We start from the raw sequence: 114,335 nt of genomic DNA, 5'->3' as shown, positions 1-114,335 counted from the left end.
CAACGACCTGCGCAGCCAGGTCAACAGCTTCCGCTGCGCCGAACTGGTCTCGTCCTGCTCCCTTGTGCAGAACTCGGGCGATCAACAGACCGGCCTGCAGCAGCTCGGCAACAACGCCAACATCGCCAAGATCCAGAACGCGGTGAACACCAGCCTCGCCGAGGACCTCAAGAGCACGCTCGGCGCCGAGTTCCTCACCAACATCCACTTCAACCTCTCCCGGGTCACGCTCCCCAAGCAGGTCCAGGACGCCGTCGACCAGGCACAGGCCGCCTTCGCCAAGGTCACCGAGGCGCAGGCCAAGGTCGCGCAGGCCCGCGCCGAGGCCGACGCCAACAAGGCCCGGCAGGACGGTTACAACAAGTGCCCGACCTGCGCCGAGATCGAGAAGCTGAAGGCCCTGCCCCAGGGAATCACGGTGTACGCCCCCGGAAACACCGGAGGCGTGGCCCTGCCCACCCGCTGAACCATCCCCATGCCGAGAGCTCGCCGGCGAGGAGCGAGCGGACGGGAGGCACATTCTCGATGCGCGTCCTGATTCTGCCGACGGTCGTGATCGTCGTCGCCGCTCTGGTCTATGTGCTCGTGATCCTGATCCGCGGCGCCGTACGGCCCGGCGGCGGGGCGGTCGAGCCGCCGCGGTGGGAGACCCACACGGCGATGGAGGACGGCTGGACCCTCGTGATCATCCGGCAGATGACCCGGGGAAAGGACGGACCGGTGGAGCTGTCCAGGCAGACGGTGCGGGCCATCCCCGACGACGACCCGCACTGGGACGAGCGCTACCGGGAGGCCATGCTCGAAGCGCGCTCCCGGATCACGACCCTCGAACTCGAATCCCCTTAGGCGTCGATGTGGTTGCGGTCGACCTCGGCCGCGCTGCCCACGATGAACTCGCGGCGCGGGGCGACGTCGCTGCCCATGAGCAGGTCGAAGATGCGCTCGCCCGCCTCGACGTCCTCGATCCGCACCCGGCGCAGCATGCGGTGGCGGGGATCCATGGTGGTCTCGGCCAACTGGTCGGCGTCCATCTCGCCGAGGCCCTTGTAACGCTGGATCGGGTCCTTCCAGCGCTTGCCCCGCCGCTCGAGATCACGCAGGACCTTGTGCAGCTCCGCGTCGGAATAGGTGTAGACGTACTTGTCCTGACCCCTGCCGGGGTTGGTGACCTCGATGCGGTGCAGCGGCGGCACCGCGGCGAACACCCGTCCGGCCTCGACCATGGGCTTCATGTACCGATGGAACAGCGTCAGGAGCAGGCAGCGGATGTGCGCGCCGTCCACATCGGCGTCCGCCATCAGAACGATCTTTCCGTACCGCGCGGCGTCGATGTCGAACGACCGGCCCGACCCCGCGCCGACCACCTGGATGATCGCGGCGCACTCGGCGTTCTTCAGCATGTCGGCCACGGAGGCCTTCTGCACGTTCAGGATCTTGCCGCGGATCGGCAGGAGCGCCTGGAACTCCGAGTCGCGGGCCAGCTTCGCGGTGCCGAGCGCCGAGTCACCCTCGACGATGAACAGCTCGCTGCGGTCCACGTCGTCGCTGCGGCAGTCGACGAGCTTCGCCGGGAGCGCCGAGTTCTCCAGGACGGACTTGCGGCGCTGGTTGTCCCGGTGCTCCCGGGCCGCGATCCGCGCCTTGGCGGCCGCCACGATCTTCTCCAGGACCGCGCGCAGCTGCTGCTTCTGCGCCCGCTTGGGCGTGGCGAGCAGCTCCTTCAGGTCCCGTGAGACGACGTGGGACACGATCCTGGTCGCCGCCGAGGTGCCGAGGATCTCCTTCGTCTGGCCCTCGAACTGCGGCTCGGGCACGCGTACGGTGACCACGGCCGTCAGGCCCTCGAGGATGTCCTCCTTGGTGACCGGGTCGTCGCCGTTCTTGAGCAGCCGTGTCTCGCGGAGCTGCTCGTTGATCGTGCGAACCAGGGCCCGCTCGAACCCGGCGACGTGGGTGCCGCCCTTGGGCGTGGCGATCACGTTGACGAAGGAGCGGACCGTCGTCTCGTAGCCCTTGCCCCAGCGGAGCGCGACGTCCACGGAGAGCTCGCGCTCGACGTCGGTGGGGGTCATGTGGCCCTGCTCGTCGAGCACGGGGACGGTCTCGCGGAAGTGCCCCACGCCCTGCAGCCGCTGCACGTCACACACGGCCTCGTCCCGGGACAGGAAGTCGACGAACTCGCCGATGCCGCCCTCGAAGAGGTACGTCTCCTCGACCGGCTCCTCGCCCCGGCCATCCCGCAGCACCAGGGTGAGCCCGGGGACCAGGAAGGCCGTCTGGCGGAGCCGTACGTGGATCTCGTCGATGGACAGCTCGGCGTCGGGCAGGAAGATCTGCTTGTCGGACCACCAGCGGACGCGGGTGCCGGTGACGCTCTCGCCCTCCTGCGAACGCCGGCGGGTCTTGCGCAGCCCCGATCGGGCTTCGAAGGCGGCGTCGGGACCGGCTCCGGAGAACACACCGGGGTTGCCGCGCTTGAAGCTGATCATGTGGGTGCGGCCGCCGCGGTCGACCTCCACGTCGAGCCGGGAGGAGAGCGCATTGACGACCGACGCGCCCACGCCGTGCAGACCGCCGGACGCGCCGTAGCTGCCGCCGCCGAACTTGCCGCCCGCGTGGAGCTTGGTGTAGACGAGCTCGACCCCGGCGAGACCGCTCTTGGGCTCGATGTCGACGGGGATGCCGCGGCCGTTGTCGCGGACCTCGATCGAGCCGTCGGGGTGCAGCTCCACCTCGATGCGGGTGCAGAAGCCCGCCAGCGCCTCGTCGACGCCGTTGTCCACGATCTCCCAGAGACAGTGCATCAGGCCGCGGGTGTCGGTGGACCCGATGTACATCCCCGGGCGCTTCCGGACGGCCTCAAGGCCCTCCAGTACCGAGAGATGACGGGCCGTATAAGCCGTCTCCGCGCTGACCGCCGTCACACCGACTCCCATTTATCAATCGAACAGGCGTACGCAGCCTACCGCCCATCATGTTTTTACGGGTACCAGCTTGCCAGGCCCGGGGCTATCTCCCGTACCTTCGGTGTGATCTGGACCACTTTCCGGATCATTCCGCTCTCGGCGTAGCGGGGGGGTGATTGGGAACGTCCGCATCCGGTTAGATGTTGTCCCAAGTGACTGACGCCAACGTCCCCACATGGTGGGGTGACCCGAAAGGCGATACGTGACTGGAGCTCTCGCCCCCATCAAGCCGCTGACTGCCCTGGACCGCTGCGACCGATGTGGCGCTCAGGCCTACATCCGCGCGACCCTGCCCGTGGGAGGGGAGCTGCTCTTCTGCGCTCACCACGGACGCCAGCACGTGAGCGTGCTGCGCGACAAGGGTGCGGAGATCCAGGACGAGTCGGCCCGACTCAGTGAATCCCCCGCGTCCGCGCCGAGCGAGCGCTGACCCGACAGACGGCGTGACTGGGGGCGGTCCACAAGACCGCTCCCCGGCCGCGCCGTCCGCTTGTTCCCCTGGACCGCACAACCGACCGCACCCACCGCGCGTCGGGCCGTGCCGGCGCCGCGCCGCCCGCCTATTCCCCTTGAGTGCACGCCTTGAGCGCACGCCCGTCGGGCCGTGCCGCACCCGGCCTTCCCGGCGGGATCACCGGATTCGCCCGCCGTGCGGATCACCGGACGCGGTAGTGATACCGCCCCGCCACGGTGAAACCTTCACGCTCGTAGAGCGCGCGGGCCCCCTCGTTGGCCTCCGTGACGACCAGATAGGCGCGGCTCGCCCCCTGGGCCCTCCCCCAGCCGAGCAGACCGCGCAGCACCGCGCCGCCCAGCCCGCGCCGCCTGGCCTCCGGGACCACCGCCATGCGGTAGATCCCGATCCACTCCCCCTGCCGCACTGCCCGCCCCACGGCGTCCTCACCCAGCGAGGCGTATGCCGCCGGGACTCCGGTGAGAATGCGCACACCCCACTCCTTGGCGGAGATCTCGGTGTCCTGGGGGTGCCTGCCCCCGTCCACCCGCCACCAGGTGTCCGCCCATCCCGGTGACGGCTCCTGTGCGATCGTCAGGTCGGCCGCGCCGTCTAGTGCCGTGACCGGCAAGGTTTCCCCGGAAGGAAGCGACGGCCGGGTCATCACCAGCGTGGGATCGACCAGACGGTAGCCGCGGGACTCCAGCTCCGCGTCGAGCCCGGGCGTAGCGCCCCCGCCGATGGAGAACACACACGGGCGCCCGAGCTCCCTGTAGAACGCCTCCGCCTCGTCGATCGCCCTCCCCAGGTCGGGACGCTCCCCCAACGGCAGCACGGAGTTGGCCCGCTTGGTCACACCACCCGCGTGCCGGTGGACCCAGTCCCCCGCGGCCACCCGGTACGGCGCCGGCCACGCCTCGTCGACGAGCAGATCGAAGTCGGACATGGGCGGACCTTACCTCAGCACCCTGATCGCGTTCGTCCACGCTGGTCACCCCCCGGTCGCCTACGCCACCGGGTGATCGCGTCGCTAGGCTGAGGGACGTGCTCATCCTGCTGCCGCCCTCCGAAGGAAAGGCGTCCCGGGGCGACGGACCCGTGCTCGACCTCGACACCCTCGGCTTCCCCGAGCTCACCTCCCCCCGGGAGAAGGTGCTCGACGCGCTGATCACGCTCTGTCACACCTCCGATGCCCGGGCCATGCTCGGCCTGTCCGAGGGGCAGCAGGGCGAGATCGGCAGGAACCGCGATCTGCGCACCGCCCCCACCCTCACCGCCACAGAGTTGTACACGGGCGTTCTCTACGACAACCTGGGCATCGCCACGCTGGCCCCGGAGGCTAGAAGGCGGGCCGACGAGCGCGTCATCGTCTTCTCCGGCCTGTGGGGCGCGCTCCGCCTGACCGACCGGGTCCCGCCGTACCGGCTCTCCATGGCCCGCGCGCTTCCGCCGATGGGCGGCCTCGCGGCGTTCTGGCGCCCGTCCCTCACCGCGGCGCTCGACCCGCTGCCCGGTCTGGTCGTGGACATGCGGTCCGCGACGTACGCCCAGGCGTGGCCGGCCGGCGCGCGGGCGGTCGCCGTACGCGTGCTGAAGGAGACGGCCGGCAAACGCACCGTGGTGAGTCACATGGCCAAGGCGACCAGGGGCGCGGTGGCCCGATCACTGGTGGAAAGCTCCGATGAACCGGGCGACCCTCAGGAACTGGCCGAGGCTCTCAGGAGGCTCGGCCACCACACGGAACTCGGACCGGCGCCCCGCCCCGGCAAGCCCTGGAGCCTCGATATCGTGATAAGTTCATGATCACATTCAGCCGTGCACATGCCCCGAGGAAGTGCGCAGCAGGGCGTGATTTGTCAGACACGACCTGACGGCCCCGCCCTCCGGGAAGAGGGCGGGGCCGTCAGAGATGCGTGCGGCCGCTCGGTGGACGGCCGGTCCCGCTGCTGGTCCGCTGCTAGTCGAGGTAGTCGCGGAGCACCTGCGACCGCGAGGGGTGACGCAGCTTGGACATGGTCTTGGACTCGATCTGGCGGATCCGCTCGCGGGTCACGCCGTAGACCTTGCCGATCTCGTCGAGCGTCTTCGGCTGACCGTCGGTGAGGCCGAACCGCATCGACACGACGCCCGCCTCCCGCTCGGACAGCGTGTCCAGAACGGAGTGCAACTGCTCCTGGAGCAGCGTGAAGCTGACGGCGTCAGCCGGAACGATGGCCTCGGAGTCCTCGATGAGGTCGCCGAACTCACTGTCGCCCTCCTCACCGAGAGGGGTGTGCAGGGAGATCGGCTCGCGCCCGTACTTCTGGACCTCGATGACCTTCTCCGGGGTCATGTCGAGCTCGCGGGCCAGCTCCTCCGGAGTGGGCTCGCGGCCGAGGTCCTGCAACATCTGCCGCTGGACGCGGGCCAGCTTGTTGATCACTTCGACCATGTGGACCGGGATGCGGATGGTCCGCGCCTGGTCGGCCATGGCCCGCGTGATCGCCTGCCGGATCCACCAGGTGGCGTACGTGGAGAACTTGTAGCCCTTGGTGTAGTCGAACTTCTCGACGGCGCGGATGAGACCGAGGTTGCCCTCCTGGATCAGGTCCAGGAAGAGCATGCCGCGCCCGGTGTACCGCTTGGCCAGCGAGACCACGAGCCGGAGGTTGGCCTCCAGCAGGTGGTTCTTGGCCCGGCGACCGTCCTCGGCGATCCACTCCAGCTCGGCGCGGACGTCGACCGGGAGCTGCTCGCCATCGCTGGCCAGCTGCTCCTCGGCGAACAGGCCCGCCTCGATGCGCTTGGCGAGCTCCACCTCCTGCTCAGCGTTGAGCAGGGGAACCTTGCCGATCTGCTTGAGATAGTCCTTGACGGGGTCGGCGGTGGCGCCGGCGGCCGCGACCTGAGCCACGGGAGCGTCGTCGTCATCGTCGGTGAGGATGAGCACCTCGTCCTCGGAGTGGGCGACGGGCGCCGCCTTCTCCTCGCCTTCACCCTCGGTGTCGGCGTCGGCCTCGGTCTCCGAGTCGGCCTCGATCTCGACGTCGTCGACGTCGAGCTCGAAGTCCTCCAGCTCGACGTCGCCGTCGAGCTCGATGTCGTCATCGTCGGCCTCGGACGACTTGGGCTTCGGCTCGGCCTTGGCGGCCTTGGACTCGGGCCCGGAGGCGGGAGCCGTGGACTTGGGCTTGCTTGCGGGCGCCGCGGTCTTCTTGGCCGGGGCGGCCTTCTTCGCGGCAGGCCTCTTCGGCGCGGGCGCGGGAGCCGAGTCCGCCGAACCGGTCACCACGGCGGTGACGGTCTCAGGCTGTGCCTCTTTGGCGGCTGCGGACTTGGTGGTCTTCTTGACCGGGGAGGAGGTGCGGCGCTTTGCTTGGCCACGAGACCGCTTGGGCGCCGCGGCGGAATCGGCCGCGGTGACCACGACGGTCACACCCTCCTTGCTGAGGCTGCGCAGGAATCCAGCGGCGTGCGACAGCGGGATGTCCGCTTCCTCGAAGGCCCTGCGGACATCCTCGGACTCGAGGAAACCCTGCGAGCGCCCACGCTCGAGGAGCTGCTGAATCACTGGCTCGTTCAGCTCCGACGGCTTCGAGCGAGTCGAACTTGCAGGCGACACGAACACCTCTCGAACGAACGCATGGCGAGAATGGACCCAGATGGTTGCTTCTTTTCCGATGGTGAGGCCGCGCGGACCGCGACATGCCATTGTGACACGCCACGGCGGTCCATACGGCCACCTCCGGCCGGTTGCCTTCCCACCCTAGGCCGACCGAGACAGTAGTGCGTACGGATGAGGGGGACCGATACCCGAAAGCAACCGTTATGACTGTTTCATTCAGTCACTCTTCGTGGCTAGAGGAACGTGGACCGCGAGCACGGTCACATCATCATCCTGCTCATACCCGGACAGCATCCGATCTACCAGGAAATCCAGCAGCATGTGGGGACTTGCCACGACTTCGGGCGGCGCCTCGGCCACGACGCTCGACAGATCCCGCAGTCCGGCGTCCAGCCCGCGCTTCCGGTTCTCCACGAGACCGTCGGAGTACAGCACCGCGGTGTGACCCGGCGGAACGCAGAACCTGAACTGCTTGCGGCTGGTCGCCCAGCCCAGCGGCGTGCCGGGCTCGGTCTCGTGCAGCACCGCCACACCCTGCGGCGACACCAGCAGCGGTGGCGGGTGCCCGGCCAGCGCCAACGTGCCCTCGCCGGTGCCCGGCTCGACCACCATGTAGGCGAGCGTCGTGACCTGCTCTTCTTCTTCGGTAGCCTCGAAGACCCGGTCCAGGCCGGTGAGCACCGCGGCCGGCGGCGGGTTGGTCAGCGCCAGCGCCCGCATGGCGTTGCGGATCCGGCCCATGCCCGCGGCGGCCTTGACGCCCTTGCCCATGACGTCGCCGAGCACGGCCGCGACCCGGCCGTCCTGCAGGACGAACGCGTCGTACCAGTCGCCGCCGACCTGCACGTGCCGGGAACCGGACCGGAAGCGCTGGGCCAGAACCAGCCCGCCCACCACGGGCAGGTTGTCGGGCAGCAGGCTCCGCTGCAGCGTCTCGGCGGTCTTGTGCTCGCGCTCGAAGAGCGTCGCCCGCTCCACGGCGAGCGCGCACTGACCGGCCAGGGCCTCCAGGAAGACGCCGTCCTCCTGGGAGATCTTCTGCGATCGGTTGAAGGAGAACCGAAGTGCCCCTAGCGCCCGGCCGGCCGCGAGCAGCGGTAGGCCGACCCACGCCCGCTCATCGGTGCCGTCGAGGAACTCGGTGATCCGCTCGTCCTCGACACCGGCGTCGACGAGCTGGTTGCGCAGGCTCTGCGGTGACTCGGCGAACACCGGGCGCCGGCTGTTCACCGCCATCGTCATCACGCTGGTGGTGGACAGCGCGATCTCGTCGCCGGACACGCCGGGCGCGTCCGGGACTCCCCCGCTGTTGATCACGTTCAGGCTCGCGCGGTCCTGGTCCTCCAGCAGCGCCACGCCCGAGTGGTCGGCGGCGAGAGCCGTACGGCCGACGTCGATGATGACCTGGACCACCTGCTCGACCGTGAGCGCCTCGGCCAGCAGGGCCGTGGCGCCCTGGAGCCGGGCGGTGCGCAGCGCGGCGGCGCCGAGCTGGTCGGTGAGCCTGCCGCGCATCTCCTCGGCCTCGCGCTGCGGCGTGACGTCGGAGTTGGCGCCCACCCACTCGATCACGCGGCCGTGCCGGATGATCGGGACGGCGCGCACCTCGAAGTGCCGGTAGCCGCTGGCCCGGGTGCGCACCCGGTAGCTCCACTCGAACATGGTGCGGCCGCGCAGCGCCTCCCGCCAGGCCTCCTCGGCTCCCGGGCGGTCGTCGGGGTGCACGGCGTCGAGCCAGCCGTGAGCGAGGTACTCCTCCAGCCCCTGGCCGGTGACGGCCCGCCACTGCGGGGCGTCCTCGATCGCGGCGCCGGTGGGCGAGGTGATCCACACGAGCTGCTGCTGCGACTCGACCAGCGAGCGGTAACGCTCCTCGCTGCGGCGGAGATCCTCCTCGGTGAGCTGGCGCTCGGTCAGATCGACGCCGAAGAGCGCGGTGCCCAGGACGCCGTCGCCCTCCCGCATCGGGAAGAACGACACCACCCAGTGCCGGGTGTCGCCGTTCTCGGCGCGGGTCCTGATGCGCTGGTCAGTGATGGGCAGGCCCTCACCGCTGATCCGGCGCAGAGCCGAGTCGATCAGGGTGGCGAGGTCCGCCGAGAGGAGGTCGGAGGGCATCATGTCCAGATGCCGTTCGACAGGGTGGCCGGTCAGCTCGGTAAAGGTCGAATTGACACGGACAAAACGCCCGGACGGGTCGAAGAACGCGAAGGCGAAGGGGGCCTCGGACATGAGGCCACGGAAGAGGCCGGAGTCTGAGATGTCCAAACCCGACTCCCGGGGACGGGGCACGGAGGTTTCGGCGCTCACGGTCGGCACCTCCGTCGCGTGCCAGGGTCTCCCACGAGGCACATCTCCATAACTGTGATTTACGGTCGTGTCCTGATCTTCTGCCTACCGCGTGACGCCGATTCGGCGCCATACGGCCTGGTCATGCCCGCGGCCGTGCCCAACTCCGTTATGCTCACCTCCTCCGCTCCGGGATGCACCCGTCCGGCCGCCGGTCGCTACCGCAAGATCCATAAGACACTCCCTGTAGCGCAGGATCTGCCCTACATCATCGGCGATGGGCATGCGCGGATGGAAGCCCCGCCCGGCATGCGGTCAACGCATCCTGTCAAAAGGCGCCATCTCGCGCAGCAGGATCGGGCTTACTTCTTGGCGGACCTCTTCGCTTCCTGCTTGGTGGCCCGGACCAGATCGAGGCTGTCGGAGTCGACGACATCGGCGACCGAAAGGTGCACGCCCTCCGCGCCGTACGGCCCGGCGGCCTCGCGCCATCCGGGCGGTCGCACGCCGAGCTGCTTGCCCAGCAGTGCGAGGAAGATCTGTGCCTTCTGCTTGCCGAACCCGGGCAGGGCCAGCAGGCGGCGTAGCAACTCGGCACCGTCGTCGACATCCTCCCACACCCCGTCGGCCGAGCCGTCGTAATGCTCGACCAGATAGGCGGCCAGCGCCTGGATCCGGCCCGCCATGGAGCCCGGATACCGATGGACGGCCGGCTTGGCGGCCAGCAGTGCCGCGAACTCCGAAGGATCATAGGAGGCGATCTCCCGCGCGTCCAGATCATGCCCGAGCCGGTCGGCGATGGTGCGGGGCCCCGAGAACGCCCACTCCATGGGGATCTGCTGATCAAGCAGCATGCCGACGAGCAGGGCCAGGGAACTCCGGCTGAGCAGTTCGTCGGCATCCTGTCGCTGGGCGAGCTGGATACGCATGGGGACAGCTTTGCACGGAGCCCCGTGAGGGGTTGACACGTCTGCGGAAAGTTATGGAATGAAAGCGGCCGGTCCCTGTCATTTCCGGCGAGGAGACCGCCGGGTAGTCACTCAGCGAGGAATGCGACGATGCCACTACTCGCAACACGGGTCAACGGCGGCCGCGCGCCGGCGTTCCTCGAACCGGTCAGCGCCCGCCTGGCCGCGGAGTTCCTCACCGTGCCTGTGGACACGGTGAGCCGCTGCGTCGCCGACGTGTGGGCCTGCACCGAGCACCTCGGGCTGCGAGCGACCCCCGCGGCCGTCGAATGGATCGCCCGCGAGCACCTGCTCGCCCTGGTGAACTCGGCGCCGCCTTCCCGGGCCGGATAGGCCCGCCCGTATAACGGGGAAGTCACCGGGCCGTGTTCCGGATGCCGATTGGGCCGGGAATGCGAGAAGGTGGGTTCCGTGAGCGAGCGCGCCGACAACCACCGCAGGCTTGGCTCGCGCGTCTCCGAACGCGGCGAGGCGGCCCGGTGAGGGGCCGGAGGCGGCGAGATCCCCGGGAGACGCAGACCCCGGACGACGTCTTCGCCGAGATGCTGCTCGCGGCGCGCGAACTGCTCGCCGTACGGAGCCCGCTCGACGCGGAGCTCATGGTGTCGGACATGCTGGGCGCCTGGTGGGGCCGGCGGCTGCGCGGGGGCGACGTCGAGCAGATCCTCGGCGAGGGTCTGGTCGACTACGCCGCGAAGGCGGGCACGCCCGCCGCGCTCACGCTGCTGATCTCGGTCGCTTACCTCGGCACGGCGCGTCAGGCGGCCAAGGCCGAGGGTGCCGCCCTCGCCCTCATGGAGTCCGACGTGGCGCGGCCCCGCTGGGCCGACAGGGTGGGCGCGGTGAAACCGGCCGGCTGCTACGTGTCCAGGGACGTCTACGGCGACCAGGACACGGTGGTGTGCACCTTCGCCTACAACGGCGAGGAAGAGCACGCCCTGGTGGTGGTCGTCGACTACAACATGCGCGGCATGGCCCGCGACGCGTGGGTTTCCTCACAGGTCGACAAGCTCCTGGAGCAGGCCAGACTGGAGGCCGCGGTCAATCCCATGCTCCGGTTCGAGGAGATCGAGCCGAAGCAGGCGCGGGCGCTGCTGGAGTTCGCGATGAAGGCGACGCGCGACTCGCTCGGCCGGAGCGCGCCCCGGCTGGTCAGCGACGGCTACAGCGCCTATCACGCGTTCGCCCGCTCGCGGATCAAGGCGCTTCCCCCCGGCCGCAAGCGGCCCGCGCCCCCGCACAGCGAGGCGCCGTACAGCAGGGACCGGCGGGCGATGCTCGCGGCCGAGTTCCTCGCCTCCGACGCGGCGGAGAACCTGTCGGACCCCTCGGCGGCGTCCCGGTGCGCGGACCACATCATCGACTACGGGTGCGATCAGGACCTCGGGCGGCCGCTCCGGATCAGCCCGGCCAAGTGCGAGACGTTCCTGCTGGACTGGCTGCCGCGGAAGGTCATGCTCCAGCCGGCGGAGCAGGAGGCCATGCCGCACGCGCTGGCGGCCTGGGTCCGGTTCGCCGGTCCGCGCGCCGGCTTGCCGGAGCAGGGCATCCGGGCGACGCTCGACGCCGTGTGGGAGGCGACCGCCCGGTTCACCGAGGCGTACCGCGATCCGACCACGTTCGGTCTGGACCGCGCGCTCGTCGAGCGGCTGCTGCCGGACGGCGACCTGTCGGCCCTGGCCCGCCGCGCCTTCGCCTTTCCGATGCTGCAGGGCGTGCACGGCTCGATCATCCTGGACACGCTGAATCCCGCGGACGAGGGCGACCGCCGGATCCTGCTGGAGATCGATCACGCCGACGAGCGCGACCGGCCCGACTTCGACGAGCACCTCGCCTGGCACGAGGAGATCGCCGCCCGGCTCTGGGAGGGCGATCCCCCGCAGCTGTGGGAGGCGGCGCAGCGGCTGATGGATCTCGGCCACGACCGGCACGAGGTGCTGCACCTGCTCATCGAGATCGCCGAGCGGATGGGCGACCACCCCGACGAGCTGGCCGCCGCCCTTGACGACATCGCCGACATCCCCGACGAGCCGTCCCCCTGACGCGCGAGGGGCGCGGCGGGGAAGTAACCGACGAGCGAGCGGGGAGCGAGGCACGAGCGACTCCGAGCAAGGAGGGCACGAGCCGCCTCAAGGGGCGCCCCGAGCCCGCCGAGCGAAGCGAGGCAAGTAAGCACAGCGAGGTTCAGCGGGTGAACCCGACGTCGGCGTACCTCAGGTCGTAGAACCCGGTGGCTCCGATGTTGGCCAGGGTGGACCTGACGATCACGGTCTGCGGGCGCTGGAACAGCGGCACGACCGTGGCCTGCTGCCAGATGAGCCGGTCGGCGGCGTTGAGCTGGGCCGCGGCCTTCCCCGGGTTGAGCTGGGCTCCCGCGGCGAACAGCGCCGAGTCGATCTTGGGGCTGCCGGCGCGGCCGAGGTTGGCGTCCCATTGCCTATCGTCCTGCTTGCCGTCTCGCTTACCGTCGCCGGAGGAGGTCGTCCCGTTGAGGTACACCCCGTAGTTGGCCGACACGGGGTACGGCGAGGCGGCGTAGGCGAAGGCCGCCATGTCGAACTGTCCCGGGACGATGTACTTGTCGAAGTAGTCCACGCTCGGCACGGTCACGATGGCGACCTTCACCCCGATCCGCTCCAGGGACGTGCGCACGGCGTCCGCCTCGGAGCGGGCCACCGGCGCGTCGGAGGGGATGAGGTAGCGGAGCGTGAGCTCCTTGCCGTTCTTCTTCCGGGTTCCGGCGGTCAGCGGCCAGCCGGCCTCGTCCAGCATCTTTCCCGCGCGGGCCGGGTCGTAGGTGCCGAGCCAGCCCGCGTTGTCCTGGTAGCCGCCCTGGCCCTGCATGTAGAAGTGGCTGTTCAGCGGGGCGGCCGGCCAGCCCAGCCCCTGCAGGTCCGCGGAGATGACGGCCTTGCGGTCGATCCCGACGGCGATCGCCTGGCGGACCCGGACGTCGGACAGCGCCTCCGACTCGCCGTTGAGCGTGATCTGCCGGAAGTCGGTGCCGCCGGCCTGCCTGACGGCGGCGGTCGGCTCGGCCTTGCCCCAGTCGTACGCGGTGGGTGACAGGCCGGCGTCGAAGACGTCCAGGTCCCCGCCGCTGTACGAGTTGACGAGGGCGTTGCCCTGGAGGGCGCGGAACACGATGCGGTCGAGCTTGGCCCGGTCGCCCCACCAGCCGGAGTCGCGTACCAGGGTGACGGTCTTGGTGGCCTGGTCGATGCCGGACACCTTGAACGGTCCAGCGGTCGCGGGGATCCGATCGACCCACCCGGTGTTGAAGGCGTCCGCGGAGGCGTTGACCGAGCGCGGGTAGAGCGGGGAGAACAACGCCCGCCACTCGCCGTACCGCTCCGCGAAGGTGACCACGACCTCGTGGTCGTTCGATCCCTTGGTGACGCTCTTGACCGAGTCGTATCCGGATCCGGGGAACACGCCGTACGCCTTCTCGTGGCCGTTCATCGCCTTCCACTGGGCGGCGTAGTCCCGCCAGGTGATCGGCTTCCCGTCTGACCACCTGGCCTTGGGGTTGAGCGTGTAGGTGACGATCTCATTCGGAGTCTTCTTGGTGATGCTCGCCCGGATGACGTAGTCGCGGTCGAGCGACAGCCGGCCCTTCTGGTCGGACCGGAAGGCGACGGGCATCAACGCGCCGATGACGGACCACGCCTCGGCGGTGTCGCCGTCCGCCTGGTTGACGTTCCACTGGGTCGGGAAAGCGGTCATCCCCCAGTTGAGGGTGCCGCCGTCCTTCACCTTGTCCCGGGCGACCGGGTTGATGTCGTACGGCTTGAAGGAGGCGGTGGGGGAACCGCTTCCGGGGTCGCCGGCGGTCGGCCCGCCGGAGCAGGCCGTCGCGGTCTCCACAACGATCAACGTGATCAGCGCGGCCAGCCATCGTGCCTGCACGGCGCTCCTCCCGATATGGTCACCATTCGCATGCGCTTTGTAGCAGACCGTAACGAGATGAGGCGAGGGCACGCGCCGGGCGCGGGTGTAACCCGGAACCGGCCATGACCGGGCGCGGCCCCTTCGATCAGGCCGTCCCTGCGAAAGTCAGGAGAGCTCGTCGACGGCGCTGCGGACGTCGTCGCTGGTGATCGTGGTCAGCTCGGCCGTGTTGGCCGAGCCCTGCGCGGCCAGCCGCACGTCACGTCGCATGGCGGCCCGTTCGTAGAGGGAGCGGGCGAACCGGCCGTTGCCGAGTCCGTCGATCAGCCCCTCGCGGCAGACCCAGTCGAAGACGTCGTCGAGGTCCCTGCGCGCGGACGCGTCGAACCGGTCGCCGGCGCGCTCCGCCTGCAGCTCGGCGATCTCCGCCAGCTCCTCCGGCGCGTACGAGGGGAAGCCGACGCGCTGGTTGAAGCGCGACGCGAGCCCGGGGTTGGTGGCCAGGAAGGCGTCCATCTCCGCCTGGTATCCGGCGAGGACGACGACGAGACGGTCGCGGTCGTCCTCGGCCCGCTTGAGCAGCGTCTGCACGGCCTCCGCGCCAAACGCGTCGCCTCCGGCGTATCCGTTGTTGACCAGGCCGTACGCCTCGTCGATGAACAGGACGCCGCCGAGCGCCCGGTCGACCAGCTCGTTGGTCTTGATCGCGGTGGCGCCGAGGTGCTGGCCCACGAGGTCGGCGCGGGACGCCTCGACGACGTCGGGCCGGGCGAGCAGCCCGAGAGCGGAGAAGATCCGGCCCAGGATGCGGGCGACCGTGGTCTTGCCGGTGCCGGGCGGGCCGGCGAAGACGAAGTGCCGCATCTGGGACTGGACGGGAAGGCCCTGCTCCTGGCGCATGCGCGCCACCTTGAGCTGGGCGGCGATCGCGTGGACCTGCCGCTTCACCGGTTCGAGCCCGGCCATCCGGTCGAGGTCTGCCAGCGCCTCCTCCAGCGTGGGCGTGGCCTGGTAGCCGCGGAACCTGGCCGTGATCTCGTTGAACGCCCTGGTCACGTCGTCGGTCGTGGTCGTCACCAGGTCCTCGCCGCGCGGTGCTCCCCCGGCGCTGACCACGCGGACGTCCCTGGCCTGCGCGGCGGCCTCGGCGAGGCTGCGGGCGAAGCGGGCGTTGCCCAGCTCGTCGACCAGACCGCGCCGGTGCACGTCCTCGAACAGGCCGCGCAGCACGGGGCGAGCGTCGGGGGCGAGCCGGTCGCCCCGCCTGCGCTGCACCACCTCGGTGATCTCCAGCAGCTCGGAGGGGGTGTAGCCGGGGAAGCGCACCCGCGTGGCGAACCGGCTGGACAGGCCGGGATTGGAGGAGAGGAAGGCGTCCATCTCCTTCTCGTAGCCGGCCAGCACGATGATCAGCCGGTCGCGGTCGTCCTCGGCCCGCTTGAGCAGGGTCTGCACGGCCTCCGCGCCGAACCGGTCGGGCTGGCCGTCGCCGGAGTTGACCAGGCCGTACGCCTCGTCGATGAACAGGACGCCGCCGAGCGCCCGGTCGATCAGCTCGTTGGTCTTGATCGCGGTGGCGCCGAGGTATTCGCCGACCAGGTCGGCCCGCTGGCCCTCGACCACGAAGGGCGTCTCCAGCAGGCCGAACGCGTAGAAGATCTTGGCGAGGGTGCGGGCGACGCTCGTCTTGCCGGTGCCCGGCGGGCCGACGAAGACGAAGTGCCGCATCGGGCGCTCGTTGGCGAACCCGGCCTCCTTGCGCAGCCGGTCGGCCTCGATGGACGCGGCGATGGCGCGCACCTGTTCTTTGACCGGCTCGAGGCCGATCATGGCCTCCAGCTCTCCCAGCGCCTGCTCGACCGTGATCGGCGGCGGCGCGCCCGTGTCGGCGGTGGCGCGCTGGTGGCCGCCCGCCCTGATCCGCTGCCTGGCTTGGACGTCACCGTCCTGGGGTGCCGCGACCAGGTCGCCGTGCACCCTCCTGGCCAGCGCGAACCGGTAGGCCAGCATCACGCAGGCCGTGCCGTACGCGGACCAGAGGGCGACGGTGACGGACAGCGGGGAGATCGCGAAGGCCACGACGCCTGCCGGGGCCAGGGCGGCCAGGGTGGTTAGCCAGGGCGGCACCCACCGGATGAGGTGGGCCGCGCCCGCCACCGGGAGGCCGAGGAACAGCAGGAGGTACGGCGCGGCCGACTGGCTGCCGAAGACCCCGAGGAACAGCGGGAGCAGCAGCCCCCACCCCGCGAGGACGAGGGCGGTGGCGGCCGCGCGGGGATGGCTGAGCGCGAGCGCGATGAACGCCAGCACCACGACGGTCGCGAAGAACGTGGTGATCAACGGCCAGCTCAGGGCAGCGGCGAGGCCGATCGAGGCGATCAGGGCTCCGGTGAAGATCACGCGCCGCGCGAAGGGGGGAAGGTGGAAATAGCGCAGCCGCACCTGTTCGAACAGATCTCGCGCCCCGGCGCTGCCCGCCGGCTGGGCCCTGTCGGAGTCCCGCATCAACGCCTCCCCGGTTTGCCCCCCGGTTATATCGCACACGACCGCCCAATGGGTGGACCTAACGGGTGCGACCCTGGTGGCGGCCGGGGTACTCCCGTACGAGGACCCGTTTGGGCGTGATGCGCAGGACGTCCCCGGAGGGCACGGCGATCCCCCGCACCTCGGCCCAGAACCGGGGGTCGCCCACGAAGAGGACGACCCGGGGGTCGCGCTCCACCGCCTCCCACGCCTCGTCCCCCGCGATCAGCCGGAGCTCGCCGGACGCGCTCACCGACGTCACCGCGCTGACGGCGAGCGCCCTCGGGCAGCCCCGCTGGGTGTAGGCGAGCACCACGCTCCTCGAATACGTGGCGGCGTGCCGTACCTCGTCGCTGACGCCCGCGGAGGGCGAGGCGTCACCGGGGAGCCGGGTGCCGCCCGGCTCGTACGGGATCAGCCCGGCTCGCCAGGGCCCCGGACCGCCGCTCCACCAGGCGCGGGCGGCCCGCGCGGCGAACATCCCGGCCGCCAGCGTGACGCGGACCTGCCGGGACCAGACCTCCATCGCGCGCCTGGCCCGGGGGTCGGCCCCCGGGGAGCGATTCGGGGAGTGATCTCGGGCACGGTTCCGGGAATGGTCCGGGTCCTCGATGTCGCTCCCCACCCCCGCATGATCCGTTGCCAGGGAGGGGCTGCTAGATGCCGGATATATACCTATATCTCTCTAGAGAGCGCGATGTTGGAAGCTACTGAGGGATCTACCGGGAATGGCCTAAGCTGCCACGCATGTTCCACCTGGCCGGCGGTTTCCATCCATGATCGTCATGGGAGTCGGGGCTCAGTCCCGCACGGTCCACCCCGCCACACGCCACGCGAGCCGGTGGGCGGTGCTCGCGTTGCTCTGTTTCAGCCTGCTGCTCATCGCGGTGGACGCGACCGTGCTCCACATCGCGGTGCCCGCGCTGGCCGCCGCGCTCGAACCGTCCGGCGTCGAGCTGCTGTGGATCATCGACATCTACTCGCTCGTCGTGGCGCCGCTGCTGGTCACCTTCGGAACGCTCGGCGACCGGTACGGCAGGCGCCGCCTGGTGCTGGCCGGATACGTCGTGTTCGGGCTGGCCTCGCTCTCCGCCACGCTCTCCTCGACGCCACTGGCGCTGATCCTGTCCCGCGCCTTCCTCGGGGTCGGCGGAGCGATGATCATGCCGGCGACGCTCTCGATCATCCGTGAGGTCTTCACCGACCGCAGGGAGCGGGCGATCGCGCTGGGCGTCTGGAGCGCGGTCGCCGCCGCGGGCGCCGCCGTCGGTCCGCTGGTCGGCGGCGTCCTCGTCGAGCATTTCTGGTGGGGCGCGGTCTTCCTCATCAACGTGCCGCTGCTGATCGTGGCGCTTCCCCTCGCCGTACGGCTGCTGCCTCCCTCGCGGAACCGGTCCGGCCAGCCGTGGGACGTGCTGAGCGCGGTCCTGTCCACGCTCGGCATCCTCGCCCTCGCGTTCGGGCTCAAGGAGGCCGGATACGGGCACATGATCGGGCGGGGGCCCGCCGTGGCGGTCGCCCTGCTCGGGATCGCGCTGCTCGCCTGGTTCGTACGGCGCCAGCGGCGGTTGGCCTTCCCGCTGCTCGACGTCTCGCTGTTCACCCGGCAGGGGTTCGCCACCGGCGTCGCCTGCGTGCTGCTGGCGATCTTCGCGCTGGTGGGGCTGGAACTGCTGCTCGCGCAGTACCTCCAGCTCGTCCTCGGGCTTTCCCCGCTGGCCGCGGGAGTCCGCATGCTGCCGCTGATGATCGCGGCGATCGCGGGCGGGCTGGCGGCGGCGCACGTGCTCCAGCGGATCGGGCTCCGGGCCACCATGAGCGGCGGCCTCGCGCTGACGGCCGTCTCGCTGGTACCCGTGCTCACCTGGGGGGTCGAGCAGCACCCCGGCACGCTCGCCGTCTGCTTCATCGGGATCGGGTTCGGCGTGGAAGTCGCGCTGCTCGCCGCCTCGGACACGATCATGGCGGCGGTTCCGGAGTCCCACGCGGGCGGCGCCGCGTCGATCGAGGAGACGGCCTACGAGCTGGGCGCCGGTCTCGGCATCGCCGTGCTCGGAACGATCACCACGATGGTCTACGCCCCGGCGCTCGGCGTGGTGCCGGACGTACCGGCCAACCTGATGAACGAGGCCAGGGAGTCACTCGCCGCTGCGGCGCACGCGGCCGCCCAGGTGGGCGGCGCCCCGGGCGCTGCGCTGCTCGACGCGGCCCGGCTCGCCTTCGTCACCGCCCTGCACCGCACGGTCGTGGTCAGCGTGGTCCTGCTCGGGCTCACCGCCCTTGCCGCCGCCGTGTTCATCTCCAGGGAAGGCCCCAACGCCGCCGTAGAGGAACCCGAAGACCTGTCACGCTGACCCCCTCACACCGGCTCTGACGTTCGTGGCGATCGTCGTGGTGCGAGCCGGTTCCCGGGTGTCGCCCCGGTCCTCTGCTGAAAAGCCGGTCGCTGCGCCGGGACGAAAGCTCCGGTCCTCGTTCCCTCCCGCTCCGCTCGCTCTGGTCCGCGCTCCTGCCGGGGTGCTGAACATGGTCGTGCATAAGGTCGATCCTTATGGGCAGATGTCTGGGCAATCACTGCCCATCCCCCCACAATGAGGAACCGTGAAGCGAACCCTCCATGACGCGGCCTCGCTGGCGGCCCGGATGGGCGTCGGCGGCATCTTCTTCGCCAACGGCTGGCAGAAGCTCGAAGCCGGTCTCAACGCGACCGGCGCCCAGTTCGGCGAGTTGGGCGCTCCGATGCCGGACCTCTGGGCGGCGGCGACCATGCTCATCGAGCTGGTCGGCGGCACTCTGCTGATCGCGGGCCTGGCCGTGCCGTTCGTCGGGCTGCTGCTGTTCGCCGAGGCGGTCGCCGTCTTCGTCATCACTACCGGGCAGAACGGCATGCCGCTGACGGGTGGAGACATCAAGCTCATCGTGGCTCTCGGCGCGGCCTCCGTCCTGCTGTCGGTCGGCGGCGCCGGGCGCGTATCGGTCGATCACATGGTCGTCATCAAGCGCCGCGCGGCCGAGGCGGCGGACGAGTTCGCCGCGGACAAGGAGGCCGACGCGGTCATCGCCGCGCTACGCGAGCCCACGGACGTCTCCAGGGCCATCGCACCCGGAACCCCGGGCGCCTCCGGGCCGGCGCCGACGGGCGGAAGCGCGGACGAACCAGCCGTTTCCACCCCCAAGGGCCCGATCACCTTCCCCACGTCGCCCGACGGACCATCCGACGCGCTCTCCGGAGGGAACGCAAGCGATGCGCCGGACGCAGCGCCCGGCAAGGCGGGCGGGAGAACCGGCGGGACGACCGGCAAGGCGGCGTCCAAGGCGTCCCGCGGCACAGAACACAGCGGGTCCGGCGACGGGACGGGCTCGGGCAAGGCCGCGGACACCATGCCGAACACCGTGCCGAAGAAGGTGCCGGACACTGCGTCGGACAAGGCGCCCAGGTCGCGGATGCGCCGCGGCAAGCGGGGGCCGGACGAGAGCGCCGAGAGCCGGAGCGAGACGCCGGCCGGGCCCGAGCCCGGTGACACCCTGGTCGCGGGACGGCACCCCATGCCGTCATAGATCCGCCCGCGTAGTCCCGCCCGCTCGTGTGAGGCGTTGCCCCGGGCGTACGGCCCGCCGGCGAATCCGTGCCCGTCGTCCGGGAGATCCGCACCCCGGCTGCTCGCGGATGTGAACGGACCCAGGCGAGGTCACGTGGCGGGCGAGTTCCCGCGGCCGGAGTCCGGCTCGGCTGGCCGGGGTGTGCCGTCCAGGTAGGTGAGTACTGCGCGCACGCGGCGGTGGCCGGAGTCGTCCGGTGCCAGGCCGAGCTTGGCGAATATGTTGCCGATGTGCTTGTGGACGGCGTTGTCGGAGATGCACATCCGCTCGGCGATGGTGGCGTTGTCGTGGCCCTGCGCCATGAGGGCGAGCGACTCTCGCTCGCGGGACGTGAGGGTGCCCAGGGGGTCACCGGCGCGGCGGGCGAGGAGTTGAGCGATCACTTCGGGGTCCATGGCGGTGCCGCCGGCCGCGACGCGGCGCAGGGCGTCGACGAATTCGGCCACCCGGCCGATGCGGTCCTTGAGGAGGTAGCCGATGCCGCCGCGGCCGTCGGAGAGGAGCTCGCCGGCGTACTCGCGCTCGACGTACTGCGAGAGCACCAGGATCGGCAACGCGCCGTGCTCGCGGCGGGCCCGCAGCGCGGCGTGGATTCCCTCGTCGCGGAACGACGGTGGCAGCCGCACGTCGACGATGGCGATGTCGGGGCGGTGCTCGGCGACGGCGTCGAGGAACGCCTCGCCGTCGCCGACGACCGCCACGACTTCGCAGCCCTTCGCCGCCAGCAGCAGCTCCAGGCCGCTGGACAGCAGGACGTTGTCCTCGGCGATCACGACCCGCACGGGACCTCCTGAACGATCACTACGCGCACGGCATCTGGACGGCGAGCGCGGTGGGGCCGCCCGGCGGGCTGTCGAGGCGGACCGCGCCGTCCAGGGCGGCGACCCGCCGGCATATCCCGGCGATCCCGGTGCCGCGCGCCTCGTCGGCGCCGCCCCTTCCGTCGTCGGTGACCTCGATGGACAGCACGTCGTCGGCGCGCTCGATCCGGAGGGCCACCCGCGTGGCGGCGGCGTGCTTGGTCACATTCGTCAGCGCCTCGGCGATCACGTAGTAGGCCACCGTCTCCACGGTCGCCGGGAGCGCGCCCAGATCGGCGAGCTCGATCTGGACCGGCACGCTCGACCGGGCGGCCAGCGCCGTCAGCGCCCCGTCGAGCCCGCGGTCCGCGAGGATCGGCGGGTAGATCGTCTGGAGCACCGCGCGGAGCTCGACCATCGCCTCCTCCGCCGTGTCGTGCGCCTGCGCGAGCAGCGTCGCCACCGTGTCCGGATCGTCGGCGAGCGACTCCCGGGCCATGCCCAGCTGCATGGCGATGGTCACCAGGCGCGCCTGCGTCCCGTCGTGCAGATCGCGTTCGATCCGCTGGAGCTCCGCGCCATGGGCGTCGACCACGCCGACCCGGCTCCTGGTCAGCACGTCGACCCGCTCGGTGAGCCGCTCGCGGGCCGACGGCGCGAGCACCGCCAGGCACACCCGCGCGTGGAGTCGCGCCAGCGTCGGGAGCACCCACCAGGCCGCCGCACCGAGGACGACGATCTGAACAGAGCCCCCGACCAGCGCGGTCCCCCAATCGCCCACATGGACATCGAAGAACGGGAACAGGGTGGGACGCTCATCGGCGGGAAACGCCCACCACAACGGCAACGCCACCGCGGCGACCAGGATGTTGCCCAGGCACATCAGGGCGGCCAACCCGAGCGGGAACCCGACGGCGACGTGCGCGAACGCCCAGGCGAGAGCACGCCGCCCGCCCGGCCGCGCGTCGGCCGGAACGCCGAGCAGCCTGCCGGCCCGCTGACGGTGCCAGTTCGCCCAGCCCCGCGCCGCCGGCGGCGCAAGCAGCACCGGGAACGCAAGCGCCGTGACCACGGCGGTGGCCAACGTACCCAGCAGGTAGGCCGAGCCGGAGAACGCACGGTCACGCATGCGCACCTCCTCACGACGCCGTACGGAGATCATTATCCGTCACCGGTCACCCGCCGGGCACTACAGCGGGCTGTACCAACGCGCGTGCGGCCAGCTGTATCGTGCCGGACGTCCGGCCGAAATAGCGTCCCCGACCATGAAGCCGACATGTGTGCGGACCCGCAGACGCCTGGTCCCGGCCCTCGCCCTGATCGCCCTGTCCGCCGCCGTCACGTCCCCGGCCAGAGCCGACGGCGGCCCGCCCCCACCGCTCGACTGGAAGCCCTGCGCCCAGGGTTCCGACGACGCCCTCGGCCGGGAGCTCGACCGGGCAGGCGCACGGTGCGCGGAGCTCACCGTCCCGCTCGACCACTCAAGGCCCGGCGGCCGCACCATCAAACTGGCGCTGTCCCGCCTCCCCGCCACCGACCGCGCCCATCGCATCGGCACCATGGTCCTCAACAGCGGCGGTCCCGGCGAGCCCACGCTGGGCATGCCCCTGCAGACGCGCGCGGCCATGAAGGACGTCGCCGCCCGTTACGACCTCGTCGGCCTGGACCCGCGCTTCGTCGGGCGCAGCACGCCGCTCGACTGCGGCTGGCCCAGCGGCCTGTGGCTCCGCTCGGCCGGTCCGACCCGCGCCCGGTTCGAGCACCAGGTGGCGGTGCAGCGCGACCTGGCCGAGCGCTGCGCCCGGCGCCACGCCGACGTGCTCCCGTACGCCAACACGCGCGACACGGCCCGCGACATCGACCTCGTGCGCCGCGTCCTCGGGGAGCGCCGGATCTCCTTCCTCGGCTACTCCTACGGCAGCTACCTGGGCGCGGTCTACACCCAGATGTTCCCCGGCCGCACCGACCGCGTGGTCCTGGACAGCGCGGGCGACCCGAACAAGTGGGGCCCCAGGGCGATGCAGGGCACCGAAGACGAGGCGGAACGCGCGCTGCGCGGCTGGGCGGCCTGGGCCGCCGAACGTCACGGCAGCTATGGCCTCGGCGCCACCCCCGCCCGCGTGCTCGCCACCGTGAACGCGATCGTCGCCGCAGCGCAGGACCGCCCGCTGCGCGTCGGACCGTACGAGGTGGACGACCAGGCGGTCCCGTACATCCTCTCCGTCGGCTCCGGCGACGACCGCCCCGCGGCCCGCGCGGAGTTCACCTCCACCGTTCGGACCCTGAACGAGGCCGCGCACGGCCACCCGGCCGACCCCGGCTCTGAACTAGACGGATTCCTCGCGTTCGTCCTGACCAGCGCCGGCTCCCCGCTCGCCGGCCCGGCCGCCGCGATCATCTGCGGCGACCGCGCCGCGCCGCGCGACCCCGACGCCTACTGGAACGACGTCCAGCGCGGCCGTGCGCGCCACCCCCTCTTCGGGCCCCTCAACAACAACATCTGGCCCTGCGCCTTCTGGCCGAACCACCCGCGCGAGCGCCTCACGCACGTCGCCAACCCCGCCCCCGCGCTGATCGTGTCCGCCACCGGCGACACCGCCACCACCTACGAGGGCAGCAAGGCCATGCACCGGGCGCTGACCGGCTCCCGCCTGCTCACCCTGCGCGGCACCACCGCCCACGGGATCTACGGCGAATACGGCAACGCCTGCGTGGACGCCAAGGTCAACGCCTACCTGGCCACCGGCACCCTCCCCGCCGCCGATCCGATCTGCCATCCCTGACCCCGTTCCCCCGTACGGCCCCGCCTGGGAGGCGTGCCGTACGGGGAACGGGGCGGGACATCACCGGCCGGCGCCGACCTTGTCCACGATCTGGGTGGCGCCCATCTCCCGCGCGCAGTGGGCGCAGCAGCAGAAGCGCCCGCCCACGTCGACGCCGTGCCCCACGATGCGGCACCCGCAGTGCTCGCACACCGGCGCCATCTTGGTGATCGCGCACTCGAAGCTGTCGAAGACGTGCACCGCTCCCTGCGCGTGCACCTCGAAACTCATGTCGTAGTCGTTGCCGCAGACTTCGCAAGCCGCCATGATTCCCCCCGAATCTTCTGCTGGCTCTCGTCTACCCCCGCGGCTCTGACGATCACCACACATAATGGTCAATCTCCCGCATGTTCGCCGAAGAGATGCGAGAGGCCGACCGGACGCCGGTCACTCATCGTCGGGACGACCGCTCGCCAATCTGCCGGGCAACGTCAGGGCGGCCAACCTCGACATTTTTTGCCCGTTTTGTCCAGTTTTGGGGTAATATCGGGGGTTAATTGACGCGGAAGGGATGCCCCCCATGGCCAACTTCGTTCACGTGATGCCACTCGACGACGTCATCAGCCATGAGGGCACCCCCGACTGCGTCTGCGGGCCGGGAGGCCAGCCGGTCGAGACCCTGGCCACCCACGAGCCGGTCGGCATGGTTTACCACCACCACGCCGTCCGCCCCTGCCACCAGTGGGAGGCTTCGGCCGAGTTGTAAGCCCGAAATTGGGGGAAACACGGCCGCGCTGGACGCGCAGGCGGCGGCAGCCGTAGCGCACGACCTAACCGGCCATGCCGAGGAGCACGGCGGCGGTGCCCACGCCCAGCGTGAGCGGATACGCCCACCAACTGGGCGCGGGCCCGTCCCTCAGGACGCGAACTCCCAGCGGCACCAGCGCCACGCACAGGCCGAGGGTGGTGACGATCGACATCGGGCCCGTCCCCTTGAGCACCCCGATCGGCAGGGCGCTCATCGACGCCAGGGCGACGGATCGGGCGATCCCCAGCGCGTTCGACCGCCACGCCCCGACGGCCAGCACGATCCACCCGAAGAAGACCGCCACCGACAACGACTGGAACACGTGGAACGCGCCATAGTAGGAGTCGGCCACCGCCTTCCAGGCCTGTTCCATCCCCTGGTCGTCGACGAGCTGGAACGTCAGATGGTTGACCCCGGCATGGAAGGTGCGCGCGAAGAGCCCGAGCAGGACCATCACGCCGCCCCACAGCGCCAATCGGGGGCTGGCCGGCCAGATGCGCCGGACCAGCGCGATGACGGCGGGCCACAGCAGGACGTTCCCGATGGCGAAGGCGCTGTAGGAGGTGGTCATCCTGCCGGGGCTCTCCGCGAACGCGGCGAGCTGCGCGGGAAAGAACCCGTTGTAGTCGGCGCGGAGCAGCACTCCCGTGAGCATCGAGACCGGCCCGAGGACGAGCGCGACGCCCTCCACCCGGCGTCCGGGGAAATCGAACGAGGTCGTTGTCATGCCCTTGATCCAACCGCCGCGGCGGCGGCCGCACATTCGCGCCGGAACGAGATCTCGCAGTAGAGCTGGCACTACCTCGGCTCGGTCCGCAGGTAGGCAAGTACGGCCAGGACGCGGCGATGGCCGTCGGTGTCGCGCGGAAGGTCGAGCTTGGTGAAGATGCTCGCGATGTGCTTGGCGACCGCCGCGTCGGTGACGAAGAGGGCCTGGGCTATCGAGGCGTTGGACCGTCCCTCGGCAATCAGGCCGAGCACCTCCAGCTCCCGCGGAGTGAGGCGGCGCAGCGGGTCGCGCCGCTGGCCGAGCAGTTGCCGTACGACCTCAGGGTCGATGACCGTGCCGCCCTCCGCGACCCGGATGACCGCGTCGACGAACTCGGTCACGTCCCCGATCCGGTCTTTGAGCAGGTAGCCGATGCCGGCGCCGCCGGAGTCGAGTAGCTCGGCGGCGTAGGTCTGCTCGACGTACTGGCTGAGCACCAGCACGGCCAGATCCGGGTGCCGCCCCCGCAGCATGAGTGCGGCGCGCAGTCCCTCGTCGGTGAACCCGGGAGGCATCCGCACGTCGGCCACCACGATGTCGGGCCGGTGCTCCTCCACCGCCGTGACGAGGGAGCCGGCGTCGCCGACCGAGGCGACGACCGCGTGGCCGAAACGCTCAAGCACGCCGGCCAGGCCCTCGCGGAGGAGGACGGCATCCTCTGCGATCACTACACGCACGGGATCTCCACTCGTATCGTCGTCGGCCCGCCGACCGGACTGGACAGCGACAGTCTGCCGTCCGCCACGGCGACCCGGTCGGCCAGCCCGGTCAGGCCGGTGCCGCCTAAGGGATCGGCACCGCCGATCCCGTCGTCGCGGATCTCCACGACCAGCACGTCGTCGACCAGACGCCCGTTCACCCTCGCCCGGGAGGCCCGGCTGTGCTTGGCGATGTTCGTCAAGGCCTCGGACACGACGTAGTAGACGGCCACCTCCACGGCCTCGGGCGGCCGCCGCGGCAGGGAGACGTCCACGTCCACCGGGATCGGGGAGCGCCCCGCGACGTCGCGGACGGCGGCGGCCAGGCCGCGGTCGGTGAGCACCTGCGGATGCACGCCCCGAATCAGCTCCCGCAGCTCGGCCATGGCTCGTTTGACCTCCTCATGTGCCTGCGCGAGTTGCTCCGCGATCGGCGCGTCCGGTGGCAGGTCGAGCCGGGCCAGCCCCAGCCGCATGCTCAGCGCGACCAACCGCTGCTGGGCACCGTCGTGCAGATCGCGCTCGATCCTGCGGCGTTCCATCTCGAATCCGTCCACCAACCGGGCGCGCGAGCGCAGCACCTCGGCGAGGTCGGCCTCGCGCGGGGCGAGTAGCGCCCTGATCACGGCTCCGCGCGCCCCTGCCCAGACGGTGACGGCGTAGGCGGCCACCGGAAGCAGGAGCAGGCCCGCGACCGAGGCCGCCAGCGCGGCGACGAACCCCCAGCTCCCGTCCACCGGCTGGACGGCGGGCGAGAGGACCAACACGACGGGGCCTCCGACGGTGAAGCAGACGACCACCAAGTCGATCCACCAGAACACGAGGAGCGAGACCAGGGTCAGCCCGGCCTCCCGCCACAGCCTGCCGGGCGCGGGAGCGATCGGGGTGAGGTCGACCAGCCGCAGCCGCCACCGCTCGAACCTTGCCACCGGCGGCACGAGCAGACCCGCGGCGGCAAGGCCGGCGACGACCATGAGCGGGACGAATCCCAGGAGGGAGATCACCCCCGCGGCAACGGCGACGGCGACACCGAGCCCGGCGCTCGACAGCAGATACGCCAGAGACCGCCACGGCCACCGGGACCGCAGGAAGGACAGCGGATGCCGCGCGAGCGCCTCCAGGGCGGTCCGAATGCGCACCGTCAGACGCTATCCGCCCGGCGCTCGACCGCAGGCCGTTGACTCCGCGATCTCGGCTCGCGGCAGCGCTGGGCGAGCCACCCGCCATCCGGCCCCGGCCATGTGGCACGTGCACAACGAGTACGGCACCGGCCGCCACTGCGAGGACCGCGACCCGCCACGCGATCAGGACGTGGCCGCGCAGACGTCCTCGTACGGCAGGTCGGGAAGGTGCTCCCGCCACTCGTCCTCGGAGAGTGTGCGGCCCGCCCGCGCGCACACGGCCGCGGCCACGGCGTCCGGCGTCACCGCCCGCCTCTGGACCGCCCCGTCCGCGTCGATGCTGGTCAGGACCAGACCGTCGGAAACCCCGGAACTCCCGGAACCGCCGCCTGGACCGCCTGGACCGAACGCCACGGACACAACGTCGGCCCCGTGGGTGCTGACCGCTTCCCCGATCGCCGCCCCGGAGCCGATGTCCCACAACCGGACCTCCCGGCCGGTGCCCGTGGCGAGGAGAGTTCCATCCGGACTGAAGACCATGGCGCTCACCGGGTTCCGCTCGGCGCGGAGCACCGGGCCGTGCCGCTCGCCGGTCCGGGTGTCCCAGGCGATCACCCGGCCCGCGCCGTCCAGGGTGACCACGAGCGGGTCTCGCGGGTGGAAGGCGACCGCTGTCAGCGTCTGGTCGTTCGCGGCGAAGGACCGCACTTTCCCCGAGGTGACGTCGATGAGGTGGCCGATGTTCTGCCCCAGCGCGGCCAGAAGTCGCCCGTCGGGGCTGAAGGCCATCGTCGCCACGTCCCCGTCGGGGAGCTTCGCCGCGACGCGCCACGTCCCCGCCCTCAGGTCGGCGACACGGACCTCCGCACTCATGGACAACGTGATCACCGTGGCGGCGGCCCTCGTGCCGTCCGGACTGACGGCGACACCGAGGATGGAGGAGTTCGCCGCGTCCCGGACCGCGGTCGCCGCCAGTTTGCGGCCGCTCTCGCGGTCCACCGCCCAGGCGCGCCTTCCGTCATCGTCGGCGATCACCGCGATCCGCGCGTCACGGCTGAAGGCGATGTCCTGCAACGACTCGGTGACCTTGATCGGCATGCCCGCCGCCCGCCCGGTCCGCGTGTCACGGAACGTGACGGCGCCGGACGGGTTCGGGTCACCGGCGGCGAACCTCCCGTCCGGCGTCAGCACGGCCGCTCCGTTCGCCGGCCCGACCTTGGCCGGCCGGGTCAGGTCCGCGATGCCCACCGTGTGGACCGTGTCGTCGAGGATGTACCGCAGCGCCTGTCCGTCGCGGTCGAAGCGCACCTGCGCCGCCTCGCCCAGAGTGGGGTGGACGAGCAGCAGCGCCTGGTCGGCCGCCCGCCACACCCTGACGGCGTCCTCGCCGCGGACCGCGAGGAACCGGCCGTCCGCGCTGAAGGTCACCGCCGGCCGTCCGGTGGCGGCGGGCCCGAACGGCTCCTCGGTCTTCCCCTGAGTGAGGCTGGTCAGCGTGATCCCCTCATTGGCCACGCAGGCGAGCGTGCGGCCGTCCGGGCTGAACGCGAGCGCCTGCGGTCCGATCACGTCGTCCGCCCACGCCGACGATCGGCCGCCGCAGATGCCCGCGGGCGTACGGCGCCGCGTGGCACCGGGCAGGTCGAACAGCAGGGGGCGTTCGCCGACGCCGTCGATCGCCGCGATCCGGCCGGTCGGGTCGGCGTCCGCCAGGTAGCCCGGCCGTTTGGGAGTCGCGGCTCCGGTGTCGAGGTTCCACAGCCGGACCATGCCGCTGAAACCGATGATCAGCACTCGCGGGCTCGCACCGAACGCGATCTCGATCGGATAGTGCGGTTCGTACGTGCCGAGGCCGAGGGACAGGCTCCTCCCCGTGACCGCGCCGGTCCGCACGTCCCAGACGCGGACCCACGTGCCGGCCGCGACCGCGAGAAGCCGCCCGTCCTGGCTCAGCGCGATCGAGTGCAGGTGCCGACCGCGGATGCCGAGGCCGGACCAGCCGCCCGTCCGCCGTCCCGACGGCGCATCCCAGACGGTCACGCCGTCGCCGTAGACCGATGCGGCGGTCCGCCCGTCCCCGCTGAGCGTGTGGGCGGAGCCCTTCAGCCGCAGCACGCCCCGTTCCCGCTGGGAGAGCGACGTGAACAGACCGCCGCGCGCCTCGGCCGTGTCGCCCAGCCGCCAGGCGGCGACGCTGAGCAGCATCCCCTTGACCGGGTCGGTGTCCCTCAACCGGTCCGCCAGGGAGGCGAGGCTCCGGGACTCGGCCAGGTCCCGCTGCTCTCTCACGACTCTGCTCTGCCATACCGTCGCGACACCGAAGCCGACCGCGAGCACCAGCAGCGCGGCGAGGGCGACGGTGACGACGCGGCGACGCCCCGCGCGGCGGCGGGCCAGCGCGGATCCCGCGTCGAGGAAGTCGCGTTCGAGGCGGCTCAGCGTCAGGTGGCGGCGGCCGGTGGCCGCCCAGCGCAGGAGGGTGTCCAACCGGTCGCCGTGGAGCAGGTCGCCGTCGCCGCCGCGGTTCCAGCGCCGCGCAGCGAGCGTGATCTCGCGGAGCACGGCGAGGCCCGCGCGTTCGGCCTGGACCCAGGCGCGGAAGCGGGGCCACGCCTGGATCAGCGCGGGGCGGGTCAGCTCGATCTCGCCGTCGCGCTCGGCCAGCAGATACGTGAAGACCTCGGTGATCCGGGCGACGATGGCGGCCTCTTCCTCCGATCGCCCCTCAATCAGCTCGGCGCGCGACGCCTTCCTGGCGATGACCTCGCCGTTGTCGTTCACCGTGGCGAGCCGCAGGAACACCTCGGGAACCAGCTCGCGTTCCGCCGCGGTGAGCGCGCCGTATCCCTCCTCGGCGAGGATGCCGAGCCCCGGGTCGGCGGTTCCCCGCCCTGCGAGCAGCCCGGCCTCGGCGCTGCCGAGCACCAGCAGATCTTCGGAGCCGGCGCCGTGGGAGCCGGAGATCAGGCCGTTCAGCAGCTCACGGGCGGCCGGGCGGGCCGTCGGATCCTTCGCGAGCGCGGCGGAGACGAGGGGGCGGAGCGAGCGCGGCAGCGCTCCCAGGTCGGGATCCTCCGAGAGCACCCGGTGCATGACGCCGCCGAGGCTCTCGGCCTTGAACGGATCCGTACCGGTGGCGGCATACAGCACGATGCCGCCCCAGGCGAACACGTCGGCGGGCGGCCCGGCCCGCTCGCCGATGAAGACCTCTGGCGCCATGTAGGTGGGGGTCCCGGCGACCAGCCCGGTCGCGGTGAGGGACATCTCCAGGGTGCGGGCGACGCCGAAGTCGATGACGCGCGGCCCGTCCGGCCCGAGCAGCACGTTGTCCGGTTTGAGGTCGCGGTGGATCACCCCCGCGTCGTGGATCGCCACGATCGCCGTGGCCACGGCGGTGGCCAGGCGGTGCAGGTCGTCTCCGGCGAACCGGCGGCCGTCGGCGACCGCCTGGCGCAGGCTCACTCCCTGGACGTACTCGCTCACGATGTACGGCCGGGGGCCGTCGAGGACGGCGTCGATCACCTGGGCGGTGCAGAAGGACGCCACCCTGCGGGCCGCCTCGGCCTCGCGCCCGAACCGGCGTCGCAGCTCCTCGTCCTTCGCCGCGTCACCGTGCAGCACCTTGATCGCGACCCGGCGACCGCCGGGGTCGTACGCCTCGTAGACCACTCCCTGCCCGCCCGCGCCGAGCCGCCCGGCGAGCCAGTAGTCCCCCAGGCGCGCGGGGTCCTCACCAATCAAAGATCCTGATGCCACGACTCATCTGACGTCCGGGATCCGGATCTCGTTGCGTTTCATTTCGGTAACGCCGCAGTTGGGCGGAGCACTCGCCCCGCTTTCCACCCGCTCGCACGGCGAGCCGGACGGGCCACGGGTGTGGCGACTTCGGGGAGACCCCGAAGAAAAGCGCGCAAACCGAACATGGCACAGTAGTCACTCAGGTCCCGTTACACATCAACCGCTTTACACCGGTTTTACGGGTTGATCGATAGACATTTTGTGAAGTAACGGAATCATCACGGTCGGGGGGATCGGAAAGATGCTGAGGGTGGTCACGTCGCTCGACGGGTCGCTCGACACGCCGTTCGGCAAGGTGCGGGACATCAGGTCCGTACTGCGCCGCAAACCTAAGCGCGACACGAAGATCGTTGATCTACAGGCCTACACAGGCCGCAATGTCATCCGGTTCCCGAAGCCCGGACCGACCTCGGCCGCCTGAGCTTTCCGGCGACCGCGCCGTACTGGTTGGATATCACCCTATGGGTGATCTGTCCGCAACTGAACGAACCCGGCACCGCAGGCTGCGCGAGCAGGGCCGTACGAACAGGGAAGAGCTGTTCGACGTCCTCGGTGCCGGGTTCGTCTGCCATCTGGGAGTGATCGTGGACGGCGCGCCCATGGTGGTGCCGACGGTCTACGGCTTCGACTCCGAACACCTGTACATCCACGGATCGGTCGCCAGCCGCAGCCTGACCGGCGACGGGCGGGCGACCGTGTGTGTGACGGTCACACACGTCGACGGCCTGGTCCTGGCCAGATCGGTGTTCGAGCACGGCGTCAACTATCGCAGCGCGGTGATCTACGGTGTGCCGCGCGCGCTGGAGGGCGAGGAGAAGCTGGAGGCCCTCCGGCGCCTCACCGAGCACACCGCCCCAGGGCAGTGGGACTACGCGCGCCGGCCGAACCGCAAGGAACTGGCGGCCACCACGATCCTGGCGATCTCGCTGGAGGAGGCCTCGGTCAAGGTCCGGCAGGGCCCGCCCGACGACGCCGACGATCCGCACGAGGTGTGGGCGGGCGTGCTGCCTCTCGCCACGACCTGGCAGGCCCCGGTCACCGACCCGTCGGCCACCCGCGAGGTCCCCGATCACGTACGGCTCCGCGCCGGAACCCGCCTGAGCTGAACAACCCGGGGCTACCCGTGCCGACGGGGCTCCGAGCGGGACCCCGGGCGAGACCCAGGGCTGAGCCCCAGGGGGCGAAACGTGACGACCGCGACAACGCCGGAGGCGCGCCACGGCGGTTCACCGGGGGCGGTCCGCCTCGGATCCCGCTCGCCATACGCCAGCGTATTAAGGGCTCTATGGTGCAGGATGGGGTCCGTGACCCCTTCCCCAGCGGTCGTCCAGCCTGATCAGGAGTTGATCAGAGAGATCCTGGACGAGTTGGACCTCGAGCACGCCCTCGACTCCGAGGGTGACATCGCCATCTCCACGGCGGAGCTCACGGTCTTCTTCCTGTTCGGTTCCGAGGGAGACCTGTTCACGATCCGCACCTTCTACGAGAAGCACTACTCGGTCGACGACAAGCCGATGCTGGTCACCGCGCTGAACGAGTGGAACGCCGACACCATGTGGCCGAAGGTCTACAGCTTCACCCAGGACAGCGGTGTGATGAGGGTCGTGGGCGACTCCCAGCTCTACGTCGGCGCCGGCGTCACCCGCGAGCACCTCACCACGGTGGTCGCCCACTGGGTCAGGTCCGCGCTCAAGTTCCACCGCTGGCTCACCGACCGGCTCGCGTTCGAGACCGACTGACCCGCGGCCCGCCCGGGGCGGGCCGGAACCCCCGATATGGTGGGGATCCCCTCTCCCCCGACTCCCCGGAGCGCTGCCCGCCGATGCCCGAAGGTCACATCATCCACCTGCTCGCCGCCGAGTACGGCCGGCGGTTCACGGGCGGCGTGGTCGCGGCGAGCAGCCCGCAGGGCAAGTTCTCCGACAGCGCGGCCCTGCTCGACGGGCAGCGCATGGCCGTGACCGACGCCCACGGCAAGCATCTCTTCCTCGGCTTCGAGGGGTTCGACGGCCACGGCTGGGTGCGCGTCCACCTCGGCCTGTACGGAAAGGTCGCCTTCGGCCCGGCCCCCGCCCCCGCACCCGTCGGCGCCGTACGGCTCCGCCTGGAAAACGAGCGGGATTACGCCGACCTGCGCGGGCCGACGGCCTGCGAGCTCATCACCGCCGGAGAGAAACAGGCGGTGCACGACCGCCTCGGCCCCGACCCGCTGCGGCCGCACGACGATCCCGAACGCGCCTGGTCGCGGATCACCCGGTCACGCGGGCCGATCGCGGCGCTGCTCATGGACCAGAAGATCATCGCCGGGGTCGGCAACGTCTACCGGGCCGAGGTGCTCTTCCGCCACGGGATCGACCCGTACCGCCCCGGCCGCGAGCTGAGCCGCGCCGAGTGGGACGCCATCTGGGCGGACCTCGTCGCGCTCATGCGCGAAGGCGCTACCTCAGGCCGGATCGACACCGTACGCCCCGAGCACATGCCCGAGGCCATGGGACGGCCGCCCCGGGTGGACGACCACGGGGGCGAGGTCTACGTCTACCGGCGGGCCGGACAGGCCTGCCATGTTTGCGGCGGTGAGGTCCGCACCGCCGACCTGGAGTCGCGCAACTTGTTCTGGTGCCCCGCCTGCCAGCCGCGCTGAGGTTCGGCCGAGTCGGTCCCCACCTGAACGGATCTCAGGACCCGCTGATCAGGACCCGCTGATCAAGCGGCGGGATCAGGCGGCGGCCTCGCCGATCTCGCGCACCACGTCCGCCGCGGGCCGCTCCTCCGCGAGCCGCCAGGCCGTGCCCGCCCAGAGGTTGACCCCACCAGGATCGCCCTGCGCCACGGCGGCGCGGCGAATCGGGGTCGTCAGGTGGTGGACGGCGGGATAGCCGATCGGGGCGTCCGCGTGATCGAGGATGAACCTGTTGGTCAGGCCGCGAGCAGGCCGCCCGGAGAACGCGGTGGTCACCGTGGTGGACGTGTAGCGCGGATCCCGCAGCGCGGCCCGGTGCACGGGGTTCGCCCCGCTCTCCGGGGTCAGCAGGAAAGCCGTCCCGAGCTGCACGGCCGACGCGCCCGCCGCGCGCGCCGCCACGGCGGCGGCGCCGTCCCCGATGCCACCCGCCGCGATCAACGGCACTTGGACGGCCTTCCCGACAGCTCTCAGCAGGTCGAGCAGCCCGGGCTCGCCCTCGCCGTACGGCTTGCGCGGGACGAAGGAGCCCCGGTGCGCTCCCGCCTCGGGCCCCTGCACGCACAGCCCGTCGGCGCCCGCGGCCACGGCGGCCACCGCCTCACCGGGATCGGTGACGGTCACGACGACGGCCGTCCCCACCTCGTGCAGGCGGTCGACCAGGGAGATGCCGGGGCATCCGAACGTGAAGCTCACCACCGGCACCGGCCGCCGGAGCAGCAGGTGGAGCTTGGCGTCCCAGTCGTCGTCATCGTCGAGCGGGACCTCGGGCAACTCGACGCCGTACCGCTCCGCCTCCGGGGTGAGCTCCGCGCTGTACGCCTCGACCACGTCGGGGTCGGCGGGCTCGCCCGGCACGAAGAGGTTCACCCCGAACGGCCGCTCCGTGGCCGCCCTGACCTGCTCCACCTCGGCCATCATGGCGTCGCCGCTCTTGTATCCGGCGGCGAGGAACCCCAGGCCCCCGGCCTCGGACACGGCCACGCACAGCTCCGCCGTACCGGCTCCGCCCGCCATGGGCGCGAGGGCGACGGGATGGGTCAGCGAGTCCAGGATGCGATCGAGCACGACGGCAGCCTAACCCCGACCACACAGTCAGCCCTCGATCCGGTCACCGGTCATCAGCTCGAGTCGGCGCCGTGCTCGCTGTCGTCGTGCTCGGTGTCGTCGTGCTCGCCGTCGGTGAGCACGACGACGGCGCGTTCGAGCAGCCCCCTCAGCAGCGCGACCTCGTCGGGCGTGAAGGCGTCCACGAGGCGGCGCTCCACGGCCACGGCCTCGGCGTCGGCCTTGCGCAGCAGCGCCTGCCCGGCCCGGCTCAGCCGGGTGACGAGCACCTGCGCGTGGTCGCTGGAGGGACGGCGCTCGACCAGACCGCGCGACTCCAGCGTCTTGATCACGGTGGCCATGCTCTGCGGCGTCACCGAGCACAGCCGGGCCAGCTTCGCCCCGGAGATGCCGGGGGCGAGCGAGAGCGCGTACATCGCGGCGTACTGCGGCACGGTCAGCCCGAACGGGCGCAGCACGCGACTCTTCTCCGCCATCAGCGCCTGCTCGGCACGCTTGACGGCACCGCCGGGGCGCCACGCCACCGACTCCGCGACCTTCTTCTCGTCGGTCCCCACCCGTGCTCCAAGATCTATCAAAGCCCTGATGTACGCCTGAACCCTACTACCGATTTGACGTAGCCCACCGGACAATCCATGCTCTGTTTTCCATCAGAGCTTTTATGGTTATCAGAGCTGGAGTGTCCTATCGACGCCTGTCAGTCGCTCTCCCGCCTCCACCCTGGCCGTGGTCTGCGCCGCGGTGCCGGGTGTCCCGGTGACCGCCACCGGCACGGCCGAGGCGCTCGGCGACATCGGCGCCGATCTCCGGGCCGACCTGGCCGCCACGCAGTGGGTGGTCAACGCCTTCTTCCTCACCTTCGCCGCGCTCATGGCGTGCACCGGTTCCCTCGCCGACCGGATCGGGCGGCGCCGAATGTTCGCCGGAGGTCTCACGCTGTTCGCGGCGGCCATGCTGTTGGCGGCGGCGGCGCAGGACATCGGCGTGCTGATCCTCGCCAGGGCGCTGGCGGGTGCGGGCGCCGCCGCCACGACGACCGGCGGCAGCGCGCTGCTCGCTCACGCCTTCCCGGGGAGAGTCTCCCGGTCCAGGGCCTTCGCCTGGTTCGGCACCACCATCGGCCTCGGCCTGGCGTTCGGCCCGCTGATCGCCGGAGCGCTGGTCACCGCGATCGGCTGGCGGAGCCTGTTCGCCGCCGCCGCGCTCGTGCTGCTGCCGATCCTGCCCGCGACCGCGCTGCTCACCGAGTCCCGAGCCCCCGCCCGCGGCCCGATGGATTGGGGCGGCGCGACCACCTTCACACTCGGCCTCACCGCGTTCACGTTCGCCGTGGTCGAGGGGCCCGCGCTCGGGTGGACCCATCCGGGAGTGACCGGGGGGTTCGTCGCCTGCGCCGTCCTGCTGGCCGCCTTCGCCGCGATCGAGCGGCGTCACCCCGCTCCGCTGGTCGACCTGTCACTGCTGGCCCGCCCGCGTTTCGTGGCGATCTCCTCGATGCCGTTCCTGCTCGCCTTCGGCTTCGTCGCGCCGACCATCGTGCTCCCGCCGTACCTCATGGCCACCCTGGGCTACTCCGCCCGCCAGGCCGGGCTGGCGCTGATCCTGCTCACCGGGCCGACGCTGATCGTGCCGCCGCTCACCGGCGTCATGGCCCGCCGCCTGTCCCAGCGCGCCCTGCTCGTGACCACGCTGCTGCTGGTCGGCGCCGGAACCGGGCTGCTGGCACTGCTGCCCGGCGGATCGGGTCCGGCACGGCTCGCCGCGCCGCTGCTGATCATCGGGATCGGGTTCGGCGTCTCCCTGGCCGTCATGGACGGCGCGGCGATCTCCTCCGTCGACGCCTCGCAGGCCGGCATGGCCGCCGGGTTGTTCAACACCGCGCGGATCACCGGCGAGGTCGTCGCCATCGCCGTGCTCGGCGCCGTGCTGTCCACGCTCACCCAGGCGAGCCTGACCGTCCGGTACGGCACGGCCGACGCCGCCCGCGCCACCTCGCGCCTGCTCCAGGGCGACATGGCGGGAGCCGTCCCGCCCGGAGCCGATCGCCCGGAGTTCGCGCGCCTCGCGACCGCCGGGTACGCGGGCGCGTTGCACACCGCGCTGTGGATCCTGACCGCCCTGTCCCTCGCCGGCGCGCTCGCCGTCGGCCACCTGATGTCCGCACGCCGCGGCGAACCCGCGGCACTCACCGCCTGAAAGGAAGCAGTCATGCCCACCGTCGAAGTGAACTCCGGCACCGTCAACTACCTGGTCACCGGAAGCGGTCCCGGCCTGGTGCTCGTGCACGGCACGGGCGCCACCGGGGAAACGAACTGGGCGCCGCTCATCGAGGCGGTCTCCGACCGGTTCACCGTGGTCGCCCCCGACCTGTCCGGCTCGGGCGCCACCGTCGACGACGGCGGCCCGATCCACGTCCACGACCTCGTCTCTCAGGTCCTCGGCGCGGCTGAGCACGCCGGGCTGGAGCGGTTCCACCTGGTCGGCCACTCGCTGGGAGCCGTCGTCGCGCTGGCCGCGGCGGGAACGCGCCCGGAGCGGGTGCTCTCACTCGTCGCACATGCCGGGTGGGCCAGGACGGACCCCTGGATGGCCTTCCAGATGGACCTCTGGATCCGCCTGATGCGCGTCGACAGGGAGCTGCTGGCCCGGTTGCTCCAGGTGACCGCCATGGGCGACGACACGCTCCGTGCCCGCGACCTCGCCGACTTCGAGCAGGCCACGGCCGGGTTCGCCGCCCTCATGGACGGCGCGGAAGCCGGGTTCGTACGGCAGGCCCGCGCCGACATCGACGTTGACATCACCGCGCTGCTTCCGAAGATCACCGCGCCGACGCTGATCATCTCCAGCGCCCACGACCGGATCGTGCCGCCGCACCACCAGCGCGAACTGGCCGAGTCGATCCCGGGGGCGGATCTCGTGTCACTCCCCGGCGGTCATGGTCTCCCGTTCGAGAACCCCGGCCTCTTCGTGTCCACGATCACGGACCGCCTCCTCGCTGACGGCGTGACGGCGTGACGGCGTCCGCGGGGCACGTGTCGGCATAAAGCGGGAGCGGGACCCCGGAGTGTCCGGGCCCCGCTCCGAGCTCACGCCCCCAGCGTCCCCTTCTGCCCGCCAAAGCTGTAGATGGATCTGTCGGGGCATGCGGATAGAGTCCCGCCGACACTTGCAGGTGAACTGAAGGAGTTCCGATGGCGAGGACCACTCCACCTCGGCCGGTCGACATCGCCGCCGTGTTCCCTGAGCTGGTGCCGCTGGCGCGGCGGGCGGTTCGCCTGCATCCCCGCCCGGGCCAGCCCACGATCCACGAGAGCTCGATCGGCGGGCCTCTGCTCTGGCCCGCCGACGAGGACTGGCCCGCTTGCAGCGACGAACATGACCACTGGGAGCCGCCCGCTTCACTTGACGACATCCGCCGGCGCCGCGACTTGCTGGAGGCTGCGTGGCTCCGGCCCCGGCCGTCCCACGAGAACCTCCTCACCCCTGAGCAGCGCGCGTACCTCGACAAGCTCGAAGCAGGGCATCCTCCGCACAATGCGCCGAATCCGCTCCTGCCCGTCGCACAGCTGTACCTCCGCGATATCCCGGGACTCGTCGGCCCCGAAGGAGCAGACGTCCTCCAAGTACTGTGGTGCCCGCTCGACCACAAAGGGGGCATGCCCACGGCTCGTCTGATCTGGCGAGATTCCACTGACGTCCAGAAGGTGCTCACGAACCCACCCGCTCCGCTCGACGTCGACCACTTCGGCCACTACGTACCGGAGCCGTGCGTGCTGCACCCCGAGGTCGTCACCGAGTACCCCGCATCCCACGAGCTTCCCGACGAACTCGCGGAGCGCCTGCACGCGTGGGGGCGCGCCGAGTGGGCCGAACTGCACCCAGACGATGAGCAGGATGACGGCAGCGCGTACTACCAGTTCGAGCACAGCGTCGCTCCTGGCTGGAAGGTCGGCGGCTGGGGCCCCTGGAGCTTCTGCGACCCGTGGCCGATGAACTGTGACGCCTGCGGCTCGGAGTACCGGCCGCTGCTGACCATCAGTTCGGGCGAGTGGGACGGAGGCAGCGGCAGCTGGATTCCCCTCGAAGATCGCGACCACACGGGCCCTGTCGGGATCCGGAACCCGTCCGACCCTCCAATGGTGCAGATCGGCCGCGGGTACAACATGCAGATCTATACCTGCCCCACGTCCTTCGACCACCCGCACCTCGAAATCATGCAGTGAGCTTTTCCACGTGGCTCAGCGGCTGTCCAGTTGGCACCTCCACCTGCGTGCCTGACGCCGGTCAGGCGAAGAGTGACTTCAGATGTGCCGTGCGGTCCAGCCATGCCGCGGCAGCGGCGCACCGCTGCGCGACGACGTGGTCCGGCTCGCCGTTGAGGAGGGCGAAGGAGACCTGCTCCAGGCCAAAGGTGAGATACCAGGTCCACGCGCGGTGCAGCGTCCGCCTGTCAACGGCGGCTGCGACCTTGTCCCAGCCGTGCCAGGCCAGGCAGGCGGCGTCGACGGCGGGGTCGAAGGGCTGAGCCAGGTCAGCCCTTCGAGGCGGCCCTGCCGATCGTCCCGCTGTCAGAGAGTCAGCCGAGTCCGCACCGCGCGGCAAGCGTCGAAGATCACGGCTCGCGCCTCCGGCTCGGCGTGGGGACGCGAGAGCCGCGCGTCCGCGCAGGGGGCACAAGCAGAAGCGGGAACCGGAATCTCACAGGTGCGGAGGATGCCCTGCTCCGAGCTTGTCGAGGTACGCACGCCGCTCCGGGGTGAGGAGGTTATCGCGGCGGTGAAGAGCAGGCGGGCGATGGGCGACGACGCGCACGGATCGTTGTCATTGACTGCGGACGAGGGCAAGCATGTCATCCACTGAACCGGCCGGATCGCTGATCGGAAACTGCACCGCGCGGATGATCGCGTCGGCGTCGACCAACAGGGTGAGGCGCTTGAAGCGGTCGACGCCGGCCGCCCGGAAGGTCGGCAGCAGCAGCCCAGCGGCGAGTCTGCTGTCCTGGTCGGACAGGAGGGGATAGGGCAACCTCGCGTGCGTGACGAAGGCGGCCAACTGGTCGGGTCGCTGGGTGCTCACGCCTCGGATCGTGGCACCTGCCGCCTCGAAGTCGGCACACCGTGACGCGTAGGTAAGAGCCTCCAACGTGCAACCCTTCGTCCCTGGGACGTCGGCCCAACCGGGCGGGTAGCCCTGCGTGCCCGGGGCAAAGGCGCCGGGGAAGAAGTAGAGCACCGTCCAGACGCCGCCCGGTGCATTGGGCGCGACCAGCTCGCCGTCATGTCGCTCCAGCACGGCATCCGGCATTTTCCGGTTGACCAGCTTGTGCACGCGACGGCTCTCGGCGGACCCGTCCTCGCTGGTCGCGGTCAGCGCCCCATCGCCCATCACGTGTCTGGCGCCCCAATCCTGCAGGGCGATGAGCGCCGGCAGCAGGCCTTCACCCTTCGTGGTCAGCACATAGTCGTAGCGCGGCGGGCGATCGGAATAGGGCCGCCTCTCGAGCACCCCGTGTTCGACGAGCCTGGCCAGGCGTTCGGCCAGAGCTCGACGGCTGACGCCGAGCTCACGCTGAAGGCTGTCGAAGCGGGTGATGCCGCCCGCGATGTCCCGCACTACCAGGAATGTCCACCAGTCGCCGATCACTCCGAGCGCTTGTGCGATACCGCAGTCGGAGTCGGGCAGATCGGCGCGCTTCACGCACTCCAGTATAGTGCGTTCCATTATGGAACTTACTCAGGAGGGGCGCTGGGATGGGGATCGACAGTGGAGGTGGGGCGAGCGTCTTCTGGCGGTGGTGGACGGCTGGCACGACCAGCGCGGTCGGCTCGGCGGTAGGCGCAGTGGCGCTGCCGCTGACGGCCTTGACGGTGCTCGACGCCTCCGCGTTCGAGATGGGCATGATCGTCGCCGCCGGTTACGTCGCCTGGATCGTGATAGGCCTGCCCGCCGGGGTGGTGGTGCAGCGACTCCCCATGCGAAGGGTTCAGGTCGCCGCCGACCTGGCCCGCGCGGCGGCGGTCATCTCCATCCCGCTGGCTTGGTGGCTGGACCGGCTGACGGTCGCCCAGCTGGTGATCGTGGCTCTCGTGATCAGCTTCGCGAACGTCCTCTTCGATGTCGCCAACTCAACCTTCCTGCCGTCAATCGTGAGCAAGGAGCAGCTGCAGTCCCGTAACAGCCTGACATCCGGCACCCACGCCACTGCTCAGCTCGGTGGGCCGTCAGTTGGCGGTCTCATCGTCCAGGTGCTCGGGGCGGTGCCCACCCTCCTCGTCGACGCGGCCAGCTACCTTGTCTCAGCCCTGCTGCTGCGGACCCTGCCCGAACGCCGTCCAGAGGCCCCCGACCGCTGGCCACCGGTGCGCGCGATGATCCGCGAAGGCTGGCGTTTCGTCGTGCACCACCCGGTCATGGGTCCGTGCATGTGGGCCGCCACCGCGGCGAACACGGTCTGCGGGGCACAGAATGCGCTCTACGCGCTGTACCTCGTACGCGAGTTGCACGCCGAGCCCGGCCTCGTCGGCCTGCTGCTAGCGGCGGACGGTGTCGGCACACTGATCGGCGCGGCCTTGACGAACCAGGTCACGGCCAGGCTCGGCAGCGCCCGCGCCCTGATCGTCTCCGGCTTCGCCGTGGTCGCCGGGGCGCTCGTCGTTCCCCTCGGCACCGGTTGGCAGGGCTTCGCGGCCTTCGCCGCCGGCAACGTGGTATTTGCCGCTGGCGTCGTGATGCTCAGCGTGGTGACCCGCACGTACCGGCAGATCGCCAGCCCGCCCGACCTGCTGCCTCGAGTGATGGCCACGGTCCGCTTCGTCTCCTGGGGCGCGATCCCGATCGGCGGATTGATCGCCGGAGTGATCGCCGGGATGCTCAGCGGCCGGGCCACCCTGATGATCTTTGTCGTCGCGGCCATCTGCATACCATTGGTCCTGCTGGCCTCACCGATCCGGCACCTGCGCGACCTCACCGACTATCAGCAGAGCGACGAAGCCACCGGCTCGCCACCGCATCGTCGGCAGCTCGCCCCTGAAGCCCAAGCGGACACGTCCAACCTGTGAAGCCCAGGTACGCCAATTCCCGCCTGTCAACGGGAGCCAGCCACAGGGTCGAGCGAACGGTCGGATCACTCTGAGTGCCGCCCGCTGCTGACCATCAGTTCGGGCGAGTGGGACGGAGGCAGCGGCAGCTGGATTCCAGGATCTCGGCCCAGCGCTCGCCCCCATCAGCCGAGTCCGCACCGCGCGGCAAGGGTTGAAGATCACGGCTCGCGCCTCCGGATCGGCGTAGCGACGCGCGGGAGCCGCGCATCCGCGCAGGGGCATGACAGAAGCGGGGAGCCGATCACTCGTCGGCTCCCCGCTTCGACCTGCTATTTCACATCCCTGGCGGCGCCGGGAATCAGCTGCAGCCGCTGGTGCTGCCGCAGCCCTCGCAGACGTAGCAGCTACCCGCCGGGCGCATCTTCGTGCCGCAGGTCATGCACAGCGGCGCGTCGGCCGTACGACCCTGGTGGCTCTCCAGGGAGTCCACCGAGGAGCGCTTGGGCTCGGGCCGGGCGACCTCCGCGCGCTTCTCCTCGATCGGCGCGGACTGGGCGAGCGCCGCCGTGTCCACGACGTCCTGGAGCGCAGCCGGGTCCTCACCGCGCGCCTGCGCGGCCCGCTCGGCGGCCGAGAAGATGCCGAGAGCGGCGCGGTCCTCGTACGGCAGGTAGTCGAGCGCCAGCCGCCGGAAGATGTAGTCCATCACCGACTGGGCCATCCGCACGTCCGGGTCATCGGTCATGCCGGCCGGCTCGAAGCGCATGTTGACGAACTTCTGGACGTAGGTGTCCAGCGGCACGCCGTACTGCAGGCCGATCGAGATGGCGACGGAGAACGCGTCCATGACGCCCGCGAGGGTCGAGCCCTGCTTGGACATCTTGAGGAAGACCTCGCCGAGACCGTCGTCGGGGTAGGACGACGCGGTCATGTAGCCCTTCGCCCCGCCCACGGTGAAGCGCGTGGTCAGGCTGGGCCGCTGGTTCGGCATCCGTCGGCGGGTCGGCCGCGGCACCTCGATGACCTGGACCTCGGGCGCCTGCTCGACGGCCTTCTCCGCGGTCTCCTCGGTGGTCTTCTTGGCGGCCGAGAGCGGCTGGCCGACCTTGCAGTTGTCGCGGTAGACGGCCAGGGCCTTGAGCCCGAGCTTCCAGCCCTCCATGTAGACCTGCTCGATGTCGTCCACGGTGGCCGACTCGGGCAGGTTGACGGTCTTGGAGATCGCGCCGGACAGGAACGGCTGGGTGGCCGCCATCATCCGGACGTGGCCCATCGGGGCGATAGCCCGCTCGCCCATGGCGCAGTCGAACACCTCGTAGTGCTCGGCCCGCAGGCCGGGGGCGTCCACCACGTGGCCGTGCTCGGAGATGTACTCGACGATCGCCTCGACCTGCTCCTCCTGGTAGCCGAGCTGCCGCAGCGCCCTCGGGATCGTCTGGTTGACGATCTGCATGGATCCGCCGCCGACCAGCTTCTTGAACTTGACCAGGGCGAGGTCGGGCTCGATGCCGGTGGTGTCGCAGTCCATCATCAGGCCGATGGTGCCGGTGGGCGCGAGGAGCGACGCCTGGGCGTTGCGGTAGCCGTTCTTCTCGCCCAGCCGGAGGCACTCCTGCCACTGCCGGGTGGCCTCGGCGTGGACCGCCTTGTCCATGGTGTCGAGCGCGCGCAGGTCGTCGTTGGCGCTCGCGTGCTTGCGCATGACGCGCTTGTGCGCCTCGGCGTTGCGGGCGTAGCCGTCGTACGGCCCGACGATCGCGGCCAGCTCGGCCGAGCGTCGGTAGGACGTGCCGGTCATCAGCGAGGTGATCGCCCCGGCGATGGCCCGGCCGCCCTCGGAGTCGTACGCGTGGCCGGTGGCCATCAGCAGCGCGCCGAGGTTGGCGTAGCCGATGCCGAGCTGGCGGTACGCCCGAGTGGTCTCGGCGATCTTCTCGGTCGGGAAGTCGGCGAAGGTGATCGAGATGTCCATCGCCGTGATGATCAGCTCGGTCAGCTTGACGAAGTTCTCCACGTCGAACGTGTCGTCGTCGCGCAGGAACTTCAGCAGGTTGATCGACGCCAGGTTGCAGGAGGAGTTGTCCAGGTGGAGGTACTCCGAGCAGGGGTTGCTGGCGGTGATGCGCCCGGTCTCCGGGCAGGTGTGCCAGTCGTTGATCGTGTCGTCGTACTGCAGGCCGGGGTCGGCGCACTCCCAGGCGGCCTGGGCCATCCGGCGGAACAGCGACTTCGCGTCGACCTTCTCGATGATCTCGCCGGTGAGCCGCGCGCGCAGGCCGAAGTCGCCACCGCTCTCGACGGCGCGCATGAAGTCGTCGGAGACCCGGACGGAGTTGTTGGCGTTCTGGTACTGGACGGACACGATGTCCTTGCCGCCGAGGTCCATGTCGAACCCGGCGTCCCGGAGCGCGCGGATCTTGTCCTCCTCGCGCGCCTTGGTGTCGATGAACTCCTCGATGTCGGGGTGATCGACATCCAGGACGACCATCTTGGCCGCCCGGCGGGTCGCGCCGCCGGACTTGATGGTGCCCGCGGAGGCGTCCGCGCCGCGCATGAACGACACCGGGCCGCTTGCCGTGCCGCCGCTGGAGAGCAGCTCCTTGCTGGAGCGGATGCGGGAGAGGTTGATCCCGGAGCCGGAGCCACCCTTGAAGATGACACCCTCTTCCTTGTACCACTCCAGGATGGACTCCATCTGGTCGTCCACGGCCAGGATGAAGCACGCGCTCACCTGCTGCGGCGAGGCGGTTCCCACGTTGAACCACACGGGCGAGTTGAAGCTGAAGACCTGGTGGACCAGCGCGTGCTTCAGCTCGTGGTCGAAGATCTCGGCGTCCTCATCCGTGGCGAAGTAGCCGTTCTCGACGCCGGTCTTGGTGTAGACGTCCACGACGCGGTCGACGAGCTGCCGAAGGCTCGACTCGCGCTGCGGCGTGCCGACGGCGCCGCGGAAGTACTTGCTGGTGACGATGTTGGTGGCGTTCACCGACCAGAAGTCGGGGAACTCCACGCCGCGCTGCTCGAAGTTGATCGAGCCGTCGCGCCAGTTCGTCATGACGACGTCGCGGCGCTCCCAGGTGACCGTGTCGTACGGATGGACCCCCGGGGTGGTGAAGACGCGCTTCATCTTGAGACCCTTGCGCGGCCGCTTGCCGCCGCGTCCCCCGGTGCCCGTCTCGGTGCCGTTCACGATCTCCGTCATGAATTCCCCCTTCCGGGGCCCGGTGGAGCCCCTCGCATCCGATCACGTGTCTGTTCAAACACTCTGCGTGACGGGCGTCGGCGTGCGCCGTCCCGTCAAATCCCGCCGCTACTGCCGCTACTGCTGGACGGCGGCGCGCGCGGCTCTGAGCTGCTCGATCTCGACCTCGAAGTCGGCCAGCGTCTCGAACCCCCGGTAGACGGAGGCGAAGCGCAGATAGGCGACCTCGTCCAGTTCGCGCAGCGGCCCCAGTATGGCCAGCCCCACCTCGTGCGAGGCGATCTCGGCGCATCCGGTGGCCCTGATGCTCTCCTCCACGCGCTGCCCGAGTTGGGCGAGGGAGTCCTCGCCGACCGGGCGCCCCTGACAGGCCCGTCGCACTCCGGCGACGACCTTGTCCCGCGAGAACGGCTCGGTCACCCCGCTTCGCTTGCTGACCATGAGCAGAACGGTCTCCTGGGTGGTGAACCTGCGCCCGCATTCCGAGCAGGTTCGCCGGCGGCGGATCGCCGCCCCGTCCTCGGTCGAGCGACTGTCGACGACCCGCGTGTCCGGGTGACGGCAAAACGGGCAGTGCACGTCATCCCTCCCTGGAAACGCTTACGCCCACCTCACGAAATGGTCGTGAAGCGGTCACGGAAACACAAGCTGTGGTGAAGTACATCGCTGTAACTACTAGATGTTGTGGTCCAACCGTAGAAGTGCCCGACCTTGAACGCAAGTCGGCCGCGACGGGCCGGGTGAAGTCGCTGTTCAAGCCGGGAAATCACCGGGGGCCTCGGGCGTGTCGCCGGCCCCAATGGCATCGCGCGGGCACATTACAAGAAGATCCGCGAAATCTCGGCAATATCGAACACGATGTCGATCGAACTCCCGTACGATGTTGCTACAACGACGCAGGTGGCGGGGATTCACATCAAATCGAACAACTGTTTGATGATGATCTTGGATCGAGGTACCGTCGCTCTGTGCGACATGAAGAACACGGATTGGGAGGTGGTTTGGTGAGCGGGCAGGAAGAGAGCGTCAACGACCTCGCGGTGCGCCGGAGGGACTCCCTTGGTCTCACCCCCAGGCAGCGCAAGATCCTTGAGGTGATCCGCGATTCCGTGCAGCAGCGCGGATATCCGCCGTCGATGCGCGAGATCGGCGAGGCGGTTCAGCTGACCAGCACCTCAAGCGTGTCGCATCAGCTCACGGCGTTGCAGCGCAAGGGTTACCTGCGCCGCGACCCGCACCGCCCCCGGGCGCTGGAGGTCCGGCTGCCGGGCGAGCCGGTGCTCTGGGTCGATCCGGACGCCGCTGAGGTGGAGCCCGGTTTCAGCCGCCCGACCGCCGCGTACGTGCCGCTGGTCGGCCGCATCGCCGCCGGAGGCCCGATCCTGGCCGAGCAGAGCATCGAGGACGTCTTCGCGCTGCCGAAGCAGCTCGTCGGCGAGGGCACGCTGTTCCTCCTCCAGGTCAGCGGCGACTCGATGATCGACGCGGCCATCGCGGACGGTGACTGGGTCGTGGTGCGCCAGCAGCCGGTCGCGGACAACGGCGACGTCGTGGCCGCCATGATCGACGGCGAGGCCACCGTGAAGACCTTCAAGCGCAAGGACGGGCACGTGTGGCTGGTGCCGCACAACCCCAACTACGAGCCGATCCCGGGCGACGAGGCGACCGTCCTGGGCAAGGTCACCGCAGTCCTGCGCAAGCTGTAGCCCGCCCGGCGGCACCCGGCGGGCGAGCTCGGCCCTTACGCCGCGAGCTCGGCCCGCCGGACGTGCGCCGTGAGCTCGTCCTGGCGGGTCTCGCGCGTCCCGGCGTCACTCTGCGGTGACCTCTGTCACCGCGGAGCAATCAGGGTGAATAGCGCAAATAGGCTTACTCCTGTGACGCGCAACCTTGACCAGCTCACCCTTGACGCCGCCTCCCGCCGCGACGGCCTCAAGTGGTCGCAGATCGCACCCGGCGTGATCCCCTCCTGGATCGCCGACATGGACTTCCCCGTCCCGGAGGCGGTGCGCGAGGCCGTGACGCGCCGTGCCGAAGCCGATCTCGGTTACCCGGCGTGGCTGGACGAACCCACCACCGGCCCGCTCGCCGAGGCGTTCACCGAGCGCATGGAGACCCGGTACGGTTTCCGCCCCGATCCCGGCCACGTCCGGTCGTACAGCGACATCAACCAGGCCCTCCAGGTGCTGCTGCACCTGACGACGCAGCCGGGCGACACCGTCGCCCTGCACACTCCGGCCTACCACCCGTTCCTGGACACCATCACCCAGATGGGCCGGCGGCTGCTCTCCATCCCGATGGTGGCAGACGGCGACGGCTGGCGGTTCGACGTGCCGGACGAGCCGGCCGCCGTGCTGCTCCTGGTCAACCCGCACAACCCCACCGGCCGCGTGTTCACCGCCGAGGAGCTCGGCGCGCTCGCGGAGTACGCCGAACGGCACGACACCCTGGTCATCTCCGACGAGATCCACGCCGACCTGACGTACGCGCCGGAGACCCACATCCCGTTCGGCACGATCCTGCCCGACCGCACGGTCACGCTGACCTCGGCGACGAAGGCGTTCAACATGGGCGGCATCCGCTGCTCCGTCGCCCATCTCGGCGCCCGGGCCGTACGCGAGGCGGTGGACCGGCAGCCGGCGCACATCTACGGCGCGCCCAACCTGCTCGGAGTGGAGGCGACCGTGGCCGCCTGGCGGCACGGCGACGCCTGGCTGGCCGAGGTCCTCACGATCCTGGACCGCAACCGCCGACTGATCGCGGAGCGGCTCCCGTCCCGGGTCGGTTACCGGATCCCGCAGGCCACCTACCTCGGGTGGCTCGACCTCGGCTTCCTGGACGAGGACCCGGCGACGTACCTCGAGCGGGAGGCGCGGGTCAGGCTCAACCCCGGCCCGCTGTTCGGCCCGGGAGGCGAGGGCTACGCGCGGATCAACTTCGGCACCTCGGAGCCGATCCTGGCGGAGATCCTGACCCGGATCTCCGCCGCACTGTCCTGACGGAGCCTCCCAGAGGAAGCAACGCTGAGTAAGCCGCCGCCCGGTAGACCGGACGGCGGCTCGCTTCAGTCGACTCGCTTCAGACCGCTCACCTCAGACCGGTCCGCTCAGGCGGCGGCGCAGGCCGTCACGGCCGGCCCGACCCCCACCAGCAGCGCGCCCAACCGTCTCACGACGGCGACTTACCCAGGGCGGGCTAAGGGGGTCAGGGGACGATGTTGACCAGCTTCGGCTGGCGCACGATCACCTTGCGCGGGGCGCCGTCGAGGTACGGACGGACCTTCTCGCTGGCCAGGGCCAGCGCCTCCAGCTCGGCGGCCGAGATCCCGGGCGCCACCTCCAGGCGGTCCCGGACCTTGCCGGCGACCTGGACGACGCAGGTGACCGACTCCTGCACCAGCAGCGCGGGGTCGGCGACCGGCCAGCCCGCCCTGGCCACCGACGGGGTCTGGCCGAGCTTCTCCCAGCCCTCCTCCGCGACGTACGGCGCGACGAGTGACAGCATGACGGCCAGCGTCTCGGCGGCCTCGCGCACGGCGGGGTCACCGGCGCCCGGGCCGGAGTCGATGGCCTTACGGGCCGCCGAGGTGAGCTCCATCATGCGGGCCACCGCGACGTTGAAGCGGTACGAGTCGAGCAGCTTGGTGACCTCGTCGATGGTCCGGTGGGTGACCTTGCGCAGTTCCTGGTCCCCGCTCGCGGGGTCGGCGCCGGGCGCGGAGGCCGCGCCCGCCTCGGCCATCACGCGGAAGGCGCGGGCCAGGAACTTCTGCGAGGCGGCCGGCGAGACGTCGGCCCAGTCGATGTCGTCCTCCGGCGGACCGGCGAAGATCATGGTCAGCCGGACCGCGTCCACCCCGAAGTCGTCGATCTGCTGGCCCAGGTCGACGCCGTTGCCCAGGGACTTGGACATGGCCTTGCCCTGGTTGATGACCTGGCCCTGGTTCAGCAGGCGCATGAACGGTTCGGTGAAGTTCACCATGCCCATGTCGTGCAGCACCTTGGTGAAGAACCGCGAGTACAGCAGGTGGAGCACGGCGTGCTCCTGCCCGCCGATGTACTGGTCGATCGGACCCCACTTGCGGACCTGGGCGACGTCGAACGGGCCGTCCTCGTACCCCGGGGAGCAGTAGCGCAGGAAGTACCACGACGAGTCGACGAAGGTGTCCATCGTGTCGGTGTCCCGCTTGGCGGCGCCGCCGCACTTGGGGCACTCGACGTTGACCCAGTCCGTGGCCGCGGCCAGGGGCGACACGCCCTTCGGCTTGAGATCGGCGCCGCGTAGGTCGGGCAGCGTGACGGGGAGCTGGTCGTCGGGGACGGGCACTTCGCCGCAGTCCGGGCAGTGGATGATCGGGATCGGGGTGCCCCAGAAACGCTGCCGGGACAGCAGCCAGTCACGCAGCCGGAAGTTGACCGCCGCGTGGCCCGTGCCCCGCTCGGACAGGATCTGCGTGATCCGCGCGATGGCCTCGGTCTTGGACAGGCCGTCCAGCGGACCCGAGTTGACCAGCGTGCCCTCACCAGAGGTGGCGACGCCGGTCTCCCCCGGGTCGGCCAGGCCGGTGTGCACGACGACCTTGACCGGCAGCCCGAACTTCACCGCGAAGTCCAGGTCGCGCTGGTCGTGGGCGGGGACCGCCATGATCGCGCCGTGGCCGTAGTCGGACAGGACGTAGTCGGCCGCCCAGACCGGGATCAGCTCGCCGTTCACCGGGTTGACGGCGTGCACGCCCAGGAAGACGCCCGTCTTCTCCTTTTCGGTGGACAGGCGCTCGATGTCGGACAGCTTGGCGACCTCGGCGCGGTACGCGGCCAGCGCCTCACGCTGCCCGGGGGCCACGATCTCCTCGGCCAGCGGGGCGTCGGCGGCGACCACGAAGAAGGTTGCGCCGTACAGGGTGTCGGGCCGGGTGGTGTAGACCGTGACCGGATCGTCCCTGCCCTCGATCTCGAACTGGACGTCGGCGCCGGTCGAGCGGCCGATCCAGTTGCGCTGCATGGTGAGCACGCGCTCCGGCCAGCCGTTCTCGAGCAGCTTCATGTCGTCCAGCAGCCGGTCGGCGTAGTCAGTGATCTTGAAGTACCACTGCGTCAGCTCGCGGCGGACGACGTCGGAGCCGCAGCGCTCGCACTTGCCCGCCACGACCTGCTCGTTGGCCAGCACCGTCTGGTCGGTGGGACACCAGTTGACCAGCCCGCCCCTGCGGTAGGCCAGGCCCCGCTCGAAGAAACGGTTGAACAGCCACTGGTTCCAGCGGTAGTAGTCCTCGTCGCTGGTGTGCAGCCGCCGCGACCAGTCGAAGGAGACCGCGTAACGCTTGAACGAGTTCGCCTGGGTCTCGATGTTGGCGTAGGTCCACTCGGCGGGGTGCGCGTCACGCTTGATCGCGGCGTTCTCCGCGGGCAGGCCGAAGGAGTCCCAGCCGACGGGGTGCAGGACGTTGTAGCCCTTCTGGAACCAGTAGCGCGCGATCACGTCGCCGATGGCGAACACCTCGCCGTGCCCCATGTGGAGGTCGCCCGACGGGTAGGCGAACATGTCGAGCATGTACCTGCGCGGCCGGGTGTCCGCCGCGTCCTCCACCGCCGCGAAGGGGTTCAGCTCCTCCCAGCGCCGCAGCCACTTGGCCTGCAGCGCCTGCGGGTCGTACACCAGCTCGTCCACGTCAACTCCCGAAGGGATGCTTTCCTTAAAGGCACGGTGAGGGCGCCCGCTCACAACAAAGCCCCCCGCTTCGCGCGAGGGGCAGCCGCATCGAGGGGAATCAGCCCTGACGATGCGGCCAAGTAAGCAGGGTCGCGGCGCGCATATACCAAGGGTAGCGCAGACGGCAAGAGCGTCGCTTCAGGATCTACCGGACGGCGTTCGCCTCTAGACGAGCGATACGCGATGGTGATAGCTCCGCTGTGACCTCTTTGTCCCTTTAGTTTACTCTCTTCGCTGTGGTGAACTCAGTCCAGCCGGGATCGGGCCCGGATTTCCCGCAGTCGGACCTTCCGATGCAGGACCCGCCGACCGACCCGACGGGCGAGCAATTCCGCGGAGCATTCTCTGGTTTCCGTGCGGCGCCCCCAGGTTCGCATGAGATCATGCCAGGCGCACCCAATTCGGGCATGATCTCGGGAGGTACCATGCCCTCGGAGCACAGCGAGCCGCAGCGGACCCCGGCGTGGCCGGAGGTTTCACCGGCCTGGCCCGAGGTCCCCGCGGCCTCTTCTTTCACGCCGTCGGCCCGGTCCTTCGACCCGGCCGACCCGGGCGCGGACCAGTCACCACACCGCGCCGGGCAGCACCCGTCGTCGGCCCAGCCCTACGGCAGGGAGGAGCGGAGCGCGTTCCTGCCGCCGCCCCTGGCCTCGTACGGCGACACGCGCTCGGACGACCCGTACGGCATGCCGCAGTCCTCGCAGCACGCGACCGGCGCCGACCCCTTCCTGCCGCAGCCCCCGGCGTCGTACGGCGCCGACCCGCTGGGCACGCGCCCGGATCCCACGCGCCCCGACCCGCTGTCCGGCCCGCTGCGGTCCGACCCCATGCGACCGGAGCCCATGTGGCCCGACCCCGTACGCGCGGATTCCGCCCGTCCGGATGTCACGCGCCCCGATGGGCTCCGGCACGACCCCATGCGTCCCGATCCTCTCCGTCCCGATCCGCTGCGTCCCGACCCGCTGCGTGAGGATCCGCTGGGCGTGCGCCCGGACCCCCTGCGACAGGACCACATGGATCCGATGCGGCACGACCCGCTGCGGTCCGACCCCTTGAGCCAGGACCCCCTGGGCCAGGGCACCGCGCCGCGGATGGACCCGCTGAGCGGCGACCGTCCGCCGTACGGCGGCCTGGCGGCCGAGGCCACGATGTCGATGCCCGCGCCGGCCGCGTACCCGCAGGCCGCCCCCGCCGCACCTGCTCCGTCCGCTCCTCCCGGCTCCCCCACGGCTGCCCCGTCCGGCTTCCCCGGAGCGGCCGGGCCGTTCGACCGGCCGCAGGAGGGCATGGACCCGGCCGACCCGTACCGCCCGTTCGTCACGGCCGGCCAGATCAGCGGCCCCAAGACGCCTCCGGCGCACCGCCAGGAGGAGCTGTGGAACACCGTCTTCGGCCCCGAGGGTGAGCGCGGGCCCGACGACTACTACGACGACGAGGGCGGGCGGCCGATCTGGCTGTTCGCGCTGATCGGATCGGTGGTCGTCGCGCTGATCGCCGCGCTGGTGTGGGCGTTCGTCTCCGGCCCGCTGAGCTCCGGCGACGCGCCAGCCGATACCAAGCCGTCCGCGAAGCCGTCCGCCAAGCAGTCGGCGCCGGTCGCGGCCAAGCCGCAGTCGCTGCCCCTGCCGACGTACAAGGGCACGCCGTCCCCCGTCTCCGGTACGGTCACCGACTCGGCCGGGCAGATCACGCTACCCAAGCTCGGCGGCCCCTGGCAGCTCGACCAGCGCACCCAGCACATCCAGGACACGTACGGCTTCGCCACCCGGCAGTACGTCCCGGCCGGGACGACCCCGGAGGGCAAGCTACAGTTCGCCCAGGTGATGACCGGCCCGCTGGCGCAGTCCCTGGCCGGGAAGTACACCTCCGAGGACGACCTCGGGCCCGTGATCAACTCGGTGATGTTCCAGACGCGGCAGAAGCTCTTCGACAAGGACAACAAGGTCTCCAAGGCGGCCCAGCAGCGGGTGTCGCGGGGCGGCATGACCGGCGAGCTCATCGCCTTCACGGTGAAGAACGGTTCCGAGCAGACGACGGCGGTCGTCGCGGCGCTGAACGCCGGCGGCGACCTTCCGACCATCGTCTACATGCAGGTGCCCAAGCAGAAGGACGAGCTGCTGCCCGACATCAACACGGTCTTCAAGCAGATCCGCCCGGTCGGCTAGACGATCGATCAGGAATCGATCGTCTCGGCCGTGTCCGCGGCGGCCTGTGTTCGGTGCGACCGCCACTCGCCGGCGAGTACCGACCAGACCTCGATGTCGATACGCCGATCACCGGACGGATAGACCTGCCGCAGGGTGCCGTCGAGGGTCATGCCCAGCCGCTTGGCGACGTTGATGCTGGGCGTGTTCTCGGCGTTGGTTCGCCACTCGACACGCTGGATGCCGCGCTCCAGCACGGCCCAGTCGACGATCCGCTCGACGGCACGGGTGACCAGCCCTCGCCCCTCCGCGCCGGGTTCGAGCCAGCACCCCGCCTCGCAGACGCCCAGGGCGGCGTCGAACGACACGAACAGCACGCCGCCGACGAGGGTGCCCTCCAGCCAGATTCCCCAGATGCCGCCCGCGTCCCGGGCCCGCAGGTCGGCGTAGCGCCGCAGCAGCGCACGTGCCTCGGCGAGGTCCGCGGCGGCGAACGTCGGCGAGACCCATGGCGAGATGTGCTCGCGCGCCCGATCCATGTGGTCGAGGAACTCCTCGGCCATCCAGGACTCAAGCGGCCGCAGCTCGGCGTGCGAGGTGAGGGGGAGAGCGAACACCGGACCTCCGGGCGTGTTCATAACGAACGTTTGGTACGTACACTAACGGGGCTTCTGGGACGTGCCCCTCTCCGAATCCGCGCTCCGGATTCGTACGGCCGTGCCGAGGGGGTTCACGACTTCGGCGCCGGGTAGCCACCCTGTCGTGCGGATCTCCGTACGGGGTGTGCTTCTCTGAATAGACGGCTCCAGAGGAGGGACGATGCGCATCAGGAACGTCTACCGTCCGATGGTCTTCGGATGCCAGGCCGATGAGCGGCTGCCCGAGGTGGCGCGACAGATGATGGAGAAGAACGTCGGCGCGCTGGCCGTACTGGAAGGCGAGCGGGTCACAGGGGTGATCACGGAGCGTGACCTGACGAGGGCGCTGGCCACGTACCGGGACCCCACCACGGTGAACGCCGCCGCGTGCGCCTCGATGGAGCTACGGACCGCGCGCTTGGACGAGGACACCCGTGACGTCGCCCTCCGAATGCTGGAGGCCGGAGTGCGGCACATGCCGGTGGACGAGAACGGGCGTCTGGTGGGCATGGTGTCGATGCGCGATCTGCTCGCGTTGGAGACATGGGCGCCCTAGCGCTTGATCAGCAAGCTGTCGTTCCTGGCGGCAGTCCCACTGCGGTGTCGGACGAAACGGCCTGAACTGCGAGCTCAGGAAGGTGCCTGGTCGCTCGGGAACCGGCACCGCCGGCCGAGCCGGTCAGAACGTGCAGGTCATGTGCTTGGTGCCGTTGATGAAGCTGGAGAAGAGAATCTCCGGCTCGCCAGCCTCGATCCGCGGGACGCGGGTGAGCAGCTCGCGGAACATGACGCTGATCTCCCGCCGGGCCAGGTGGGCGCCGAGGCAGAAGTGCGGGCCGGGCCCGCCGAAGCCGAGGTGCGGGTTGGGGTCGCGGAGGATGTCGAACTGGAGCGGATCGGTGAAGACCGACTCGTCCCGGTTCGCGGACCAGTAGTAGAGGACGACCTTCTCGCCCTGCCGGTACAGGTGGCCGTTCATCTCATGGTCGCGGGTGACCTTGCGGCGCATGTAGTTGACCGGTGACGCAAGCCGGACGATCTCCTCGACCGCGCCCGGCGTCCGCCCGGCGAAATCCTCCGTCCAGAGTCTCCTCTGCTCCGGGTTGAGCGTGAGCAGGCGCATGCCGTACGAGATGGCGTTGCGGGTGGTCTCGTTGCCCGCGACGACGAGCAGGATGAAGAACGAGCCGAGCTCCTGCGCGGTCAGCCGCTCGCCGTCGATGTTGGCGTTGACGAGGGAGGACGTGAGGTCTCCCGTCGGGTTCTCCGTGCGGTGCGCGGCCAGGTCCTGGACGAGCTGCTGCAGGTCCATCCCGGCGGTGAGCAGCGCGGTGGCGATGGCCTCCGGGTCACTGACGTACTCCGGGTCGGAGGCGCCGAGGATGATGTTCGACCGGTCGAAGACGAACCCGTAGTCCCGCTCCGGGATCCCCATCATGTCGCAGATGATCTTCAAGGGCAGGCGGGCGGCCACCTCGGCGACGAAGTCGCATCCCGGCCCCTTCGCCAGCAGTTCGTCCACGATGCGGACGGCCGCCGCCTCCACGTCGGCCTCGAACTGCTTGATCATCCTCGGCGTGAACGCCCGCGAGACGATCCGGCGCAGCCGGGCGTGCCGGGGGTCGTCCATGCTGATCATCGAGCCGAAGTACTCGACGAACTCGGCCGGCATGTCGACGATGTTGGTCGCGCCGCCGTCGCCCGAGCAGAAGACCTCGGGGTTCCGGCTCACCTCGACGATGTCGGCGTGCCGTACGAGGGCGTGGTAGCCGGGGCCCGCCGGCGCGAACGACAGCTCCGGTTCGGCGTAGAAGGCGGGCACCTCCAGGTCGCGCAGCAGGCGGAAGGCGTGCTCACGCTCCGCGATGGGCCGGGCCCAGAAGTCCCAGTCGGTCAGGTTGACATCGGCCGCCGACCTGATCGGCGTGCGATCCGCGGGCTGAGTCGTCATGGGCCGGGCCTCCGGGCCTGTGAGGGACTGGAATCGCGTTCGGTTTTCGATAGTGCCACACCCCTCCGGCCTCCGCCAGATGTCCTTACGATCATGACATTCGGGGCGATCTACTAGTACGGTGTGTTACCAACCGGTCGGTATGTAACCCCCCAAGGAACCGAGGAGCGGCGATGCTCAATCTCTCTGTCGTGCTCGAGGACAGCGCCCGGGAAACCCCGGACCGGACCGCCGTCGTCTTCGGAGATCTGCGCCTGCCCTACTCCCTCGTCAACACCATCGCCAACCAGGTGGCGAACCTGCTCGTCTTCCGGGGCATCGGCAAGGGCGACAAGGTGGCGCTGGCCTGCCCCAACCTTCCCTACTTCCCCTTCGTCTACTTCGGCATCCTCAAGGCGGGCGCGACCGTCGTCCCGCTGAACGTGCTGCTCCAGTCGCGGGAGATCGCCTACCACCTCGACGACTCCGATGCGAAGGCGTTCTTCTGCTTCGAGGGCACCCCCGAGCTCCCGCTCGGCGAGCGCGGCCTCAAGGGCTTCGAGGAGTCCGGCGCCGAGCACTTCGTCGTGCTGCCCGCGCAGGCGTTCGCCACCGAGTCGCAGTACGGCGAGACCTTCTGGGCCGCGCTCGACGGGGTGTCCGGCGAGTTCCAGACGGTGCAGACGGCGCCGGACGACACCGCCGTCATCCTCTACACCAGCGGCACCACCGGGCAGCCCAAGGGCGCCGAGCTCAGCCACCAGAACATGCTGCTCAACGCCATGGTCAGCGACGAGATGTTCCCCCGCCAGGGTGACGACGTCTTCCTGGCCACGCTGCCGCTGTTCCACTCGTTCGGCCAGACCACGATGATGAACGTCGGGTTCCGGCGGCGCGCCGCGCTGGTGCTCGTGCCCCGGTTCGAGCCGGTGGACGCCCTCAAGCTGATGGCGGCGGAGAAGGTCACGATGTTCGCCGGCGTGCCCACGATGTACTGGGCGATGCTGACCGCGATCCACACCGGCGCCGCCGAGGTGCCCTCCACCCTGGTCACCGCCGTCTCCGGCGGCGCGGCGATCCCCGTGGAGGTGCTGAAGGACTTCTCGGCCACCTTCGGCATCGGCGTTCTCGAAGGGTACGGCCTGTCCGAGACCTCGCCGGTGGCGTCCTTCAACCAGCCGGGCCGGCCGATGAAGCCGGGCTCGATCGGCACCCCCATCTGGGGCGTGGAGATGAAGCTCGTCGACGCCGAGTGGAACACCCAGGACGAGCTCGGCGAGATCGCCGTCCGCGGCCACAACGTCATGAAGGGCTACTTCAACCGGCCCGAGGCGACAGCAGAGGTCATGAACGATGGCTGGTTCCGCACCGGTGACGTGGCCAGGCGCGACGAGGACGGCTACTACTTCATCGTCGACCGCGCCAAGGACATGATCATCCGGGGCGGCTTCAACGTCTACCCGCGCGAGATCGAGGAGGTGCTGATGACCCACGAAGACGTCTCGCTCGCCGCGGTCGTCGGCGTTCCGCACGACTCGCACGGCGAGGAGATCAAGGCGTACATCATCCGCAACGCGGGCGCGACGGTCACCGAGGACGCGCTGGTCGCCTGGTGCCGCGAGACGATGGCGGCCTACAAGTACCCGCGGATCATCGAGTTCCGCGACGCCCTGCCCATGACCGCTACCGGCAAGATCCTCAAGCGCGAGCTGCGGTAGCGGTCACGACGGCGCGTCGAAGACCACGAACGGCCTCCGCCCGGCTCAGGGCCAGTCGAGCGACGGGCGGAGCGCCACGTGGGAGTTCGCGTCGCGGTCGAGCTTGACGCCGAGGACCTGGTGGAGCTGGACCTTGTTCCGCTCGAACCCGACGACGCACCCGGCCATGTAGAGCCGCCACACCCGGGCCGTGCCCCGGCCGACCTCACGGACCGCCTCGTCCCAGTGGGCGTCGAGGTTGGCGCACCACTCGCGGAGCGTGAGGGCGTAGTGCTCTCGGAGGTTCTCCTGGTGGCGGATCTCGAAGCCGGTGTCCTCCATCTGGCGGACGAGGTGGCCGGTCGATTCCAGCTCGCCGTCCGGGAAGACGTAGCGGTTGATGAAACCGCCCTTGTTGATCGTCTTCTCCTTGCCGGTCGGCCGGGTGATGCAGTGGTTGAGCAGCCGCCCGCCCGCCTTGAGCTTGCTGTACAGGAACGAGAAGTATGACGGCAGGTTGTCCTTGCCGATGTGCTCGGTGAGGCCGATCGAGCTGACCCGGTCGAAGCTGGACTCCTTGACGTCGCGGTAGTCCATGAAGCGGACCTCGGCCAGCTCGGACAGGCCGGCCTCGGCGATCGCCTTCTGCGCGTACTCGGCCTGCTGCCGGGAGAGCGTGACGCCGAGGCTCTTCACGCCGTACTCGCGGGAGGCGTGCATGACCATGCCGCCCCAGCCGCAGCCGATGTCGAGCAGGCGCATGCCCGGCTGGAGGTCGAGCTTCTTGGCCACCAGGTCGAACTTGGCGTACTGCGCCTCCTCCAGCGTGGCGTCCGCGGACGGGAAGACCGCACATGTGTACGCCATGGAGGGGCCGAGCACCCACTCGTAGAACTGGTTGGAGACGTCGTAGTGGTGGTGGATCGCCTCGGCGTCGCGCTGCTTGGCGTGCCTGCTGCCGAGCCGGGCCAGCGTGCTGCGCCGCATCTCCTGGGGCGGCGGGGGCACCCGCATCAGCAGCGGCTTGGTGCCGAGGGCGCGGACCGCGGCGATCTTCTCGCTGAGCGGGAGGTCGTTGAGCGTCAGCGACCACATCCGGTTGAGCAGCTCGTACATGTCGCCGTGGACGTCGATGTGGCCGGAGACGTACGCCCGGGCCATACCGAGCTCTCCCGGGGCCTGTGCGAGATACGCGACCGCGATGGGCGACTTCACTTCGACACGGACGTCGGCGGTGGGGGGACCCGCCTTGCTCCCGTCATATGCGACGAACTGCACGTCCGCGTTCGGGCCAACGATCTTCTCGAAGATCTCGGCGAGTTTCATGCATCACCTTCCCCGTACACACTTCTCATACAGGTTGAGTAACCGCCCACCGGGGTCGTAGGAGCGTTTGACCGGCCAGTAGGCGTCCCCGTTGTACAGCCGCCAGAACTCCTCCCGCTCGTAGAAGGAGGTGGAGTAGAGGGACTTGTGCCCCTCCAGCTCGTGCACGGCGTTTTCGATCAAGCGGTTGTGATGACCGTCGTGCGCGCCCCGGGGCAGCGGCACCATTCCCCAGAAGCCGAAGTTCACATAGAGCCGCCCGGGCTCCAGCGGGTAGAGCGACCACTCCCCCGTCGCCTTGAGCGGGCACATCCAGACGGGCGTCATGCCGACCTGCTCCTGGAAGAACTCCAGGAACTCCGCCCCCCGCTCGACCGGCACCTCGACGTCCTGGATGACCGACTCCTGCACCGGATTGTTCCGCCAGCGGTCCAGCCGCGCGGTCACGCCGTACCTCTGGTCGAGGCCGACGAGCCGCCGGTAGACGTCGGAGCGGAGCCAGCGGCGCGGCAGGAGCGAGCGGACCAACGGCTGCTGCACCCCGAACGCGCGCGAGCACCAGAACCAGTCGGTGTCCCAGCGCCACAGGTAGTCACGGACGGTGAGCCAGTCGCGGGTGCGGGTCCGCAGCGACTGGTAGTAGATGCGCATCCCCGTGTAGTCGGAGGCGTAGGGCGCCTTGTCGGCGAACGTGCCGACGGTGATGTAGAGCTCGTCGGGCCCGAAGTAGGTCCCGTCGACGAAGTCGACCCGCTCGCCGTCGTGCTCGCCGCTCTGGCAGATCTCCTGCAGGGCGAGCATGCACTTGGCCGCGTCGGTGAACCTCACGTGGGTCAGCCGGACGAACGGCTTGACCGGGGCCAGCTTGATCCGGATCCGCAGGGCGTAGCCCAGCGTGCCGTACGAGTTCGGGAAGGAGCGGAACAGGTCGGCGTGCTCGTTGTCCGCGCGGGCGACGACGATCCTGCCGTCGCCGGTCAGGACCTCCAGCTCCTCGACCGACTCGTGCGGCAGGCCGTCCCTGAAGCTGCTGGACTCGATCCCGAGCCCGGTCACCGCGCCGCCCAGCGTGATCGTCTTGAGCTGCGGCACGACGCACGGCATCAGGCCGTACGGCAGGGTGGCGTCGACGAGGTTCTCGTACGTCGTCATCCCCTGGACCTCGGCCGTCATGGTCTCGGGATCCACCTCGATGACCTGGTCGAGATCGCGCGCGGAGAGCCTGGCCGTCTTGGTCGGCTCGCGGAAGCGGAACAGGTTCGTGGTGGCCTTGGCCAACCGGGGCGCGGCGCCTTCGGGAATCGCGGCGTACGACTCCCTGATCTGCTCGACCGCCTTGTGATGGGCGGTCATACTGGCCGTGCGCTCGGGCATGAAACCACCCCCAGGAATGTTAGAGATCGTCTCTAGGGCACGGTATCCCTGGAAACCATCGCAGACCAGACCGGACACGTTAAGCCCGTGAAAACTATCAGGGCTCCGACATCGATGATCCGCCAGGGGGTGCCGGGAAATCCGCCCCCCACCTCGGCTTGCACCGGCAGACCGAACCTTGTTCTACTTGGCGGCCATACGGACGTGACGCCGAGGAGGCTCCGATGAGTGAACCGGGGAAGGGCCCACTGGCCGGGGTGCGCGTGCTGGAACTCGCCGGTCTCGCCCCCGGGCCGTTCGCGGGGATGATGCTGGCCGACCACGGCGCGGAGGTCCTGCGCGTCGACCGGGTGGCCGCGGTGAGCGACCGGCCGCGCCGGGACGTGATGGACCGGGGCAAGCGCACGATCGGGCTCGATCTGAAGTCGCCCGAGGGCGTCGCGGCGTTCAAGACGCTCGCCGCCAACGCGGACGTGGTCATCGAGGTGTTCCGGCCGGGGGTGGCCGAGCGGCTCGGCATCGGCCCGGCCGACCTGCACGCCGTGAACGAGCGGCTGGTGTACGGCCGGATGACCGGGTGGGGCCAGGACGGCCCGCTGGCGCCGAGGGCCGGCCACGACATCGACTACATCGCCGTCTCCGGCACGCTGTCGATGCTCGGCCGCGAGGGAGGCAGGCCCACCCCGCCGATCAACATCCTGGGCGACTTCGCCGGCGGCGGCCTCATGCTCGCGTACGGCGTCCTGCTCGCGCTCTTCGAGCGGGAGCGGACCGGGCGCGGCCGGGTGATCGACGCCGCCATGGTCGACGGCGCGGCCACCCTGTTCGCGATGTTCTACCACGCCGTGCAGGCCGGCCTCTGGGGCCCGCGCGGCACCAACCTGCTGGACACCGGCGCCCCGATGTACGACACCTACGAGACCGCGGACGGCGGGTTCCTCGCCGTGGGCGCGCTGGAGCCGCAGTTCTGGGCCGAGATGGTGGCGAAGATGGGCCTCGCCGACCTTCCCGACCGCGACGACCGGGCCAACTGGCCGGAGATCCGCGAGCGGCTGGCCGCCGAGTTCCGCACGAGGACGCGGGCCGAGTGGGAGGCGGTCTTCGAGGGGTCAGACGCCTGCGTGTCCCCGGTGCTCTCGATGGCCGAGGCCGTGCGCCACCCGCACAACGAGGCGCGCGGCGCCTTCGTCGAGGTCGACGGGATGACGCAGCCGGCGCCCACGCCCCGGCTGCTGGGGGCGGGACGGAGCGACCTCGCTCCCGCCACCCGCCTGCTCGACCTCGGCGCCTGGGGGCTGGACGACGCGGCCGCGACCGCGTTGCGGGAGAAGGGAGTGCTGGCCTGACGGACGTCTTCGAGGCCGGCTCACCCCGGCGCCATCACCCCGGCCCTGGGCGCCGGGCAGGGCTCAGGCGTCGCCGAAGGACGGCAGCACCGCGACGTAGACGTCGACGCCCGCCGGGTGGTGGACCTCCAGGTCGGTGGTGAACGCGCGGGGCGGCGTGCCGCCGGACTCCGTGTGCTGCCACACCTGCTGCCAGGCGTCCAGGAGCGCGCCGGGCATCGGACCGCGTGCTTCCAGGCGCATCGCCGACACGCCGGGCGCCCGGACGGCCACCATGCCCTCGGGCAGCCGCGCCGCGGTGTGCACCGCGACGCCCACGATCTGGGTGTACGCCCCGTTGTGGTCGCTCTCGTAGTCCGTCAGCACGGCGTACAGGTTCTCGTCCACGCGGCCGGGCACGTGGGCGAACGCCCCGGACGCCCCCGCCCGGGCCCACAGCGCCGGCAGTTGCGCGCGGGAAGGATCGGCCTCCGCCGCGTTGGTCGTCCGTACGGCATGGCCGACGACGAGCACCTCCGGCCGGTCCACGATGATCACGGTTCCTCCCAATGGGTTCCCTCGCCACCATGGATCCTACGAAGCGAATCCCAGGTGCACGCCATAGGTGTGGTGGGAATGCCAACTTTGCCCCTTCACCACATAGGCTGGACAAACGTGCGATTCCTGAATGATGTGACGCCGCCCTACGATCTCACGTACAGCGACGTGTTCATGGTCCCGTCCCGCTCGTCGGTGGGGTCGCGGCTGGCCGTCGACCTGTCGGCGAAGGACGGCACCGGCACCACCATCCCTATCGTCGTGGCCAACATGACCGCCGTCGCGGGCCGCCGGATGGCGGAGACCGTGGCCAGACGCGGCGGCATCACCGTGATCCCCCAGGACATCCCGTTCGACGTGGTCGCCGACGTGATCACCTGGGTGAAGCAACGCGACCTCGTCCACGACACGCCGATCACCTTGACCCCGCACGACACCGTCGGCGAGGCGCTGAACCTGCTGCCCAAGCGGGCGCACGGCGCCGTCATCGTCGTCGACTGGGACAACCGCCCGGTCGGCGTGGTCACGGAGGCCGACTGCCACGGTGTGGACATGTTCACCCAGCTCTCCCAGGTCATGACGCCGTCACCGCAGACCCTGCCCCGGGGCACCGACCCCAGGGAGGCGTTCGACGCGCTGCACGAGCGCAGGCACCGCCTCGCCCCCGTCGTCGACGAGGACGGCCGCGTGGTCGGCGTCCTGACTCGCACGGGCGCCCTGCGCGCCACGCTGTACGAGCCGGCCGTGGACGCGTCGGGACGGCTGCGCGTCGCCGCCGCGGTCGGCGTCAACGGCGACGTGGGCGCGCGGGCGAAGGAACTGCTCGACATCGGCGTGGACGTCCTCGTGGTGGACACCGCGCACGGCCACCAGGAGAAGATGATCTCCGCGCTTCGGACCGTGCGGGCGCTGGATCCGGGCGTTCCCGTCGCGGCCGGCAACGTGGTGACCGCGGAGGGCGTCCGCGACCTCGTCGAGGCGGGCGCGGACATCGTCAAGGTCGGCGTCGGCCCCGGCGCCATGTGCACCACCCGGATGATGACGGGCGTCGGGCGCCCGCAGTTCTCCGCCGTCCTCGAGTGCGCGGCCGAGGCCCGCAGGCTGGGTCGCCACGTGTGGGCCGACGGCGGGGTGCGCCACCCGCGCGACGTGGCGCTCGCCCTCGCCGCCGGGGCGTCCAACGTCATGATCGGCTCCTGGTTCGCCGGGACGTACGAGTCGCCGGGCGACACGCGAACCACCGCCGACGGCCGGAAGTACAAGGAGAACTTCGGCATGGCCTCCGCCCGTGCCGTACGGCTGCGCACGGCGGAGGACACGCCGTTCGAGCGGGCGCGCAAGGCGCTGTTCGAGGAGGGCATCTCCACCTCGCGGATGTTCCTCGACCCGGTACGGCCGAGCGTCGAGGACCAGATCGACGCGATCGTGGCCGGTCTGCGCTCCTCGTGCACCTACGCGGGCGCCACCAGCCTCGCGGAGTTCCACGAGCGCGCGGTCATCGGCGTCCAGAGCGCGTCCGGCTATACGGAGGGCATGCCACTGCACCAGAGCTGGTGACGAACTCTCCCATGCGTCCCGGACCGCCGGGCGATGCCCGGTAGAGTCATCCGGTTGGCCTGGGCATGGGGCCCGGGCCCCGAGTGACGCGACCACGACAAGGAGAGCCAGGTGGCACTGGAAAAGCCCGAGATCGACTTCCCCGAGGGCGCTCCGCCCGCGGACCTGGAGATCGTCGATCTCATCGAAGGGGACGGCCCGGAGGCCAAGCCGGGACACACCGTAAGCGTGCACTACGTCGGCGTCACGTTCTCGACCGGCGAGGAGTTCGACGCGTCGTGGAACCGCGGCTCGGCCTTCCAGTTCCCGCTGGGCGGCGGCCGGGTCATCGCCGGCTGGGACCAGGGCGTCGCCGGGATGAAGGTGGGCGGGCGCCGCCGGCTGACCATCCCGCCGCACCTCGGGTACGGCAACCGCGGCGCCGGCAACGTCATCAAGCCGGGCGAGACGCTGATCTTCGTGGTGGACCTGCTCGACGTGAGCTGATCCGACCGGGCGCGGGCCTTCACACGCGCGTCGCGTGTGAAGGCCCGCGCCCGGGGGTTCCGATCCGGGATCATCGCGTCGATTATGGTCACGTGGTCACGATCACCGAGATCCGCCAGGGACCCCCCGTTCCCCGCTTCGCCCTCCGGCCCGTCGGCGCCGTCGCGCTCGCCGTCACCGGCGTCCTGCTCGCGGTCAGCCCCTGGTACGGCTACCACCGCGACGAGCTCTACTTCCGCCTGCTCGGGCAGCACCACCGGCTCGGCTATTTCGACACGCCGCCACTCACGCCGCTGGTGGCCCGGATCTCCACCGCGCTTTTCGGTGACACCGTCGCCGCGCTGCGCGTCGTCCCCGCGCTGCTGACCGGGGTCCTCGTCGTCCTCGTGGCCTGCGTGGCCCGCGAACTCGGCGGGAGCCGTACCGCGCAGATCCTCGCCGCGGCGGGCACCGCGACCGGCCTGTTCCCGCTGGTCGCCGGGCACGCGCTGCTGACCCTGACCCTGGACCTGCCGCTGTGGACGGCGGCGATCCTGTTCATCCTGCGCGCCTTGCTGCGCGGGGACGGCCGCTGGTGGTTCGCCGCCGGGGCGGTGGTGGGCGTGGCCGCCTACAACCGGCAGCTCATCGTGCTCCTGCTCATCGGCGTCGGCGCCGGGCTCCTGCTGGCCGGGCCCCGGGCGGTGCTGCGCGACCCGCGCCTCTGGCTCGGCGCGCTGTTCGCGCTGGCGATCGCCGCCCCGAACGTGGTCTACCAGTCGACGCACGAATGGCCCCAACTGCAGATGGCGGCCGCCCTGAAGATCGACGAGGGAGCCGACAACCGCGTCACGTTCGTCCCGCTGCAGCTCGTGCTGGTGAGCTGGCCGCTCATCCCCGTCATGGTCGCCGGGTGGATCCGGCTCTGGCGGGACCGCGTCACCCGGTCGGCGGCGATCGCCTATCCGCTGTGCTGCGCGCTCGCCCTCTATTCGGGAGGGCGGCCCGACTATGTGGCCGGACTGCTCCTCCTGCTCTTCGCCGCTGGTTGCGCGCCCACGGTGGAATGGCTGACCGGGCGGCACCGGCGGCGGGTACTCGTCGTGGCGGCGGTCGCTCTCGGCGCGCTCAACAACGTCGTCTTCGCCCTTCCGGTCATCCCGGCCGCCTCGCTGCGCGGCACCCCGGTCGCCCTGGCGAACGAGGTGGCCCGCGAGTCGGTGGGCTGGCCGGGGTTCGCCGCCCAGGTGGCCGCGGTCGTACGGGCCCTTCCGGCGCGGGACCGGGCCAGGGCCGTACTGCTGGCGAGCAATTACGGCGAGGCGGGAGCGCTGGACCGGTGGGCCGGGACGTACGACCTGCCCCCGGTCCACAGCCCGCACAATGAGCTCTACTGGTGGGGGCCGCCACCCGAGACGGCCCGCGTCGCGGTCGTGGTGGGAGCCCCGTCGTCCTTTCTGACCGGGCGGTTCGCCCGCTGCGATCGGACCGCGTCCATCGACGGCATGGCCGGAGAGGAGCAGGGCGTGCCCGTCACCGTGTGCCGCGACCCGGTGACGTCATGGACGGCCCTGTGGCCTGAGCTGCGCCACTACAGCTGACCGCCGGGGCCCCGGATGGGCAGACGGCGGTGCCGTGAGGCAGGATGACGATGTGTTGCTGATCGACCTTGCCCGGACGTCCGCGGCCGTGGCGGCGGACTCGGCCCGACTGGCCAAGATCGCACATCTGGCCGAGCTCCTCGGCAGGGTGTCGCCCGAGGAAGCCGAGATCGCGATCGCCTACCTCTCCGGTGAGATCCCCCAGCGCCAGATCGGCGTGGGCCCGCGCACCCTCAGCGAGGCTCCCGAGCCGCGCCAGGTCGCCACGGCCACCCTGACCCAGGTCGACTCCTTCTTCGAGCGGATCAAGGCCCAGTCCGGCCCCGGGTCGCAGACGGCGCGCAGGGCGCTCGTCGACGAGCTGTTCAGCGCGGCGACCCGCCAGGAGCAGTCCTTCCTCCAGCGGCTGATCCGGGGCGAGCTGCGCCAGGGCGCCCTCGACGGCGTGATGATCGAAGCGCTCGCCAAGGCGGCGAGCATCCCCACGACCGAGATCAGGAGGGCGCTGACGCTGCGCGGCTGGCTGCCCGCCGTGGGCGCCGCCGCCCTGCGCGGCGGGGTCGAGGAGCTGCGCGCGTTCCATCTGGAGGTGGGACGGCCGGTCGCTCCCATGCTCGCGCAGAGCGCGCCGTCCGTCACCGCGGCGCTGGAGAAGATCGGCGGCCCGGCGGCGCTGGAGTGGAAGCTCGACGGCGTGCGCGTGCAGGCCCACCGGTCCGGCGACCGGGTCGGCGTCTTCACCCGCACGCTGGAGGAGATCACACCGCAGGTGCCCGAGCTGGTCGAGGCTCTGCTCCGGCTGCCGGAGCGCGACCTCGTGCTCGACGGCGAGGTCATCGCGTTGCGGCCGGACGGGCGGCCCGAGCCGTTCCAGGTCACCTCGGGCCGGGTCGCGAGCAGGACCGACGTCGAGACCGCCCGGGCCGCGGTGCCGCTGAGCGTCTTCTTCTTCGACGCCCTCCGGGTGGGCGGCGCGGACCTGCTCGACCTGCCCGCCGAGGATCGGCATTCCGTGCTGGCCGGGGCCGTGCCCGCCGAGATCGTCGCGCCCCGCCTCGTCACGGCCGACGCCGAGGCGGGCGAGGCGTTCTTCGCCGACGCCGTACGCCGGGGCCATGAGGGAGTGGTGGCCAAGTCGCTCCAGGCGCCGTACGCCGCGGGCCGGCGCGGAGCGGGATGGGTCAAGGTGAAGCCCCGGCACACGCTGGACCTCGTCGTGCTGGCGGCCGAGTGGGGCAGCGGGCGGCGCGAGGGCTGGCTGTCCAACCTCCACCTGGGCGCGCTCGACCCGGAGACCGGCGGCTTCGTGATGCTCGGCAAGACCTTCAAGGGTCTCACCGACGAGCTGCTGGCCTGGCAGACCGAGCAGTTCCTCCGCTTGGCCGAGGGACCGGCCGACGACTGGGTGGTCAGGGTGAAGCCCGAGCTCGTGGTGGAGATCGCCTTCGACGGGGTGCAGCGGTCGACCCGCTATCCGGGCGGAATGGCGCTGCGATTCGCGCGTGTGCTGCGCTACCGGCCGGACAAGCGGCCCGAGGAGGCCGACACCGTGTCGACGCTCCGCGCCCTCATGCCCTGACCCGCCAGAGCGAAGATGACGGTGGCGACGACGGGCACCCAGGCTCTCCAAGACGGCGTTCCCTTACCGGGGCGGCCCTGGCGTCACTTCACGAGGCGGACCGTCAGGGGGTAGCGGAAGTCGCCGCCGGCGATGGCCGAGACGCCGCCGACGACGGCGAGCACGAAGCCCAGGATCCATATGAACGGGATGAGTACCAGTCCGACGACGGTGAAGGGCAGCAGCAGGGTCGCCCCCAACACGGTGAGGTGGAAGTTGAGCGACTCGGCCGCGTGCCTCCTGATGAACGGCGAGGTGCGGCCGGCGGTCAGCAGCATGATCAGTGGGCCCACCACGAACAGGCCGCACAGTGTCAGCAGGTGCGCCGCCGCTCCGCCCACCCGGTCGCCGCCATCGACGGGCACGGCGCCGGGGTATCCGGCCCGCGGGTGGTATCCCGCGGCCCGCGCCTGACGGCTCGGCGGCACCGCGGGCCCGGGCGGGGGCGTGTACGCGGCGGCCTGGACGCCGTACAGGTCGTCCATGATCGGGATGAGGTCGGCGTGCGTGCGGGCGGTCATCGCCTGGTGCAGCCGCTCGTCCATCTCGAACTTGTCCAGCCGGCCCTCCGCGTAGGCCGCCTTGACGTGCTCGACCACCTGGTCACGGTCCTGGTTCGTGACCCTCAACTCGGGGTGGATGGGCGTGCGCCCGGACCAAGATGGTGTCGCTGCCGCCGGCATCAATGCCTACCTCCGTCGATGGCGCGACCGTGCCGGACGCTCGTGAGCGCCGGGACGGCCGCGACCTGTCTGCCTCTCCTTCGAGTCTGCCTCGCCGCGTGGGCGGAAGAGCGTCTCGCCCTCCATCCTCGGCCCGAGCGGCCGCCGCGGTCCATCGGGGATATCCCGGACGTCTCCCCCGAGAACCCCCTATCCGTTGGGTCACTGATCGCCGCTTGGGCCCCCGGATTGACGGTGGGGAACGGTATATAAGGGGTATGAGATGGCGAGATCGTTACGGCATCAGGCGACTGCGCGGCCCACGGGTCGCCAAGTTCGACCGCGAGGCCACGGATGACGACATTGAGGCGCTGATCGCGTTCGCCAAGTCGCGGCGCGGCGTCGAGTTCTACGTGGAGCCGGAGACGTTCGCCACCGACACCACCGCCGTCGCCGTGGCGCACGACGGCGAGTGGACCCGCCGCCGTGTCGGGTCGCCGGCCGTGATCGGCCGCGTCGCCAGGGACCTCGCGCTGCCGGTGTACGACGTGCAGCTCACCGGCTATCCGGCCCGGATGCGCGCGTACAACGAGCGCCGCCGGGAGCTGGAGCGGCGGCAGACCGAGCCGTGACGCTCCGGCCGATCTATCCGGCCAGGAGGGAGGGCTCCTCACCGAGCATCGCGAGCAACGGCACCAGCCAGCTCATCCGCGGACGGCCCATCTGCGCGTCCAGCTCCTCCGGCGCCGGCATGCGCTCGCGCAGGGCGTCGGGGGGAAGCAGGTGCCGCAGGGCCTGGCAGAGCAGATTCGCCATCGAGTACGCCGGGTCGGCGGCCAGCGCGCGCTCCAGCGCGAGACCGGCGAGGGCGCAGTCCCCGCCGCGCCACGCCGCCGCAGCGAGCAGGGAGGCGGCTGGAGCGACGAAACGCGGCTCCAGGCACCGGGTGAGGTCCCGCCAGAGGGCGAGGTGGGCCGGCCCATCGTCGATCAGCGCCCACGCCTCGTCCCGGACCCGGATGACGATCAGGTCGAGGCCGAGCCGCGCGGCCTCCTCGTCGTCGAGGCGGCCCCCGGAGTCGTAGCGGCCGATCGCCGACCGGACGCGCGCGAGCCCGGCGGCCACGAACGCGGCGGCGGTCTCGTCGGGCCGCTCCGCCAAGGTGAGCAGGGTGCGGGTCTCCGCCACGACCCGTCGCGTTGCCTGGCCCATCGCCACCCGGCCGAGCCCGCCATAGGACTCGACCGAGCGTGCCAGGCTGCGCCGGTCGGGCAGCGCGACCAGGCCGTGCACGACGGCCTCGGCGGCGACGCGGCCGGACACCGGGTCGTACGCCGTGCCCTCGGGCGGGCAGCAGTCCGCCTGGGCGCAGACATAGGACCAGTAGCGCCCGGCGTCGGCGCGGAGCGCCTCGGCGACCTGAACCCCGGCCTCGCGGAGCAGCCGGGTGGCCTCGTCGATCGCGGGGGTCACGAGGGCGGCCGGGCCGTACCCTGCGAGCACGGCCATGGTCATCGGCTCGCGCCGCAGCAGCGCGGCCAGCGGGTCGAGCGCCCTCGGCCCGAGTGGCAGGTCCCAGCGGGTGGTCACGCGCAGCGCGCTCCCCGCGAACGCCGCCACGACCAGGCTGTCCTGCGGGTGGAACCCGAGGAGGTACGGCACGGCCGCGAGGATGTCGGCGGGGGTGGAGAGCACGAGGGTCGAGATGGAGGTCATGGACCGAAAGCGTCGCCGACGCGCTCCCCCGCCGAACGGCCGAACGGGTTTCTGGGGATATCAGGCCCGCTGTGGAGGAACCAGCCGCTCGCGCACCAGCATCGCGGCGCCCGCCACCGCGGCCGGCATGAGGACGACGGCCACGAGGGGCACCAGGAACGCCAGGAAGAGGAGCACGCCGAAGCCGAGGGTGGCCCCCTTGTCCCCGCGCAGCAGGGCGAAACGCTCCTTGCGCGGGATGCCGCGTCGTTCCAGCGGCAGGGCGGTCAGCTCCACGGTGAGGAAGAAGCCGGAGACGATCGCGCCGAGCACGGGCACGACGGTCTGGCCGATCACCGGCACGAAGCCGAGCACGAACAGCGGGATCGTGAACAGCAGCACGTAAAAGAGCGTGATGAGGCTGTCGCGGATGGACCGTCCCAGCGACCGCCAGAAGGGCGCTTCGACGGCGTCGGGAAGGCCGCCGCGGTCCTCCTCGACCTTCTCCGACAGCTTCTCGTAGAAGGGCTCGCCGATGGCCAGGGTCACCGCGGCATAGGTGAGCACCGCGAAGGCGAGGCCGCCCACGAAGAACAGGATGCCGACGAGCGTCCGGAAGACGTCCCGCCAGCCCCAGCCGTCCGCGAACGGGGTCGCCCACTCGGCGAGGTCACCGGCGTGCGTGCCGAGCCACACCAGGGCGAAGGCGTACAGGACGAACGCGATCAGCGCGGGGATCAGGCCGAACAGCCACCACCGGGGATGCCGCGCCACCCAGCCGAGACCCTTGAAAGCACAGCCGACGCCGCTCATGAGGCCGCCGGCCTCTCGCCGGACCGGCCGTACGATGTCGCTCATGTCCGGCAGGCTAGCGTCTCGGATCATGCTCCGCGATCGCGCCGGACCCGCGGGAGGTCAGCCCGCCGTGGGCCAGAGGCGCGTGACGGGGACGCCGACCGCCGCGAGCAGGCGGCGGAGCAGCGGAAGGGAGATGCCGAGGACGTTGCCGTGGTCGCCGTCGATGCCGTCGACGAACCACCCGCCGAGGCCGTCGAGGGTGAACGCGCCCGCCACCCTCAGCGGCTCCCCGCTGGCGACGTAGGCCGAGATCTCGTCGTCCGTCGGGGTGCCGAACCGAACGACCGTCACCCCCACATCGGCGGCCCTGCGGCCCGACACCACGTCGATGACGCAGTGGCCGGTGAGCAGGCGGCCGGTCCTCCCTCGCATCGACCGCCAGCGCGACACGGCGTCCTCCGGCGACGACGGCTTGCCGTACGCGACGCCGTCGAGCTCCAGCACGGAGTCGCAGCCGACGACGAGGCCGGCCTCGAGAGTGGCCGCGACGACGGCGGCCTTGGCCTCGGCGAGAGCCAGGCACAGGGCGGCGGGGGTGTCCGCGGTGATCGCGTCCTCGTCCACGCCGCTGACGATCACCTTCGGATCGAGGCCGGCGGCGCGTAGGACTCCGAGGCGGGCCGGGGACGCGGAGGCGAGGACGAGTTCGGTCACGGAACCCGAGTTTAGTGGGCGCGTTCGCTGTACGGCCCGGCCCTGGACACCGGCCATGCTCACTTCCCTCGGCTAGGGGAATAGGACGGGGGTCCCGGTTTGACCGGGACCCCCGTCTTACGGACGCCCGTCCCGCGCGGGAACGGCGGACGATCTCAGCCTTGGCGGGTGGCACCCGCGATCGCCTGGCGCAGGTTCTCCTCGGCCTGGTTGGACAGCGAGGTGTGGATGATCTTCCCGCCGTACGGCGCGATCTGAGGGATGACCTTGTCCGGCGTGACCTGCGTGACGAGCAGGAAGAGCGCGGCGGAGCCCGGCCTGAGCTCCTCGCCGACCTGCTTCATGAACTTGTCGTCCACGCCCACGTCGGTCATCGAGCCCGCCGCGGCGCCTGACGCGGCACCCACGGCCATGCCGATGAGCGGCATGAAGAAGATGAGTCCGATGAGACCGCCCCAGAGCGCGCCGCCCATGGCGCCGACTCCGGTCGTGCTGGTCGACTGGTGCAGCTTGATCTTGCCGTCTTGGGTCCGCTCCGCGACGGCCGCGTCCGCCAGCATGATCAGGTTCTGCTTCTGCAGCTCGAAGAGCTTGTCCCGGACGCTGTTCGCGGTGGCGACGTCGTCGTACGCGACAGCGATCAGATTCGACATATCGATCCCCCCGATTCGGATGGCCGTAATCATCCCCGGAGAGGCGCCTCTTAAAGCACGCGAATTCGCGACATGACGGTATTAATGTCGCGCCAGTGCTTCCTCTGGGTGTCAGGGATGGTCACAAACACTAGCGCGGGCTTGTCTTTCGGCACGTCGACCAGGGCGAGGGCCGCCGCCGCCTTCCGCTGCTTGCCCTTGATCGTGTAGTTCACGGTGTAGCCGAGCAGCCAGCCGTCCCGCTCGCCGACCGTGATCGGCTGCGACGCGGTCCACCTGATCGTCGCTCCTGAGGGGTGGTGGTTCAGCGTCCACCTGGCGGCGAGGAAGGCGGTGTCCCTGGGACTCGCCTGCACCGGGATCGGCACCAGGCAGGACACCAGCATGCCACGGAAAGACGTGCCCTTGATCTTGGGCAGCATCTGGCGGGTGGCGAAGGGGCTGGCCGGGGTGAGCTTCCACTCCTCGGCGAACCGGGGGAAGGCGACCCCGGACCGCTCGTCCTTCAGCGCGCCCCGGGTCTTCGCCGCCATGCCGTACAGGCGGCCCAGCTGCCGGTCTCGCTCGGGCAGGGCCGGGATCCGGGGGTCGGAGAGCGCGGCCTGCATGACGGCCGTGACCGCCCCGGGCGTGGTCGCGGGCGAGGCGAGGGAAGAGGCCGCGGGCGAGGCGACCAGGGGGGACGCGACTGGAGTCGTCATCGGAGTCGCGGCCGGGCCCCCCGTGGTGGCAGCACTCGTGGTGGGAACGCTCGCGGGCGGGCTCGCCACCGCGGAGCGGGCGGCGATCGCCGAGGTCGCGGAGGCGTCGTCCTCCCCGCCGCTCAACAAGACGAATCCGGCGACACCCGCCGCCGCGACGGCCGTCACGGCCGCGATCGACTTGTAGACGACGTGCATCGGCAGGTCGCCGAGCCCCTTGCCGCCGCGGGGCGGCGGTGGGGGCGCGGGGACCACGATCTTCGGCAGCGGCGTCGTCTCCGCTTCGGCCGCGACGTACGTCGGAACAGCTTTCGTCCCATAGTCCCCAGGTGACACGATCGGGAGCGTACGGCATATCGCGATATTTCGGGCGCGATCCCCATCACACTTCGGGAACGAGGATCATGTGGCGCGGAGCGGCCCCCAGCCCTCGGGGCGGAAGCCGCCAAGCCGGAGCCAGGGGGCGTCGGCGATCACCGTGACCGACCCCGGCTCGATCTCCGTGAAGCCGGCGTCCCGCACCGCGGGCAGGCCGCTGTCCACCAAGGACGCCCACAGCTCGGGCGACGCGGTGCGCACGGCCACCGCCAGCCCCTTGCCGCGCCAGGCGTCCCTGGCCTGCCGGTCACTGCCCCACCAGGCGAGCTGCGCGCCGTGTCCCGCCTGCGCCATCGCCTTGCCCGCGGTCATCTCCAGGTGCGGGTTCACCCAGAGGACCACACCCTCCCGATCCGGCCCGTCCGAAACGCCGGAATCGGTCAGATCGGTGCCGGAAACCTGAAGCCGCTGCAGATCCCTGGGCCAGTCATCGAGCGGCACCGGCGGGTGCACACGCACCTCGGCCGTCCGCACCCCCACCGTGATTCCCGGCAGATCGAGGACGCGGCGCCACTCGGCTCCCCGCGCCCGGCGGACTACCTTCCTGATCCCGATGCGCTCCCACTGCGCGATCGGCTCGGACCATTCCTCCTGATCGAGCAGGTTCAGCACCGCGTGCGCCGCCGCCTCCAGCGCGTCGGTGCGCTCGGGGGGAGCGGCACGTTCGATCCGGACGACGAGGGGGAGGACCCATTGGTTCATCCCACCAGGATTCCAGCCCTCCGCGGCTCGCTCACCTTCGCGCCGATCCGCGCCGACATCAGGGCGTCTGCCAGGCACAGCACGCCCGCGATCCCGCGTCCCCGGCCCCCGCTGACCGGCGCCCCGATTTGGCTAGGCTCGGGTCGTGCCTGAGCCGATCATCGATGTCAAGGATCTTCACATCGTGCTGGGGGCGAACCCCGTCCTGCGCGGCGTCGATCTCACCGTCCGTCAGGGAGAGATCGTCGCCGTCGCGGGCGAGAACGGGACGGGAAAGTCCACCCTGCTGCGCTGCCTGGCCGGCCTGCGGCCGCCGACCTCCGGCGAGGTCTCCGTCTTCGGCACGCCGCCGAGCGACGACGCCGCGTTCTGGCGCGCGGTCGCCCTGGTCGCCGCCGAACCGGCGTGGTATCCCGGACTGACCGTACGCGAGCACGTCGAGCTGATCCGGGTCACGCACGAGCCGGTGGACGACGCCTGGCCGGACGTCGCCCAGGTCCTGGAGCGCTGCGGGCTCACCGAACGGGCCGACGCCGTCCCGCTGACCCTCTCCACCGGCCAGCGACAGCGGCTGTGCCTGGCCTCCGCGCTCGTACGGCCCAGCCGCCTGCTCCTGCTGGACGAGCCGGAGCACGGCCTCGACACCGCCTTCCGCACCCGGCTGGCCGGGATCCTGACCGAGTACGCCCGGAGCGGAGGGACCGTCGTCATGGCCAGCCACGATCCCGGCCTCATCGAGGCGACCGGGGCGCGGCACACCGTCCTGTCCTCCGGACGGCTGGCCGCCGGAGCCGCGCGGTGAACGCCCTCGCCTCCGCCCGCTCGATCATCCGCGCCCCTCGGGCGAAGCGCGAGCGCACCTGGCAGGACCGGTACACGCTGGCCCTCGCCACCGTGGTGCTCGGCGCGGTCGCCGCCGAGCCGCTGTCCCGGGCATGGAACCGCATCGTGGCGCCGGCCGCCACGGCGGACCCGGCCACGATCGGCACGGGTCTCGCCCTCGTCGTCCTCGCCTATACGGGGTTGATCGCCCTGGCTCGCCTCATCGGACCGATCACGGTCTCCTCCGCGGACGCCGCCTGGCTGGTGCCGTCGCCGCTCACCCGGCGGGCCGTGCTGCGGCCCGCCGCGGTGCGGCTGCTTGTCGCGTCGGTCGTCGCCGGAGCGGTGCTGGGCGTCACCGTCCTCGTCGTGCTCGGGGTCCCGGACCTCGCCACGCTCCGGGTGGCCGGCACCGTCCTCATCGCCGTCGCCGCCTGCGTCGGCGGGGTCGCCACGGCCGTGCTGGCCCAGCGGGGGGACCAGGAGTCGGACTGGCTGGGGGTCGCGCTCGCCGTGCTCGCGACCCTCGCGATCGTCGCCGGGCTCGCGGCGGCGAGCGGCGCGGCGCTCCCCTGGCGCTCGCTGCTCACCGCGCTCCCGCGCGTCCCGGCGAGCGCGATCGTCGGCGCCGCCGCGGCGGCCTGTCTCGCGGCGACCGGCCTCGCCGTACGGGCGTGGCGGGCGTTGTCCCGCTTCCCCTCCCGGGCGGTGATCGCCTCGTCGGCCCGGGTCGGCCAGGCCACGGACGCGATCGTCACGCTGGAGCCCGGGCTGCTCACGTGGATCGCCGAGGACAATCACTGGCGTGCCCGACGGCTGCGCTCGCGGCCCTGGCCGCACCTGCCCGCGCCCCTCGCGCTGGCCTGGGTGGAGGCGCGCCGGCTCGGCCGCCGCCCCGCCCGCCTGGCGGCGCTGCTCGCGGCTGCGGCGTTCCCCGCGCTGGCCGCCGTCGCCACCGGCGGGATCACGCCGCCCGTCGCGGTCACGCTGCTCGCGGGCGCCCTCACCGCCGCAGCCTCGGCGACGGCGGGGGCCCGCCGCGACAGCGAGAACCCCACCCTGATCCGGCTGGCCGGAGTCTCGCGGCAGGCGGCGAGGGCCGCGCGGGCGATCCCGCCCGCGCTGCTCGCCGCCGCGTGGCTGGCCGCCGCGCTCGCCGCCCTCGGCCTCGTCGGGCCGGGCGTCGCGGCGGGCGCGTCGTGGTGGGCCTTCGCTCCACTGTGCGCGCCGCCGATTGCCGTCGCCGCGCTGCGGATGGCGGGGCGCGGGCCGATCGACCACTCGCTGCCGGTGCTCGACACCCCCGGCGGTCCGGTCCCGCTGGGCCCCCTCTTCTGGGGCCTCACCGGGATCGACCTGGCCGTGCTCGGCTGCGCCCCCGCGCTCGCTGCCCTGCTGCTCCATCCCGCGCAGACGGCCGGCTTCCTGACGGCCCAGGCGGTCGCGACCGTCCTGACCGTCGGCGGCTTCCTCCTCCGCGGCCGCAGGCCGTAGCGCGAGAAGGCCCCGCACCTGAGCCGTGCGGGGCCGATCCATGCCGAGGCTCATGCCTGCCAGGACGAAACCCGGCCCGCCTTAAGCCGGGGCATCCGATTCCGGGCTCACGCCACGAGGACGGGGCGCGGCACGGCAAACGGATTATCGGCGCCCAACAACACGAACGCCCTGTTCCTCGATCAGGAACAGGGCGTTTTCTCTGGTGGAGCTATGGGGACTCGAACCCCAGACCCCCTCCATGCCATGGAGGTGCGCTACCAGCTGCGCTATAGCCCCTTGGTGACGCCCGCGGCGGGTTTCCCCTTGCGGCGCCACGCCAGTGTATAGGACTTTCCGACCAAGGCTGTAACCGATCAGCCGAGGGACCGCGTCCGGCGGATCAGGTCGGCCAGCTCGGCCACGTCGCGGTCCTCGGTGGCGGCCGCGAGACGGGATCCGTGGGCCTCCAGCTCCTCCAGTCCCAGGCCGAACCGCTCACCGCGTCCCGCCCACGGAGCGCGCAGGTAGTCGGCGAAGGCGGCGGCCGCCGCGTCGACCTGGAGCCGGAGCGGCGCCGAAGTCCACAGATCGCCGCGCACGTCACGCGTGTCCACCGCGCGGCTGATCTCGGCGGGCCTGCGGCTGTCGGGGTCGAGCCAGCGGACCGTGGCCGTCGCGAGCTGCCCGGACGCCCCGGCTCGGAGCCGTACCCAGTAGAGGGCGGTCACGGAGTGACCGGGGCCGACCTCCCCGCCGTCACGCGAGTCGTCGCGGAAGTCCTCCGGCGCGAGCTCCCGGTTCTCGTATCCGAGCAGGCTGTACGACTCGACGGTCGCCGGGTTGAACACGACCTGCGCCTTGGCGTCGCGGGCACGCAGGTCGAGGTTGGCGGGAAGCCGTTCGACGAAGACCTCGCGCGCCTGTTCCTGCGAGCTCACGTAGACGGCGGAGCCGTCCCCGTTGTCGGCGAGCTGCTCCATCAGCTGGTCGCCGTACTCACGGCCGACACCGACGCAGAGCAGGGTGATCTGCTTGCCCGCGTAGTCACTCACCCGGTCGAGGATGGCCCGCCACTCGGTCTCGCCGGTGTTCGCGAGACCGTCGGAGAGCAGGATCACCCGGTTGGTGGCCACGGAGCGGAAGGTTCGGGACGCCTCCTGGTATCCCGTGACGAGGCCGTCCTCCAGGTTGGTGGATCCCTCGGTGCGCAGCTCGTCGATGGCGGCGTGGAGCCGCGGGCGCTCCGTCATCGGGACCATGGGGTTGATCAGGCGGGCCGAGTGGCTGAAGGACACGATCGATACCTGGTCCCCCGGCATGAGCTGGTCGACGAGCGTGTGCAGGGCGGCGCGGACGAGGTCGAGCCGGCCGGTCTCAGCCATGGACCCGGAGACATCCACCACGAACGTCAGGTTGGCCGGCCGGCGCTGCTCCTTGGCGAGGCCGCGCGTGCGCAGCCCCACCCGGACCAGCGTGGCGCCGTTCGTCCTGGCCCCGTCGACGTGTACGGCGAAGCCGTTGTCGTCCGGCTCGGCGTAGTCCTGCTCGAAGGAGTTGACGAACTCCTCGGTTCTCACCTGGGCCTGTTCGGGCAGCCGCCCCTCCTGGATGGCCCGGCGCGCGTAGCCGTACGACGCGGTGTCGACGTCGAGCGCGAACGTCGAGATCTGCTCGGCCGTGGCGTCGCGTTCCCGCCTCGGGGCCACGGCCGCCTGGTCGCCGGGCGCGGCCCGTCCGGCCGCTGACGGGGTCTCGCCTCCGCCGCAGGCGGCGAGAAGAACTGACAGCAGGGCGATCCCCATAAGGACTGACAAACGTGGCTTCATCCGGCACCTCCGTCGGCTCCCGTTCGCCCTTTACGACGCCATCCGGTACGGCATGGCCGGGCCCGTCACGCAAGCGACGGCAAACCGTGCCCATCACGTGATACGCGTCGGGCCGTCTCCCCCTCGCGAAAACGCCCCGGGCCCCCTCAAACCCGGAACCGGTGCCGGACGGCGGGACTGGAGCTACGGACGGCCCACCAGCGTGGAGAGCGTGACCGGGCGGAGTCCCCGCTCCCTGAGTCCTCGGACGATGGCGGGGAGCGCTTTGTCGGTCAGCCCCGAGGGCTTGCCGCCGCCGAGGTGGAGGACGACGATCGAGCCGCCGCGCACGTGGTCGAGGGTCTGCTTGACGATCGCGTCCGGCGAGGTCGCGAACGCGTCCCCGCCGACCACGTCCCACTGGACGGGTGTCAGGCCCTCGGCGGCGACCGCCTTCAGCGCCGCCTTGTCGTAGCAGCCTCCGGGGAACCGGAAGAACCGCGGATGGCCGGGGTTGAGCCGGTCGAGCAGGGCCTCGGTCCTGCGGAGGCTCAGCCGCATGTCGCCGGTACGGCCGAGGCCGTAACAGGGGGTGCTGAACGCCTCGTGGTCGTAGGAGTGGTCGGCCACCTCGAACAGCGGATCGGCGGCGAGCCCGGCCGCGACACGGGGATAGCGCTCGATCCACAGCCCGGTCATGAAGATCGTCGCGGGCACCTTGAGCCGTCGCAGCTCCGCGATCAGGCGGGGGTTGGCGTACGAGTCCACCTCGCCCCGGTCGAGCTGCTTCTCCATGTAGGTCGTCATGTCGGCGTCGAAGGTCAGCGCGACCATGGTCGACTTCCGCGACCCGTGGCGTACGAGATCGCGCGGACGCGGCGACGGGGATCTCCCGGGAGCCGCCGACGAAGACGCGACCGGAGACGGCTCCGGGGTCGCCCGTGTGGCGGACGGCTCGCCGGACGGCGCGGGCGCCGCACCCACGCCCGCCGTGACGGGCCACGTGCCCGCGGAATGCTCCGTCCGGGGTGCGGCGCACCCGGCGACGAGGAGCAATGACATCAGGAGAGACCGCCGCCTCAGCATGATCGGCATGTTACGGCCCAGAGAGGCGGCTTCGGCAGCGAACCGGCCGGAAAACGACGAAGGCCGACAGGTCGTCCCTTTCCTGGAACACCGTCGGCCCTGATCAAATGAGTGGAGCTATGGGGACTCGAACCCCAGACCCCCTCCATGCCATGGAGGTGCGCTACCAGCTGCGCTATAGCCCCTTGCGACGCCAGTAAGTGTATAGGAATCGGCGCGCTGGACGGTAACCGAAAGCCGCGATGTCACGCCGGCGGGCCCGTGATAGGTCTGAGGTCTTATGAGCACCGAACTGTTCGTCCGTCACCGTGACCTGCTCACCGGGGTGGCGTACCGCATCCTGGGCAGCGCGGCCGACGCCGAGGACGTGGTGCAGGACGCGTGGCTGCGCTGGTCCGAGGTGGACGCGGGAGAGATCGAGAACCCCAGGGCGTACCTCGTGCGCGTGACCACGAACCTGGCGATCGACCGGTTGCGGCGGGTCAGGGCACGGCGCGAGGAGTACGTCGGCCCGTGGCTCCCCGAACCGGTCAGCACCGCGCCGGACGCGGCGGAACGCGCCGGCCTGGCCGACAGCGTGGAGCTCGCGCTGCTGGTCGTGCTGGAGACGCTGTCACCGCTGGAGCGCGCGGTGTTCGTGTTGCGTGAGGCGTTCGGCTTCTCGTACGCGGAGATCGCCGGGATCCTGGGCCGAGGCGAACCCGCCGTCCGGCAGCTCGCCAGGCGGGCCCGCGACCACGTGCAGGCGCGCAGGCCACGGTTCGACGTGGACCGGCGGGAGCGCAGGCGGGTGACCGAGCGCTTCGCCTGCGCCTGCGCCGAAGGCGACCTGCACGGCCTCATGGAGCTCCTGACCGCGGACGTCACGCTGGTCGGCGACGGGGGCGGCAAGGCGAAGGCGCCGCTGAGGGTGATGACCGGGCGGGATCACGTCGCACGGTTCCTCATGGCCATCGCGTCCGAGGAAGGGGTCGGCCGGTTCCTGAGCTCGATCGGGGCGGGCGACCTCACCTCGATCGGCTTGGAGATCACCGATATCAACGGCGGCCCGGCGCTCGTGGCGACCGCCGAGGGCCGCGCCGTCACCGTGATCTCCCTCGTCGTCTCGGACGGCAAGATCGAGTCCGTCTATCTCATCGCCAATCCGGAGAAGATGTCACGAATTACGACCGGCGGCACGTCCTGGAGTACATGAGCGAAAACATCACCATCACCATCATCGGCGGCGGACTGGCCGGGCTGACCGCGGCGATCGCGTGCGCCGAGGGCGGCGCGGCCGTCACCCTGCACGAGGCGCACCGGACCCTCGGCGGCCGCGCCCGGTCCTCCGCCGCGCCGTACGTCGCGAACGACGGCACGCACGTCTTCTACGACGGCGCGCCGTTCAGGTGGCTGGCGGAGCGGAAGCTGGTCCAGCCGTACGTGAGCCTGCCGCTGAAGGCACTGGCCCGGAGCAGGTTCAGGTACCGCGACCGGCTGACGGCGCGGCCGCCGCTGGGCCTGCTCGCCATGACCGCCAGGCGGGGGGTGCGCGCGCCCGTGGACGAGAACTTCCGTTCGTGGGCCGGCCGCCGGTTCGGCGCGGAGCCCACGCGCGCCGCCGCGGGCGTGCTCGGCGTCGTCACCTACGACGCCGATCCGGGCAGGCTGTCCGCGGCCTTCGTCTGGGAACGCCTCACGCGCGCCTTCTCGCCGCGCTATCCCACGGTCCGCTACGTCATCGGCGGCTGGGGGCGGGTCATCGACCGGATGGCCGAGCACGCGCGCGGCCTGGGGGTGCGCGTCGAGACCGGCTCGCGGGTCGACGAACTCCCCGCCGGTCCGGTGATCGTGGCCACGTCGCTGCACGCGGCCAGGAACCTGCTCGGGGACGAAACCCTCCGCTGGGAGAGCGGCCGTTCCGTCCTGCTCGACCTGGCCGTACGCCGGCGGCCGGACGACCTGTTCATGGTCTCTGATCTGGACGAGGGCGGCTTCCTCGAACGGTACTCGCTGCCCGATCCGACGCTCGCGCCTCGCGGCGAGAGCCTGGTCCAGCTGGAGATGCCGATGCGGCCGGGTGAGTCGAAGGCCGCGGCGGTCGCGAGGCTGGAGCGGATCGCCGACCTCGGCCTGCCGGACTGGCGGGACCGCCTGACCTGGCGGCGCGACGCCGTGGCGGCGGGCCGGACCGGCGCGCTCGACCTTCCCGGGCTGACCTGGCGGGACCGGCCCGCGATCGACCGGGGCGACGGCGTCTGGCTCGCGGGCGACTCCGTGGCCGCTCCCGGCATGCTCGGCGAGGTGTCCGTCCACAGCGCACTCGAAGCGGCGGCGGCCGCGCTGTCTGGAAGGGATCGCTCGGCCAGGCTCCGAATCCATGGTTGAAATCGCGTCGAGAACGCACGCCCAGGTCGCCGAAGGACCCACGTGGCTCCCGGAGACGGGCGAGCTGCTCTGGGTGGACATCCCGGCGGCGGAGATCCACTACTTCTCCCCGTCGACCGCCCCCGCCGGGCCGGTGGTGAGTTCGGCCCGCGCCAGCCGGTAGACGGCGGCCATCAGCAGCACACCACCGGCGAGCTGGAGCGCGGTGAGGTGCTCACCCAGCAGGAGGACGCCGATGAGCGCGGCGACCAGCGGCTCCACCAGGGCGACGACCGCCGCCGTGGTGCCGCTGACCGCGCCCAGACCGGCGAAAAACAGCCCGTACGCGAGCGCGGTCGGGACGACGCCCAGATAGGCCAGCGACAGCACCGCCGCGCCCGTGTCCCCACCGGAGGGGAGGACGCCGCGAGCCATCGCGAGGGGCAGCAGACAGACGGCGCCGGCCGCGAAGGACCAGGCCACCGAGTCACCGGGCGTCCCCTGACCAGGCCGATCCCGCCGCCCCAGCTGATCCCGCCGATCCGCTTGACCCTCCTGAACCCCTTGATCCAGCTGATCGGGCTGCTCGGGCTGATCGGGCTGATCCGGCCGACCGGGCCGCGCGGGACCGCTCAGCAGCGTCATCGCCGCGTATGCCGCCGCGGACAGCACGGCGTATCCCACGCCCGCCGGGGAGAACTCGCCCGGACCTCCGGCCAGCATGGCCAGACCCGCGACGGCCGCGCCGACGCCCGCCTTCGCGGCGCGGCTCAGCCGCTCGCCGAGAAGGAGCCGACCTCCGGCCGCGACGAACAGGGGGTTCGCCCCCATGGTGATCATCGTGGCGAGGGCGACACCGCTCTCGGCGATCGCCGCGAAGTACGAGACCTGCGAGATCGCCATGGTCGCGCCGAGCGCAAGGATCATCCGCCACGACCGGAGCGGGTTGGCCCGGCGGGCGCTCGCCGGGCGGCCGAGGAACGTCACCGCGAGCAGGAGCGCGGCCCCGATGAGGAATCGCCAGAAGGTGACGGCCACGGGGCTGAGATCTCCCGCCCGCCGCAGGAAGTCGCCGACCGCTCCCCCGGTTCCCCAGGCGATCCCGGCGGCGGACACGAAGATCAGGCCCCGCCGTACGGGCAGGGCAGGAACGTGCGTCATCGATGTCTCTCATGGTGAGTGGTGAGAAGGGCCCGGAGAGCGGGCAGCCACCACCGGCCAGACCACCCGGGTCCGGCTCACGAGAGGGTCCGCCCGCTATCGGGCGGGCGGCGGGGAGATGATCGATCGCACGCGTGCACGTTATCGCGGGACGCGGCACCGCGCACGCGGGTTTACGTCCGAACGCTTCCGGCTGGAACTCGTTGGAACTCCCCATTTCAGGACCGAATCAATATTCTGGGCAATGGACTGCCGAAGGGAATTTCCGAAGAGCGGCTCAGGCCGTACTCTTGCATGGTGGTCGCCCGAGGCGAGGTCAGGTCGCCTCGGGCGGCCACTCTCTTACGCCCCGCCCGACTCTTACGCCCCGCCCGATGCGGCCGGGCGATTTCCGTCGAGAAACGCGAGCGCGCGCGTCCAGGCGTCCGCGCAGGCGTCGGCGAACCCGTGCCCGCCGTACGGCCGAAGTAGTCGATCGCGAGCGCGTGGTGCCCCTGCTCGGCGAGCCGTACGGTGAACTGCTCGTAGAAACCGGACAGCCCGCGGTTGTCGGGCAGCACCAGCACGCCCACACCGGACGCCCGCCCCGGACAGGAAAGGTACGCCGCGAATTCGGCGCCGTCGGCGGAGGTCAACGGCAGTCGGGCGGATATGGCGGTCGTGACGAGCGCCCCATGGATCGGCGGCACGGCACCGGCGTCATAGCACACAGGCGAATTCCTTTCGGATCGGAATTACGCCCGCAATGCTATTGATCGCCCATAGCGGATTCTTCAATCATAACAGAGAGAAATAAATTACCGGATACTGTTTGATAAATATCGCATTTCTGTGTGCGAATACAGCGGAGCCGCCGGGCGGCTCCCGGCGGATTCTCCGCAGTCGTACGGCTTGCGCCGCCCCCGAAGGGACGCAGGCCGCACGGTGCTACTCGTCGCTACTCGTCCTCGATGACCCTCTGCGCGCCCGCGTACCAACCGGCCACCATCTGGGCGGCCACCACCGCGAACAGCAGCACGAACGGGATCGTCCAGCCGCCGCTGACCTCATACAGCACGCCCACGGCGAGCGGTCCGGCGCCGGCGATCAGGTAGCCCGCGCTCTGCCCGAAGGCGGACAGCGCCGCCGTGGCCTCGGCCGTGCGGGCGCGCAGCGCGAGCATCGCCAGCGCGAGCGGGAAGGAACCCATGCCCACGCCCACGACGATCGTCCACGCCCAGAGCGCCTTCCCCGTGAGCAGTCCGGCGAACCCGATCACGTACGCGGCCCCGAACGCGATGACCAGGAGCCGCTGGTCGCTCATCCGTGCGGCGAGCGCCGGCACGAGCATCGAGATCGGGATGCCCAGACCGGTGAACACCGCGAGGACCGTCCCCGCCTGATCCGGCGTGTAACCGTTGTCCTGCAGCAGCTGGGGAAGCCAGCCGAACATGACGTACGCGATGAGGGACTGGGTGCCGAAGTATGCGGCGATCGCCCAGGCCAGCCTGCTGCGGACCAGTTCGCCCGGTCCCGTCCCGCGGACCCGGTGCCGCTCCGGCTCACTGCGCAGGAGCGCAAGCCACGGAATGGCGGAAACGGCGGCCAGGGCCGCCCACACACCGAGTGCCACGTGCCAGTTGCCGCCCGCGGCCCGCTGGATGGGCACGGTCGCGGCGGCGGCGAGCATGGTCCCGACGGCCAGGGCCGTCGAGTAGACAGTGGTCATCATCCCGGCCCGCGCGGGGAAATGGCGCTTGATCAGCGTCGGGATCAGCACGTTGCCGATCGCGCCGCCGGACAGCGCCACCACGCTGGCCGCGAGGAACACGCCCGAGGTGTTCACCGCGGAGCGGAGCCACAGCCCCACGCCGAGGAGGACGAGCGCGGACAGGAGGAGGCGGTGCTCGCCCACACGGTGGGAGAGCGCCGGGGTCAACGCCCCGAAGAAGGCGAAGCAGAGCACCGGCAGCGTCGTGAGCAGCCCGCTCACCACGCCCGACATGCCGAGGCCCGCACTCACCTGATCGAGCACGGGACCCAGACTGGTCACGGCGGTTCGCAGATTGAGCGCCGCGAGAACGATACCGAGCCCGACGAGCCAGGCGACCGATCCGGTTCGGCCCCTGCGTGCGACGACGGCGGTCATGCCGGTGACAACCCTCTTTTCAGCGTCGATTCATCCTATGATTCGACAACTGTACCAGAGCGCCCATTCCCGACATGAACCGCAAACACTGCCGTACCACCAGCACCGTGTTGGCGCCGACACTCGTTCCGGATCCGCCCTACTGGTGGGCTGCGGGGATGTCGCCGCGCCAGCCACCGGTCTCGGTGCCGCGCGCCTCGATGAAGGTCTTGAATCGCTCCAAGTCGCCCCTGACCCGTCTCCGTACGATCTGCAGCAGGTCGGCCGCCGTCTCCGCCACGCCCTCGGGGTCGTACTCCAGCCTGAGCGTGACCCGGCAGTGATCGTCGTCGAGGCGGTGGAACGTCACCACCCCGGACTGGCGCGGCCGGTCCAGGGAGCGCCAGGTGACCCGCTCGTCCGGATGCTGCTCGGTGATCTCCGCGTCGAACTCGCGCCGCACCCCGCCGATCTCGACCATCCAGTACGTCCGGGTGTCGGTGACCTGCTTGACGCAGTCCACGCCTTCCATGAACTCGGGGAAGCTCTCGAACTGCGTCCACTGGTTGTACGCGGTGCGCACCGGGATGTTCACGTTGACCGAGTGTTCGATCGAGCTCATGCCCGTCTCCTCCTGTCCTCGCGGCTTCGGAGGATTGCCCTGCCCTCGCTGACCCCGTCTAGTCGGGTTCGACAGTGCGGATCGTCACGTGCCGACGGTCTCGGCCGCGCCGCGCACTTCCGTCACGACGTCCGGCGGCGCAGCCAGAACAGCCCGAGAACCGGCAGGACGAGCGGCACGAAGAGATAACCGGCGCCGTAGCCCGACCAGACCGTGGCGTGCGGGAACGCCGCGGAGTCGATGAGGCTCAGCGTGCCGACGACCAGCACCCCGGAGAGCTCGACCAGGCACGCCGCCAGGGCGAGCCGTCGCCTGCCACGGGCCAGGGCCACCGTCAGCACGATGTAGACCACGGCGGCGACCGCCGACAGCAGGTACGCCAGCGGCGCCTCGTCGAACTTCGTCGCGATCTGCACGGCGGCGCGGGCGGTGGCCGCGAGGGCGAACACGCCATAGACGGCGATGAGGACCCGTCCCGGCCCCGATGCCACCGGTGCGCTCATGCCGTGCCGTTCCAGAGCTGGAGGAGCCGTCCCGTCATGACGGCGACCGTGAAACCTGCGACCGCGATGACGCCCGGCCCCCAGCGGGTGCGCTCCGCCTTGCCCCACCAGACGGCGGCGGGCGGGATCACGACGGTCCCGGCGAGGTAGCCGACGAACGTGGCCGTCTCCTGCTCCAGCTCGGACAACCGCGTCACCGCCAGGCCGGCCTGGACGAGCAGGGCAACCTCGAGCAGGGCGAGCCCGGCGAGCAGAACGATGCCCATGGGCCGGTTCCGGATCGCCGTGATCAGACTGATCAGGGCGAGCAGCAGGGCGGCGCCGATCAGCCAGCCGGAATAGGCAGCGATCATCGCGCGTCAGGGGTCGGGAGCATGGCCAGTAGGCTATCGCCACCTGCGGCCGCCCCCGATTTCGCCTCCGGCCCCCAAACATCGCGCCCGAGCGGCTTGAGCGGCTTTCGCGACTGATCGAACCGACCTGGCGGCACAGGGCGCCGAAGGGTTTACCGGCCGCCCTCGACCGTGAGTGATCGGGTGGAGCTATGGGGATTCGAACCCCAGACCCCCTCCATGCCATGGAGGTGCGCTACCAGCTGCGCTATAGCCCCTGGTCACCGCTTCGAGTCTTCTCGACGCGGCGCCCGAGGAGCATATAGCGACCATTTGCCGTTTACCTAATCGACACCTGACGGCAGCCGCGCGCGTCAGCGGTCGACGACCGCCTCGGGCCTGTCGTCGCTGTTCACGGGCTCGGGAAGCGTTCCCGCATTGTGTTCGAGCAGCCGCCACCCCCGCCGGCCCTCCTCCAGGACGGACCACGAGCAGTTGCCGAGGCCGCCCAGGGCGGGCCACAGCTCCTCGGGCAACCCGAGGAGCCGGGCGATGCCGAGCCGTAGCGCCGCTCCGTGGGAGGCGACGACGAGGAGGCCGTCGTCGGGGAGCTGGTCGACCCAGCGCCGGATCGCCTCCGAGACACGGTCGGCGACCTCCGCCACGGCCTCGCCGCCGGGGGCCTCCCATGCTTCGAACTCGACCGGCCACCCCGCCTTGATCTCCTCGCGGGTCAGCCCCTCCCACGCGCCGCCGCCGCGTTCCCGCAGCTCCTTGTCCACCAGCACGCCGAGGCCGGTGAGCCGGCCGAGCGCCGTCCCCGTGTCGTAGGCGCGCTGCAGGTGCGAGGAGACGATCGCCGTCGGGTTCAGCGCGGCCAGCAGAGACGCCGCCCGCGCTGCCTGGGCCACCCCGGTCGGGTCCAGCGGGATGTCGCTGTGCCCCTGGAAACGTTGCTCGACGTTCCACTTCGTCTGGCCGTGGCGCAGGCAGACCACCCGCCGGCTCATGCGGGCCTCCCCACCGCCGGCTCGAGGCGTTCGGTCACCGGGCCGCCCCGCCGGCCCGCTGCGCGGCCACCTTGGTGACGCTCTCCGGAAGCTCGATCGAGGGGCAGTCCTTCCAGAGCCGCTCCAGGGCGTAGAAGGTGCGCTCCTCTTCGTGCTGGACGTGGACGACGATGTCGATGTAGTCGAGGAGCACCCAGCGCCCCTCACGCTCGCCCTCGCGCCGGACCGGCTTGGCGTCGGCCTCGATGCGGAGCCTGTCCTCGATCTCGTCCACGATCGCGCGGACTTGACGGTCGTTGGAGGCGGAGCAGAGCACGAACGCGTCGGTGATGACGAGCTGCTCGCTCACGTCATAGGCGATGATGTCGTCGGCCAGCTTCTCCGCGGCGGCCTCGGCGGCCACTTTCACGAGCTGAAGCGATCTCTCAGATACGGTCACGATGTGGTTCTGTCCTCCATTGCCGGGGCACGAGTCTCGATCGGCTCTTCCAAGAGTGCCCACGGGGCGGTGGGTGATTCAATCCCATTTTCGCGCCCGACCCTATCCGGACGCGGTCCCGCCGTATCAACGTACGCCACCGGCCTCCCGATTCCGACCCCGGGCAAGCGGCCCGGAGTGGCGCCGATCAACCACCCGGTGACCCCGTGAGCAACGCCTCGGCGACGGCCGAGCGGGCATAAAGAACATAACGCCCGGTGCGGTGGGCGGTGCACAGGCCCGCCCTGCGCAGCGCGGTCAGATGCTTGTTGGCGCCCGCCTCCGACAGGCCGAGGCGCGCCGCGAGGTCCTGGGTGGAGGCGGGCTGGTCGAGCTCGGCCAGCAGCCGCGCCCTGCTCCTGCCGAGGACCGCGGCCAGCGCCTCAGGGACATCCGCCTCCCCGCGTTCCCACAGCGTCGCGATCCCGGGCGGCGGATAGCGGACCGTGGGCTGCCACGGCGGGCAGGTGACCGAGAAGATCCGCGGCCAGCTGAACACCGACGGCACCAGCAGGAGACCGAGCCCGCGCAGCGGTCGCACACCCGAGACGTACGCGTTGGGCACCCGCAGCGTCTCGCCGTCCCAGCGCTCCTGGTGCCGCTGCTCGACCGGGGAGGCTGGATCTGGCTCGCCGCCGCGGCCTGGTTCGTGCTGACGTACCGGACCGGCCTGAACAACGTGCTCCTGGTCAGCTTCCGGCAGGAGGTCACGCCGGACGCGATGCTCGGCCGGATGACGGCCACGATGCGGCTGCTCCTGATGGGCGCGCTCGGCGCCGGCGGCCTGCTCGCCGGGCTGGTCGGGGAGCTCTGGGGCGTCCGCGCGACCTTGTGGGCCGGAGCGGCCTGCATGTCGCTCAGCTGGCTGCCGCTCTTCTTCTCCCCGCTCAGGCGCGAGATCTGATCCTAGGGGGCCGGGTCCGGCCGGCATATGCGCTGCTCAGCGTGCTGGATCCCGGTAGAGGCCCCGCTTGTTGATGTACTGGACGATTCCGTCGGGCACGAGGTACCAGATGGGCTCACCCGCGGCGACCCGCTCACGACACTCGGTCGAGGAGATCGACAGCGCCGGGATCTCGATCAGGCTCACCTTTCCCTCCGGCAGGCCGGGGTCGAGGAGGGCGTGCCCCGGCCGGTCACAGCCGACGAAGTGGGCGATCCTGAACAGCTCGTCCACGTCGCGCCAGCTCAGAATCTGCGCCAAGGCGTCGGCGCCGGTGATGAAGTACAGCTCCACGTCCGGCCCGTAACGGGCCGAGATGTCGCGCAACGTATCGATCGTGTAGGTCGGCCCCGGGCGGTCGATGTCGACGCGGCTCACCGAGAAGCGGGGATTCGACGCCGTCGCGATGACCGTCATCAGATAGCGGTCCTCGGCGGCCGTGACCGTCTTGTGGGCCTTCTGCCACGGCTGCCCGGTCGGCACGAACACCACTTCGTCCAGTTGGAAGTGGTGCGCGACCTCGCTGGCGGCCACGAGGTGACCATGGTGGATCGGGTCGAATGTCCCTCCCATGATGCCCAGCCGTCTGGTCGCCGCCCCATTTCTCATGGAACGGACCCTAGCCTGCAAGCCACACGAGACCGGAGGTACCCCTCTAAAACGCTCTCCGGTGCTCTCGCGCGCGCTGGGTTCCACCGACATAGCATGCGGAACATGACCACTCCCGATCGCAATCGCGTGCAGCTGCCCGGCATCAGCTCCCGCGCCTACGAACACCCCGCAGACCGTTCCGCGCTCGTCGCGATGCGCTCGCTCAGCGGGTTCGACTCGGTGCTCAAGCGCATGTCCGGGCTGTTCAACGAGCGCCGCCTGCGCCTGATGTTCCTGGCGTCCGCGGTGCGCACGACGGACACGCAGTTCCGCGGGCTCTACGACATGGGCCGCGACAGCGCATACATCCTCGACCTGCACCGGATCCCCGAGATCTACGTGCAGCAGGACCCCCAGGTGTACGCCATGGCCATCGGCTTCGACGAGCCGTTCATCGTGGTCTCCACCGGGTTGCTCGACCTGATGGACGAGGAGGAGCTCCGGTTCGTCATCGGGCACGAGACCTCGCACATCCTGTCGGGTCACGCCGTCTACGGCACGATGCTGCAGATCCTCACCCGCCTGGCCACCCGCGTGGCGTGGATCCCGCTCGGTTACATCGGCCTGCGGGTCATCGTGGCCGCACTGGAGGAGTGGCAGCGCAAGGCCGAGATGTCGGCCGACCGCGGTGGCCTGCTCGCCGGGCAGGACCCCGACGCCGCGCTGCGCGCGCTGATGAAGCTCGCCGGAGGCTCGCGCCTGCACGAGATGAACATCGAGGCGTTCCTCGACCAGGCCCGCGAGTACGACACCGGCGGTGACGTCCGCGACGGCCTGCTCAAGGTCCTCAACCTCCTCGGCACGACACACCCGTTCGCGGTCACCCGCGTCGCCGAGCTCGACCGCTGGCGCCGTGACGGCGAGTACGCCGACATCCTGGCCGGGAACTACCCGCGCCGCGCCGACGACGCCAACGCCAAGATCTCCGAAGAGGTCAAGGCCGCCGCCAACTCCTACCGCGAGTCGTGGTCCCAGTCCCAGGACCCCTTCATCGGCGTCCTGCGCGACGTCGCCGAGGGCGCGGTCCACGCCGGAGAGCGCATCTTCAACAAGTTCGCCCGCAGGGACAGCTAGACGCTGGAGGTTCCGGGGGTCATCCCCCGGGGCAGCACAGCAACACGTTCGCCCGCAGAGACAGCTAGACGCTGGAGGTTCCGGGGGTCATCCCCCGGGGCAGCACAGCAACACGTTCGCCCATGGGGAGAGCCGAACGCCCAGGGCGACGCCACGGGCCCAGGAAGCCGGTGGCGGCCAACGGAAGCAGACGAAGCTAGACGAAGAACGCCACCGCTCGTACGGCCGCCGCGCACAACGCGACGAAGCCGCCGAGCACGGCGAGCGCCCGCAGCCCCTCTCGCCGCAGCTCGGGCACCCGAGCGCCGACGCGCTCGACCTCACGGCCGATGATCCAGCCGGTGACGATGCCGAAGGCGACCCCCGCGACCGTCACGGGCACCGCCTGGGTCCACCATTCGGGCTCCAGGCGTGCCCCGGCCGTGAGCCAGAGCGCGGCGAAGGCCACGGCCGCGGCGGGCAGGCCCGGCCAGGCCACCGCTGAGACGAGTGATCCCGCCAGGGTCAGGGGAAAGGTCAGCACTCGCAGGAGTCCCCGCGCCCGGGGCGACTCGCGTTTGCGCACCAGGCAGTGGCCGCTCCACAGGGCCCGGGTGAGCACCACGAGCGTCCCCGTGATCGCGAAGGTGGCGAGAGGGTAGACCAGCGACGCCACCACGCACGGCACCGCGAGTAGCGCGAGCACCAGAAGCGTGGCGCTTCCGCGGGGAAGGCCCCGCACGCCGTCCGGCCTTGCCTCGGCGGGCAGCGCCGTCCCGGAACGCCGCGCGGCCCGCTCCTCCGTGGCCGAGCGGCCGGGCCGCCGCTCCTCCTTGGCGGCGTGGCGGACGTGCTCCTTCTGAGCGGCGCGGCGCCGTCTGCGGGTCACGGGCGCGGACGCGAGCGTGGGTGTGGGCGCAGGCTCGGCAGAGGCGCGGGCGAGCAGGGCCAGCCTGTCGGCGAGGACGGCGGCCGTGGGACGCCTGGCCGGGTCGCGGTGCAGCGCCGCCCGGATCAGGGGCAGCAGCGCGGCGGGTACCCCGGCGAGGTCGGCCTGGCCGTGCAGGATCGCGTACATCTGGGACTCGACGGTCCCCCGGCCGAAGGTGGGCCGACCGGTGGCAGCGAAGGCCACCGTCGCCGCCCACGCGTGAACGTCGGCCGGCTGCCCCACCGTCTCGTCGGCGAACAGCTCGGGCGCCGAGTACCCGGGGGTGCCGAGGAAGGTCCCCGTCATGGTCAGCCTCGTCGCGTCGAGGACCTGGGCGATGCCGAAGTCGATCAGCACCGGCCCGTCCACGCCCATCAGGACGTTCGCCGGCTTGAGGTCACGGTGGACCACACCGGCGGCATGCGTGATCGCCAACGCCGTCGCAAGGTCCTGGGCCAACGTAATCAGCTCGCACTCGGGAAGCGGGCCCCTGCGGCGCACGGCGTCGAGCAGGGTCTCGCCCGCGATGTGCTCCATCACGAGGTAGGGCCGGTCACCCGACAGGTCGGCGTCCAGCACCTGCGCGACGTACGGACTCTCCACCCGGCGCAGCGCCCGCACCTCGCGCTCAAGACGTAATCGGGCGTCCGGATCGTCCCCGAGCGGGTCGCGGAGCATCTTGACGGCGACCTGCTCGCCCCGGCGGTTGGCCGCGAGGTAGACCTCGCCCATACCGCCCCGGCCCAGCCGCTCCAGCAGCGCGTAGGCGCCGACCCGCCCCAGACGTCCACCCATAGGAGGGACAACCTTAGCGGCCTCCGCGGACAAATCCGGGGAGGCACGCCGGGCGGAACGGATATCAGACCGACGCGGGGACGGCCTCCTGGCGGCGACGCCCCAAGATGCGTGGGACGAGCAGGTGATCGAGGCTGAGCCAGCCCGGTCCGGCGACCGCGATGACCAGCGCCAGCGCGCCGAGCGCCAGAACCAGTTCCAGGCCGCCGTCGCCGGCCCCGTGCGGCACGTGGACGTAGAGGAAGGCCCCCGCCGCCACCATGCCGACCGCGATCCCCGCGAGGGACGTGAGCAGCCCCAGGATGAGCAGGGAGCCCCCGCCCAGCTCGGCCACGATGGCGAACACCGCCGAGACACGCGGCAGCGGGACGCCTGCCTCGGCGAACATCGCGGCCGTGGCGTCGACCCCGTTGCCGTACTTCTCCCAGCCGTGCGTGATGAAGATGATTCCGAGCACCGACCGGCCGACCAGCGCGGCGACGGCGTAGAGCGCCCGCTTCATCACGAGTCCTTCAACAGGAGCTCCAGCTCCGTCTCAGGCTCCGCATTCAGCCTCCTGGGCCCGGTGCGCCGCCAATTGACGTGCCCCCGGCTCTCCAGCCACAGCATGAGCCGGTCGGCGGCGACGACCACCGCGACCGCCATGCCAAGGGCGACCACAATTTCCATGGGCACAGCCAAGCCCCACCACACCGCCGCCCCTTAGTGACACGCTGATTACTTTGCGCAATATTGGCCGCTCTGCTGTTCAACCCCAAGTTATTTACAAGCGCCCTGGACGATTCTTGGGAGTGGGCCGCCACGCCGGGGGCGTGCGGTCGTCATCGGGAGAAGGCAACCAAGAAAGCGGTGGTTCACTCCAATGGACACCGACCACTCAGCCGGGAGGGGCACCCGGCATGTCACTGTCGTGGTGGCCGACGAGCATCCCCTGTACGCCGAGGGGATCAAGTTCGCGCTGCACGAGGTTCCGGACATCGCCGTCGTGGGAACCGCTTCGGAGTCCCTCGACGCGATCCGACTCGCCGTACGGCTCCGCCCGGACGTCGCGCTCATCGACGCCGCCATGCCGGACGCCGTGGACTACCTGACCCGCAGGTGCCCCGCCGTACGGATCATCACGCTGGGCACGGGCGATGCCGAAGGGGGCCTGCTCACCGCGCTCCGGGCCGGGACATACGGGCACCTGCTCAAGTGCGCCAGCCCCGGCGAGATCGCGGCGGCGGTCCGCTCCGTCGCACTGGGGCAGATGGTGTTCGGCCGGGGCGTGGGAGCCCGGCTGCTGGCCCAGCTCAGCGCCCCGGCGGCGCAGACGCCCTTTCCGGGGTTGACCCAGCGCGAGCACGAGATCCTCGAGCACCTGGCCGACGGCCACTCCAACGCGGAGATCGCCCGTCAGCTGCGCCTGGCGCCCAAGACCGTGCGCAACCACGTCAGCAACGTCCTCAACAAGCTGGAGGCGCCGAGCCGGACGGACGCCGCGTTGCGGGCCAGGGACGCGGGGCTCGGCTCGCGCCCCATCCTCGCCCGCGTGTGACCGGAACAGCTCCGGCCGGAACGGGGCCGGCCGGGAACACCCCGAACGGCACACGACCTAGCACCAGCCACCTTGGTCGTGTCCGACACTCCCTAACCGCGGACGTGCCCGTCGCCGGTGTAGATCCACTTGGTGGAGGTGAGCTCGGGCAGACCCATCGGGCCGCGGGCGTGCAGCTTCTGGGTCGAGATGCCGATCTCGGCGCCGAACCCGAACTCACCGCCGTCGGTGAACCGAGTGGAGGCGTTGACCGCGACGGCGGCCGAGTCCACGGTCGCCACGAACCTACGCGCCGCGCCCTGTGAACGGGTGACGATCGCGTCGGTGTGGCCCGATCCGTACGTCCTGATGTGCCGGACGGCGTCGTCGAGGGAGTCGACGACAGCGGCGGCGATGTCCAGCGAGAGGTACTCGGTGAAGAAGTCCTCCTCGCTCGCCGCCACGACACCGGCGTCGTGCGCGCGCACCCGCTCGTCGCCGTGGACGGTCACACCCGCGTCCTTGAGCGCCGTGAGCGCCTTCGGCAGGAACTCGGCGGCGATGTCGGCATGCACGAGGAGCGTCTCGGCCGCGTTGCACACCGAGGGCCGCTGCGCCTTGGCGTTGACCAGGATCGTGAGCGCGGTCTCGATGTCGGCGTCGGCGTCCACGTAGACGTGGCAGTTGCCCACGCCGGTCTCGATGACGGGGACGGTGGACTCCTCGACCACGCTGTTGATCAGCGACGCGCCGCCGCGCGGGATCAGTACGTCCACCAGGCCGCGGGCCCGCATCAGGAGCTTGGCCGACTCGCGCGTCTGGCCCGGCACGAGCTGCACGGCGGCAGCGGGCACCTCCGTCGCGGCCAGCGCCTCCTGCATGATCCGCACGAGAACGGTGTTCGACGAGTACGCGCTGGACGACCCGCGCAGCAGCACGGCGTTGCCGCTCTTGAGGCACAGGGCCGCGGCGTCCACGGTCACGTTGGGCCGGCCCTCGTAGATGATTCCGATGACGCCGAGCGGCACCCGCACCTGACGCAGCTCCAGCCCGTTCGGCAGCGTGCTGCCCCGGACCACCTCGCCCACGGGGTCGGGCAGGTCCGCCACCTCCCGTACGGCTGCCGCGATCTTCTCGATCCGGCCGGCGTCGAGCCGGAGCCGGTCGATCATCGCCTCGGACACGCCGCCCGCACGGGCCTTCTCCACGTCGACGGCGTTGGCCTCGATGATCTCGGCCGAGCGGGCCACCAGGGCGTCCGCGACGGCGCGGAGCGCGAGGTCCTTCGGCGCGCGCGGCAGCGGCGCCAGCACGGTGGCGGCGTCCTTCGCCGCTCGGGCGACCTTCAGGAAGTCTTCTACCTCAGACATGCTCCGCACTCCAGAACTAGTGATGGTGCCCCAGTATGACGATGTGGTCCCGGTGGATCAGCTCGCGTTCGTATTCCGGACCGAGCGCCTTGGCCAGTTCGCGGGTGGACCGGCCGAGCAGCTCGGGGATCTCGCTCGCGTCGTAGTTGACCAGGCCGCGAGCCACGACGGTGCCGGCCGGGCCGCACAGGTCCACCGGGTCGCCGGCGGAGAAGTCGCCCTCGACCTTCACGACCCCCGCAGGCAGCAGGGACTTGCGCCGCCCGACGACCGCCTCGACCGCGCCGGGGTCGAGGTGGAGCCGCCCCTGGCCGGTGGCGGCGTGGGCCAGCCAGAGCAGCCGGGTGCCGGGATGCCGGCCGACGGGATGGAAGTACGTGCCCACGTCGTCACCGGCCAGCGCGTGCGCGGCGTGGGCGGCCGCGGTGAGGACCACGGGGACTCCGGCGCCCGTGGCGATCCGGGCGGCCTGCACCTTGGTGACCATGCCGCCGGTGCCGACCCGGCCGGACGTGCCCAGCTCGACGCCCTCCAGGTCCTCGGGGCCACGGACCTCGGTGATCCGCCGGGCGCCCTCCTTGCGCGGATCCCCGTCGTACAGGGCGTCCACGTCGGAGAGCAGGACCATGGCGTCGGCGTACGTGGCATGGGCGACCAGGGCGGCGAGCCGGTCGTTGTCGCCGAAACGGATCTCGTCGGTCGCCACGGTGTCGTTCTCGTTGACGACGGGCACGATGCCGAGCTCCAGCAGCCGCGCCAGCGTACGCCGCGCGTTGCGGTAGTGCGATCTGCGCATCATGTCGTCCGCGGTCAGCAGCACCTGCCCGACGCGCAGGCCGTACCGTGCGAAGGACGAGGTGTAACGGGCGACGAGAACGCCCTGGCCGACGGAGGCGGCCGCCTGCTGGGTGGCCAGGTCCTTGGGACGGCTCTTGAGTCCCAGCGGGCCGAGCCCCGCCGCGATCGCCCCGGAGGAGACCAGCACGATCTGCGCGCCGGCCAGGCGGCGCGCGGCCAGCACGTCGACCAGCGCGTCCACACGGTCCACGTCGATCATGCCCTGTGGAGTCGTCAGCGACGACGACCCCACTTTGACGACCAGCCGCGCGGCCGTACCGACCCGGTCCCTGCTCATCCGCCGATCCCCCTCTCAGATGAGTCTGCTGTCCGTGCCGCGCGGCCCGGCCACCCGGGTCTGCGTGCCCTGGGACGGCTGCCAGTCGAAGACGTATCCGCCCTCCATCGGACCGATGACGACCTCGGCGCCGACCTGGGCGCCCGCCTCGACCAGCGCCTCCTCGACGCCGAGCCGTTCCAGGCGGTCGGCGAGGTAGCCCACGGCCTCATCGTTGGTGAAGTCGGTCTGGCGGATCCAGCGCTCCGGCTTCTCGCCGGTGACCTGGAAGGTGTTCTCATCCACCCGCCTGACCGTGAAACCGGTCTCGCCGAGCTGGCGCGGCCGGATGACCAGGCGCGTCGGCTCCTCGATCGGAGCCTCCGCCCGGGCCCGCGCCACCATCTCGCCCATCGCGTACGCCAGGAGGGTCAGGCCCTCGTGGGAGGCCGCGGAGATCTCGAAGACCCGCAGGCCGCGCTCCTCCAGCATGGGCTTGACGATGTCGGCCAGGTCGCGCCCGTCGGGCACGTCCACCTTGTTGAGCACGACCATCCGCGGCCGGTCCTGGAGCGAGCCGTACGCCTCCAGCTCGGCCTCGATCACGTCGAAGTCGCTCAGGGGGTCGCGCCCGGGATCGAGGGTGGCGCAGTCGAGGACGTGGACGATGGTCGAGCAGCGCTCGACATGCCGCAGGAACTCGTGGCCGAGCCCCTTGCCCTCCGAGGCGCCGGGGATCAGGCCGGGCACGTCGGCGACGGTGAACACGGTGTCCCCCGCGGTCACCACGCCCAGATTGGGGATCAGGGTGGTGAACGGATAGTCGGCGATCTTCGGCCGGGCGGCCGAGAGCGCCGCGACGAGGGAGGACTTGCCGGCGTTCGGGAACCCGACCAGCGCCACGTCGGCGACGGTCTTGAGCTCCAGCATGATCTCGGCTTCGTCGCCGGGCTCGCCCAGCAGCGCGAAGCCGGGGGCCTTGCGCCGGGCGTTGGCCAGCGCCGCGTTGCCCAACCCGCCGAAGCCGCCCTGGGCTGCGACGTAGCGGGTGCCCGCACCGACGAGGTCGACCAGCACTTCGCCGGTCCTGGCGTCCTTCACCACGGTGCCGTTCGGGACCCGCAGCACGACCGACTCGCCGTTGGCACCCTCGCGGTTCGACCCCATGCCCTGCTTACCGTTGGCCGCCCGCCGGTGCGGGCGGTGGTGGTACTCCAGCAGGGTCGCCGTGTTGGGATCCACCTCAAGGATCACATCACCGCCGCGGCCGCCGTTCCCGCCGTCAGGTCCGCCGAGCGGTTTGAACTTCTCCCGGTGGATGGAAGCGCAGCCGTGACCGCCATCACCCGCCTTGATGTGGAGGATGACGTTATCGACGAAATCAGCCATTGCTTCCCCTCGTGGGAGGGGTCCGACGCGCTCTCACCGCGGTGCCCCTCAGAAAAGAGATGAGGCGGACCGAGAATTCGATCCGCCTCATCTACAACCGTTTACCGAGCGGATTCACTCCGCGATCGGGACGATGCTCACCGCGCGGCGACCCCGCTTGGTGCCGAACTGCACGTGGCCCGCCGCGAGGGCGAACAGCGTGTCGTCGCCGCCACGGCCGACGTTGTCACCGGGGTGGAAGTGCGTGCCGCGCTGGCGAACGATGATCTCGCCCGCGTTGACAAGCTGACCACCGAAGCGCTTCACACCGAGACGCTGCGCGTTAGAGTCGCGGCCGTTCCGGGTGGACGAGGCGCCCTTCTTGTGTGCCATGATTCACTCCCTTTCGGGGGGCATCCCCCGGGAAATACTTACTGTCCGGGGTTGATGCCGGTGACCTTGACCTGGGTGTACCGCTGGCGGTGACCCTGGCGCTTCTTGTAGCCGCTCTTGTTCTTGTACTTCAGAATGCGGATCTTCGGCCCCTTGGTCTCGCCGAGGATCTCGGCGGTCACCTGGAACCTGTCAAGCGTGGCAGCGTCGGTGGTGACATCGCCGTCGTTGACGACGAGCACCGCCGGCAGCGACACCGAGGAGCCCACCTCGCCGGCGACCTTGTCCACCTCGAGGACGTCCCCGACGGAGACCTTCTGCTGCCTGCCGCCGCAACGAACGATCGCGTACACCGCGGAACCCTTCTTCTGGCTAAATGCTTAGATGCTGCGCCCCGCATCCAGCTGCTGTCGATGAAACGACCGGCGAACCAGGTAGGCGCGCGAAGCCAGGCGCGCCACCGGGCGCACCGGTTGACTAGGGTACCGGATTACCGGTACCCAGGTCGAACCGGGCGGAACACCGGGGAAAGACGACGTCCTATTCTGCCGTCTTCCTGCGGGAACGGCGACGTCCCCGAGACTGACTGGCGAGAGCGTCATCGCCTGTGTGGAGAGGATCGGTGACGCTGTCACGCCCGTTGACGGACGCGGCGACGACCGCCCCTTCACCTGTCGAGAGCTTCTCGGCCACGGCCTTCTCGATGGCCATCTTGCCCTGCGTGCCCCGCGGCTCGGGCTTCGCCTCGACCGGTTCGGACGAGATGATGACGCCACGGCCGTGACAGCAATCACAGGGTGTCGAGAACGCATCAAGCAGGCCCTGGCCGACCCGCTTGCGGGTCATCTGGACCAGTCCCAGCGACGTGACCTCGGCCACCTGGTGCTTGGTCCGGTCCCGGGCCAAGCACTCCAGCAGCCGCCGCAGCACGAGGTCCCGGTTACTCTCCAGCACCATGTCGATGAAGTCGATGACGATGATGCCACCGACGTCCCGCAGCCTGAGCTGGCGGACGATCTCCTCGGCCGCCTCCAGGTTGTTGCGGGTGACGGTCTCCTCGAGGTTCCCGCCCTGGCCGGTGAACTTACCAGTGTTGACGTCGACGACGGTCATCGCCTCGGTCCGGTCGATCACCAGGGAGCCGCCGGAGGGCAGCCACACCTTGCGTTCCATCGCCTTGGCGATCTGCTCGTCCACGCGGTAGCTCGCGAAGACGTCGCCCGACTCCTCCCACTTGGAGAGACGGTCGGCCAGGTGCGGGGCGACGTACTGGACGTACTCGTCCACGGTCTCCCACACGTCGTCGCCCTCGACGACAAGTGAGGCGAAGTCCTCGTTGAACACGTCCCGGACCACACGGACGGTGAGGTCGGGCTCGGCGGAGAGCAACTCCGGCGGGCTGGCCGACTTGGCCTTGCGCTGGATGTTCTCCCACTGCGCGGACAGCCGGGCCACGTCGCGGCTGAGCTCCTCCTCGGAGGCGCCCTCGGCGGCCGTGCGCACGATCACACCGGCGTTCTCCGGCATCACCTTGCGCAGGATCTGCTTGAGCCGTGTCCGCTCCTTGTCGGGCAGCTTCCGGGAGATGCCCATCATCGAGCCGTCCGGCACGTAGACGAGGTATCGGCCGGGCAAGCTGATCTGGGAGGTCAGCCGCGCGCCCTTGTGCCCGATCGGGTCCTTGGTGACCTGCACCAGGACGGACTGACCGGACTTCAGCGCCGCCTCGATCCGCTTGGGCTGGCCCTCCAGCCCGGCGGTGTCGAAGTTGACCTCACCGGCGTACAGCACGGCGTTGCGGCCCTTGCCGATGTCGATGAACGCCGCCTCCATCGAGGGCAGCACATTCTGCACCTTGCCGAGGTAAACGTTGCCGACGTAGGACTGGCTCGCCTCCCGGTCGACGTAGTGCTCGACGAGGATGCCGTCCTCCAGGACCGCGATCTGGGTGCGGCCACCCTGGCGGCGCACCACCATGACGCGCTCGACCGACTCCCGCCGGGCCAGGAACTCCGACTCGGTGATGATCGGCGGGCGGCGACGGCCCAGCTCGCGCCCCTCGCGGCGGCGCTGCTTCTTGGCCTCCAGGCGGGTCGAGCCGCGTACGCCCTGGACCTCGTCCACGGACGTGGCCCGGGTCGCCCTCGGCGCCCTGATCCGCACCACGGTGTTGGGCTGATCTTCGATCGTCAGATCAGCTTCCTCCCCGGCGCGGCGACGGCGACGGCGACGGCGGCGCGACCCGGCCTGGTCGCCGTCGGTCTCCTCCTCGCCGGTCTCGCCGTGCTCCTCGCCCTCCGGCTCCTCCGCGGCCTCGGCGGAGACGCTCTCGTCCTCTTCGCCGTCCTCGGTGTCACGGGGCTTGGCACCACGGCCTCGTCCACCCCGGCGCCGCCGCCTGCGGCGGCCGCCCGCCTCGCCGTCGTCCTCGCCGTGCTCGGCGCCCTCGTCCGTCTCCGCGCTCTCGGCCCGCTCCTCCACCGCCTCCTCGGCGGGTGCGGCCGGTTGCGTGCGGATCTCCGGAACGGCGAACGGGTCCGGGGCCTGGAACAGCGGCTGGAACACCGCGGCCGGGGCCTGGAACGTCAGTGGCGGAGGCTCCGCCACGCGCTGGGCGTGCAGCCCGAACGGGTCGGCGACCACGCCGTGCCCCGGCGTCTCAGCGCGGGCGTCCTCGGTCCCGGCTTCCTCGCCGGCTTCAGCTTCCTCGGCGGTCTCGATCGTCTCGGTCTCGCCGAGGTCCTCGGCCTCCTCGGCGAGGACGTCGTCCACGTCCGGCAGTGCCAGGGACATCGCGGTGGCCACTTCGGCCTCCGCCGCGGTCATGGCGCTGGATCGTTCCGGCGCCGCCACCTTGCGCGTACGGCGTGGCCGGGTGGGCGCCGCGACCTCCTCACCGCTCACCGCCGTTTCGCCACCGGACTCCGCGCCGGCCTCGACGACCGGCTGCGCGGTCGTGTCGCCGGCCGGCTCCTCGGCGGCCTTGCGGGTGCGGGTGCGCCGGGTGGGCTTGGCCGACTCGGCCTCCTCAGCGGACTCCACGGCCGCCTTGGCGGTGGTCTTGCGCCTGGTGGCCCGCTTGGGCTTCGCCTCTTCGGTCACCGACGCCCGTGCGGCCTCGGTCTGAGCGGCCTCCGGTCGCTCCTGCTCCGCCTGCGGTGCCTCCGGCTGGGCGGCCTCGGGCGCCGCGGCCGGTACGGTGATCACGGCCGATGGGGTGTCCTCGGGCTCAGGCGGCGGCCCAGCGGGCCGGCTCGCCGAACGGCGGCGCGCCAGAGCGCTGCCGCTGCCGGCTCCGCTCCGCGTCGTCCCCCCTGCCGTCCTGTCAGTTGTCGTCGTATCGCTGCCAAGGCTCACAGCCCCGGCATTGGGCTCGTTGTCGAGCATGCGGGCGCTCTCCCGTCAGCTCCCGGGCACGTCTCCGCGCCGCACGGGAGCTCTCGTCTCTCGCGGTCCGCCTGGCTCCCTTTCGGTGCCTCGGCGGCAAGTCTTATCGGTTTCCGCCCACCCGATCGAAATCGAACGGGTCGGCGGGCTCACCGGTCGCGTCGAGCGGCCCCTGCGCCAGCCTGGTCACCTCGGGGGGTGACAGCGGCGCGAAGCCCGCCACAAGACGCAGTCCCGTGAGTACGTCATCGGGTCGAACGGCAGGTGTCGCGTGCCGAACGACCATGCGAAGTATGACACACGGCCAATCCGGCTCCTGACCTGCTGCTCTCGCCGCCCCTTCCTGAACGGCCAGGCTCAGCACCGCCTCGCGTGCGTCGAACCGCCGCAGACCCTTCTTGGTCAGGCGTTCGACCTCCACGCGGTCGGCGGTGACGAATGCCTCGACCGCCTTGGCGGCCACCTCGGGATCCACCCCGGGCAGCCGCAGCTCCCACGCCGAGCCCTCCAGCCGGTCGGCCAGGCCGCTGTCGCGCGCCTCGACCACGTCGAGCACGTCCAGACCAGGCGGCAGCGAGGCGTCCAGGTCGGCGCGGACGCGGTGCGGGTCGCACGGCCTGTTCACGCCGATCTCGAGGTACTCGGCCTCGCTCGCCACCCCGGTCGGGGCCGCGCCGGCATAAGAGATCTTCGGATGGGGGCTGAACCCCGCGCTGTACGCCACCGGGATATCGGCTCGGCGTACCGCCCTTTCGACGGCACGGGAGATGTCGCGGTGGCTCGTGAAGCGCAGCCGTCCACGCTTGGCGTAGCGCACGCGAAGGCGCTGCACCACGGGCGCGGGCGGGGGCCCATCAGGAACGGGTTTCAGTGTTAAATCGTCCTTCCGGTGTCGGTCCGTCGTCTTTCAGGATAAGCCTCGCGCGGAAGTCCCCTGTCAGATCACGGTGAGGGGCAGCAGCTTCTTGCCGGTGGGGCCGATCTGGATCTCGGTCCCCATGGTCGGGCAGACGCCGCAGTCATAGCAGGGCGTCCAACGGCAGTCCTCGACCTCGACGTCGCCCTTGGCGTCCTGCCAGTCCTGCCAGAGCCACTCCCGGTCGAGACCGGCGTCCAGGTGGTCCCACGGGAGCACCTCGTGCTCCTCGCGCTCGCGCGTGGTGTACCAGTCGACGTCCACGGGCTCGTCGGCCAGTGCCTTCTCGGCCGCCTGCCTCCAGCGGTCGTAGGAGAAGTGCTCGCTCCAGCCGTCGAACCGGCCGCCGCCCTCCCAGACGGCCCGGATGACGCGGGCGACGCGGCGGTCTCCCCGGGAGAGCAGCCCCTCCACGATCGACGGCTTGCCGTCGTGGTAGCGGTAGCCGATGGCCCGGCCGTACTCCTTGTCGCCGCGCAGCTCGTCGCGCAGCTCGCGGAGGCGGCGGTCCACGGTCTCGTGGTCGCACTGGGCGGCCCACTGGAACGGCGTGTGCGGCTTGGGCACGAACCCGCCGATCGACACGGTGCAGCGCACGTCCCTGGAGCCGGTCGCCTCACGGCCCGCCCGGATGACCTTCTTGGCCAGGTCGGCGATGCCGAGGACGTCCACGTCCTCCTCCGTTGGGAGGCCGCACATGAAGTAGAGCTTCACCTGTCGCCAGCCCTGGCTGTACGCCGTGGTGACGGTGCGAATGAGGTCCTCCTCGGTGACCATCTTGTTGATCACCTTGCGCATGCGCTCTGAGCCGCCCTCGGGAGCGAAGGTGAGCCCGGAACGCCGCCCGTTGCGGGAGAACTCGTTCGCCAGGTCGATGTTGAACGCGTCCACTCGCGTGGACGGCAGCGACAGCGACGTGTTGGTGCCCTCGTACCGGTCGGCCAGGCCCTTGGCCACGTCGCCGATCTCGGAGTGGTCGGCGCTGGACAGTGACAGCAGTCCGACCTCGTTGAAGCCGGACTCGCGGATGCCGTTCTCCACCATGTCGCCGATCGTGGTGATCGACCGCTCCCGCACCGGGCGGGTGATCATCCCGGCCTGGCAGAAACGGCAGCCACGGGTGCAACCGCGGAAGATCTCCACGCTGAACCGCTCGTGGACGGTCTCGGCCAGCGGGACGAGCGGCTTCTTCGGATAGGGCCACTCGTCGAGATCCATGACGGTGTGCTTGAAGATCCGCGTCGGCACGCCGGGCCGGTTCGGCACGACGCGCATGATGCGCCCGTCCGGGTGGTACTCGACGTCGTAGAACTTCGGGACGTAGACACCTCCGGTGGAGGCGAGGCGCATCAGCAGCTCATCGCGGCCGCCCGGCGATCCCTCGCCCTTCCACTCGCGGATGACCTCGGAGATCGCGATCGCGATCTGCTCTCCGTCGCCGAGGACGGCGGCATCGAGGAACTCGGCGATGGGCTCGGGATTGAACGCGGCATGGCCGCCGGCCAGCACGATCGGGTCCTCATCCGTCCGCTCGGCCGCCTCCAGCGGGATGCCCGCCAGGTCGAGCGCGGTCAGCAGGTTGGTGTAACCGAGCTCGGTGGAGAAGGACACCCCGAGAACGTCGAAAGCGCGAACCGGGCGGTGGGCGTCGACGGTGAACTGGGGCACGCCTTCGGCCCGCATGAGCGCCTCGAGGTCCGGCCAGACCGCATAGGTGCGCTCCGCCATCGTGTCGGGCAGGTCGTTGAGAATCTCGTAGAGGATCTGCACGCCCTGGTTGGGCAGGCCGACCTCATAGGCGTCCGGGTACATCAGAGCCCACCGGACGCTCGCCTCGTCCCAGTCCTTGACCGTCGAGTTGAGCTCACCCCCGACGTACTGGATCGGCTTCTGCACCTTGGGCAGCAGCGGCTCCAGGCGAGGAAACAGTGACTCGACAGACATGGCTCCAAGCGTATCCGCTTCGAAAAGCGTCCCATGTCCACTCGTCCACAGGCCCCTCGGCGTGATCTCAGACGGAGCGCCTGTCGTAGGCGCGGATGCGGATGGCCTGGAGCATGCCCACGGCCATCATGTTCGCGAACATGGCCGTGCCTCCGTAGGACACGAAGGGCAGCGGGATGCCCGTGATCGGCATGATCCCGATGGTCATCCCGACATTGACGAAGCTCTGGAAGGCGAACCAGCAGACGATGCCCCCGGCGATCAGGGACCCGAACCTGTCGTCGCACTGCCGTGCGATGCGCACGGCCCGCAGCAGCACAACGCCGAGTAGGAGGACCACGCTGACCGAGCCCACGAAGCCGAGCTCCTCGCCCGCGACGGTGAAAATGAAGTCGGTGTGCTGCTCCGGCACGAACCGGCCGGTGGTCTGCCCTCCGTGGAACAGGCCCTTCCCGAAAAGCTCCCCCGAACCGATGGCGACGAGCGCCTGCGTGCTGTTGTAGCCGACCCCTCGCGGGTCACTCGCCGGGTTGATCAACGCGGTGAAGCGCGCCACCTGGTACGGCTTCAGCAGCCCCAAGGACCACACCGCCGCCGCCGCCGCGCCGCCGAGCAGCAGAAACAATGCGACCCAACGCTTGCGCAGTCCCGCCAAGATCAGGGTCCCCCCTGTGATCACCAGGAGGACCATCGTGGTGCCCAGATCCGGCTCGAGCATCACCAGCATGGTGGTGATCCCGGTGGCGGCGAGGCAGAGGGCCACGCTGATCAGCCTGGGCCGGCCCGTCCTCTCGGCCGGCTTGGCGAGGGACCGCGCCAGTATCAGCACAAGCGCGGGCTTGGCCAGCTCGGCCGGCTGCACGGCGAAGCCGCCACCGAGCGTGATCCACGAGTGGTGCCCGTTGATCGTCGCTCCCATCGGTGTGATGACCAGCAGCAGGCCGATGAGCGCCGCACCGAACACCACGGGCGCGGCGGTCCGCAGCCGGCGATAGTCGATCATGGCGACCGCGCCGAGCAGCGCCACGCCGATGAGGATGTTGAGCACGTGCTTCTTGGCCAGCGCGGTCGGCTGCACCGACATCCAGCTCCGGGTGGACGACCAGACCAGGAGTGTCCCGATGACGGACAGCGCCGCGATCGCGAGCAGCATGAGGCCGTCCATCTTCCTGATCGGCGATCCCCGCCCCACCGCACGCTTTGCGAAGGATCTGCTGCGCACGGCCGACTGCTGGATCATTGGGCGACCGTCCCGTCCCGCCTGATGACCGGCAGGCGCTCCACGGGGTGCCCGGAGGGCAGCGCGGCCTTCAGCGGCTTGCCGTTGTCGTTCTTGCCCAGGCCGTAGATGCCTTCCCAGATCCTCCTCACCGCCGGGGCGGCCGTCTCCGCGCCGAATCCGCCCTGCGAGACCATCACAACGGTCACCAGCCGCGGGTCCGCAGCGGGAGCGAACGAGGCGAACCAGGAGGTGTCCCGCTTGCCCCACACCTCGGCGGTGCCGGTCTTGCCACCGACTTTCACCTCGTTCATCGGGAAGCCGCGAAACGCGCCCGCCGCGGTGCCGTCCGACGTCACCTCGCTCAGTGCCTTACGGATGTAGTCCCGGGTCTCCTTGTTGATCGGCAGCTTCCCGACGACCGGAACCTTGATCTCCTTGACCAGCGTGCCGTCCGGGCGGAACAGCGCCCGGCCCACCCGGGGGCTGCGGACCTTGCCGTCTCCGACGAGCGCGGCATACGCCCTGGCGAGCTGGAGCGGGGTGACGAGCACGTCACCCTGGCCGATGGAGAAGTTGGCCGCCTCGTAAGCGTGGTAGATGTTGCCCTCGAGGCAGTTCTCGTTGGCCAGTCGCTTGGCGAACGCGGCCCGTCCCTCATCCTTGATCTCCGGAAAGCCGGTCTTCGCCCGCCTGCAATTCTCGATCTTGGTGGCTTTCCAGAGGTTCTCCTTCCACCTGCGGTCCGGGATGAGGCCCGGGGACTCGCCCGGCAGGTCGATGCCGGTTCGCTGGCCGAACCCGTAGGCGCGGGCCATGTTCGGCATGGGCTCCTTGACCTTGGCCTTCGGCTTGTTGCCGCCGTCGCGCAACCACTGTTCGTACCCCGCCCGGTAGAAGACCGTGTCGCAGGACTTCACCAGCGCGGTGTGCAGTGAGATGGAGCCCAGGCTCATGCCGCCGGCGTTGCCGAACGCGCGGCCGGCGACGTTGAACGAGCTCGGGCACTGATAGGTCCCGTGCAGCGGGGAGCCGTCCGCGACCATCGCCGAAACCGAGGAGATCTTGAAGGTTGATCCCGGAGCGAACGTGCCGTTGATCGCCCGCGACACCAGCGGCTTGCCGGACTTCTTCGACAGCAGGCGCTGGTAATCGTGCTCGGAGATACCCCCCACCCACACGGACGGGTTGTACGTCGGCACGCTGGCCATCGCGACGACCCGGCCGGTCTTGACGTCGAGCACCACGCCCGCGGCGCCGTCGGACCCCACGCTCTTCGCCGCTTCGGCCACCGCCTTCTCGACGATGGACTGGACCCGCGTGTCGATGCTGGTGACCAGCGTGTCGCCCGTCGTCGGTGACTTCTGCTGCGTGACCGCGATCTGCTTGCCCATCCGGTCCACCTGGACCCGGCGCAGGCCCGACTCGCCCCGCAGCTCGGCGTCGTACACGGCCTCCAGACCGTCACGGCCCACCAGGTCGACCCCGGAGTAACTGGCCTTGAGGCCCTCGCGCTTCTCCAGCTCGCTCTGGGTGACCGGCTGGAGGTAGCCGAGCAACTGGGCCGCTTCCGTCCCTCCCGGGTAGTCGCGGACCGCCTGGATCTCCGCCGTGACCCCGGGGAAGTCCTCCTGCCGCTCCAGGATCTGCAGCGCCTGCCGCTGGGTGACCCGGCTGTCCACCGGGATCGGATGGTACGGCGAGCCCGGCCAGCACGGCCGCGAAACGCCCGGCCCGCAGGCACGGATCTGCTGCTTGATCTTGTCCGGCGACATGCGGAGCACCTTGCCCAACCGGCCCAGCACGGCGGCGCCGCCGTCGGGCATCCGCTCAAACGTGGTCCGATCCACGGAGACCACCAGGCTGGTGCTGTTGCGCACCAGCGGCCGGCCCATGGCGTCGAGGATCTGCCCCCGCAACGCCGGCACCACCACTTCACGGGTACGGGTCTCGGTCGCGACCGCCACGAACTCCCTTCCTCGTACCATCTGGACCTGCCAGAGCCGTACGAGGAGAACCACGATCAGGGACACGACCACAATCTGAAGAACGATCAACCGCGTGTGCATCCGGGTCATGCGACCCCCTCGCTCATATCCGTCTCCAGCTGGGCACCAGTACGGTCTGCCGTCGCCGTTCGCGGAGGAGACGCCGCACCGCCCACAACACAACCGGGGCGGCGATCAGATTGCACAGCGCCACCCAGGGCCACACCGTTCGCAGGTAGGTCCAGCCGACACCGTCGTCCGCGACCAGGGCCCTGACTCCCACCGTGAGAGCCGGAGCGAGAACCGCGCACACCAGCGTGGCGAACAGCGGCGCGTGCGCGGCCAGCCTCCCCGCCACGAAGCCGGTGAGGCACATGACCAGGGCGTACTGTCCCAGCAACTCTCCCGCGGGCGGCAGGATGTCGGCCGCGAGGCCCGCGCAGAAACCGATGACCGCGCCATCGAGCGGGCCTCGCATCGCGGCCAGGACGATCACGACCAGCAGGACCAGGTCGGGGACCACCTTGACCGGCAGCCGGTTCAACACCGTCACCTGCACGACCAGGGCGACGAAAAGGAGCAACGCGGCGAGCAGGTTACGCGCCATGCCGATCAGTCCCTCCCCTCGTCCTGGTGCGGCGTGGCGGCCTGGTCCGGCTCCCCCGAGTCGCCGGTCGTGTCCCGCCGCTTGGCCTGGCCCGTGGATCTGTCCTTGGACTTGTCCTTGCCGTGGTCCTTGCCTTTGTCCTTCTTGCCGGGCACGCCCCTCCCGGGCTCCTGCGGCAGGACCGAGTCACGCGGGTCGCGATCGGGGGCCCGGACCACGACGCCCACGACGTCAAGCGCGGAGAAGTCGGCGTACGGCCTGGCATAGGCGGTCCGGGTCACCTCCCCCGGCGTCATCTGGACCCGCTCGATCTCCCCGATGGGCACACCCGGCACATACGGCGTTCCGTTCTGCGAACCGAAGGAGACGATCCGCCGCCCCTTCTTCAACGGCACCGTCGAGGCGAGCAGGCGCAGCCTGATCAGGTTGCCGTCCTTGCCGTTCTCACCGAGCCCGCTGACGACGCCGAGCTCGCGCCCGCCCTCCAGGCGGGCACCCGCCGACGAGCCGGGATCGGTGAGAAGGATGACGGTCGACGTTCCCGGCCCGGTCCGGATCACCCGGCCCACCAGGCCGTCGCCGTTCAGGACGGTCATGTCCCGGCGCACGCCGTCCCGCGAGCCGACGTCGATCTCCACGTTGTCCTCGAGACCGGGGGTGTGCCGGCGCGCGATGACCTGCGCGGGCACGACCCGGTAGTGGCCGAGACCGGACAGACCGAGCATGCGGTCGAGCTGCTTGGACCTGTCCCTGTCCAACTGGGCGGCGGCCAGCCTGCTCCTGAGCTGGGCGTTCTCCTTCTTCAGCCCATCGATGCGCTCCTTGGCGCCCGGGGCGCCGGTCACCATCGAGAAGAATGTCGAAACCGGCTCCGTCACCTTCGTGCTCGCCTGCTCCGCCGCGCCGAACACCGAGGAGGCGATCTGCCGCAGCGGCCCGGCGACGGACGCGTCGCCGCTCCGATGACCGACGGTGATCAGCACCAGAGCGGCGGCGAGGAGGATTCCGAGGATCAGGCGGGTGCGGCGGGAATCTCTCATGACGCGCCCCCTTAGTGGCGGGGTTCCGGCACCAACACCTGCTGGAGCGCTTCGAAGTCCTCCACGCATCGGCCGGAGCCGAGAGCGACGGAGTCGAGGGCGTTGTCCACGAGATGGACCGGCATCCCGGTCTCGTCACGTAGCCGGTCTTCCATGCCCTTGAGCAGGGCCCCGCCACCGGTGAGCGCGATGCCCCGGTCCATGAGGTCGCCCGACAGTTCCGGCGGGCACCTGTCCAAAGTGGTCTTGACGGCGTCCACGATCGCGTTCACCTGCTCCGCGGTGGCCCGGCGGATCTCCTCTCCCGAGATCACGACGGTCTTGGGCAGTCCGGTGACGAGATCCCGGCCGCGGATCTCGGCATGGAGCTCCTCGCTGACGTGATACGCCGAGCCGATGGCGATCTTCACCTCCTCGGCGGTCCGGTCGCCGAGCATCAGGGAGTACTCCTTCTTGGCGAAGTTCACGACCGCCTGGTCCAGCTCGTCGCCGCCGACCCTGATCGACTGGCAGGTGACGATGCCGCCCATCGAGATGATCGCGACCTCGGTGGTGCCGCCGCCGATGTCGACCACCATGTTGCCGGTGGGCTCGTGAACGGGAAGGCCCGCGCCGATGGCCGCCGCCATGGGCTCCTCGACGATGTAGACCTTCCGGGCACCCGCCTGATATCCGGCCTCCTTTACCGCGCGCTGCTCGACGCCCGTGATTCCGCTGGGCACCGCCACGATGATGCGCGGCTTGGCGAAGCGCTGGCGCTTGTGAACGCGCTGGATGAAGTACCTCAGCATGCGTTCGGTGATGTCGAAGTCGGCGATCACCCCGTCACGCAGGGGACGGACGGCGATGATGTTTCCGGGTGTTCGCCCGATCATGCGTTTCGCCTCGATCCCCACCGCGACGATCTTTCCGGTGGAGTTGTTGATCGCTACGACGGACGGCTCGTTGAGAACGATGCCGCGCCCTCGGACGTAGATCAGAGTGTTCGCCGTGCCGAGGTCAACCGCCATGTCACGGCCCAGGAATGCCAGCTTGCTCCCCATGCTGAAGAAGGCCTTTCAGGTGGTTTGCGGGATAACGCATCGCACTCGAATCGTAACTTGCTGTACCCATGGCCCGGCACATCGAGCCTTCAGCGAGCGGGAAAATCTTCCCGGCCAGGGCCATCAAAAGCGTCACTACCTGGGAAAACACGAGAGGCCCCGGTTTGAGCCGGGGCCTCTCCTGTGGTCGAGCGCTCAGAAGCGGTCGGGGAAGAAGATCTTGATCTCGCGGGCGGCGGACTCGAGCGAGTCGGACCCGTGGACGACGTTCTCGCCGATCTCCAGAGCGTGGTCGCCGCGAATCGTGCCGGGGGCCGACTTCACCGGGTCGGTCAGACCGGCCAGCGCGCGGAACGCCTCGATGGCCCGGGGACCTTCCACGACGAGCGCGACCAACGGCGCGGACGTGATGAACTCCACCAGCTCGCCGAAGAACGGACGCTCGGCGTGCTCGGCGTAGTGCGCCTTGGCGGTCTCGGCGTCAAGAGTGCGCAGTTCCATCGCCACGACCTTGAGGCCCTTGCGCTCGATGCGGCCGATGACGTCCCCGATGAGGCCACGACGGACACCGTCCGGCTTGATCAGGACAAGCGTGCGCTCCGACACGAGAATCTCCTCTGTTGATCTTCAGCCGTTCTCGGCGACGGCTGCGAAAAGTCGGCCCTCCGCAGCAAGGCGTGCTCATGGCCGCGCTCGCTCGGGTGCTCCGTGCAACCCGCAGCTTACCGGTCTGAGGAGGTTTCCCCGCTCCCCGCGCCCATCTCCTCGGGCGAAGGGGTGGGGGACGGGATCAACACCTGAGCGTTCTGCCGCGCCGCCCCGGGTTCCCGCCGCCCCAGCCACGACGCCATCACGATGATGCCCACGACGATGAACCCGCCCACCAGGGCCCACATCCACAGCGCGTCGAGGAACGCGTCCGCGACGAGCGTCGGCTGCGCCGCCGCCGAGCTGCGGATGCCGTCGATCCTCAACCGCTGGACGCCCGTTCCCAACAGGAATCCGCCGAGCAGCGCGGGGAAGCAGAGCGACAGGCCGAACAGCGCCGTACCGACCCGGACGGTTCGCAGCGCGGCCACCAGAGCCACCGCCGCGCCCCCGGCAAGCAGCGAGAACGGCACCACCAACACGAGACCGACCGAGGTCGGGATGAGCAACCTGATCGCACACAGCGCGGCCACGATCGCCACCAGACCCCCGCCGACGAGCTTCGCCGCGGTCTTGTCGCCCACCGTACTCGCGGCATATGCGCTGGCCACCGTCACCACGGCGGCCAGCGTCAGGGGCAGCCAGAGACCGGAGAGCCCCGGCCCGCCGCGCACACCGCCCATCTCGAGGTACGTGGCCTGCGCGGCCGTCGGGAGCACCACCAGGCCGACCGCGACACTCGCGAACGCCAGCGTGCGCCCTCCCGGCTCCTCGAACCTGGTGACCACGCACAGACCCAGCACGGCGATCACCGCGACGGCAGCCGCGGCGATGGCCAGGACGGCCGGCCAGTCGAACGTCATGCCGACCGCCAGGGCCGCTATGCCCGCGGCGAGGACCGCGGCCCGCGTCAGCCTGCCCCGGTCACCGCGGAGCTCCGCCGCCGACGGTCGTTCGGCGTCGGAGCCGTCCGCGCCGTCTCCCGCCACGATCCAGAGCACGAGGTACACGGCGGCGAGCGCCAGCGCGACACCGGTCAGGAGCGGATACGGCTGGAGGGTGACCTGCCAGGAAGTCGCCTTGGCCAGCGGCCACAACGCGAGGGCCTGGGCCCCGGCCAGGCTCGCCGCGAGCATCCCCGCCCAGACCGGCAGCAGGAACCTGCGCCGCGGACGCTCCCAGGCGGCCACGAGGGTCGCGGGCAGCAGCAGGCCCGCGCCGATGCCGTGGAGGACACGCAGCACGCCGACCACGAAGGTCGACCCCGCGTAGCCTCCCGCGGCGTCCGCGGCGGCCAGCAGCGTGAGCCCCACCACCAGTATCGGCGCGGCACGGAACCGGCGTACGGCGACCGCCGCGAGCGGCACGGCCAGCAGCATGACCGGCAGCGCCAGGCCGTGCGCCCGCACCATCGCGACCTGCGATGCGTCCGGCGGCAGCAGCGCGGCCACCACGGAGATGGTGTTCGGAATGGCGACGATCGCCAGCGGCAGCGCGACCGCGACGAGGAGCCCGAGCACGACGTCGAGCAACAGAGGAACGCGTACGGCACGAACCGCCACGGCGGTCCGGGCCTGCGGAATCGGGGGGACGGCCATGTTGGCCGACTTTAGCGCTTCGTCGCACCTTCGACACGGCGAGCGACGAATATCGCTGTTATCCATAGCGCGGTGAAGATCACGCCGAGGAAGAACATCGTCGGGACGAGGAAACCGGTGGCGATCGCCAGAAGCTGGACGACGCTGCCCGCGATGTAGCCGGAGGGCCGCTTCAGCATGCCCGCGGCCAGCACGCACAGTATGGCCAGCCCGATGCCGACGGTCACGGCAACGGTGGTGTCGACGTGCGCCACCGCGATGGCGACCGGGGTGAACAGTGCGACGACGATGGCCTCCATGCCCAGCACGCTGGCACCGAGACGCCGCATTCCCGGGGTCACCTCGAACTTGCCCTCACCATGCGCGCTGCTCATCGGTCCGCCTTCAGCAGGATCCGGGCGTCGCCGGCGGTGACGACCGAACCGGTGATCAGCACGCCGGAGCCGAACTCGTCGCCCTGGTCCGCCAGACCGACCGCGAGGTCGATCGCGTCGTCGAGCCGGGCCACCTCGTGGACCCGCTCGGCCCCGAAGACGCTCTCCGCCTTCTCCGCGAGATCCTCAGGCGACATGGACCGGGGCGAGGTGTTCCTCGTCACGACGATCTCCTCGACGATGGGCTCGAGGAGCTCCAGGATCGTGTCGACGTCCTTGTCGGCCATGACGGCGACCACGGCGATGAGCCGGGTGAAGCCGAAGGACTCCGAGATCGCGTCGACGGTCGCCTCCATGCCGCCGGGGTTGTGCGCGGCGTCGAGAACCACCGTCGGCCCTCCACGGACCACCTCGAGCCGGCCCGGACTCGTCACCCGCGCGAACGCCTGTCGGACGAGATCGTCACCGAGCGGCTCGTCGCCGGCGCTCAGGGCTTCCACGGCGGCTAGCGCGCTCGCCGCGTTGCTCGCCTGGTGCGCGCCGTACAGAGGCAGGAAGACCTCCTCGTAGACGCCCTTCAGGCCCTTCAGCTGGAGCAGCTGGCCGCCCATGCCGAGCTCACGGTGGAGGACCCCGTACTCCAGGCCCTCCCGTGCGACCGTCGCGCCCATCTCCACGGCCCGACGCATCAGGACCTCCGCCGCCTCCAGCGGCTGCTGCGAGAGTATGACCGTCGCATCGGCCTTGATGATGCCGGCCTTCTCCCCGGCGATCGTCTCGATGTCCGGGCCGAGATAGTCCGTGTGGTCCAGCGAGATCGGCGTGATCACCGACACCGCGCCGTCGGCGACGTTGGTGGCATCCCAGGTCCCGCCCATGCCGGTCTCGATCACGGCGACGTCCACCGGAGTGTCCGCGAAGGCGGCGAAGCCCATTCCGGTGAGGACCTCGAAGAAGCTGAGCTTCCCGACCTTGGCGTCGATGATCTCGAGATAGGGCGCGATGTCCTCGTAAACCTCGGTGAACCGCTCCTCCGAGAGGGGCTCGCCGTCGACGCTGATGCGCTCGCGCATGGAGTTCAGGTGGGGACTGGTGAACCTGCCGACCCGAAGATTGCGCTCCCGTAGCAGCGCCTCGATCATGCGCGCGGTGCTGGTCTTGCCATTCGTCCCGGCCACATGAATGATCGGGTATGCCTTGTGAGGGTCACCGAGCAGCTCCACCAGGGCGATGATCCGGTCGAGGGTGGGCGTGAAATCCCACTCGACTCCCCTGCGCATGATGGCCTGTTCGACCTCTCGATACTCCACGCATCAACCTTACTGTCAGCCCGGATGACCACCGTCCCCGAGGACGACGCGCCCAAAGCCGCACGAATTCGACGACAGAACCGCGACGTGAAAATGACGGCCAGGGAGATAGTGCCAGGAGTTGAAGCATCAGCGACACCGGCCCTGGAATGTGCTCGAATGGGCCCATTCCAGCGTCAGATCGGTTCAGGCGGGTGTCGGTCCCGTGCCGGTGGCGACGAGTTCAACCTCGAAGCCGTACCCGTCCTCAAGATAGGTGGCGTAGTGCTGATCTCCCCCCGCATAGGGATGCCGGTTGGGGAACAGCAACGTCCAGCCGTGCGCCGACGCCTGCTCAGTTGGCGATGGCTACTGGAAGCCCTCGGCTACAGCCTGTTCCAGGAGTGGGCCGAAGGGCGTAGCTGGCGACTCGGACAGGCCGGGTCGTCAGCTGGCTGGTGTCCGTAGGCCCCATGAACTGGCTGGTGTCCGTAGGCGCTACGACGGGGGGTTGTTCCGGCCGGCCGTGATAGCGGGCCTCCAACGAGCCGCTGATCGCGGCCATCGCGGGCGCGGTGGTTGCTGGCACGGTCCTACGCCGGCCTCCACAACCCCCCGCCTCCGCGCCACACTCTCCCGCCGCACCCCTGCCTCCACCCGCAAGCGAACTCCGGAAAGCACCCAAACCAACCCGGAAAACCAAAAAGAGGCCCCACCACGGAACCCCTCAAAACACCCACACCACAGCCGGCACAAGCGAATCCGACCCCACCCATAACCCCGCAGCCCTGACACAGCCCACAGCACCAGCCAGCAGGCCACAAACCACTAGCTACCGGCCCGGAAAACCCCGCCCCAGAACCAGCGGCACCACACCCCAGCCACGGGCAACAAAAAAGGGGGCCCGGCACCCGGAACCCCCACAAACAAAGAAAACAACCCCAGAAAACAGAGAAAGGGCCACCCCAAAAACGGGTGACCCTCCCTCACAAAAATTGTCCGGCGGCGTCCTACTCTCCCACACCGTCCCCAGTGCAGTACCATCGGCGCTGGAAGGCTTAACTTCCGGGTTCGGAATGTAACCGGGTGTTTCCCTACCGCTATAACCGCCGTA

104 protein-coding genes, 3 tRNA genes and 1 rRNA gene (1 of these 108 running past the window's edge) are annotated in these 114,335 nt (G+C 70.6%); 37 read left to right on the top strand and 71 right to left on the bottom strand.

The window, feature by feature from the left end:
• Positions 1-466: the 3' portion of an SPFH domain-containing protein gene (locus QSK17_RS24240; protein ID WP_285707487.1), read on the top strand. The gene continues 533 nt to the left of window position 1, outside the view; the window shows 466 of its 999 coding nt (coding positions 534-999); the start codon falls outside the window, past its left edge; it ends in the stop codon at positions 464-466.
• Between the two features lie 59 nt (positions 467-525).
• Positions 526-846, top strand: a complete 321-nt coding sequence (locus QSK17_RS24235) for a hypothetical protein (RefSeq protein WP_285707486.1) — start codon at positions 526-528, stop codon at positions 844-846.
• Here the strand turns inward: QSK17_RS24235 and QSK17_RS24230 are convergent.
• Positions 843-2,936, bottom strand: a complete 2,094-nt coding sequence (locus QSK17_RS24230) for a DNA gyrase/topoisomerase IV subunit B (RefSeq protein ID WP_285707485.1) — start codon at positions 2,934-2,936, stop codon at positions 843-845. The genes QSK17_RS24235 and QSK17_RS24230 overlap by 4 nt on opposite strands.
• Positions 2,937-3,168: 232 nt before the next feature.
• Here QSK17_RS24230 and QSK17_RS24225 point away from each other — a divergent pair, with 232 nt between their 5' ends.
• On the top strand, positions 3,169-3,396 hold the full coding sequence (locus QSK17_RS24225; protein ID WP_285707484.1) for a DUF7455 domain-containing protein: 228 nt from the start codon (positions 3,169-3,171) through the stop codon (positions 3,394-3,396).
• 226 nt (positions 3,397-3,622) lie between these two features.
• Here the strand turns inward: QSK17_RS24225 and QSK17_RS24220 are convergent, their stop codons facing one another.
• Entirely contained in the window at positions 3,623-4,366 is a 744-nt protein-coding gene (locus QSK17_RS24220) for a GNAT family N-acetyltransferase (protein WP_285707482.1), read from the bottom strand.
• A 98-nt stretch (positions 4,367-4,464) separates the two neighbouring features.
• Here QSK17_RS24220 and QSK17_RS24215 point away from each other — a divergent pair, with 98 nt between their 5' ends.
• Positions 4,465-5,223: a YaaA family protein gene (locus tag QSK17_RS24215; protein WP_285707481.1), complete on the top strand. Its 759-nt coding sequence runs from the start codon at positions 4,465-4,467 to the stop codon at positions 5,221-5,223.
• Positions 5,224-5,377: 154 nt separating this feature from the next.
• Here the strand turns inward: QSK17_RS24215 and QSK17_RS24210 are convergent, their stop codons facing one another.
• From QSK17_RS24210 to QSK17_RS24200, 3 genes are all read right to left on the bottom strand, one after another.
• On the bottom strand, positions 5,378-7,021 hold the full coding sequence (locus QSK17_RS24210; protein ID WP_285707480.1) for an RNA polymerase sigma factor: 1,644 nt from the start codon (positions 7,019-7,021) through the stop codon (positions 5,378-5,380).
• 219 nt (positions 7,022-7,240) lie between these two features.
• Positions 7,241-9,334 (bottom strand): SpoIIE family protein phosphatase, encoded by a 2,094-nt coding sequence (locus QSK17_RS24205; protein WP_285707479.1) that lies wholly within the window; start codon positions 9,332-9,334, stop codon positions 7,241-7,243.
• 341 nt (positions 9,335-9,675) lie between these two features.
• On the bottom strand, positions 9,676-10,242 hold the full coding sequence (locus QSK17_RS24200; RefSeq protein WP_285707478.1) for an HhH-GPD-type base excision DNA repair protein: 567 nt from the start codon (positions 10,240-10,242) through the stop codon (positions 9,676-9,678).
• A gap of 129 nt (positions 10,243-10,371) precedes the next feature.
• Between QSK17_RS24200 and QSK17_RS24195 the strand changes: the two genes are divergently transcribed.
• A complete protein-coding gene (locus QSK17_RS24195) occupies positions 10,372-10,614 on the top strand; it encodes a hypothetical protein (RefSeq protein WP_285707477.1) in 243 nt (80 codons plus the stop codon).
• A 209-nt stretch (positions 10,615-10,823) separates the two neighbouring features.
• A complete protein-coding gene (locus QSK17_RS24190; RefSeq protein ID WP_285707533.1) occupies positions 10,824-12,323 on the top strand; it encodes a hypothetical protein in 1,500 nt (499 codons plus the stop codon).
• Between the two features lie 142 nt (positions 12,324-12,465).
• Here the strand turns inward: QSK17_RS24190 and QSK17_RS24185 are convergent, their stop codons facing one another.
• The 3 genes from QSK17_RS24185 to QSK17_RS24175 form a co-directional block, all read right to left on the bottom strand.
• Complete coding sequence (locus tag QSK17_RS24185) at positions 12,466-14,190, bottom strand: ABC transporter family substrate-binding protein (protein ID WP_285707476.1); 1,725 nt, start codon at positions 14,188-14,190, stop codon at positions 12,466-12,468.
• A gap of 147 nt (positions 14,191-14,337) precedes the next feature.
• Entirely contained in the window at positions 14,338-16,677 is a 2,340-nt protein-coding gene (locus QSK17_RS24180) for an AAA family ATPase (RefSeq protein ID WP_285707475.1), read from the bottom strand.
• Positions 16,678-16,735: 58 nt separating this feature from the next.
• Complete coding sequence (locus QSK17_RS24175; protein ID WP_285707474.1) at positions 16,736-17,320, bottom strand: hypothetical protein; 585 nt, start codon at positions 17,318-17,320, stop codon at positions 16,736-16,738.
• Positions 17,321-17,471: 151 nt separating this feature from the next.
• On the opposite strand from QSK17_RS24175, the gene QSK17_RS24170 reads away from it, so the two are divergent.
• Both QSK17_RS24170 and QSK17_RS24165 read left to right on the top strand, forming a co-directional pair.
• Positions 17,472-19,049 (top strand): MFS transporter, encoded by a 1,578-nt coding sequence (locus QSK17_RS24170; protein WP_285707472.1) that lies wholly within the window; start codon positions 17,472-17,474, stop codon positions 19,047-19,049.
• Positions 19,050-19,296: 247 nt separating this feature from the next.
• Positions 19,297-20,253, top strand: coding sequence for a DoxX family membrane protein (locus tag QSK17_RS24165; RefSeq protein ID WP_285707471.1), 957 nt, complete (start codon positions 19,297-19,299; stop codon positions 20,251-20,253).
• Positions 20,254-20,384: 131 nt separating this feature from the next.
• Here the strand turns inward: QSK17_RS24165 and QSK17_RS24160 are convergent, their stop codons facing one another.
• Entirely contained in the window at positions 20,385-21,077 is a 693-nt protein-coding gene (locus QSK17_RS24160) for a response regulator transcription factor (protein ID WP_285707470.1), read from the bottom strand.
• Positions 21,078-21,096: 19 nt separating this feature from the next.
• On the bottom strand, positions 21,097-22,224 hold the full coding sequence (locus QSK17_RS24155) for a sensor histidine kinase (RefSeq protein ID WP_285707468.1): 1,128 nt from the start codon (positions 22,222-22,224) through the stop codon (positions 21,097-21,099).
• A gap of 136 nt (positions 22,225-22,360) precedes the next feature.
• Here QSK17_RS24155 and QSK17_RS24150 point away from each other — a divergent pair, with 136 nt between their 5' ends.
• Positions 22,361-23,878, top strand: a complete 1,518-nt coding sequence (locus tag QSK17_RS24150; protein WP_285707467.1) for an alpha/beta hydrolase — start codon at positions 22,361-22,363, stop codon at positions 23,876-23,878.
• Positions 23,879-23,938: 60 nt separating this feature from the next.
• Here the strand turns inward: QSK17_RS24150 and QSK17_RS24145 are convergent, their stop codons facing one another.
• The gene (locus QSK17_RS24145) at positions 23,939-24,184 is read right to left on the bottom strand and encodes a metallothionein (RefSeq protein WP_285707466.1); all 246 of its coding nucleotides are present in this window, start codon (positions 24,182-24,184) and stop codon (positions 23,939-23,941) included.
• A 253-nt stretch (positions 24,185-24,437) separates the two neighbouring features.
• On the opposite strand from QSK17_RS24145, the gene QSK17_RS24140 reads away from it, so the two are divergent.
• On the top strand, positions 24,438-24,623 hold the full coding sequence (locus QSK17_RS24140; RefSeq protein ID WP_285707465.1) for a hypothetical protein: 186 nt from the start codon (positions 24,438-24,440) through the stop codon (positions 24,621-24,623).
• A 64-nt stretch (positions 24,624-24,687) separates the two neighbouring features.
• Here QSK17_RS24140 and QSK17_RS24135 read toward each other — a convergent pair whose 3' ends face one another.
• From QSK17_RS24135 to QSK17_RS24120, 4 genes are all read right to left on the bottom strand, one after another.
• Positions 24,688-25,392 carry a hypothetical protein gene (locus QSK17_RS24135; RefSeq protein WP_285707464.1) on the bottom strand — a complete coding sequence of 235 codons (705 nt, stop codon included), beginning with the start codon at positions 25,390-25,392 and terminating at the stop codon, positions 24,688-24,690.
• Positions 25,393-25,463: 71 nt separating this feature from the next.
• The gene (locus tag QSK17_RS24130) at positions 25,464-26,111 is read right to left on the bottom strand and encodes a response regulator transcription factor (RefSeq protein ID WP_285707462.1); all 648 of its coding nucleotides are present in this window, start codon (positions 26,109-26,111) and stop codon (positions 25,464-25,466) included.
• Complete coding sequence (locus QSK17_RS24125; RefSeq protein ID WP_285707460.1) at positions 26,102-27,271, bottom strand: sensor histidine kinase; 1,170 nt, start codon at positions 27,269-27,271, stop codon at positions 26,102-26,104. The genes QSK17_RS24130 and QSK17_RS24125 overlap by 10 nt, the downstream gene beginning before the upstream one ends.
• Positions 27,272-27,436: 165 nt before the next feature.
• Entirely contained in the window at positions 27,437-30,994 is a 3,558-nt protein-coding gene (locus QSK17_RS24120; RefSeq protein ID WP_285707458.1) for a serine/threonine-protein kinase, read from the bottom strand.
• A 298-nt stretch (positions 30,995-31,292) separates the two neighbouring features.
• Here QSK17_RS24120 and QSK17_RS24115 point away from each other — a divergent pair, with 298 nt between their 5' ends.
• From QSK17_RS24115 to QSK17_RS24100, 4 genes are all read left to right on the top strand, one after another.
• Entirely contained in the window at positions 31,293-31,472 is a 180-nt protein-coding gene (locus QSK17_RS24115; protein WP_285707457.1) for a hypothetical protein, read from the top strand.
• Positions 31,473-31,512: 40 nt separating this feature from the next.
• Entirely contained in the window at positions 31,513-32,157 is a 645-nt protein-coding gene (locus tag QSK17_RS24110) for a pyridoxamine 5'-phosphate oxidase family protein (RefSeq protein ID WP_285707456.1), read from the top strand.
• 198 nt (positions 32,158-32,355) lie between these two features.
• The gene (locus QSK17_RS24105; protein WP_285707455.1) at positions 32,356-32,790 is read left to right on the top strand and encodes a type III secretion system chaperone family protein; all 435 of its coding nucleotides are present in this window, start codon (positions 32,356-32,358) and stop codon (positions 32,788-32,790) included.
• A gap of 83 nt (positions 32,791-32,873) precedes the next feature.
• Entirely contained in the window at positions 32,874-33,692 is an 819-nt protein-coding gene (locus QSK17_RS24100; RefSeq protein WP_285707454.1) for an Fpg/Nei family DNA glycosylase, read from the top strand.
• A 75-nt stretch (positions 33,693-33,767) separates the two neighbouring features.
• Here QSK17_RS24100 and QSK17_RS24095 read toward each other — a convergent pair whose 3' ends face one another.
• Positions 33,768-34,799, bottom strand: a complete 1,032-nt coding sequence (locus QSK17_RS24095) for a nitronate monooxygenase (protein WP_285707453.1) — start codon at positions 34,797-34,799, stop codon at positions 33,768-33,770.
• A 53-nt stretch (positions 34,800-34,852) separates the two neighbouring features.
• On the bottom strand, positions 34,853-35,356 hold the full coding sequence (locus QSK17_RS24090; protein ID WP_285707451.1) for a MarR family winged helix-turn-helix transcriptional regulator: 504 nt from the start codon (positions 35,354-35,356) through the stop codon (positions 34,853-34,855).
• 199 nt (positions 35,357-35,555) lie between these two features.
• Here QSK17_RS24090 and QSK17_RS24085 point away from each other — a divergent pair, with 199 nt between their 5' ends.
• The 3 genes from QSK17_RS24085 (at position 35,556) to QSK17_RS24075 (ending at position 39,022) form a co-directional block, all read left to right on the top strand.
• On the top strand, positions 35,556-36,995 hold the full coding sequence (locus QSK17_RS24085) for an MFS transporter (RefSeq protein ID WP_285707450.1): 1,440 nt from the start codon (positions 35,556-35,558) through the stop codon (positions 36,993-36,995).
• Positions 36,996-37,007: 12 nt separating this feature from the next.
• Entirely contained in the window at positions 37,008-37,814 is an 807-nt protein-coding gene (locus tag QSK17_RS24080; RefSeq protein WP_285707449.1) for an alpha/beta fold hydrolase, read from the top strand.
• A gap of 176 nt (positions 37,815-37,990) precedes the next feature.
• The gene (locus QSK17_RS24075) at positions 37,991-39,022 is read left to right on the top strand and encodes a hypothetical protein (RefSeq protein WP_285707447.1); all 1,032 of its coding nucleotides are present in this window, start codon (positions 37,991-37,993) and stop codon (positions 39,020-39,022) included.
• Between the two features lie 61 nt (positions 39,023-39,083).
• Here QSK17_RS24075 and QSK17_RS24070 read toward each other — a convergent pair whose 3' ends face one another.
• Together QSK17_RS24070 and QSK17_RS24065 are read right to left on the bottom strand one after the other, a co-directional pair.
• Positions 39,084-39,401: a hypothetical protein gene (locus QSK17_RS24070; protein ID WP_285707446.1), complete on the bottom strand. Its 318-nt coding sequence runs from the start codon at positions 39,399-39,401 to the stop codon at positions 39,084-39,086.
• Between the two features lie 219 nt (positions 39,402-39,620).
• A complete protein-coding gene (locus QSK17_RS24065) occupies positions 39,621-40,496 on the bottom strand; it encodes a winged helix-turn-helix transcriptional regulator (RefSeq protein WP_285707445.1) in 876 nt (291 codons plus the stop codon).
• A gap of 53 nt (positions 40,497-40,549) precedes the next feature.
• Between QSK17_RS24065 and QSK17_RS24060 the strand changes: the two genes are divergently transcribed.
• On the top strand, positions 40,550-41,857 hold the full coding sequence (locus QSK17_RS24060; protein WP_285707443.1) for an MFS transporter: 1,308 nt from the start codon (positions 40,550-40,552) through the stop codon (positions 41,855-41,857).
• A gap of 340 nt (positions 41,858-42,197) precedes the next feature.
• Here QSK17_RS24060 and QSK17_RS24055 read toward each other — a convergent pair whose 3' ends face one another.
• Positions 42,198-45,041: a vitamin B12-dependent ribonucleotide reductase gene (locus QSK17_RS24055; protein WP_285707442.1), complete on the bottom strand. Its 2,844-nt coding sequence runs from the start codon at positions 45,039-45,041 to the stop codon at positions 42,198-42,200.
• 117 nt (positions 45,042-45,158) lie between these two features.
• Entirely contained in the window at positions 45,159-45,620 is a 462-nt protein-coding gene (gene nrdR, locus QSK17_RS24050; RefSeq protein WP_285707441.1) for a transcriptional regulator NrdR, read from the bottom strand.
• A gap of 425 nt (positions 45,621-46,045) precedes the next feature.
• On the opposite strand from nrdR, the gene lexA reads away from it, so the two are divergent.
• Entirely contained in the window at positions 46,046-46,747 is a 702-nt protein-coding gene (gene lexA, locus QSK17_RS24045; protein WP_067185669.1) for a transcriptional repressor LexA, read from the top strand.
• Positions 46,748-46,918: 171 nt separating this feature from the next.
• Positions 46,919-48,040 carry a MalY/PatB family protein gene (locus tag QSK17_RS24040; protein ID WP_285707440.1) on the top strand — a complete coding sequence of 374 codons (1,122 nt, stop codon included), beginning with the start codon at positions 46,919-46,921 and terminating at the stop codon, positions 48,038-48,040.
• Between the two features lie 205 nt (positions 48,041-48,245).
• Here the strand turns inward: QSK17_RS24040 and leuS are convergent, their stop codons facing one another.
• A complete protein-coding gene (gene leuS / locus QSK17_RS24035) occupies positions 48,246-50,708 on the bottom strand; it encodes a leucine--tRNA ligase (RefSeq protein ID WP_285707439.1) in 2,463 nt (820 codons plus the stop codon).
• 467 nt (positions 50,709-51,175) lie between these two features.
• Here leuS and QSK17_RS24030 point away from each other — a divergent pair, with 467 nt between their 5' ends.
• A complete protein-coding gene (locus QSK17_RS24030) occupies positions 51,176-52,915 on the top strand; it encodes a hypothetical protein (protein ID WP_285707437.1) in 1,740 nt (579 codons plus the stop codon).
• Positions 52,916-52,923: 8 nt separating this feature from the next.
• On the opposite strand, the gene QSK17_RS24025 is transcribed toward QSK17_RS24030, so the two are convergent.
• Positions 52,924-53,511, bottom strand: a complete 588-nt coding sequence (locus QSK17_RS24025; protein ID WP_285707435.1) for a GNAT family N-acetyltransferase — start codon at positions 53,509-53,511, stop codon at positions 52,924-52,926.
• Positions 53,512-53,713: 202 nt separating this feature from the next.
• On the opposite strand from QSK17_RS24025, the gene QSK17_RS24020 reads away from it, so the two are divergent.
• Positions 53,714-54,088 (top strand): CBS domain-containing protein, encoded by a 375-nt coding sequence (locus QSK17_RS24020; RefSeq protein ID WP_285707434.1) that lies wholly within the window; start codon positions 53,714-53,716, stop codon positions 54,086-54,088.
• Between the two features lie 123 nt (positions 54,089-54,211).
• Here the strand turns inward: QSK17_RS24020 and QSK17_RS24015 are convergent, their stop codons facing one another.
• The gene (locus QSK17_RS24015; RefSeq protein ID WP_285707433.1) at positions 54,212-55,483 is read right to left on the bottom strand and encodes a cytochrome P450; all 1,272 of its coding nucleotides are present in this window, start codon (positions 55,481-55,483) and stop codon (positions 54,212-54,214) included.
• Between the two features lie 173 nt (positions 55,484-55,656).
• On the opposite strand from QSK17_RS24015, the gene QSK17_RS24010 reads away from it, so the two are divergent.
• A complete protein-coding gene (locus QSK17_RS24010) occupies positions 55,657-57,180 on the top strand; it encodes a long-chain-fatty-acid--CoA ligase (protein WP_285707431.1) in 1,524 nt (507 codons plus the stop codon).
• Between the two features lie 45 nt (positions 57,181-57,225).
• Here the strand turns inward: QSK17_RS24010 and QSK17_RS24005 are convergent, their stop codons facing one another.
• Positions 57,226-58,485: a class I SAM-dependent methyltransferase gene (locus tag QSK17_RS24005; RefSeq protein ID WP_285707430.1), complete on the bottom strand. Its 1,260-nt coding sequence runs from the start codon at positions 58,483-58,485 to the stop codon at positions 57,226-57,228.
• 3 nt (positions 58,486-58,488) lie between these two features.
• Positions 58,489-59,859 carry an FAD-binding oxidoreductase gene (locus QSK17_RS24000; protein ID WP_285707429.1) on the bottom strand — a complete coding sequence of 457 codons (1,371 nt, stop codon included), beginning with the start codon at positions 59,857-59,859 and terminating at the stop codon, positions 58,489-58,491.
• Between the two features lie 224 nt (positions 59,860-60,083).
• Here QSK17_RS24000 and QSK17_RS23995 point away from each other — a divergent pair, with 224 nt between their 5' ends.
• Positions 60,084-61,205 carry a CaiB/BaiF CoA transferase family protein gene (locus tag QSK17_RS23995; protein WP_285707428.1) on the top strand — a complete coding sequence of 374 codons (1,122 nt, stop codon included), beginning with the start codon at positions 60,084-60,086 and terminating at the stop codon, positions 61,203-61,205.
• A 63-nt stretch (positions 61,206-61,268) separates the two neighbouring features.
• On the opposite strand, the gene QSK17_RS23990 is transcribed toward QSK17_RS23995, so the two are convergent.
• Positions 61,269-61,742 carry a GyrI-like domain-containing protein gene (locus QSK17_RS23990; protein ID WP_285707427.1) on the bottom strand — a complete coding sequence of 158 codons (474 nt, stop codon included), beginning with the start codon at positions 61,740-61,742 and terminating at the stop codon, positions 61,269-61,271.
• A gap of 117 nt (positions 61,743-61,859) precedes the next feature.
• Between QSK17_RS23990 and QSK17_RS23985 the strand changes: the two genes are divergently transcribed.
• The 4 genes from QSK17_RS23985 to QSK17_RS23970 all read left to right on the top strand — a co-directional run bounded on the left by QSK17_RS23985 (position 61,860) and on the right by QSK17_RS23970 (position 66,944).
• Entirely contained in the window at positions 61,860-63,299 is a 1,440-nt protein-coding gene (locus QSK17_RS23985) for a GuaB1 family IMP dehydrogenase-related protein (RefSeq protein ID WP_285707426.1), read from the top strand.
• A 111-nt stretch (positions 63,300-63,410) separates the two neighbouring features.
• Complete coding sequence (locus QSK17_RS23980) at positions 63,411-63,785, top strand: FKBP-type peptidyl-prolyl cis-trans isomerase (RefSeq protein ID WP_285707424.1); 375 nt, start codon at positions 63,411-63,413, stop codon at positions 63,783-63,785.
• 92 nt (positions 63,786-63,877) lie between these two features.
• Positions 63,878-65,365, top strand: coding sequence for a glycosyltransferase family 39 protein (locus tag QSK17_RS23975; protein ID WP_285707423.1), 1,488 nt, complete (start codon positions 63,878-63,880; stop codon positions 65,363-65,365).
• A 52-nt stretch (positions 65,366-65,417) separates the two neighbouring features.
• Positions 65,418-66,944 carry an ATP-dependent DNA ligase gene (locus tag QSK17_RS23970; protein WP_285707422.1) on the top strand — a complete coding sequence of 509 codons (1,527 nt, stop codon included), beginning with the start codon at positions 65,418-65,420 and terminating at the stop codon, positions 66,942-66,944.
• 83 nt (positions 66,945-67,027) lie between these two features.
• Here QSK17_RS23970 and QSK17_RS23965 read toward each other — a convergent pair whose 3' ends face one another.
• Positions 67,028-67,612, bottom strand: coding sequence for a DUF1707 and DUF4870 domain-containing protein (locus QSK17_RS23965; RefSeq protein ID WP_285707421.1), 585 nt, complete (start codon positions 67,610-67,612; stop codon positions 67,028-67,030).
• Positions 67,613-67,923: 311 nt separating this feature from the next.
• On the opposite strand from QSK17_RS23965, the gene QSK17_RS23960 reads away from it, so the two are divergent.
• Positions 67,924-68,277 carry a hypothetical protein gene (locus QSK17_RS23960; RefSeq protein ID WP_285707419.1) on the top strand — a complete coding sequence of 118 codons (354 nt, stop codon included), beginning with the start codon at positions 67,924-67,926 and terminating at the stop codon, positions 68,275-68,277.
• A 13-nt stretch (positions 68,278-68,290) separates the two neighbouring features.
• Here QSK17_RS23960 and QSK17_RS23955 read toward each other — a convergent pair whose 3' ends face one another.
• The 6 genes from QSK17_RS23955 to QSK17_RS23930 form a co-directional block, all read right to left on the bottom strand.
• A complete protein-coding gene (locus tag QSK17_RS23955; RefSeq protein ID WP_285707418.1) occupies positions 68,291-69,361 on the bottom strand; it encodes a DUF4192 domain-containing protein in 1,071 nt (356 codons plus the stop codon).
• 60 nt (positions 69,362-69,421) lie between these two features.
• Entirely contained in the window at positions 69,422-70,198 is a 777-nt protein-coding gene (locus tag QSK17_RS23950; protein ID WP_285707417.1) for an EI24 domain-containing protein, read from the bottom strand.
• Between the two features lie 57 nt (positions 70,199-70,255).
• Positions 70,256-70,852: a nucleoside triphosphate pyrophosphatase gene (locus QSK17_RS23945; RefSeq protein WP_285707416.1), complete on the bottom strand. Its 597-nt coding sequence runs from the start codon at positions 70,850-70,852 to the stop codon at positions 70,256-70,258.
• Between the two features lie 155 nt (positions 70,853-71,007).
• Complete coding sequence (locus QSK17_RS23940; protein WP_285707415.1) at positions 71,008-71,505, bottom strand: DUF1269 domain-containing protein; 498 nt, start codon at positions 71,503-71,505, stop codon at positions 71,008-71,010.
• Positions 71,506-71,555: 50 nt separating this feature from the next.
• A complete protein-coding gene (locus QSK17_RS23935; protein ID WP_285707413.1) occupies positions 71,556-72,542 on the bottom strand; it encodes a hypothetical protein in 987 nt (328 codons plus the stop codon).
• Positions 72,543-72,608: 66 nt separating this feature from the next.
• Positions 72,609-73,286, bottom strand: coding sequence for a peptidyl-tRNA hydrolase (locus QSK17_RS23930; RefSeq protein WP_285707412.1), 678 nt, complete (start codon positions 73,284-73,286; stop codon positions 72,609-72,611).
• Positions 73,287-73,431: 145 nt separating this feature from the next.
• On the opposite strand from QSK17_RS23930, the gene QSK17_RS23925 reads away from it, so the two are divergent.
• Complete coding sequence (locus QSK17_RS23925; protein ID WP_285707410.1) at positions 73,432-74,088, top strand: ABC transporter ATP-binding protein; 657 nt, start codon at positions 73,432-73,434, stop codon at positions 74,086-74,088.
• Positions 74,085-75,602 (top strand): DUF6297 family protein, encoded by a 1,518-nt coding sequence (locus tag QSK17_RS23920; RefSeq protein ID WP_285707409.1) that lies wholly within the window; start codon positions 74,085-74,087, stop codon positions 75,600-75,602. The genes QSK17_RS23925 and QSK17_RS23920 overlap by 4 nt, the downstream gene beginning before the upstream one ends.
• 203 nt (positions 75,603-75,805) lie before the next feature.
• Here the strand turns inward: QSK17_RS23920 and QSK17_RS23915 are convergent.
• The 4 genes from QSK17_RS23915 to QSK17_RS23900 all read right to left on the bottom strand — a co-directional run bounded on the left by QSK17_RS23915 (position 75,806) and on the right by QSK17_RS23900 (position 78,660).
• Positions 75,806-75,881 (bottom strand) — tRNA-Ala (locus QSK17_RS23915).
• A gap of 77 nt (positions 75,882-75,958) precedes the next feature.
• On the bottom strand, positions 75,959-77,410 hold the full coding sequence (locus QSK17_RS23910) for a vWA domain-containing protein (RefSeq protein ID WP_285707408.1): 1,452 nt from the start codon (positions 77,408-77,410) through the stop codon (positions 75,959-75,961).
• A gap of 183 nt (positions 77,411-77,593) precedes the next feature.
• Complete coding sequence (locus QSK17_RS23905) at positions 77,594-78,451, bottom strand: polysaccharide deacetylase family protein (protein WP_285707532.1); 858 nt, start codon at positions 78,449-78,451, stop codon at positions 77,594-77,596.
• Between the two features lie 136 nt (positions 78,452-78,587).
• Positions 78,588-78,660: transfer RNA gene (locus QSK17_RS23900), tRNA-Ala, on the bottom strand.
• A 95-nt stretch (positions 78,661-78,755) separates the two neighbouring features.
• On the opposite strand from QSK17_RS23900, the gene QSK17_RS23895 reads away from it, so the two are divergent.
• Genes QSK17_RS23895 through QSK17_RS36250 form a run of 3 tightly spaced genes read left to right on the top strand, consistent with a single transcriptional unit; the run spans position 78,756 to position 81,005 of the window.
• On the top strand, positions 78,756-79,670 hold the full coding sequence (locus tag QSK17_RS23895) for an RNA polymerase sigma-70 factor (protein ID WP_285707406.1): 915 nt from the start codon (positions 78,756-78,758) through the stop codon (positions 79,668-79,670).
• Entirely contained in the window at positions 79,667-80,842 is a 1,176-nt protein-coding gene (locus tag QSK17_RS23890) for an NAD(P)-binding protein (protein ID WP_285707405.1), read from the top strand. The genes QSK17_RS23895 and QSK17_RS23890 overlap by 4 nt, the downstream gene beginning before the upstream one ends.
• The gene (locus QSK17_RS36250; protein ID WP_352231832.1) at positions 80,835-81,005 is read left to right on the top strand and encodes an SMP-30/gluconolactonase/LRE family protein; all 171 of its coding nucleotides are present in this window, start codon (positions 80,835-80,837) and stop codon (positions 81,003-81,005) included. Before QSK17_RS23890 ends, QSK17_RS36250 begins: the two co-directional genes overlap by 8 nt.
• Here the strand turns inward: QSK17_RS36250 and QSK17_RS23885 are convergent.
• From QSK17_RS23885 to QSK17_RS23840, 10 genes are all read right to left on the bottom strand, one after another.
• Positions 80,942-81,982, bottom strand: a complete 1,041-nt coding sequence (locus tag QSK17_RS23885; RefSeq protein ID WP_285707404.1) for a DMT family transporter — start codon at positions 81,980-81,982, stop codon at positions 80,942-80,944. The two genes, QSK17_RS36250 and QSK17_RS23885, sit on opposite strands and share 64 nt — an antisense overlap.
• Positions 81,983-82,200: 218 nt before the next feature.
• Positions 82,201-82,692, bottom strand: coding sequence for a dienelactone hydrolase family protein (locus QSK17_RS23880; protein ID WP_285707403.1), 492 nt, complete (start codon positions 82,690-82,692; stop codon positions 82,201-82,203).
• A gap of 227 nt (positions 82,693-82,919) precedes the next feature.
• Positions 82,920-84,110 (bottom strand): CynX/NimT family MFS transporter, encoded by a 1,191-nt coding sequence (locus tag QSK17_RS23875; protein WP_285707402.1) that lies wholly within the window; start codon positions 84,108-84,110, stop codon positions 82,920-82,922.
• Between the two features lie 139 nt (positions 84,111-84,249).
• Positions 84,250-84,711 carry an SRPBCC family protein gene (locus QSK17_RS23870; protein WP_285707401.1) on the bottom strand — a complete coding sequence of 154 codons (462 nt, stop codon included), beginning with the start codon at positions 84,709-84,711 and terminating at the stop codon, positions 84,250-84,252.
• Between the two features lie 122 nt (positions 84,712-84,833).
• A complete protein-coding gene (locus QSK17_RS23865; protein WP_285707400.1) occupies positions 84,834-85,214 on the bottom strand; it encodes a hypothetical protein in 381 nt (126 codons plus the stop codon).
• The gene (locus tag QSK17_RS23860) at positions 85,211-85,567 is read right to left on the bottom strand and encodes a hypothetical protein (RefSeq protein WP_285707399.1); all 357 of its coding nucleotides are present in this window, start codon (positions 85,565-85,567) and stop codon (positions 85,211-85,213) included. The genes QSK17_RS23865 and QSK17_RS23860 overlap by 4 nt, the downstream gene beginning before the upstream one ends.
• A 184-nt stretch (positions 85,568-85,751) precedes the next feature.
• A tRNA-Ala gene (locus QSK17_RS23855) sits at positions 85,752-85,824 on the bottom strand.
• A gap of 96 nt (positions 85,825-85,920) precedes the next feature.
• Positions 85,921-86,556 carry a histidine phosphatase family protein gene (locus QSK17_RS23850; RefSeq protein ID WP_285707397.1) on the bottom strand — a complete coding sequence of 212 codons (636 nt, stop codon included), beginning with the start codon at positions 86,554-86,556 and terminating at the stop codon, positions 85,921-85,923.
• Between the two features lie 34 nt (positions 86,557-86,590).
• Positions 86,591-86,995 carry a ribosome silencing factor gene (gene rsfS / locus QSK17_RS23845; RefSeq protein ID WP_285707395.1) on the bottom strand — a complete coding sequence of 135 codons (405 nt, stop codon included), beginning with the start codon at positions 86,993-86,995 and terminating at the stop codon, positions 86,591-86,593.
• A 187-nt stretch (positions 86,996-87,182) separates the two neighbouring features.
• On the bottom strand, positions 87,183-87,599 hold the full coding sequence (locus QSK17_RS23840; RefSeq protein ID WP_285707394.1) for an ArsR/SmtB family transcription factor: 417 nt from the start codon (positions 87,597-87,599) through the stop codon (positions 87,183-87,185).
• Between the two features lie 30 nt (positions 87,600-87,629).
• Between QSK17_RS23840 and QSK17_RS23835 the strand changes: the two genes are divergently transcribed.
• Positions 87,630-87,938 (top strand): MFS transporter, encoded by a 309-nt coding sequence (locus tag QSK17_RS23835; protein WP_285707392.1) that lies wholly within the window; start codon positions 87,630-87,632, stop codon positions 87,936-87,938.
• Between the two features lie 36 nt (positions 87,939-87,974).
• Here QSK17_RS23835 and nadD read toward each other — a convergent pair whose 3' ends face one another.
• The gene (gene nadD / locus QSK17_RS23830) at positions 87,975-88,586 is read right to left on the bottom strand and encodes a nicotinate-nucleotide adenylyltransferase (RefSeq protein WP_285707391.1); all 612 of its coding nucleotides are present in this window, start codon (positions 88,584-88,586) and stop codon (positions 87,975-87,977) included.
• A gap of 105 nt (positions 88,587-88,691) precedes the next feature.
• Between nadD and QSK17_RS23825 the strand changes: the two genes are divergently transcribed.
• The gene (locus QSK17_RS23825; RefSeq protein ID WP_502889277.1) at positions 88,692-89,702 is read left to right on the top strand and encodes a M48 family metallopeptidase; all 1,011 of its coding nucleotides are present in this window, start codon (positions 88,692-88,694) and stop codon (positions 89,700-89,702) included.
• A 196-nt stretch (positions 89,703-89,898) separates the two neighbouring features.
• Here QSK17_RS23825 and QSK17_RS23820 read toward each other — a convergent pair whose 3' ends face one another.
• The 3 genes from QSK17_RS23820 to QSK17_RS23810 form a co-directional block, all read right to left on the bottom strand.
• Positions 89,899-91,407, bottom strand: a complete 1,509-nt coding sequence (locus QSK17_RS23820) for a serine/threonine-protein kinase (protein WP_285707388.1) — start codon at positions 91,405-91,407, stop codon at positions 89,899-89,901.
• Between the two features lie 64 nt (positions 91,408-91,471).
• Positions 91,472-91,909, bottom strand: coding sequence for a DoxX family protein (locus QSK17_RS23815; protein WP_285707387.1), 438 nt, complete (start codon positions 91,907-91,909; stop codon positions 91,472-91,474).
• Positions 91,909-92,076: a hypothetical protein gene (locus QSK17_RS23810; protein WP_285707386.1), complete on the bottom strand. Its 168-nt coding sequence runs from the start codon at positions 92,074-92,076 to the stop codon at positions 91,909-91,911. Before QSK17_RS23810 ends, QSK17_RS23815 begins: the two co-directional genes overlap by 1 nt.
• 193 nt (positions 92,077-92,269) lie before the next feature.
• On the opposite strand from QSK17_RS23810, the gene QSK17_RS23805 reads away from it, so the two are divergent.
• The gene (locus tag QSK17_RS23805; RefSeq protein WP_285707384.1) at positions 92,270-92,944 is read left to right on the top strand and encodes a LuxR C-terminal-related transcriptional regulator; all 675 of its coding nucleotides are present in this window, start codon (positions 92,270-92,272) and stop codon (positions 92,942-92,944) included.
• Between the two features lie 92 nt (positions 92,945-93,036).
• Here QSK17_RS23805 and QSK17_RS23800 read toward each other — a convergent pair whose 3' ends face one another.
• From QSK17_RS23800 to rrf, 19 genes are all read right to left on the bottom strand, one after another.
• The gene (locus QSK17_RS23800; protein WP_285707383.1) at positions 93,037-94,293 is read right to left on the bottom strand and encodes a glutamate-5-semialdehyde dehydrogenase; all 1,257 of its coding nucleotides are present in this window, start codon (positions 94,291-94,293) and stop codon (positions 93,037-93,039) included.
• Positions 94,294-94,309: 16 nt separating this feature from the next.
• Entirely contained in the window at positions 94,310-95,428 is a 1,119-nt protein-coding gene (proB, locus tag QSK17_RS23795) for a glutamate 5-kinase (protein ID WP_285707382.1), read from the bottom strand.
• A 15-nt stretch (positions 95,429-95,443) separates the two neighbouring features.
• Positions 95,444-96,796 (bottom strand): GTPase ObgE, encoded by a 1,353-nt coding sequence (obgE, locus tag QSK17_RS23790; protein ID WP_285707381.1) that lies wholly within the window; start codon positions 96,794-96,796, stop codon positions 95,444-95,446.
• A gap of 114 nt (positions 96,797-96,910) precedes the next feature.
• Entirely contained in the window at positions 96,911-97,168 is a 258-nt protein-coding gene (rpmA, locus tag QSK17_RS23785) for a 50S ribosomal protein L27 (RefSeq protein WP_061257314.1), read from the bottom strand.
• A gap of 38 nt (positions 97,169-97,206) precedes the next feature.
• A complete protein-coding gene (gene rplU / locus QSK17_RS23780) occupies positions 97,207-97,521 on the bottom strand; it encodes a 50S ribosomal protein L21 (protein WP_067186310.1) in 315 nt (104 codons plus the stop codon).
• A gap of 187 nt (positions 97,522-97,708) precedes the next feature.
• Positions 97,709-100,375: an Rne/Rng family ribonuclease gene (locus tag QSK17_RS23775; RefSeq protein WP_502889276.1), complete on the bottom strand. Its 2,667-nt coding sequence runs from the start codon at positions 100,373-100,375 to the stop codon at positions 97,709-97,711.
• A gap of 283 nt (positions 100,376-100,658) precedes the next feature.
• Positions 100,659-101,372: a TIGR03936 family radical SAM-associated protein gene (locus tag QSK17_RS23770; protein ID WP_285707379.1), complete on the bottom strand. Its 714-nt coding sequence runs from the start codon at positions 101,370-101,372 to the stop codon at positions 100,659-100,661.
• Positions 101,373-101,492: 120 nt separating this feature from the next.
• Positions 101,493-103,415 (bottom strand): TIGR03960 family B12-binding radical SAM protein, encoded by a 1,923-nt coding sequence (locus tag QSK17_RS23765; protein ID WP_285707377.1) that lies wholly within the window; start codon positions 103,413-103,415, stop codon positions 101,493-101,495.
• Positions 103,416-103,482: 67 nt separating this feature from the next.
• Positions 103,483-104,655 carry a rod shape-determining protein RodA gene (gene rodA / locus QSK17_RS23760; RefSeq protein ID WP_285707375.1) on the bottom strand — a complete coding sequence of 391 codons (1,173 nt, stop codon included), beginning with the start codon at positions 104,653-104,655 and terminating at the stop codon, positions 103,483-103,485.
• On the bottom strand, positions 104,652-106,712 hold the full coding sequence (mrdA, locus tag QSK17_RS23755) for a penicillin-binding protein 2 (RefSeq protein ID WP_285707373.1): 2,061 nt from the start codon (positions 106,710-106,712) through the stop codon (positions 104,652-104,654). Before mrdA ends, rodA begins: the two co-directional genes overlap by 4 nt.
• A 13-nt stretch (positions 106,713-106,725) precedes the next feature.
• Entirely contained in the window at positions 106,726-107,229 is a 504-nt protein-coding gene (gene mreD, locus QSK17_RS23750) for a rod shape-determining protein MreD (RefSeq protein WP_285707371.1), read from the bottom strand.
• Positions 107,230-107,234: 5 nt separating this feature from the next.
• The gene (gene mreC, locus QSK17_RS23745) at positions 107,235-108,269 is read right to left on the bottom strand and encodes a rod shape-determining protein MreC (protein WP_285707369.1); all 1,035 of its coding nucleotides are present in this window, start codon (positions 108,267-108,269) and stop codon (positions 107,235-107,237) included.
• Positions 108,270-108,280: 11 nt separating this feature from the next.
• Complete coding sequence (locus tag QSK17_RS23740; RefSeq protein ID WP_285707368.1) at positions 108,281-109,312, bottom strand: rod shape-determining protein; 1,032 nt, start codon at positions 109,310-109,312, stop codon at positions 108,281-108,283.
• A gap of 195 nt (positions 109,313-109,507) precedes the next feature.
• On the bottom strand, positions 109,508-109,918 hold the full coding sequence (gene ndk, locus QSK17_RS23735; RefSeq protein ID WP_285707367.1) for a nucleoside-diphosphate kinase: 411 nt from the start codon (positions 109,916-109,918) through the stop codon (positions 109,508-109,510).
• Between the two features lie 116 nt (positions 109,919-110,034).
• A complete protein-coding gene (locus tag QSK17_RS23730) occupies positions 110,035-111,558 on the bottom strand; it encodes a hypothetical protein (RefSeq protein WP_285707366.1) in 1,524 nt (507 codons plus the stop codon).
• Positions 111,559-111,569: 11 nt separating this feature from the next.
• Positions 111,570-111,932: a DUF4233 domain-containing protein gene (locus tag QSK17_RS23725; protein WP_285707365.1), complete on the bottom strand. Its 363-nt coding sequence runs from the start codon at positions 111,930-111,932 to the stop codon at positions 111,570-111,572.
• The gene (locus QSK17_RS23720; protein WP_285707531.1) at positions 111,929-113,212 is read right to left on the bottom strand and encodes a bifunctional folylpolyglutamate synthase/dihydrofolate synthase; all 1,284 of its coding nucleotides are present in this window, start codon (positions 113,210-113,212) and stop codon (positions 111,929-111,931) included. The genes QSK17_RS23725 and QSK17_RS23720 overlap by 4 nt, the downstream gene beginning before the upstream one ends.
• A 216-nt stretch (positions 113,213-113,428) precedes the next feature.
• Positions 113,429-113,551: a VOC family protein gene (locus QSK17_RS23715; RefSeq protein ID WP_285707364.1), complete on the bottom strand. Its 123-nt coding sequence runs from the start codon at positions 113,549-113,551 to the stop codon at positions 113,429-113,431.
• A 667-nt stretch (positions 113,552-114,218) separates the two neighbouring features.
• Positions 114,219-114,335 (bottom strand): 5S ribosomal RNA (rrf, locus tag QSK17_RS23710).

The sequence above is a fragment of the Microtetraspora sp. NBRC 16547 genome, from assembly GCF_030268965.1.
Taxonomy (GTDB): domain Bacteria; phylum Actinomycetota; class Actinomycetes; order Streptosporangiales; family Streptosporangiaceae; genus Microtetraspora.
The sequence above is the reverse complement of the archived record's forward strand: the minus strand, read 5'-3'. Positions and strand labels throughout refer to the sequence as shown.

Coding starts and splice junctions, on each gene's coding strand:
- mrdA (WP_285707373.1), bottom strand. CDS start 106,712: ATGACCCGGATGCACACGCGGTTGATCGTTCTTCAGATTGTGGTCGTG.
- QSK17_RS23955 (WP_285707418.1), bottom strand. CDS start 69,361: ATGACCTCCATCTCGACCCTCGTGCTCTCCACCCCCGCCGACATCCTC.
- nadD (WP_285707391.1), bottom strand. CDS start 88,586: ATGAGAAATGGGGCGGCGACCAGACGGCTGGGCATCATGGGAGGGACA.
- QSK17_RS24110 (WP_285707456.1), top strand. CDS start 31,513: ATGGGTGATCTGTCCGCAACTGAACGAACCCGGCACCGCAGGCTGCGC.
- QSK17_RS24150 (WP_285707467.1), top strand. CDS start 22,361: ATGAAGCCGACATGTGTGCGGACCCGCAGACGCCTGGTCCCGGCCCTC.
- QSK17_RS24010 (WP_285707431.1), top strand. CDS start 55,657: ATGCTCAATCTCTCTGTCGTGCTCGAGGACAGCGCCCGGGAAACCCCG.
- QSK17_RS23800 (WP_285707383.1), bottom strand. CDS start 94,293: ATGTCTGAGGTAGAAGACTTCCTGAAGGTCGCCCGAGCGGCGAAGGAC.
- QSK17_RS24235 (WP_285707486.1), top strand. CDS start 526: ATGCGCGTCCTGATTCTGCCGACGGTCGTGATCGTCGTCGCCGCTCTG.
- QSK17_RS24115 (WP_285707457.1), top strand. CDS start 31,293: ATGCTGAGGGTGGTCACGTCGCTCGACGGGTCGCTCGACACGCCGTTC.
- QSK17_RS23870 (WP_285707401.1), bottom strand. CDS start 84,711: ATGAGCTCGATCGAACACTCGGTCAACGTGAACATCCCGGTGCGCACC.
- QSK17_RS24020 (WP_285707434.1), top strand. CDS start 53,714: ATGCGCATCAGGAACGTCTACCGTCCGATGGTCTTCGGATGCCAGGCC.
- QSK17_RS24000 (WP_285707429.1), bottom strand. CDS start 59,859: ATGCCCGAGCGCACGGCCAGTATGACCGCCCATCACAAGGCGGTCGAG.
- QSK17_RS24230 (WP_285707485.1), bottom strand. CDS start 2,936: ATGGGAGTCGGTGTGACGGCGGTCAGCGCGGAGACGGCTTATACGGCC.
- QSK17_RS23765 (WP_285707377.1), bottom strand. CDS start 103,415: ATGTCTGTCGAGTCACTGTTTCCTCGCCTGGAGCCGCTGCTGCCCAAG.
- QSK17_RS23825 (WP_502889277.1), top strand. CDS start 88,692: ATGACCACTCCCGATCGCAATCGCGTGCAGCTGCCCGGCATCAGCTCC.
- mreC (WP_285707369.1), bottom strand. CDS start 108,269: ATGAGAGATTCCCGCCGCACCCGCCTGATCCTCGGAATCCTCCTCGCC.
- QSK17_RS23930 (WP_285707412.1), bottom strand. CDS start 73,286: ATGAACCAATGGGTCCTCCCCCTCGTCGTCCGGATCGAACGTGCCGCT.
- QSK17_RS24075 (WP_285707447.1), top strand. CDS start 37,991: ATGGCGAGGACCACTCCACCTCGGCCGGTCGACATCGCCGCCGTGTTC.
- QSK17_RS23905 (WP_285707532.1), bottom strand. CDS start 78,451: ATGTCATTGCTCCTCGTCGCCGGGTGCGCCGCACCCCGGACGGAGCAT.
- QSK17_RS23960 (WP_285707419.1), top strand. CDS start 67,924: ATGAGATGGCGAGATCGTTACGGCATCAGGCGACTGCGCGGCCCACGG.
- QSK17_RS24060 (WP_285707443.1), top strand. CDS start 40,550: ATGGGGATCGACAGTGGAGGTGGGGCGAGCGTCTTCTGGCGGTGGTGG.
- QSK17_RS23730 (WP_285707366.1), bottom strand. CDS start 111,558: ATGGCCGTCCCCCCGATTCCGCAGGCCCGGACCGCCGTGGCGGTTCGT.
- QSK17_RS23740 (WP_285707368.1), bottom strand. CDS start 109,312: ATGGGGAGCAAGCTGGCATTCCTGGGCCGTGACATGGCGGTTGACCTC.
- QSK17_RS24100 (WP_285707454.1), top strand. CDS start 32,874: ATGCCCGAAGGTCACATCATCCACCTGCTCGCCGCCGAGTACGGCCGG.
- QSK17_RS23810 (WP_285707386.1), bottom strand. CDS start 92,076: ATGGAAATTGTGGTCGCCCTTGGCATGGCGGTCGCGGTGGTCGTCGCC.
- QSK17_RS23725 (WP_285707365.1), bottom strand. CDS start 111,932: ATGAGCAGCGCGCATGGTGAGGGCAAGTTCGAGGTGACCCCGGGAATG.
- QSK17_RS23720 (WP_285707531.1), bottom strand. CDS start 113,212: ATGCGCAGGGGAGTCGAGTGGGATTTCACGCCCACCCTCGACCGGATC.
- QSK17_RS23865 (WP_285707400.1), bottom strand. CDS start 85,214: ATGAGCGCACCGGTGGCATCGGGGCCGGGACGGGTCCTCATCGCCGTC.
- QSK17_RS23950 (WP_285707417.1), bottom strand. CDS start 70,198: ATGAGCGACATCGTACGGCCGGTCCGGCGAGAGGCCGGCGGCCTCATG.
- QSK17_RS23895 (WP_285707406.1), top strand. CDS start 78,756: ATGAGCACCGAACTGTTCGTCCGTCACCGTGACCTGCTCACCGGGGTG.
- QSK17_RS24220 (WP_285707482.1), bottom strand. CDS start 4,366: ATGTCCGACTTCGATCTGCTCGTCGACGAGGCGTGGCCGGCGCCGTAC.
- QSK17_RS24190 (WP_285707533.1), top strand. CDS start 10,824: ATGCTGCTCGCGGCGCGCGAACTGCTCGCCGTACGGAGCCCGCTCGAC.
- QSK17_RS24200 (WP_285707478.1), bottom strand. CDS start 10,242: ATGCGTATCCAGCTCGCCCAGCGACAGGATGCCGACGAACTGCTCAGC.
- QSK17_RS24145 (WP_285707466.1), bottom strand. CDS start 24,184: ATGGCGGCTTGCGAAGTCTGCGGCAACGACTACGACATGAGTTTCGAG.
- QSK17_RS24005 (WP_285707430.1), bottom strand. CDS start 58,485: ATGAAACTCGCCGAGATCTTCGAGAAGATCGTTGGCCCGAACGCGGAC.
- QSK17_RS24135 (WP_285707464.1), bottom strand. CDS start 25,392: ATGACAACGACCTCGTTCGATTTCCCCGGACGCCGGGTGGAGGGCGTC.
- QSK17_RS24155 (WP_285707468.1), bottom strand. CDS start 22,224: ATGCGTGACCGTGCGTTCTCCGGCTCGGCCTACCTGCTGGGTACGTTG.
- QSK17_RS23815 (WP_285707387.1), bottom strand. CDS start 91,909: ATGAAGCGGGCGCTCTACGCCGTCGCCGCGCTGGTCGGCCGGTCGGTG.
- QSK17_RS23885 (WP_285707404.1), bottom strand. CDS start 81,982: ATGACGCACGTTCCTGCCCTGCCCGTACGGCGGGGCCTGATCTTCGTG.
- QSK17_RS23940 (WP_285707415.1), bottom strand. CDS start 71,505: ATGTCGAATCTGATCGCTGTCGCGTACGACGACGTCGCCACCGCGAAC.
- QSK17_RS24030 (WP_285707437.1), top strand. CDS start 51,176: ATGCCCTCGGAGCACAGCGAGCCGCAGCGGACCCCGGCGTGGCCGGAG.
- QSK17_RS23910 (WP_285707408.1), bottom strand. CDS start 77,410: ATGAAGCCACGTTTGTCAGTCCTTATGGGGATCGCCCTGCTGTCAGTT.
- QSK17_RS23875 (WP_285707402.1), bottom strand. CDS start 84,110: ATGACCGCCGTCGTCGCACGCAGGGGCCGAACCGGATCGGTCGCCTGG.
- QSK17_RS24140 (WP_285707465.1), top strand. CDS start 24,438: ATGGCCAACTTCGTTCACGTGATGCCACTCGACGACGTCATCAGCCAT.
- mreD (WP_285707371.1), bottom strand. CDS start 107,229: ATGGCGCGTAACCTGCTCGCCGCGTTGCTCCTTTTCGTCGCCCTGGTC.
- QSK17_RS24180 (WP_285707475.1), bottom strand. CDS start 16,677: ATGCGGGACTCCGACAGGGCCCAGCCGGCGGGCAGCGCCGGGGCGCGA.
- proB (WP_285707382.1), bottom strand. CDS start 95,428: ATGAGCAGGGACCGGGTCGGTACGGCCGCGCGGCTGGTCGTCAAAGTG.
- QSK17_RS23995 (WP_285707428.1), top strand. CDS start 60,084: ATGAGTGAACCGGGGAAGGGCCCACTGGCCGGGGTGCGCGTGCTGGAA.
- QSK17_RS23890 (WP_285707405.1), top strand. CDS start 79,667: ATGAGCGAAAACATCACCATCACCATCATCGGCGGCGGACTGGCCGGG.
- obgE (WP_285707381.1), bottom strand. CDS start 96,796: ATGGCTGATTTCGTCGATAACGTCATCCTCCACATCAAGGCGGGTGAT.
- rodA (WP_285707375.1), bottom strand. CDS start 104,655: ATGATCCAGCAGTCGGCCGTGCGCAGCAGATCCTTCGCAAAGCGTGCG.
- QSK17_RS23860 (WP_285707399.1), bottom strand. CDS start 85,567: ATGATCGCTGCCTATTCCGGCTGGCTGATCGGCGCCGCCCTGCTGCTC.
- QSK17_RS23805 (WP_285707384.1), top strand. CDS start 92,270: ATGGACACCGACCACTCAGCCGGGAGGGGCACCCGGCATGTCACTGTC.
- QSK17_RS24015 (WP_285707433.1), bottom strand. CDS start 55,483: ATGACGACTCAGCCCGCGGATCGCACGCCGATCAGGTCGGCGGCCGAT.
- QSK17_RS23850 (WP_285707397.1), bottom strand. CDS start 86,556: ATGAGCCGGCGGGTGGTCTGCCTGCGCCACGGCCAGACGAAGTGGAAC.
- QSK17_RS36250 (WP_352231832.1), top strand. CDS start 80,835: ATGGTTGAAATCGCGTCGAGAACGCACGCCCAGGTCGCCGAAGGACCC.
- QSK17_RS24170 (WP_285707472.1), top strand. CDS start 17,472: ATGATCGTCATGGGAGTCGGGGCTCAGTCCCGCACGGTCCACCCCGCC.
- QSK17_RS24055 (WP_285707442.1), bottom strand. CDS start 45,041: ATGACGGAGATCGTGAACGGCACCGAGACGGGCACCGGGGGACGCGGC.
- QSK17_RS24080 (WP_285707449.1), top strand. CDS start 37,008: ATGCCCACCGTCGAAGTGAACTCCGGCACCGTCAACTACCTGGTCACC.
- QSK17_RS24195 (WP_285707477.1), top strand. CDS start 10,372: ATGCCACTACTCGCAACACGGGTCAACGGCGGCCGCGCGCCGGCGTTC.
- QSK17_RS23820 (WP_285707388.1), bottom strand. CDS start 91,407: ATGGGTGGACGTCTGGGGCGGGTCGGCGCCTACGCGCTGCTGGAGCGG.
- rpmA (WP_061257314.1), bottom strand. CDS start 97,168: ATGGCACACAAGAAGGGCGCCTCGTCCACCCGGAACGGCCGCGACTCT.